The 115343-nt window shown below is 61.8% G+C and carries 105 protein-coding genes and 1 tRNA gene (1 of these 106 running past the window's edge); 46 read left to right on the top strand and 60 right to left on the bottom strand.

The features are described from left to right. The 3 genes from V4529_06155 to V4529_06145 all read left to right on the top strand — a co-directional run. On the top strand, positions 1 to 155 hold the end of the coding sequence (locus V4529_06155; protein ID MES2357910.1) for a diacylglycerol kinase family protein. 775 nt of this gene lie to the left of the window's left edge; only the last 155 of its 930 coding nucleotides appear in the window; the start codon falls outside the window, past its left edge; its stop codon occupies positions 153 to 155. A gap of 53 nt (positions 156 to 208) precedes the next feature. After that, complete coding sequence (locus tag V4529_06150) at positions 209 to 1183, top strand: sigma 54-interacting transcriptional regulator (GenBank protein ID MES2357909.1); 975 nt, start codon at positions 209 to 211, stop codon at positions 1181 to 1183. Positions 1184 to 1322: 139 nt separating this feature from the next. Then, positions 1323 to 2234, top strand: a complete 912-nt coding sequence (locus V4529_06145) for a C40 family peptidase (protein MES2357908.1) — start codon at positions 1323 to 1325, stop codon at positions 2232 to 2234. A 27-nt stretch (positions 2235 to 2261) separates the two neighbouring features. On the opposite strand, the gene V4529_06140 is transcribed toward V4529_06145, so the two are convergent. The 6 genes from V4529_06140 to V4529_06115 are packed head-to-tail and all read right to left on the bottom strand — an operon-like array spanning position 2262 to position 8817. Next, positions 2262 to 4802 carry a glycoside hydrolase family 2 protein gene (locus V4529_06140; protein ID MES2357907.1) on the bottom strand — a complete coding sequence of 847 codons (2541 nt, stop codon included), beginning with the start codon at positions 4800 to 4802 and terminating at the stop codon, positions 2262 to 2264. Continuing rightward, positions 4792 to 5757, bottom strand: coding sequence for a DUF1839 family protein (locus V4529_06135; protein ID MES2357906.1), 966 nt, complete (start codon positions 5755 to 5757; stop codon positions 4792 to 4794). Before V4529_06135 ends, V4529_06140 begins: the two co-directional genes overlap by 11 nt. Beyond that, complete coding sequence (locus tag V4529_06130; protein MES2357905.1) at positions 5754 to 6692, bottom strand: amino acid--[acyl-carrier-protein] ligase; 939 nt, start codon at positions 6690 to 6692, stop codon at positions 5754 to 5756. Before V4529_06130 ends, V4529_06135 begins: the two co-directional genes overlap by 4 nt. Next, a complete protein-coding gene (locus V4529_06125) occupies positions 6685 to 7854 on the bottom strand; it encodes an acyl-CoA dehydrogenase family protein (GenBank protein MES2357904.1) in 1170 nt (389 codons plus the stop codon). Before V4529_06125 ends, V4529_06130 begins: the two co-directional genes overlap by 8 nt. Before the next feature lie 8 nt (positions 7855 to 7862). Further along, on the bottom strand, positions 7863 to 8327 hold the full coding sequence (locus V4529_06120) for an acyl carrier protein (GenBank protein ID MES2357903.1): 465 nt from the start codon (positions 8325 to 8327) through the stop codon (positions 7863 to 7865). A 58-nt stretch (positions 8328 to 8385) separates the two neighbouring features. Further along, positions 8386 to 8817, bottom strand: a complete 432-nt coding sequence (locus tag V4529_06115) for a hypothetical protein (GenBank protein MES2357902.1) — start codon at positions 8815 to 8817, stop codon at positions 8386 to 8388. 60 nt (positions 8818 to 8877) lie between these two features. Between V4529_06115 and V4529_06110 the strand changes: the two genes are divergently transcribed. From V4529_06110 to V4529_06100, 3 genes are read left to right on the top strand one after another with little or no spacing between them, the layout of a single operon-like run. Next, positions 8878 to 9723, top strand: a complete 846-nt coding sequence (locus V4529_06110; protein ID MES2357901.1) for a DMT family transporter — start codon at positions 8878 to 8880, stop codon at positions 9721 to 9723. 22 nt (positions 9724 to 9745) lie between these two features. Then, the gene (locus tag V4529_06105) at positions 9746 to 10438 is read left to right on the top strand and encodes a haloacid dehalogenase-like hydrolase (protein ID MES2357900.1); all 693 of its coding nucleotides are present in this window, start codon (positions 9746 to 9748) and stop codon (positions 10436 to 10438) included. Between the two features lie 8 nt (positions 10439 to 10446). Continuing rightward, positions 10447 to 11046 carry a class IV adenylate cyclase gene (locus tag V4529_06100; protein MES2357899.1) on the top strand — a complete coding sequence of 200 codons (600 nt, stop codon included), beginning with the start codon at positions 10447 to 10449 and terminating at the stop codon, positions 11044 to 11046. Positions 11047 to 11077: 31 nt separating this feature from the next. Here the strand turns inward: V4529_06100 and V4529_06095 are convergent, their stop codons facing one another. The 17 genes from V4529_06095 to V4529_06015 all read right to left on the bottom strand — a co-directional run bounded on the left by V4529_06095 (position 11078) and on the right by V4529_06015 (position 25786). Beyond that, entirely contained in the window at positions 11078 to 11932 is an 855-nt protein-coding gene (locus V4529_06095) for a prolipoprotein diacylglyceryl transferase (GenBank protein ID MES2357898.1), read from the bottom strand. Next, a complete protein-coding gene (gene tsaD / locus V4529_06090; protein ID MES2357897.1) occupies positions 11929 to 12963 on the bottom strand; it encodes a tRNA (adenosine(37)-N6)-threonylcarbamoyltransferase complex transferase subunit TsaD in 1035 nt (344 codons plus the stop codon). Before tsaD ends, V4529_06095 begins: the two co-directional genes overlap by 4 nt. A gap of 18 nt (positions 12964 to 12981) precedes the next feature. Next, complete coding sequence (locus V4529_06085) at positions 12982 to 13524, bottom strand: TlpA disulfide reductase family protein (protein MES2357896.1); 543 nt, start codon at positions 13522 to 13524, stop codon at positions 12982 to 12984. After that, the gene (gene rpe, locus V4529_06080) at positions 13521 to 14195 is read right to left on the bottom strand and encodes a ribulose-phosphate 3-epimerase (protein ID MES2357895.1); all 675 of its coding nucleotides are present in this window, start codon (positions 14193 to 14195) and stop codon (positions 13521 to 13523) included. The genes V4529_06085 and rpe overlap by 4 nt, the downstream gene beginning before the upstream one ends. Positions 14196 to 14222: 27 nt before the next feature. Further along, on the bottom strand, positions 14223 to 14759 hold the full coding sequence (locus tag V4529_06075; GenBank protein ID MES2357894.1) for a PASTA domain-containing protein: 537 nt from the start codon (positions 14757 to 14759) through the stop codon (positions 14223 to 14225). After that, entirely contained in the window at positions 14760 to 16115 is a 1356-nt protein-coding gene (rsmB, locus tag V4529_06070; protein ID MES2357893.1) for a 16S rRNA (cytosine(967)-C(5))-methyltransferase RsmB, read from the bottom strand. A gap of 706 nt (positions 16116 to 16821) precedes the next feature. Next, positions 16822 to 17748: a methionyl-tRNA formyltransferase gene (gene fmt, locus V4529_06065; protein ID MES2357892.1), complete on the bottom strand. Its 927-nt coding sequence runs from the start codon at positions 17746 to 17748 to the stop codon at positions 16822 to 16824. A gap of 7 nt (positions 17749 to 17755) precedes the next feature. After that, positions 17756 to 18349, bottom strand: a complete 594-nt coding sequence (gene def, locus V4529_06060; protein ID MES2357891.1) for a peptide deformylase — start codon at positions 18347 to 18349, stop codon at positions 17756 to 17758. 6 nt (positions 18350 to 18355) lie between these two features. After that, positions 18356 to 18676, bottom strand: coding sequence for a preprotein translocase subunit YajC (gene yajC / locus V4529_06055; GenBank protein ID MES2357890.1), 321 nt, complete (start codon positions 18674 to 18676; stop codon positions 18356 to 18358). After that, the gene (gene tgt / locus V4529_06050; GenBank protein MES2357889.1) at positions 18673 to 19815 is read right to left on the bottom strand and encodes a tRNA guanosine(34) transglycosylase Tgt; all 1143 of its coding nucleotides are present in this window, start codon (positions 19813 to 19815) and stop codon (positions 18673 to 18675) included. Before tgt ends, yajC begins: the two co-directional genes overlap by 4 nt. A 5-nt stretch (positions 19816 to 19820) precedes the next feature. Continuing rightward, entirely contained in the window at positions 19821 to 20855 is a 1035-nt protein-coding gene (gene queA / locus V4529_06045; protein MES2357888.1) for a tRNA preQ1(34) S-adenosylmethionine ribosyltransferase-isomerase QueA, read from the bottom strand. A gap of 203 nt (positions 20856 to 21058) precedes the next feature. Beyond that, positions 21059 to 22084 (bottom strand): Holliday junction branch migration DNA helicase RuvB, encoded by a 1026-nt coding sequence (ruvB, locus tag V4529_06040; protein ID MES2357887.1) that lies wholly within the window; start codon positions 22082 to 22084, stop codon positions 21059 to 21061. Between the two features lie 110 nt (positions 22085 to 22194). Continuing rightward, a complete protein-coding gene (locus V4529_06035; protein ID MES2357886.1) occupies positions 22195 to 23352 on the bottom strand; it encodes an aminotransferase class I/II-fold pyridoxal phosphate-dependent enzyme in 1158 nt (385 codons plus the stop codon). Positions 23353 to 23406: 54 nt separating this feature from the next. Next, entirely contained in the window at positions 23407 to 24009 is a 603-nt protein-coding gene (gene ruvA / locus V4529_06030; protein ID MES2357885.1) for a Holliday junction branch migration protein RuvA, read from the bottom strand. A gap of 41 nt (positions 24010 to 24050) precedes the next feature. Then, on the bottom strand, positions 24051 to 24560 hold the full coding sequence (ruvC, locus tag V4529_06025) for a crossover junction endodeoxyribonuclease RuvC (protein ID MES2357884.1): 510 nt from the start codon (positions 24558 to 24560) through the stop codon (positions 24051 to 24053). A gap of 5 nt (positions 24561 to 24565) precedes the next feature. Beyond that, positions 24566 to 25309 (bottom strand): YebC/PmpR family DNA-binding transcriptional regulator, encoded by a 744-nt coding sequence (locus tag V4529_06020; protein ID MES2357883.1) that lies wholly within the window; start codon positions 25307 to 25309, stop codon positions 24566 to 24568. 15 nt (positions 25310 to 25324) lie between these two features. Then, on the bottom strand, positions 25325 to 25786 hold the full coding sequence (locus tag V4529_06015; protein MES2357882.1) for a hypothetical protein: 462 nt from the start codon (positions 25784 to 25786) through the stop codon (positions 25325 to 25327). Positions 25787 to 25867: 81 nt separating this feature from the next. On the opposite strand from V4529_06015, the gene V4529_06010 reads away from it, so the two are divergent. Genes V4529_06010 through msrA form a run of 11 tightly spaced genes read left to right on the top strand, consistent with a single transcriptional unit; the run spans position 25868 to position 36857 of the window. Further along, positions 25868 to 27430, top strand: coding sequence for a response regulator (locus V4529_06010; protein ID MES2357881.1), 1563 nt, complete (start codon positions 25868 to 25870; stop codon positions 27428 to 27430). Further along, the gene (locus tag V4529_06005) at positions 27430 to 29370 is read left to right on the top strand and encodes an ABC transporter ATP-binding protein (GenBank protein MES2357880.1); all 1941 of its coding nucleotides are present in this window, start codon (positions 27430 to 27432) and stop codon (positions 29368 to 29370) included. Before V4529_06010 ends, V4529_06005 begins: the two co-directional genes overlap by 1 nt. A 1-nt stretch (position 29371) precedes the next feature. Continuing rightward, positions 29372 to 30475 carry a glycosyltransferase gene (locus tag V4529_06000; protein ID MES2357879.1) on the top strand — a complete coding sequence of 368 codons (1104 nt, stop codon included), beginning with the start codon at positions 29372 to 29374 and terminating at the stop codon, positions 30473 to 30475. Between the two features lie 17 nt (positions 30476 to 30492). Further along, entirely contained in the window at positions 30493 to 31233 is a 741-nt protein-coding gene (locus V4529_05995; GenBank protein MES2357878.1) for a glycosyltransferase family 2 protein, read from the top strand. After that, positions 31221 to 32189, top strand: a complete 969-nt coding sequence (locus V4529_05990) for a glycosyltransferase (GenBank protein MES2357877.1) — start codon at positions 31221 to 31223, stop codon at positions 32187 to 32189. The genes V4529_05995 and V4529_05990 overlap by 13 nt, the downstream gene beginning before the upstream one ends. Positions 32190 to 32194: 5 nt before the next feature. Further along, on the top strand, positions 32195 to 33364 hold the full coding sequence (locus V4529_05985; GenBank protein ID MES2357876.1) for a glycosyltransferase family 4 protein: 1170 nt from the start codon (positions 32195 to 32197) through the stop codon (positions 33362 to 33364). After that, positions 33357 to 34292 carry a lysophospholipid acyltransferase family protein gene (locus tag V4529_05980; GenBank protein MES2357875.1) on the top strand — a complete coding sequence of 312 codons (936 nt, stop codon included), beginning with the start codon at positions 33357 to 33359 and terminating at the stop codon, positions 34290 to 34292. The genes V4529_05985 and V4529_05980 overlap by 8 nt, the downstream gene beginning before the upstream one ends. A gap of 17 nt (positions 34293 to 34309) precedes the next feature. Continuing rightward, positions 34310 to 35131 (top strand): ABC transporter permease, encoded by an 822-nt coding sequence (locus V4529_05975; GenBank protein ID MES2357874.1) that lies wholly within the window; start codon positions 34310 to 34312, stop codon positions 35129 to 35131. Between the two features lies 1 nt (position 35132). After that, a complete protein-coding gene (locus V4529_05970) occupies positions 35133 to 35540 on the top strand; it encodes a S4 domain-containing protein (protein ID MES2357873.1) in 408 nt (135 codons plus the stop codon). A 21-nt stretch (positions 35541 to 35561) separates the two neighbouring features. Continuing rightward, positions 35562 to 36131 (top strand): thioesterase family protein, encoded by a 570-nt coding sequence (locus V4529_05965; GenBank protein ID MES2357872.1) that lies wholly within the window; start codon positions 35562 to 35564, stop codon positions 36129 to 36131. 54 nt (positions 36132 to 36185) lie between these two features. Beyond that, on the top strand, positions 36186 to 36857 hold the full coding sequence (gene msrA / locus V4529_05960) for a peptide-methionine (S)-S-oxide reductase MsrA (GenBank protein MES2357871.1): 672 nt from the start codon (positions 36186 to 36188) through the stop codon (positions 36855 to 36857). Between the two features lie 126 nt (positions 36858 to 36983). Here msrA and tyrS read toward each other — a convergent pair whose 3' ends face one another. Then, positions 36984 to 38246 carry a tyrosine--tRNA ligase gene (gene tyrS / locus V4529_05955; GenBank protein ID MES2357870.1) on the bottom strand — a complete coding sequence of 421 codons (1263 nt, stop codon included), beginning with the start codon at positions 38244 to 38246 and terminating at the stop codon, positions 36984 to 36986. Positions 38247 to 38399: 153 nt separating this feature from the next. On the opposite strand from tyrS, the gene V4529_05950 reads away from it, so the two are divergent. From V4529_05950 to V4529_05920, 7 genes are all read left to right on the top strand, one after another. Continuing rightward, positions 38400 to 40709: a PBP1A family penicillin-binding protein gene (locus tag V4529_05950; protein ID MES2357869.1), complete on the top strand. Its 2310-nt coding sequence runs from the start codon at positions 38400 to 38402 to the stop codon at positions 40707 to 40709. 10 nt (positions 40710 to 40719) lie between these two features. Beyond that, a complete protein-coding gene (locus V4529_05945; protein ID MES2357868.1) occupies positions 40720 to 42102 on the top strand; it encodes an amidohydrolase family protein in 1383 nt (460 codons plus the stop codon). A 3-nt stretch (positions 42103 to 42105) separates the two neighbouring features. Then, entirely contained in the window at positions 42106 to 43035 is a 930-nt protein-coding gene (locus V4529_05940; GenBank protein ID MES2357867.1) for a branched-chain amino acid transaminase, read from the top strand. Positions 43036 to 43165: 130 nt separating this feature from the next. After that, positions 43166 to 43696 carry an HNH endonuclease gene (locus V4529_05935; protein MES2357866.1) on the top strand — a complete coding sequence of 177 codons (531 nt, stop codon included), beginning with the start codon at positions 43166 to 43168 and terminating at the stop codon, positions 43694 to 43696. Between the two features lie 77 nt (positions 43697 to 43773). Next, positions 43774 to 45072, top strand: coding sequence for a pyridoxal phosphate-dependent aminotransferase (locus V4529_05930; GenBank protein ID MES2357865.1), 1299 nt, complete (start codon positions 43774 to 43776; stop codon positions 45070 to 45072). Between the two features lie 28 nt (positions 45073 to 45100). Next, complete coding sequence (locus V4529_05925; protein MES2357864.1) at positions 45101 to 46156, top strand: D-glycerate dehydrogenase; 1056 nt, start codon at positions 45101 to 45103, stop codon at positions 46154 to 46156. A gap of 7 nt (positions 46157 to 46163) precedes the next feature. Next, entirely contained in the window at positions 46164 to 47471 is a 1308-nt protein-coding gene (locus V4529_05920) for a DUF4147 domain-containing protein (protein ID MES2357863.1), read from the top strand. Here the strand turns inward: V4529_05920 and V4529_05915 are convergent. From V4529_05915 to V4529_05895, 5 genes are read right to left on the bottom strand one after another with little or no spacing between them, the layout of a single operon-like run. Beyond that, positions 47441 to 48079, bottom strand: coding sequence for a hypothetical protein (locus V4529_05915; protein ID MES2357862.1), 639 nt, complete (start codon positions 48077 to 48079; stop codon positions 47441 to 47443). The two genes, V4529_05920 and V4529_05915, sit on opposite strands and share 31 nt — an antisense overlap. A gap of 2 nt (positions 48080 to 48081) precedes the next feature. After that, on the bottom strand, positions 48082 to 50805 hold the full coding sequence (locus tag V4529_05910) for a sigma 54-interacting transcriptional regulator (GenBank protein ID MES2357861.1): 2724 nt from the start codon (positions 50803 to 50805) through the stop codon (positions 48082 to 48084). A 6-nt stretch (positions 50806 to 50811) separates the two neighbouring features. Further along, positions 50812 to 51159: a hypothetical protein gene (locus tag V4529_05905; GenBank protein ID MES2357860.1), complete on the bottom strand. Its 348-nt coding sequence runs from the start codon at positions 51157 to 51159 to the stop codon at positions 50812 to 50814. Between the two features lies 1 nt (position 51160). Next, entirely contained in the window at positions 51161 to 51454 is a 294-nt protein-coding gene (locus tag V4529_05900) for a hypothetical protein (protein ID MES2357859.1), read from the bottom strand. Positions 51455 to 51456: 2 nt separating this feature from the next. Beyond that, positions 51457 to 52680, bottom strand: coding sequence for a HAMP domain-containing sensor histidine kinase (locus V4529_05895; protein MES2357858.1), 1224 nt, complete (start codon positions 52678 to 52680; stop codon positions 51457 to 51459). 109 nt (positions 52681 to 52789) lie between these two features. Here V4529_05895 and V4529_05890 point away from each other — a divergent pair, with 109 nt between their 5' ends. Beyond that, entirely contained in the window at positions 52790 to 54622 is a 1833-nt protein-coding gene (locus tag V4529_05890) for an NYN domain-containing protein (GenBank protein ID MES2357857.1), read from the top strand. Positions 54623 to 54736: 114 nt separating this feature from the next. Then, a complete protein-coding gene (locus tag V4529_05885) occupies positions 54737 to 55360 on the top strand; it encodes a DNA-3-methyladenine glycosylase (protein ID MES2357856.1) in 624 nt (207 codons plus the stop codon). Between the two features lie 10 nt (positions 55361 to 55370). Here V4529_05885 and V4529_05880 read toward each other — a convergent pair whose 3' ends face one another. From V4529_05880 to tdh, 3 genes are all read right to left on the bottom strand, one after another. Then, complete coding sequence (locus tag V4529_05880) at positions 55371 to 56024, bottom strand: hypothetical protein (GenBank protein MES2357855.1); 654 nt, start codon at positions 56022 to 56024, stop codon at positions 55371 to 55373. Positions 56025 to 56037: 13 nt separating this feature from the next. Then, complete coding sequence (locus tag V4529_05875; protein MES2357854.1) at positions 56038 to 57243, bottom strand: glycine C-acetyltransferase; 1206 nt, start codon at positions 57241 to 57243, stop codon at positions 56038 to 56040. 101 nt (positions 57244 to 57344) lie between these two features. Continuing rightward, positions 57345 to 58373, bottom strand: a complete 1029-nt coding sequence (tdh, locus tag V4529_05870; protein MES2357853.1) for an L-threonine 3-dehydrogenase — start codon at positions 58371 to 58373, stop codon at positions 57345 to 57347. 234 nt (positions 58374 to 58607) lie between these two features. On the opposite strand from tdh, the gene V4529_05865 reads away from it, so the two are divergent. Further along, positions 58608 to 58949: a hypothetical protein gene (locus V4529_05865; GenBank protein ID MES2357852.1), complete on the top strand. Its 342-nt coding sequence runs from the start codon at positions 58608 to 58610 to the stop codon at positions 58947 to 58949. Between the two features lie 71 nt (positions 58950 to 59020). Here the strand turns inward: V4529_05865 and V4529_05860 are convergent, their stop codons facing one another. The 3 genes from V4529_05860 to V4529_05850 form a co-directional block, all read right to left on the bottom strand. Continuing rightward, entirely contained in the window at positions 59021 to 59170 is a 150-nt protein-coding gene (locus V4529_05860) for a hypothetical protein (protein MES2357851.1), read from the bottom strand. 227 nt (positions 59171 to 59397) lie between these two features. Next, positions 59398 to 60165: a hypothetical protein gene (locus V4529_05855; protein ID MES2357850.1), complete on the bottom strand. Its 768-nt coding sequence runs from the start codon at positions 60163 to 60165 to the stop codon at positions 59398 to 59400. Positions 60166 to 60296: 131 nt separating this feature from the next. Then, positions 60297 to 61478: a class I SAM-dependent rRNA methyltransferase gene (locus V4529_05850; GenBank protein ID MES2357849.1), complete on the bottom strand. Its 1182-nt coding sequence runs from the start codon at positions 61476 to 61478 to the stop codon at positions 60297 to 60299. 39 nt (positions 61479 to 61517) lie between these two features. Between V4529_05850 and V4529_05845 the strand changes: the two genes are divergently transcribed. Then, complete coding sequence (locus V4529_05845; protein MES2357848.1) at positions 61518 to 62381, top strand: HD domain-containing phosphohydrolase; 864 nt, start codon at positions 61518 to 61520, stop codon at positions 62379 to 62381. A gap of 88 nt (positions 62382 to 62469) precedes the next feature. Here V4529_05845 and mltG read toward each other — a convergent pair whose 3' ends face one another. The 7 genes from mltG to V4529_05810 all read right to left on the bottom strand — a co-directional run bounded on the left by mltG (position 62470) and on the right by V4529_05810 (position 71219). Further along, a complete protein-coding gene (mltG, locus tag V4529_05840; protein ID MES2357847.1) occupies positions 62470 to 63486 on the bottom strand; it encodes an endolytic transglycosylase MltG in 1017 nt (338 codons plus the stop codon). Positions 63487 to 63489: 3 nt separating this feature from the next. Then, entirely contained in the window at positions 63490 to 63894 is a 405-nt protein-coding gene (gene ruvX, locus V4529_05835) for a Holliday junction resolvase RuvX (GenBank protein ID MES2357846.1), read from the bottom strand. 35 nt (positions 63895 to 63929) lie between these two features. Then, on the bottom strand, positions 63930 to 65183 hold the full coding sequence (rho, locus tag V4529_05830; GenBank protein MES2357845.1) for a transcription termination factor Rho: 1254 nt from the start codon (positions 65181 to 65183) through the stop codon (positions 63930 to 63932). A gap of 63 nt (positions 65184 to 65246) precedes the next feature. Beyond that, on the bottom strand, positions 65247 to 66194 hold the full coding sequence (locus V4529_05825; protein MES2357844.1) for an MlaD family protein: 948 nt from the start codon (positions 66192 to 66194) through the stop codon (positions 65247 to 65249). A 52-nt stretch (positions 66195 to 66246) separates the two neighbouring features. Beyond that, positions 66247 to 66320: transfer RNA gene (locus V4529_05820), tRNA-Arg, on the bottom strand. A 151-nt stretch (positions 66321 to 66471) separates the two neighbouring features. Next, the gene (locus V4529_05815; protein ID MES2357843.1) at positions 66472 to 67884 is read right to left on the bottom strand and encodes an amidohydrolase family protein; all 1413 of its coding nucleotides are present in this window, start codon (positions 67882 to 67884) and stop codon (positions 66472 to 66474) included. Then, entirely contained in the window at positions 67881 to 71219 is a 3339-nt protein-coding gene (locus tag V4529_05810) for a glycosyl hydrolase (protein MES2357842.1), read from the bottom strand. The genes V4529_05815 and V4529_05810 overlap by 4 nt, the downstream gene beginning before the upstream one ends. Positions 71220 to 71372: 153 nt before the next feature. Here V4529_05810 and V4529_05805 point away from each other — a divergent pair, with 153 nt between their 5' ends. Beyond that, positions 71373 to 72824: an NADP-dependent isocitrate dehydrogenase gene (locus tag V4529_05805; GenBank protein ID MES2357841.1), complete on the top strand. Its 1452-nt coding sequence runs from the start codon at positions 71373 to 71375 to the stop codon at positions 72822 to 72824. Positions 72825 to 72922: 98 nt separating this feature from the next. On the opposite strand, the gene V4529_05800 is transcribed toward V4529_05805, so the two are convergent. Then, positions 72923 to 73537, bottom strand: a complete 615-nt coding sequence (locus V4529_05800; protein ID MES2357840.1) for a fasciclin domain-containing protein — start codon at positions 73535 to 73537, stop codon at positions 72923 to 72925. A gap of 259 nt (positions 73538 to 73796) precedes the next feature. Here V4529_05800 and V4529_05795 point away from each other — a divergent pair, with 259 nt between their 5' ends. Next, positions 73797 to 74489, top strand: a complete 693-nt coding sequence (locus V4529_05795; GenBank protein ID MES2357839.1) for a hypothetical protein — start codon at positions 73797 to 73799, stop codon at positions 74487 to 74489. 56 nt (positions 74490 to 74545) lie between these two features. Here V4529_05795 and V4529_05790 read toward each other — a convergent pair whose 3' ends face one another. Continuing rightward, positions 74546 to 75511 (bottom strand): AAC(3) family N-acetyltransferase, encoded by a 966-nt coding sequence (locus V4529_05790; protein MES2357838.1) that lies wholly within the window; start codon positions 75509 to 75511, stop codon positions 74546 to 74548. Between the two features lie 108 nt (positions 75512 to 75619). Here V4529_05790 and V4529_05785 point away from each other — a divergent pair, with 108 nt between their 5' ends. Continuing rightward, the gene (locus tag V4529_05785; GenBank protein MES2357837.1) at positions 75620 to 77494 is read left to right on the top strand and encodes an ATP-grasp domain-containing protein; all 1875 of its coding nucleotides are present in this window, start codon (positions 75620 to 75622) and stop codon (positions 77492 to 77494) included. On the opposite strand, the gene V4529_05780 is transcribed toward V4529_05785, so the two are convergent. Next, entirely contained in the window at positions 77472 to 78500 is a 1029-nt protein-coding gene (locus V4529_05780; GenBank protein ID MES2357836.1) for a GNAT family N-acetyltransferase, read from the bottom strand. The two genes, V4529_05785 and V4529_05780, sit on opposite strands and share 23 nt — an antisense overlap. After that, positions 78497 to 79645 (bottom strand): hypothetical protein, encoded by a 1149-nt coding sequence (locus V4529_05775; protein MES2357835.1) that lies wholly within the window; start codon positions 79643 to 79645, stop codon positions 78497 to 78499. Before V4529_05775 ends, V4529_05780 begins: the two co-directional genes overlap by 4 nt. 301 nt (positions 79646 to 79946) lie before the next feature. On the opposite strand from V4529_05775, the gene V4529_05770 reads away from it, so the two are divergent. The 3 genes from V4529_05770 to V4529_05760 all read left to right on the top strand — a co-directional run bounded on the left by V4529_05770 (position 79947) and on the right by V4529_05760 (position 84022). Then, positions 79947 to 81254, top strand: coding sequence for a glycosyltransferase family 4 protein (locus tag V4529_05770; GenBank protein MES2357834.1), 1308 nt, complete (start codon positions 79947 to 79949; stop codon positions 81252 to 81254). A 146-nt stretch (positions 81255 to 81400) separates the two neighbouring features. Further along, positions 81401 to 82939 (top strand): lipopolysaccharide biosynthesis protein, encoded by a 1539-nt coding sequence (locus V4529_05765; GenBank protein MES2357833.1) that lies wholly within the window; start codon positions 81401 to 81403, stop codon positions 82937 to 82939. Positions 82940 to 82975: 36 nt separating this feature from the next. Then, positions 82976 to 84022 carry an acyltransferase gene (locus V4529_05760; protein ID MES2357832.1) on the top strand — a complete coding sequence of 349 codons (1047 nt, stop codon included), beginning with the start codon at positions 82976 to 82978 and terminating at the stop codon, positions 84020 to 84022. A gap of 57 nt (positions 84023 to 84079) precedes the next feature. Here the strand turns inward: V4529_05760 and V4529_05755 are convergent, their stop codons facing one another. Further along, positions 84080 to 85195, bottom strand: coding sequence for a glycosyltransferase family 2 protein (locus tag V4529_05755; protein MES2357831.1), 1116 nt, complete (start codon positions 85193 to 85195; stop codon positions 84080 to 84082). A gap of 142 nt (positions 85196 to 85337) precedes the next feature. On the opposite strand from V4529_05755, the gene V4529_05750 reads away from it, so the two are divergent. Next, on the top strand, positions 85338 to 86252 hold the full coding sequence (locus V4529_05750) for a glycosyltransferase (protein ID MES2357830.1): 915 nt from the start codon (positions 85338 to 85340) through the stop codon (positions 86250 to 86252). Then, positions 86236 to 87228, top strand: a complete 993-nt coding sequence (locus V4529_05745; GenBank protein ID MES2357829.1) for a glycosyltransferase — start codon at positions 86236 to 86238, stop codon at positions 87226 to 87228. Before V4529_05750 ends, V4529_05745 begins: the two co-directional genes overlap by 17 nt. Here the strand turns inward: V4529_05745 and V4529_05740 are convergent. The 3 genes from V4529_05740 to V4529_05730 all read right to left on the bottom strand — a co-directional run bounded on the left by V4529_05740 (position 87197) and on the right by V4529_05730 (position 91138). Then, positions 87197 to 88453: an ABC transporter ATP-binding protein gene (locus V4529_05740; GenBank protein ID MES2357828.1), complete on the bottom strand. Its 1257-nt coding sequence runs from the start codon at positions 88451 to 88453 to the stop codon at positions 87197 to 87199. The two genes, V4529_05745 and V4529_05740, sit on opposite strands and share 32 nt — an antisense overlap. A 6-nt stretch (positions 88454 to 88459) precedes the next feature. Further along, complete coding sequence (locus V4529_05735) at positions 88460 to 89308, bottom strand: ABC transporter permease (protein MES2357827.1); 849 nt, start codon at positions 89306 to 89308, stop codon at positions 88460 to 88462. A gap of 285 nt (positions 89309 to 89593) precedes the next feature. Beyond that, positions 89594 to 91138, bottom strand: a complete 1545-nt coding sequence (locus V4529_05730) for a sigma-54 dependent transcriptional regulator (protein ID MES2357826.1) — start codon at positions 91136 to 91138, stop codon at positions 89594 to 89596. Between the two features lie 240 nt (positions 91139 to 91378). Between V4529_05730 and V4529_05725 the strand changes: the two genes are divergently transcribed. From V4529_05725 to V4529_05710, 4 genes are all read left to right on the top strand, one after another. After that, the gene (locus tag V4529_05725; protein ID MES2357825.1) at positions 91379 to 93823 is read left to right on the top strand and encodes a polysaccharide biosynthesis tyrosine autokinase; all 2445 of its coding nucleotides are present in this window, start codon (positions 91379 to 91381) and stop codon (positions 93821 to 93823) included. A gap of 25 nt (positions 93824 to 93848) precedes the next feature. Continuing rightward, positions 93849 to 95258 carry a hypothetical protein gene (locus tag V4529_05720; GenBank protein ID MES2357824.1) on the top strand — a complete coding sequence of 470 codons (1410 nt, stop codon included), beginning with the start codon at positions 93849 to 93851 and terminating at the stop codon, positions 95256 to 95258. A 158-nt stretch (positions 95259 to 95416) separates the two neighbouring features. After that, positions 95417 to 96085, top strand: a complete 669-nt coding sequence (locus V4529_05715; protein ID MES2357823.1) for an SLBB domain-containing protein — start codon at positions 95417 to 95419, stop codon at positions 96083 to 96085. A gap of 56 nt (positions 96086 to 96141) precedes the next feature. Further along, a complete protein-coding gene (locus V4529_05710; protein ID MES2357822.1) occupies positions 96142 to 97041 on the top strand; it encodes a sugar transferase in 900 nt (299 codons plus the stop codon). 356 nt (positions 97042 to 97397) lie between these two features. Here the strand turns inward: V4529_05710 and V4529_05705 are convergent, their stop codons facing one another. The 6 genes from V4529_05705 to V4529_05680 are packed head-to-tail and all read right to left on the bottom strand — an operon-like array spanning position 97398 to position 104249. Continuing rightward, complete coding sequence (locus tag V4529_05705; GenBank protein MES2357821.1) at positions 97398 to 98570, bottom strand: glycosyltransferase; 1173 nt, start codon at positions 98568 to 98570, stop codon at positions 97398 to 97400. Beyond that, complete coding sequence (locus tag V4529_05700; GenBank protein MES2357820.1) at positions 98567 to 99691, bottom strand: glycosyltransferase; 1125 nt, start codon at positions 99689 to 99691, stop codon at positions 98567 to 98569. Before V4529_05700 ends, V4529_05705 begins: the two co-directional genes overlap by 4 nt. After that, positions 99684 to 100820, bottom strand: a complete 1137-nt coding sequence (locus V4529_05695; GenBank protein MES2357819.1) for a glycosyltransferase — start codon at positions 100818 to 100820, stop codon at positions 99684 to 99686. The genes V4529_05700 and V4529_05695 overlap by 8 nt, the downstream gene beginning before the upstream one ends. Then, complete coding sequence (locus V4529_05690; protein ID MES2357818.1) at positions 100820 to 102028, bottom strand: ATP-grasp domain-containing protein; 1209 nt, start codon at positions 102026 to 102028, stop codon at positions 100820 to 100822. The genes V4529_05695 and V4529_05690 overlap by 1 nt, the downstream gene beginning before the upstream one ends. Beyond that, the gene (locus V4529_05685) at positions 102025 to 102945 is read right to left on the bottom strand and encodes a polysaccharide deacetylase family protein (protein ID MES2357817.1); all 921 of its coding nucleotides are present in this window, start codon (positions 102943 to 102945) and stop codon (positions 102025 to 102027) included. The genes V4529_05690 and V4529_05685 overlap by 4 nt, the downstream gene beginning before the upstream one ends. After that, positions 102942 to 104249 carry an O-antigen ligase family protein gene (locus V4529_05680; protein ID MES2357816.1) on the bottom strand — a complete coding sequence of 436 codons (1308 nt, stop codon included), beginning with the start codon at positions 104247 to 104249 and terminating at the stop codon, positions 102942 to 102944. The genes V4529_05685 and V4529_05680 overlap by 4 nt, the downstream gene beginning before the upstream one ends. Before the next feature lie 128 nt (positions 104250 to 104377). Between V4529_05680 and V4529_05675 the strand changes: the two genes are divergently transcribed. Beyond that, positions 104378 to 105841, top strand: a complete 1464-nt coding sequence (locus V4529_05675; GenBank protein ID MES2357815.1) for a glycosyltransferase family 39 protein — start codon at positions 104378 to 104380, stop codon at positions 105839 to 105841. Next, positions 105838 to 106896, top strand: coding sequence for a glycosyltransferase family 2 protein (locus tag V4529_05670; GenBank protein ID MES2357814.1), 1059 nt, complete (start codon positions 105838 to 105840; stop codon positions 106894 to 106896). Before V4529_05675 ends, V4529_05670 begins: the two co-directional genes overlap by 4 nt. On the opposite strand, the gene V4529_05665 is transcribed toward V4529_05670, so the two are convergent. Beyond that, positions 106820 to 107341 carry a hypothetical protein gene (locus V4529_05665; protein MES2357813.1) on the bottom strand — a complete coding sequence of 174 codons (522 nt, stop codon included), beginning with the start codon at positions 107339 to 107341 and terminating at the stop codon, positions 106820 to 106822. The genes V4529_05670 and V4529_05665 overlap by 77 nt on opposite strands. A gap of 93 nt (positions 107342 to 107434) precedes the next feature. Between V4529_05665 and xrt the strand changes: the two genes are divergently transcribed. The 3 genes from xrt (at position 107435) to V4529_05650 (ending at position 110082) form a co-directional block, all read left to right on the top strand. Further along, positions 107435 to 108307, top strand: a complete 873-nt coding sequence (gene xrt, locus V4529_05660) for an exosortase (protein MES2357812.1) — start codon at positions 107435 to 107437, stop codon at positions 108305 to 108307. After that, the gene (locus V4529_05655) at positions 108300 to 108971 is read left to right on the top strand and encodes an exosortase C-terminal domain/associated protein EpsI (GenBank protein ID MES2357811.1); all 672 of its coding nucleotides are present in this window, start codon (positions 108300 to 108302) and stop codon (positions 108969 to 108971) included. The genes xrt and V4529_05655 overlap by 8 nt, the downstream gene beginning before the upstream one ends. 346 nt (positions 108972 to 109317) lie before the next feature. Continuing rightward, positions 109318 to 110082 carry a class I SAM-dependent methyltransferase gene (locus tag V4529_05650; GenBank protein ID MES2357810.1) on the top strand — a complete coding sequence of 255 codons (765 nt, stop codon included), beginning with the start codon at positions 109318 to 109320 and terminating at the stop codon, positions 110080 to 110082. Positions 110083 to 111382: 1300 nt separating this feature from the next. Here the strand turns inward: V4529_05650 and asnB are convergent. Next, positions 111383 to 113317: an asparagine synthase (glutamine-hydrolyzing) gene (gene asnB / locus V4529_05645; GenBank protein MES2357809.1), complete on the bottom strand. Its 1935-nt coding sequence runs from the start codon at positions 113315 to 113317 to the stop codon at positions 111383 to 111385. Here asnB and V4529_05640 point away from each other — a divergent pair. Continuing rightward, positions 113316 to 113585 carry a hypothetical protein gene (locus V4529_05640; GenBank protein ID MES2357808.1) on the top strand — a complete coding sequence of 90 codons (270 nt, stop codon included), beginning with the start codon at positions 113316 to 113318 and terminating at the stop codon, positions 113583 to 113585. The genes asnB and V4529_05640 overlap by 2 nt on opposite strands. 121 nt (positions 113586 to 113706) lie before the next feature. Here V4529_05640 and V4529_05635 read toward each other — a convergent pair whose 3' ends face one another. Continuing rightward, positions 113707 to 113931: a hypothetical protein gene (locus V4529_05635; protein ID MES2357807.1), complete on the bottom strand. Its 225-nt coding sequence runs from the start codon at positions 113929 to 113931 to the stop codon at positions 113707 to 113709. 596 nt (positions 113932 to 114527) lie between these two features. Next, positions 114528 to 115343, bottom strand: an 816-nt coding sequence (locus tag V4529_05630) for a hypothetical protein (protein MES2357806.1), incomplete at its 5' end; no start/stop codon positions are given.

Here is a 115343-nt window from a genome sequence, read left to right as displayed (position 1 = left end):
CCTACATGCAAGGCGAGAGTATCATGGTACAGACAGCCCCCATTCTTCCGGCCCAGGCGGATGGCGAATTGATTGGAAATACGCCTTTTACAGCGGTAGTCGAGCCGCTTGCGGCACGACTTCTGGTACCAGACTGTCAAATAAATCGTCAGTAGAACACACCGGTGGCACAGCCACTTCGCGAACCCTGACCATCTCCGATACTCTCGTGGCCCGCTTTCTTTCCCTCACCTGGCAGCGCGACAACGATGCAGTTCTGCCGTTGATGGGTACGTCGCGCACCATGCAGGATCTGGTGAGACAGGTGGACGCACTGGCACGCAGCGATGCTGCAACCGCGCTGCTGATCGGCGAGCCGGGAACGGGGAAGGGACGGCTGGCCCAGTACATTCATGCGAGGAGCGCGCGCGCGGCCCGGCCGTTCGTCCAGATCAACTGTGCGTCGTCGGATCCGACGACGCTTGGCGCAGAGCTTCTCGGCGATCCGGAGTCGTCGGAGCGGAACCCCGGCCTACTCGACGTGGTGAGCGGCGGCACGGTCCTCATCGAAGAGATCGCCGATCTCGGTCCCGATCTGCAGGAGCGCCTGCTGCACGCGCTGGAGGCGGGCGCCGCCCGGGCGGATAATGGCGAAATGACAACGGCGCGTGTCATCGCTGCTGCGAGCAAGGATCTCGTGAGCGAGGTCAATGCGGGACGTTTCCGCGAGGATCTGTACTATCGGCTCGGTGTTGCACCAGTTCACCTGCCGCCGCTGCGCGCCCGCTCGCGCGACGATCTCACCGAGCTGATCACCGCAACCTTCACGACACTATCGACCGAGCTGGCGGATTCGCCGCGCACGCTCGACGACGATGTGATCGAATGTCTCATCGCGTATCCGTGGCCCGGCAACATACGCGAGCTGCGCAACGCGATCGAGCGCGCCATAATCGTTGCGCGTGGCGAGAGTGTGCTGCGCCGCGTGCATCTTGCGGCCGAACTCCAGGCCGATCAGACCCCTGGGATCGTTCACACACCGCGCACACTCATGGACGTCGAGCGTGCGCACATTCATCGCACGCTTCGTGCGCACAAGCTCAACCGCACCCACGCTGCGCGCGAGCTTGGAATATCGCGCGCGACGCTGATCAAGAAGATCAAGGAATACGGGCTGGTGTACCGCACACCGGGTTCCACATGAGCGAGCTGCGCGAACGCGACGCGATGATCTGCCGCAGCTGCGGTCAGGAAGAGCGCGCATCCGAAGGCTATCCGTGCAAGGACTGCGGCACGTTCATCTGCATCATGTGCGTGTTCAAGGGCGTCGTACGCTGCGAGCGATGCAACGCTATCGCTGCAAGCTCCCCGTCCGCCGCCCCAGCGAGTCATTCGACATCCTCGTTCGCGGCGCCGACACCCCAGGAAATGGACTGGCCGGAGCACTGATGGCGCCACTCTCCAGCAACGCCGGCCGCATGCAGGCGGGCCGCGTCACGGTGAGAGTGCCAATCGCACCGCTGATGTCCGAACCGGCCGTGTCGTCGGGCCAGGTGACGCAATTGCTGCGCGGCCATCAGGCCGACGTGCTGGACGCCGATGGCAACTGGCTCCGTCTTCGGGGTGCCGACGACTACGTGGGCTGGTGTCACAGCGGATACGTCATGCGTGAACCTGCGTTCGACGACGGTCCGCTTCAGGCAGCATGGCGTGCCGAACGTCGCATGTCGATCGGTTGCGTGGTGCGAACTGCCGCGACCACGGAGATCGAGCTTCCGCTGGGCGCATTGCTCGGCGCCGACGAGGTCGTCACGCAGGGCATTGCGATGAACAATCGCGCACGCGCACGCTACTTCGCTCCCGATGCAGATCTGATCATTCAGCGTGCTCGCGAGTTGTTCGCGGGCGCATCGTACCAGTGGGGCGGCGTTACGCCGTGGGGTGCGGACTGCTCGGGCTTCATCCAGACGATGTTCGCGCTGCACGGAACTCAACTTCCACGTGATGCGTGGATGCAGGCCGAGCGCGGTCGCGAAGTCACGGGCGACATCATCGATCTCGAACCCGCCGATCTGCTGTTCTTCTCCGATCGGGGCGATGGACGGCCGACGCACGTCGCCCTGTCGCTGGGCGGCGCCGACTGCGCCCACTGTTCGCTCGCCAATGGCGGCTTTGGTATCAATGCGCTCGACGCGGAGGATAGCGTGGCACTGGGTCTGCGTGAAACTTTCAGATTTGCGCGCCGCGTGCTGTAGGCTGCGCAAAGAGAGCCGACGATCGAATCAGGGCGCGTGAAATCCCAGCGGTGTCGATGCGTTGAGCGCGGTCACATGACCGGAAAGTTTCGCTCCGTCTCCAGAAGTCGTCAGCAGGATGGTTCGCTCGCTACCAGGCGCGATATGGAAGTAATTATCGCTCGGTAGCCAACCGATCGCTTCGATTGCCACTGCGAGCGCCAGCTCGTCAGCGCGTATCGTGAGTGAGTAGCATCCGTCTCCGATACGGTCGGCCGTTACATTCAGGGTCGCTGTCGGCCGCGGTGCACCAACGCCGAGTGGGAAGTGAAACGATTGTGCCAGCAGCATTCCCGTTTCCGGATCGGTGAGCGTTGCAACCACCGCGTCGTGATTCGGGCGGCCGAATCTGTACGCGTAGCTCACATCCGTGAATGACCCGAGCAGCTCGTCAGCACTGATGTTCACCGTCGAGCGTTCCGGTATCCTCACATGTACGGATGTCTCGCCAACGGAGACTGAGCCGCGGAACAGCGACAGCCGAAGCTCCGGCGTGATCGGTGCCGGACCGTCGTTGATCGCGTGGATCGCAATTCCATTCAATCCCTCGTCCGACATCACGACAGTGACGGGACGATAGGCGCGAGCGAGATAGTAGTACGCAGCCTTCGGCGCTCCGTCATGATCGAGCACTCCCCATCCGGCGCCGGGATGGAGATCCCGATACAACCATACGAGTGCACCCGAGCATGGAGATTCCGCTCTCCGCCACTCCGCGACGGTGCGCGTTATCAGTTCTCCGCCAGCAACGCGGCCAAGCGCCAGATATCGTTCGGGATCGGAGTAACGCACAGCGACCGGATCGACGTTGAAGATTTCCCTCACGTAATGATCGCGGACATCCTCGAAATCCCAGCCCGACCCATTGTCACGCGGAACTCCACGCTTCCATTCCGGATGATGACCGGCGCCATTCGCGCCGCACGACATCCGATCGACGAACGATGGCTCCGGAACGTTCGAAAGCGCCAGCGTCTCCGATGCGAACCGCACCTCGCTGGCGCGTATGTCGGAGAACGGCCGGAGATATGGCCCGCATCCGAAATAGTGTCCGTCGCCTGCATTTACGTGAAAGGGAAGTGCGCCACCACTCGGCGACGACGGCCAGTATGGCACCACGCCAGCGTGCTCGGCGACGAGATCGGGCAGCTTCTCCGAGAACAATCTGCTGCGCCAATCCGTCGATGGACGGCCCATCATCGCCGCCTGCTGCTCCACCTCGCTGTTGCCGCACACGAGTACGAGCGACGGGTGACCACCAATGCGCTGGAGCAGCTGGCTGGCTTCGCGTTCGACGCTGGCAGCGAACGCGGCATCGTCGACCGGATAGTCCATGTTGGCGAACATGAAGTCCTGCCACACGGCGATGCCGAGCTCATCACAGAGTTCGTAGAAGGCGTCGTGCTCGTAGACCATGGTCCCGCCGACGCGGATCATGTTCATGCCGGCGTCACGCGCAAGCTCCAGCGTTCGCCGATATTCCGCACTGCTGCAATGCAGGCGCAACGAGTCGGGCGGGCTCCAGCAAGCTCCTCGCCAGAATACGCGCTCGTTGTTGATGTGCAGCCCGAAGTCACCGTCGTCGGTGTCGAGACGGACCGTTCTGAACGCGACGCGTCCCAGTGGAAGATGGATCTCCGAATTGTCCGCGATGACGCGGATCGCCGCGTCGTACAGTGGTTGATCGCCATGCGTGTGCGGCCACCAGATCGCAGCGTCGGTGATGCGGATCGTCGCGTGGGCGACGAAATCGTTGTCGGTCCATCGAACGATGGCTGGTCGCTCGATGGAACCGACTATCACGTTTGCCGCAGTGATGTTCGTGCCCGGTGCCGCGCGTACGCGTACTGCGACCGAAACGACGCCGTCGCCGTTATCCAGTCGCGATGTCACCCGCTTGGACACTATCCGTGTTGCGGATCCGGGCCGCAGGGTGACGCTCTTCCATGGTCCTACGGTTTGCGGTGCCGACGACCAGCCCGGAATTCTGCCGAGCAGCGTGGTGCGGATCCAGCGCAGATTCTGATTGTCGACGAGGCGAGTGCGCCACCTCGGGCGCGCTCGCCGCACTGCGAGCGCAGACGTCAACGAAGCGAAGCGGATGATCAGCTCGTTGTCGTGTTTGAACGCGTTCCCCGCTTCGATGTGATGCGCGACGAACATGTTGTCGCTCGACAGGATATGCGTGCCGTTGAGCCAGACGTCCGCTAGCGAAGCAAGGCCGCCGAAGTCGAGCGAAGCACCGCCCGCAGCGTCGCAGCGAAACTGACACCGATACCACCAGTCGTGGTCGTCGATTGTAAGGGGGGCTGCCCAGTCCCACTTGCCGGCGGCGCGAAGTGCCCCTGCGACAGTGCCGGGCGCGGAAGCCGCAGTCCAGCATTCGTCGGCCACGGGCAACTGATCGGGATGCGTGACGGAGCCTGTATCGGTGCGCGCCATCTGCCACTCGGTGAGCTCGATCCCTGTCAGAGCAGCTGACGTCGATGCTTGCCGCCCGCCTTCGAGCGCGCTCCGTTCAGGCCGCATATCGGGTCACCAGATCCGATATCGCGCGATCCCAGCTTGCTTCCATCTGGTCCAGCAACAGTGTGACGTCAGCTGGTTTCCTGGTCGCCATCATGCGCGCGATCTTGAACTGGATCGCCTTGGCCCCCGACGCGATGCTCGCGAATTCATCAGCAGCCGCCGTCAGCTCGTCGCCGTGCTTCGAAAGCCATGTCAGGAAGGTCGATGCCATCTCCGCGCAAGCGCCAAACTGTCTCAGGGTCGCGAACGCGTACTTGTAGAAGACGGCCATTTCCTCGCCGCCAAGCCACGTCATGTCATCCGCGAAGCGGGCGCGATATTTCGTGACCGGGTTCGTGCAGGGAATCCGTCCAAGGTAGTATCGCGTGAGCTCGCGGGCCATCGCGGCCAGCTCGCCATCGCTGCGGTGCACGAGGCGGTCGAACTTCGCGATCTCTGTGTACGGGGCGAGCGACACCGTATCGTCGCGAAAGATTCCCTCGAGATCGGCACCCGAAAGCTCGAAATAGCCGGCGTTGTGGAAGTAGCCCATGCGCCGCTCGCGGACATCGATTGTCTCAACACCGATCGTGGTCTTGGTGTGCTCGACTCCATACGCCACGCCGGTCGTATCGGGAAGATAAAACGAATCAACTTCCACCAGCGGCACGCGCCCGTTCTTCACCTGTTCAGCCACATGGTCGATCACAGGGCGCCATATCGTCAGCTCCTGGACATCCACGCCATACAGATTGTAAAGGTCGCCGGCGGGTTGCTTGAAGAACGTCCACTGGTCGCCCTCGAAATCCATCGCGAGTGTGAACGCCATGCATGCCACTGGATCGAGCCGCATCGTATGCAGCAGCTCGATCCAGAGATCGACATAGCAATTCGTCTCGAGCCATACTCGCTCGCTACGGTGCAACTCGTGCGGCGTATATGTAGCGGCGTTCAGCCCGAACACCGTCGCACTCACAGACCGAGCGTCGTCCGGACCGCGGTAGGCCAACTCGACGGAGTGAAACCGTGGGCCATGAAGAGAGCCAGCGTGATGCGCTCGAGACCAAAGCCCACGCATGCCGTGTGCGCAACGTCGCCGTCGGCGGTGACAATGTCGAACGCCTTGCCGAAATGGTCCTGATGGTAGTTGCAGGAGACGACCGCGGTCAGCGATTCGGGCGTCGAGATAGGTACGACCATCTCGAACTTGAGGGCCTGTTCCACCTGGCTTGCGGCGAGAATGGCGCCGCCCCGTCCGAAGAACGGATCGTTGGCGACGACTGCCTTCGCATCCAGCCCAACCGATTTCAACATTGCCTTGCTGCGCTCGAGCCACAAATCGCGAAATCGCCGGACGTTATCCGGAGTTCCTATCCGGACGTACTCGTGCATCCTGAACACCTGCATGCGGGCGGGATCGCTCGACGGCTCGTAGCGGAAGCAGTACGACTGCACGTCGAAGAGGCGTCCATTCATGGGGAGCTTGCCCGACGCCAGCGGATAAACGGGGTAGCACGCTGCCGGCGTGAGAATAAGGTCGGTGCTGTGAAAGTGCCCGGTCCACTCCTCTCCGCTCTCCAGCATCCGCAGCATCTGCGCATGGTCGCGCTCGTTACCACGAAAGCCGTGGATGCTGCCCGTGAGATGCGGGAACGACTTGAGATAGCCACTACGCTCGAAGTCCGCCCGGTTGATCACCGGTGGAAACCGCAGCACCTCGGCATTCTGATCGACTCCCGATTCAGTCACGAACCGATCGAAGCCGCCCAGTACGCGCTCGAAGTCACGGCTCTTCCCGTAGACGCCCGGAACGCCGGTGTCGGTTATCACACCGTTGGATAGCAAGGCGTCGAGATATTCGCTTCGCGCTGCGTCGATCGCGGTCTCGCGGTCGGCAACGCTATCAATCATCCTTCGATACCAGAAGCATCGCGGCGTTTGCTCCGTAAATGCGGTCGTTGTTGATCATGAGCGCCGCACCATACGCGTCGCGCAGAAGTCTGCCGAGTGAGAATTTGGAATCGATGCGGTAACCCGACATTCCGCAGATCAGCATCGACTGACTCACGATGTCCACGACAGCAGTGGAGCAACTGAGCTTGAGGTTGTTCATGCGGATGGCGAAGTTCATTCCGGATGCAGCGTCGGCTTCTCCACCAGTAGCCTCATAGTCGCGAACGGAATCGTTCACCAGTGCGCGCATTCCCTGAAGCTTGCTGACGACTTCGGCGAGCCGGACGCTGGCCGCTGGCGTCTTGCCGGGACTCTTGCGCGCCTCGGCCCTGATGTAGGCCCGGGCCCGTCCAACGGCAGCAGTCGCGATTCCCAGCCAGAGCGATGTCCACACGATGTGCGACACCGGCAGCATGGTCTGACTGGAGATGTCGGCGAACGAATCAGCGAGGATGTGGTCCTCGGTAGCGCGGGCCGTGAGCATGAAGCCCGGGCTGCATGTGCCGCGGAAGCCCAGCGTATCCCAGCCGCTCGTGCGTGCGAGAGTGAATTCGTCGCGCTTGAGCAGCACGAGGACCTGATCGCTTGGCGGTGAATCGGGCGTGCGGCGTGCGGTCGCGAGAATCGCATCCGCGTACTCGCCGTAGGAGATGACGGGCGCCTGCTTCTTGATCGAGAACGAACCGCTGTCGCGTTCGATGGCGCAGACGGACGAGCGAGTATCGCCGCCGACACCGATCTCGGAAGTCGCCGAGGCGATCAGCGATTGCGTGTCAGCGAGCTCCGCGAGGTAGCTGGCGAAGAATTCGGATTCCCGCGCATGACGCACGATGCACGCAACCTGTATCTGATGCATCGCGAATATCATCGCTGTCGCCGAGCAGTGTTGGCCCAGTGCAGTGCATATCGCGGAGACGTCCGCGATCGAGCATCCGCCGCCGCCGAATTCCGTTGGAATGAAGATCCCGAGCATGCGCTCTGCACGAAGGGCGTCGAACGACTCCGACGGAAAACGTGCTTCTCTATCTACCGAGTCGGCGGCGGGCGCGGCTATCTCCAGCCCGATACGCTGCGCTTTCTCGAGGGCGCCGAACGAACGGCTCATCACAGTGATAGGCATCGCGGCGCTCAGGATGCGGCCGTCGGCTGGCCGGCTGTGAGCTCTACGATCGATTCATGAATGTTGGCAATTGTCTCGAACGTCCGGCGGCGCAACATGCGCTCCGGAAACTCGACCTGGAAGGTGTCTTCCAGCCCAAGCATGAGGTTGACAGTGGCGTGTGATGTCAATCCGTACGCATACAGATCGGCGTCTTCCGAAATTGTAAACACGTCGCGATTCAGATGTGCGTACTGATGCAGAGTATTGCGAATCTTGTCGATCATCGGCTGGCGTTTGTAGCGGGAGAACTCGTTGACACGACGGCGATGGCAGTTCTCGCCAACGGTCGCGCGGCCGTCGTGTCCGTCCGTCGATGGCCAGGTTCCGAACTGAACCGCGGCGCACTCACCACCAACGAGGACGACGCCCGGCCAGTGGGATGCGGAATTCGTCTGCTTTGCAGTATCGGCATGCGGGGCGTCAAGGTTCACGAAACGAATGTTCGGAATCGGTCCGTATCGGCCTCTGGCGCCCGATCGGACCGGCTGGCTACGAGACCAGCGTTGGCGAGGTGCTGTAGGGTAGCGTGGCGGCGGGGCCGTTGACGAAAACGCTCGTGCGAGCCACAGGCTCGCCATCCAGCTCGACCCGCATCGTATACTGGCCGGCGGCATCGAGCGGCAGATCGACTACCGCGATTATCGGCAGGTCCATTTCGAGCGCAGCCGTGGGGCCGGCCTCGACCGCAAGCTCGCCGCTCGAAGTCCACAGCTCCGCGTCGCGAGGATTGACCCAGCGAAACGTCAGCTGATGTGTACCGGAATCCGCTGGACCGCCCTTCACACGTACCACGAAGTGAGCACGCGGATGCATCGACGGAAATGTGCTCACGTGCAACGCGTCGAAGATCCCGAGGACGTTGAGCTTACCTTCCTGCGACAAGTTGGCCGCATCGGCGAAGACTGCAAAGGAGATGTGCACGTCCTAAAGATACTAGATTTGAGGATGCCAGACCGGTCAAAATCGTTCGGATCCACCGACATGCTTCTACTCCTCATGGCAACGATATGGGGAGTCAATTATGCGGTGGTCAAATACGCAGGCCTTGCGTTCGGCGCACTGGCGTTCACCTGGATGCGCGTGCTCATCGCCACGTTGATGTTACTGGTGGCTGTGCTGCTTCAACGCAAGAAGTGGCCGACCAGATCTGACGTACTGCGGCTGCTCGGCCTTGGCGTGCTCGGCAACGGTCTGTATCAGCTTCTCTTCGTGTTTGGGGTGTCTCGCACTCGCGTCGGAAGTGCTGCGCTCATTCTGGCATCGGCGCCCGCTTTCATCGCCCTGCTCAGCTGGGCCAGAGGCGTGGAAAAGGTGAGCGTGAGAGCGTGGGGCGGAATTGCTCTCTCCGTTGGAGGTGTTGCGATCGTCATGCTTGGAAGCGCGACTGGTGCGTCACGGCATGGCTCCATGATTGGAGCGCTGATCGTGTTCATGGGCGTGTTGTGCTGGACCGTGTATACGGTCGGATTGCAGCCGCTCACACACCGCGTCGACTCTGTGCAGTTGAGTGCGCTCACAATGGCCGGCGGAATGTTGCCGTTGGCGTTCGCTACTCCATTCGCGATTTCCAGCATCGGATCGGCTCATGCATCTGCCACCGCCTGGTGGTGCGTGGCATACAGCAGCGTGATATCGATTGGCGTTGCGTATCTCTTTTACTACAGGGGAATCCGCGTCCTGGGACCTACGCGAACTTCGATGTACAGCAACCTCCAGCCGATCGTCGCGATTCTCACCGGCTGGGCCGCTCTCGGCGAAGCGCCAACTGTGTGGCAGATTGCCGGCACCGCTTCGATCATCGGCGGATTGTTTCTCACCCGTGCGTGAGCGCCCCCCTACATTTTCCATAATGCAACATCTGGTTCTTTTCGACATAGACGGTACGATCCTCCACTCTGGCGGCGCTGGTCGCGACGCGATGGAACATGCTCTCGCGACAGTCTTTGGGACCGCGGGTGATTCGTCCATGCGCTACGACGGCAAGACGGACAAGCAGATCGTGCGCGAATCCATGCTTGATGCCGGAATCAGCGAGGCGGAGATCGATGCGGGCATGGACCAGGTCATTTCTCTCTACGTCGCAACGCTCCCGAGCCGGTTGCGCGACCCCGAGCGCCACGTTGGTCTGTATCCGGGCGTGGCCGAGTTGATTCATGCGGTGCACGCGCGCGACGACTCTGTTCTTGGTCTTCTCACCGGCAATGTGGAGCCAGGCGCGAGGCTCAAGCTCGGTGCAGTTGGTCTGGACTTCGAACAGTTTCGCATCAACGCATTCGGGTCCGATCACGAGATACGGGGTGAGTTGCCCGCAATCGCGCATCGGCGCATGCAGGATGCGTTCGGTGTCACGCTCGGAGGCCGCGATGTGATAGTGATCGGCGATACACCCGCCGACATCTCGTGCGGCAGGACGCTCGGGGCGCGCGCAATTGCCGTTGCGACTGGCGCCTACTCGATGGACGAGCTGGGCGTGCACGAGCCGTACGCCGTGTTCTCGGATCTGAGCGACACCGACGCCGTCATGACGGCGATCATCGGATGAGCGAGCGGATGAGCGAGCCGACGCGCGAGGTCGAGCTCAAGGCGCGCGTGGAAGACGTCGGTGCTGCACGTCGCAACATCGAAAATGCAGGCGGGCTGCTCGTGTTCGACGGCTCGTTGCACGACCGTATTTATGACACTCCGGATGGGATGCTTGCCGCAAGCGACTTTGTCCTGCGGATTCGGACCTACGTGAGCCGGCTTGGCGTTACCGCACACCTCGACTGGAAAGGCCCGACATTGCGCGAGGGGGGCTTCAAGGTTCGATCCGAGTTGACGACCGGCGTGACCGATCCGAACCAGCTGGCGGCAATTCTCAACCGGCTAGGTTTCGGGGTAATCGGTCAGATTGACCGAAAAATCGTACAGTATGAGATCCTGGACGTGGAGACCGATGCGCGGACGGTGATCCGGTTCGAGCAGTATCCGCGGATGGACGCGCTGGTCGAGGTCGAGGGCTATCAGGCCGGAATCGAGCGCACCGTCACCGCGCTCGGGATGCCGCGAGCGATGTTCTCGGCCGATCGGTTGGCCGATTTTGTTCGTGCGTACGAGGCCCGGACCGGACAGCGGGCCGCGATCTGCGACCAGGATCTCGAGTCCGGTTGATCAGCTGGCAGCCGGCTGCGCGTCGCGTGGGTTACGCGGAGCGTGGTTGCGCGTGGATTCCCGGTGCGCGCTCGGTGACGTTGCGGCGAAGCTGCATTATGATCACGCCCGCAATTACGAACAGCACCGCGATCACCTGCGCACTTGTAAACGGGCCGAAGAAGCGATCGTCCTTGGCGCGAAAGATCTCCATGAAGAAGCGCTCGGTTCCTGCCAGCACGCAATAGACGCCGAACAGCCAGCCTTCCGCGTGCGCGTGGTCGCGCAAGCGCCAGAGGATCAGGAACATGATGAACGCGAGCACGACTTCGTACAGTTGCGTCGGGTGCACCGACACAACCTGCATCGGATTCATTCCAGCGGGGAAGGGCATGTGGAACATGCGCGTCATGTTTCCAACCGTACTTGGCGGCGCGCCATTCGGGAAAGCGACGGCCCACGGTCCATTCCACGGCCTTCCGTAGTCGTCTCCGACCGCCCAGCAGCCGGTACGCCCGATGGAGTAGGCGGCGGCGACGGCAATTCCTCCAACGTCCGCGACGCGCAGCAGGCTCATCTTCTTGCGCCACGCGACGAACAGCACGGCGATGATTCCACCAATGAGGCCGCCCCAGAACACCAGGCCGGCCCGGCTGAAGAGCGCGCTGACGTCGCCCATCAGTATCGCGTAGTAGATCTTGCCGCCGAGTATTCCGCCTATGACGGCTGCAAATACCAGATCCGAGATCGGTGCCGGATCGTGGCCGCGGCGCCACATCTCGCGCTGTGCGACGATCTGGGCAATTATGAACGCTGCCAACATCGCGATGCCGAATCCGGTGAATTCGAATCGGCCGATGTTGTAGGTGAAGGCGTTCTGTGAGATCGATGCGAAGATGTGAGTCATTCCTGGCCAGGAAGTGGTGCGGTCGCTCGTGCGGCGTGGTCGAGCGATGCCCGCTCACCATGATTATAACGGAAGAGTCCCGCCCGGGCGATCATGGCGGCGTTGTCCGTAGCGAGTCGCGGAGTGGGCGCGAACACCTCGACGTGGATGCCCATCCGTGCGCGCATCGCCTCGATCAACGTGCGATTGCAGGCGACGCCGCCGCCGAGCACTATCCGGTCACGATGAAACATCGAGGCCGCGCGCGCGGTTTTCTCGACAAGTGTCTCGATGAGCGCATCCTGAAATCCACGCGCGATATCGGCTCGATCGCGGTCGATGTCGGACGAGCCCCGCACCGCGTTGAGCACGGCGGTCTTGAGTCCGCTGAATGAAACGTCAAAATACGACGAGTCGTCGCTCGGCGTATTTCTGTGCAACATCGGCCGGCTGAAGCGGAAGCGCGAAGGATCTCCATCGCGAGCAAGGGCCTCTACGTGACGTCCACCGGGATATGGCAAACCAAGCAACTTCGCGACCTTGTCGAAAGCTTCACCGGCGGCGTCGTCGCGCGTGGAGCCAAGTAGCTTGTAGCTGCCCCACGCTGGAACATCGAGCAACAGGGTATGGCCTCCGGAAACCAGCAGCGCCGTGAACGGCGGCTCGGCGGTTGCATCGTCCAGCGAAGTCGCGAAGAGATGACCTTCCATGTGATGGACCGCGATCATCGGAATATCGAGCGCGAGCGACAGACCCTTGGCGTAGTTGAGTCCTACCATGAGTGCGCCAACCAGTCCTGGCTCCGTCGTGACCGCGACAGCGTCGAGATCGCTGAGAGTGGCGGCTGCCTGTGCAACAGTCTCGCGTACCACGGGGACTATCGCCGTGAGATGGGCGCGCGACGCGATCTCCGGGACTACACCTCCGAACACGCGATGCACGTCCTGCGAGAGAATGACGAGTGCGCGAAGCGTTGGAACGCCATTTTCGTCATCGACAATCGCGGCCGACGTTTCATCACACGATGTCTCGATGCCCAGGATGCGAGTCACGACAGTGTCATGCTCGTGTCATTCTGAAAGCAGGTGTTCGATGAGACGGCGGTTTCCCTCTGTGTCCCAGTCGATGGCCATCGCAACTTTCTTGCGAATCACGCCGTCCTTGCCGATGATCACGGTTTCCGGGTAACCGGTCACCTGATATGCGTGCTCGATCTTGCCAGCAGGATCGTGCAGCACATCGAATGTCATTCCCATGTCCCGTACGAAGGCGCGAATGGCTGGCTCGGTACCCGGATCGTCGATGCTCACCGCGACCACACGCAGGCCCTTGGGTCCGTACGTCTTGTAAAGGCGCTCGATGCTCGGCATCTCGACCCGGCATGGTTGGCACCATGTCGCCCAGATATTGACCAGAACAACCTGGCCCTTGTAGTCGGCGAGAGATTTCGGTTTGGGCGGCGTGTCGAGCGTCACTGCATGAAAGTCGGGAGCTCTCGTGCCGGCGCCAAGCGGCGTGAGCTCGGTCCCGAGGGCGCGCGTAACCGCGAATCCGATCGCGGCCACCGCAACAAGCACTATTGCAACGACGCCCAGCTGTCCGCGGCCAGTCATGCCAGCTCCGTCGCGGCGGCTCTCAGCTCGCCAATTTCTGCAGATGGTCTGGCCGCCGAGAAGATCGCATTGCCAGCGACAAACGTGTCGGCGCCGGCACGACGGCATTGCAGAATCGTGTCGCGCGCCACACCGCCGTCGACTTCCAGATCCGCATCGGAGCGTGACTCGTCGAGCAGCCGCCGCGCGCGACGGATCTTGTCGATCGACGCAGGAATGAACGCCTGTCCTCCGAATCCTGGATTGACCGTCATCACGAGCAGGAGATCGATGTCGTCAGTCACTTCACGCACTGAGTCCAGCGACGTCGCGGGATTGATCGCGACTCCCGCTCTACAGCCGAGCGATCTGATATGGGACAGGTGACGCTGGAGATGCACGGTGGCCTCGGCGTGGATCGTCAGTCCCGTTGCTCCCGCGCGTGCGAAATCCTCGAAGTACGATTCAGGATGGATCACCATCAGATGAACGTCGATGGGCAGATCCGTGCAACGTCTCACCGCGTCGATGACCTTGGTACCGAATGTCAGATTCGGGACGAACTGCCCATCCATCACATCGACGTGAATCCAGTCGGCGCCGCCCTGCCTGCACATGTCGATCTCGTCGCGAAGGCATGCGAAGTCCGCGCTCAGTATCGAGGGGGCAATGCGAATTGGTTTCACTGTCATGACGTGCTTTGGATGGGTCGTGTCCAGCTAGTGGAGCGAATCTGCGGCTGGCCGGATAATCGGTGGCGCGGGCGTTCGCGGTACCCGGATTGTATTGGAGGTGCTGTCCGGAGGAAAGTACGACACAGTAAGAGTGACGGATTCACCCGCCGTGATGGGTGAATTTGCGGCTGGATCCTGCCGGATCACGGTATTCGGAGGCTGAAACGAGCTGGTATCGCGGGTGACCACGGTTCTGAGCCGCAGGTTGTTCAGGACGCCGCGCGCGTCCGGGAGCGCCATGCCCACGAGATCGGGGGTGATGATGGGCGTCGTGTCCCGTGGCGCCTGAATGATTCGAGCGTTGACCGGCGGAGGCTCGGCCGGCATGGGTGGTGGCTGCGTGACTGCCGTATCGATGGGCTGGAATGCCGGCGACGACGCGGGAGCGGAAGGCTGCGGCGCTGATGGAACGATCTTCGTGGGAAGGACGAAGATCAAGATCACGACGTAAGCAAGCGCGAAGCCGCCGATGCCGATCACTATGTAAGGAAACGCACGCCGCAGGAGCGCGCGAAAATTCACCTATTCAGATCTCCGAAGTCTTGCGGCGAAGGCGCCGTCGGTTCCATGCCTGTGCGGTAGGACGCGAAGGCGTCCCGCATCCAGGGTGGAAGCAGGTACCACGCCATCAGGCGGCGGCTCCAGCGTGAATTCGGGGTGTTCGTCGAGGAATGTTTCCACCTGGGTGTCGTTCTCCTCGGGTTCCAACGAGCACGTGCTGTAGATGAGCAGCCCGCCCGGCTTCACCGCTTCGGCGGCGGCCCGGATGATGGATCGCTGGATCGCAGGCATCACAGCGAGGTCCGAGGCCTTGAGGCGCCAGCGAGCGTCCGGATGGCGCCGGAAGGTGCCCGTGCCGGTGCAGGGCACATCGACCAGGACAGCATCCATGTTGCGCAAGGCGGGATGCCGAGCGTCGTCGACCAGCGGCACGACGTTCTTCGCATTGAGCCGAAGCGCCGTCGCAATCACGCGCTGCATGCGCGCGGCCGACCGATCGGCCGCAAACACTACTTCAGCATCGCGGGCCATCTCGAAGGTCTTGCCGCCAGGCGCCGCGCACAGGTCCGCGACCCGGGATCCCGGTGCGATGCCGGCGTACTGGACGACCAGCGTCGCGGCCGGATCCTGCACGAAGAACAGCCCGCGCGTGAACGCCTCGAGCTCGGTAAGCGAAACACCGTGCCCCAACTCGATGGAGTCGGCGACAAGGGGGGCTCCGTGCGTCGGTACTCCCGCCGCCGTGAGCATGTCGGCCAGCTCGGCGCGCGTCGTATTGTACGGCCGAAGAACTACCGGCGCCTCGGTGTTGTTTGCGGCCAGCAGTGCTGCCGTCTCCTCGGCGCCCCACCGTGCCACCCACCGGGCGACGAGCCAGCGAGGGTGCGAATTGGCGAGCGCGAGTGCATCGATAGGATCTGGCGGCGTCGCCACGCCCAGGTTGGCGCGCTCCCGGTCAGTTCGCCGCAGAACCGCGTTCGCGAGCTTGCTGGCGCCAATTCCGTGGCGCGTCTTGGTGAGCTCGACTGTCTGGGCGATCGCAGCGTAGGCGGGGACCGACCCCATGCAGAGCAGCTGATACGCGCCGAGCCTGAGCAGGTCGATGAGGTCCGGATCGAGGCGGACGAGCCCTCCGCGGACACGGTCGGAGAGGACAGCGTCGAGGAAGGCACGCTTGCGCATCATCCCGTAGAGCAGTTCCTGCGTCCATCTCCGGTCGCGAGAATCGATCTGCGTGGTGTGCCGTTCGAACGACGGATCCAGCAGCTGCCCAGCCCGAACATCCGCGCAGACCTCGGCGGCAATGATCCGCGTCGGAGTGATCGACGAGCTGCGCATGGCGCTGCCAGAGGAGGTTTCCCTGATCTCAGAGCTCACGCTTTCAACGTCCCGGTAGTTGACGGCGACAGGTTTGTGGCTTTGCATCGTCGGACGGTCTCGGGAGTGCCCCGGTAGCTGCCCGTCCCCGATGATTCCGGGATTCGTGCTCATTATTTACACTGGCAAAAGGAACGTCGCGCAGGGCGCTGCCAAGAACGGCCTCTTCAAAGGAGCGGATGCCGTAGATGCCAACTGCCCCCCGCGAAGTGCACGATCTAAGGCGTGTCACTTGATCCGAGGTTACGAAAGTTGTCGACTCACGATTGCGCAGATTAGTCCGATTCTCAACAATAACTGACATCTGCGAATCGTTTCTCAAATTTGTGAGAGTTTAAGCGAGTGTCGTGCCGGGGCGAATATATAGTGAACATTCGTTCATGCGGCGAAAATATCCACTCTTGTCCGACTTTGGATCGCCCGCTGCGGCAGAGCGCGCAAGCGAGCCTGTTTCCCGGGCGTAGGGCCCGATTTCCCAGTGATCTACAGGCGGGCAGATGGCGTCGTGAAGCGGGGGAAGCTGGTTTTCGGCTGAGATTCGAGCCAACCCGGACGACGACACATGCCCGTTTTGACCGTTTTCAGGCGCGCTGCCAGATCGGTTCACTGCCGCTTGCGTCCAACACCCGTTGAGCCGGCGCGACACATTTCAAAAACTGGCGGCCCGCCTCGCGTCCGGGCCGCGTACGCCAGGACGCGCGGGTGATTAGCCGAGCGAATCGCCTATGGAGATACCACGGCCGCGATGCCAGTCGATCGCCTGCATGCGTCGCTTGCCGGCTGGCTGCACATCGCAGAGTCGGACAGCGCCGTCGCCACATGCAACGACGAGGCCATCCTCATCGGCGGCGAGTACCTCCCCAGGAGACCCGGACATGTCGAAAATGCGTCTTGCCCCGAAAAGCTTGAGATCGGCCCCGCGGTGGGTCGTCCAGGCGCCCGGCTTGGGGTCGTAGGCGCGTATCACGTTGGCAACCTGATGCTCGCTGAGCGACCAGTCGATGCGAGTAGTGTCTCGATCCACTTTGGCCGCGTAGGTCGCCAGTGAATCGTCCTGAGCATGCTCGGTTACGTGGCCCAGCTCGATCAGTGTGAGCGCCTCGATCAGAGCGAGCGCGCCGAGCTCGGACAGGCGGCCCTGGAGCTCTCCGTAGGTCTCGTCATCGGCTATCGGCGTGCGCGACTGGAGAATGATCGGGCCGGCATCGAGGGCGGGTACCATCCGCATGATGGTGACACCAGTTTCGGTCAGCCCCTCCCGGATCGCGCCCTGAATTGGAGATGCGCCACGGAGGGCTGGCAGCAGCGACGCGTGAATGTTGAGTGTGCCGTGTGTGGGCGCGTCGATTATGGCGCGCGGCAGGATGTGGCCATAGGCGACGACGACGGAAAGATCCGGCGCGACCGCCTCGACGAGCTCGCGGAAGTCTTCGTCCCGCGGCGACTCGGGTTGGAAGACGGGGAGCGACTCCTCGATTGCGATCTGCTTGACCGCGGGCTGCGTGAGCACGCGATTGCGCCCCACGGGCCTGTCCGGACGAGTAACGACGGCGCAGACCTCGAACCCCTCGCCGACGAGCGCGCGCAGCGCTGGTGCGGCGAAATCGGGTGTGCCCCAGAACATTACGCGCATGGAAAGGTCAGAGCTCCGGCTCGAAGGGTGGCGCGGCAGGATCCGTCGATTTGCGCGAGCGGGACTTGCGTGAATGCGCCTTCCCGGGCTCTAGCTTGCGAATGAAACCCGGATAATTGACCGCTTCCTTCTCCCACTTCCGCGCCGTGAACTTGCGCTTGATCAGGCTCATGTAGTCGATGAAGAGCTTGCCGTCGAGGTGGTCCAGCTCGTGTTGCACGCATCGGGCGGCGAGATCGGTAAGCTCGACCTCGAACTGCTTGCCCTCGGCGTCGAGCGCTCGCACGATTATCCGCGTTGCGCGATCCACATCGCCGAAAATCTCCGGGATGGAAAGGCAGCCCTCTTCCGCGCGCTCGGAGCCTTGGCGCTCGATGATCTCGGGATTCACCATCGCCATCGGCTCGTCATCTACATCCATCACGAAGACACGCTCCTTGCGGCCGACCTGCGGCGCGGCGAGACCAATCCCCTCTGCGGCGCGCATCGTTTCGAACATGTCGGCTACGAGCGCACGAACCTCGTCGGTAACAGCTCGAAGAGCTTCGGTGCGCTCACGCAGGATCGGGTCTCCAAGAACGCGAATGTCGAGTACAGCCACAGCTCGTTACTCCTCGGCGCCCGCGGAATTCTTGCGCATGATCTTGGCTATGCGACCGCGCTCCACGATCAGGCGCGTGTCGCCGGACTTTATCGTGACGCGGTCGTCCAGCGAGATGACCGGATTGCCGTCCTTGGTCTGCTGCGCGATGTACGTCACCTCGCCCACGACGCCTCCGGCCGTGACTATCTCGTCTCCGCGGCGAAGACTCCGGAGCATGGTATCGTGCTCCTTCTTCTGCTTCTGCTGCGGGCGAAGAAGGACGAAATAGAAGATGGCGCCGATCGCGCCATACATCAGGATGGTGCCTACTAGCGGATTGTTCATCGTGTGATTTCGGGTGTCGCGAAGTAGCGCACGAGCCAGTCGGCGCTCCACTCATCGAACGTTCCGCTTGCGATGTGTTCCCGGGCGGCACGCATGAGTCGAATCAGGAAATGTACATTGTGAAGCGACAGGAGGCGGAGGCCGAGTATCTCCCCGCTGACGAACAGATGCCTCAGATATGCGCGGCTGAATCGGGTGCAGGCGGGACAGTCGCAGTCCGGATCGAGCGGCCCCGGATCGGCACGCAGCTCGGCGCGTTTCACATTGAGCCGTCCGTCGTGGGTGAAGACGGCTCCGGTGCGTCCCATTCGTGTAGGGGCGACGCAGTCGAACAGATCGACCCCGCGCCGGACGCCTTCGATTAGGTCCTCGGGGAATCCAACCCCCATGAGATAGCGTGGCCGGTCGCGCGGGATCGCCTCGTCGGCGACCTCGAGCATCGCATACATGTCGGGTTTGGCCTCGCCGACGGACAGGCCACCGATTCCGAATCCGGTCCAGTGCGAGAGCTCCGTGATTCGCTGGACGGACTCGCTGCGCAGGTGTGGGTGGATTCCGCCCTGCACGATCGGAAAGAGAGTCTGCTCGAACGGGGCACTTGCCGCGCCAGCTTCGAACTCTGCGAGACAGCGCGCCAGCCAGCGCGCGCTGCGCTCCATCGCGTCGCGCGCCACGGCCTCGCTCGACTGCCCGGGAATGACATGATCGAATTGCATCATCACGTCAGCGCCGATGTTGCGCTCGATGCCAATCACGGTTTCGGGGGTGAAGAATTTCGCGTCGCCGTTGATGTGGCTCCGAAATTCGACGCCCTCCTCGTTGATGGTTCTGAGCGTTTCGAGCGAGAACACCTGGAACCCGCCCGAATCGGTGAGCAGGGGGCCATTCCATCCCATGAATCTGTGCAGCCCTCCCATGTCGCGAATCAGCTCGTCGCCGGGCCGGAGGTGCAGGTGGTACGCATTGGAGAGCACCATCGATGCGCCGGCGCGGTGCAGGTCGTCGGGGTCGAGCGCCTTCACTGTCGCGAGCGTACCGACAGGCATGAATGCCGGAGTCGGAACGTCGCCGTGCGGCGTCGCGAACACACCCGCGCGCGCTCCACCCTGGGATTGCAAGACGTTGAAGCTGAACGGCATCGGGATCAGAGAATGAGCATTGCGTCGCCGTAGGAGAAGAAGCGGTAGCGCTCCTCGACCGCGGTCGCGTACGCACGCATGGTCAGGTCGAAGCCGGCGAAGGCCGCTACCAGCATGATCAGCGTCGAGTGTGGCAGGTGGAAGTTAGTCAGCAGATGATCGACCGCGCGGAACGCGTACGGCGGGCGGATGAAGATGCTGGTCTCATTGCTGCCGGATGCGACGACTCCATCCGCGGTTGCGGCGCTCTCGAGCGTGCGCACGGACGTCGTGCCCACGGCCCACGTCTTCGCGCCGCGCGAGCGGGCACTGGCGATCTGTTGGGAGGCAAGTGCCGGTACCTCGTACCACTCCTCGTGCATCACGTGTTGCGCGGGATCGTCGACTTCGACCGGCTTGAACGTGCCCGCGCCGACGTGGAGAATCACATCTGCGATTTCGACTCCGTGCGCGCGCAGCGCGCTCAGTATCTCAGGCGTGAAATGCAATCCTGCAGTTGGAGCAGCGGCCGATCCGGTCTCGGCGGCGTAAACCGTCTGGTATCGTTCCGCATCCGGCGGAGCGTCGGCGCGCGTGATGTATGGCGGAAGCGGGATGTGTCCGTAGCGCTCGATCGAATCCGAGTCGTTGAGCGGCGTGACGAGCTCGACAATGCGCGTGCGTCGTTCCGTCGTTTCGAGAATGCGAACGTCGAGTTGATCGCCGATGTGAATCATGCGTCCGGGTTTCACCTTTCCGCCGGGTCGCACCATCGCTTCATAGCGTGAGTCGCCGAGTGACTTGAGCAGCAGTATCTCGGCGGGCGCTCCGGAATCGCGTGTGCCGAGCAGACGAGCGCGCATGACGCGCGTGGTGTTGCGAACGAGCACATCACCGTCGGGAATGTATTCCACGATGTCCGCGAAGCGACGATGCGCAATCGTTTGCGTTGCGCGATCGACGACCATGAGCCGGCTCTCGCCGCGCACGGGTGGCGGCGATTGCGCAATCAGCTCAGGTGGGAGCTGGAAGTCGTAGTCGGAGGTTCTGGTTCCGTGCATGGGAGGCTTATGCAGGATAATGATAACCCTGCTGCGGCGGTGCGAGTTCGAGTCTCGTCCCTGGCACGGGCTGGCTGATTGACTGGGTTATCAGACGACCTTGTATTCGCAGGATCATTGGCATGGATCCGTAGCGGCGGCAACCCCGCGAGAAAAGAAGCTCCGCGGAATTCCTCGGAGCTTCTTTGCGTACATGGTCAACATCAGAGCAAACTGGTTTGCTGTGCTTGCGCTGGTGGCGTGTATCCGAAGTGACGGTACGCCTGCGGCGTTGCGACTCGTCCACGTGGAGTGCGCTGGAGAAATCCGTTCTGCACGAGGAACGGCTCGTATACTTCCTCGAGCGTTCCAGCATCCTCGCCGACTGCTGCAGCGATGGTCGTTATTCCTACCGGACCGCCCTCGAACTTCTCGATGATGGTCTTGAGAATGCGCGAATCCATGTCGTCCAGTCCGAACTGATCGACGTCGAGCATCTGCAGCGCTTCGTCAGCCACTGGCAACGTGATGATTCCATCGGCGCGCACCTGGGCGTAGTCGCGCACCCTGCGCAGCAGCCGGTTCGCGACGCGCGGTGTGCCGCGTGAACGACGCGCAATTTCATGCGTGCCGTGGACGTCGATCTCCGTCTTCAGCACTTCTGCAGTGCGGCGGACGATCAGCTCTAGCGCCTCCACCGGATAGTAGTTGAGTCGCTGCTCGATCCCGAAGCGCGCGCGCAGCGGTGCTGTGAGCATGCCGAGCCGCGTCGTCGCACCGATGAGCGTGAATCGCTCGATCGCCATCGTGATCGTCTGTGCCTTGGGGCCTTCGGACAATCTGATGTCGATCTTGTAATCCTCCATCGCGGGATAGAGGAACTCCTCGATCACGGGACGCAGACGATGAATCTCGTCGATGAAGAGGATATCGCCGGCGCGCATGTTGGTCAGAGTTCCGACGAGATCTCCCGGTTTTTCCAGCGCCGGCCCCGACGTCGAGTGGATGTTCACGCCCAGCTCGCGCGCTATCAGCTCCGCAAGCGTGGTCTTGCCAAGTCCCGGCGGGCCGAAGAAGAGCGTGTGGTCCAGCGGCTCGCGCCGCGCGAGCGCCGCATCGATGTAGATGCGGAGCGAGTCCTTGACCTTGGGCTGGCCGATGAACTCTGCCAGTTTCTGCGGTCTGAGCGAAAGCTCGACGACAGATTCGTCGGCGATGACTTCCGGTGTGGTGATCTCGGCGCGGGACATGGATTGGGTGTCCAAAGCTACTTCCGGCATCGTTCAAACATATCCCGAAGATACACCGAAAACAAGGTTGACTCAGTCAACTAATTCCGCCACCGCAGCCGTCGCACGGCTCACCGGCTGAGCTGGTCGAGTCGTTCGGCCGCGCGACCGAGTGTCTCGAAGGTCTTGCAGAACGCAAAACGGACGGACGAGGTTCCGCGACCTGGATCGCCATAGAAGCTCGTTCCCGGTACTGTCGCGACGCCGATCGTCTCGGCCAGCCAGACGGCGAAGTCGCGATCGTTCCGGCCGGGATCGATCGCGCTGAAGTCGGCCAGCACGTAATACGCGCCGTCGGGAACGCCGCACGAGAAGCCCGCCTTCACCAGTGCGGTCATCATCACGTCGCGGCGTTGCTTGTATGCGAGTTGAAGATGGTTGTAGTAATCCGCGTCGAAGGCCATTCCAACCGCGCCGGCGGCCTGCAATGGTGCGGACGCACCGACGGTGAGGAAGTCGTGAACCTTGCGTATCGCATTCGTCAGCTCGCGCGGCGCGATCGCGTAGCCGAGACGCCAGCCGGTGCACGAAAATGTCTTGGAAAGCCCCGATATCGTGACCGTGCGCTCGCGCATTCCGGGCCAGGTCGCGATCGGATGATGGTGGCCCGCGTACACGAGGTGCTCGTAAATCTCATCGGTGAAGACGAGCAGGTTGTGTCGCTGCGCCAGCTCCGCGACAGCCGAGATCTCGGCGCGCGAGAATACCTTGCCAGTGGGATTGTGTGGCGTGTTGAGAACGATCGCACGCGTGCGTGCCGTGATCGATGCGGCGAGGCGCTCGATGTCCAGATCCCAGTTCGGCGCGATCAACGGAACGAAGATCGGCTTCGCGCCGGCGAGCTCTGCGTCGGGCCCATAGTTCTCATAGAACGGCTCGAGTATGATCACCTCGTCGCCCGGATCGATGAGCGCCATGAATGTCGCCGCCATCGCTTCGGTCGCGCCGCACGTGACCGTTATCTCCGTATCCGGGTCGACCGGCATGTCGTACCAGCGGCGATACTTCTCCGCGATCGCGATGCGTAGCGCTGGTGCACCCCATGTTATCGCGTACTGATTGATGTCACCCAGGATCGCTGCGCACGCTGCCTCCTTCATGGGCGCCGGCATCGGGAAATCGGGGAAACCCTGCGCGAGATTCACCGCGCCGGTGCGGTGCGCAATCCGCGTCATCTCCCGGATAACCGACTCGTTGAAAGTACTCGTCCGGCGTGCTGTCTTTGTCATGGGTTGCCGAGTCACGACTGTCGCGTCGTGCGATGAATGGTTTGTCGCGAGTCGCTAACGGGCAGCGATGCGGGCCAGGGCGTTACGAATGAGATCGGTAGCAGCAAGCGGACCGGTACTGGCATCAAGAGTCGCGCGGACGGCGCGCTCCGCGTCAGCGAGTGAATATCCAAGCGACACGAGCGCCCGGATCGCATCTTCCGCAGCAGCGCCGGGAGCGGGCGCGCCGCCGAATGTCTCTGTGACGTCGACGTCGCGCATCTTGATGGCGAGATCGAGGATCATCTGCTCGGCTTTCTTCTTTCCAACTCGCGGGACGCTCTGCAGAGTCGCAGTATCCTTCTCGACGATGGCTCGAACGAGCCGGGCCGCCGTGAGCGATGAAAGGAGACTGAGTGCGAGTGCGGGTCCGACACCGTTCGCAGTACGCACCAGATCGAACAGGCGCCGTTCCAGCTGCGACGCGAATCCAAACAGCTGCCACCCATCTTCCTTGACGATCAGCGACGTGTAGAGCGAGACCGGCTCGCCGACTGACGGAAGTGTTTCATACACCGAGAGGGGGATCTGCAGCATGTAGGCGACGCCGCCTGGCGTCGCAATCTCCACGCGATCCAGGTCCTTGGCTTCGAGCGTTCCGCGTATGCGCGAGATCATCGTGAAATCATCGTGAGCTCAGTGTGTTGGTCCGGGGCGAGCTAGACGCGACCGACGGGACGTGCGCGAGCAGCGAGTGCCGGAGCGCGCGACGACATGACGCAGGTCAGTGCTGCAGCAACGCCATCCGCTGCGTCGGATGGCGTGGGCACAGACTTGAGTCGCAACAGGCGTGTGAGCATGAACTGCACCTGTGTCTTGGTTGCGGCGCCGTTTCCGACGACGGCCTTCTTGATCTCCGCGGGAGGATACTCGACGATCTCGATCCCCGCCTGCTGGCCGGCGAGCAGGATGACGCCGCGCGCATGGCCGAGCACGATGGTTGTCCGAACGTTGTGTGCGTAGAAGACATCTTCCACTGCGAGCGTGTCTGGTCGATGAGTGCGAATGAGCTCGCTGACACCGTCGTAGATCTCCTGCAGACGCACCGGCAGCGGCTCGCGCGGTTTGGTGCGGATGACGCCGCATTCGATGAGTGAAGCGGCGCCGAGACGCTCGCCGCGCACGACCCCGTAGCCGGTAACCGCGGTACCGGGGTCGATGCCGAGCACGAGCACTACGCCGTGGCCATTTCGTCGGCGTCCATCTCGAAGTTGGCGACGACTCGCTGGACGTCGTCGAGGTCTTCGAGTGATTCGAGCAGCTTGAGCAGAGAGGTGGCGGTGCTGCCGGACACCTGGACCGTCGTCTTGGGGAGATACGACACTTCCGACTGCGTGACTTCGACGCCACCGGACTCCAGCGCTCCCTGAACTTCGTGGAGCGAGTTGGGCGCAGTGGTGATGACGTACTGTTCGTCCTCGCGCGCGAAATCCTCGGCGCCCGCGTCGAGTGCCTTCTCCATCATCGCGTCTTCGTCGTACTTGCCGGCGTCGACGTAGATCTGGCCCTTTCGATCGAACATGAAGGAGACGGAATTGGCCGCTCCGAGATTCCCACCGCCATGCGACAGTTTGTGGCGAACGTCGGCCACGGTGCGGGTGGGGTTGTCGGTGACGGTGAAGATCATGATCGCAACGCCGCCCGGTCCGTAGCCCTCGTACGTGACGTCCTGATATTCCACGCCCTCGAGCTCACCGGTGCCCTTCTTCACGGCGCGCTCGATGTTTTCCTTGGGCATGGACGCCGCTTTCGCTGTGTCTATTGCCGTCCGGAGGCGGGGATTGCCGGCTGGATCACCGCCGCCGAGTTTGGCGGCCATGGTGATCTCACGGATCAACTTGGTGAAATGCGCGCCGCGCTTCGCGTCTGTGGCGGCCTTGTAGTGCTTGATTTGCTTCCATTTACTATGTCCAGCCATGGATCCTGAGTCAGTCTAAGGGGTTTGCTCGTAATATAGACGGAGCCTCTCAGCGAGCATGCCAAGCTCGGTGAGCGCTGCTGGAGAGAGGTGTCCGGTGAGAACTTGCATCAGCTCGCGGAGGCTGGCTGCTGCATCCATGCCGCCTGAAACACTGGCGTCGATCGAGCGCAGGATTGCCATCCGCGCCGGTTGAGGCATGGTGAGTGCCGAGAGCCAGCTTCGGGCGCGTTCGGCGCGCGTTACGCGCTCTGCTTCGGGCAGAAGAATCGGCGGAATCGTCGCGAGCATCAACCGTGCGGTAGTGAGTGCCGCCAGCGCCATTTCGCGATCCCCGCCAAGCGCCGCCGATCCTGCACATTCTGCCAGGGCGGGAATTGCGAACAGAACCGGCTCGAGCGAGTACGGAGGGGCGGGTGGGAGCGGGGCGCGCGGGGCGACCTGGCTCACCGCGGGCTGGACAGGGATGGCGGTCACGCGCGGAATCTAGGCACATAACGGAGGAGGGGCTACATTGAACGCTTGTCCGAACGGCGGGGCGGATACCTTTATGAAGCCATGGCTTTGAGAGCAAAATCTGTCCTGTGGGTGGATGACGAGAGCGACCTTCTCGAATCACACTGCATTTTCCTGCGTTCCAAGGGATACGACGTGGAATGCGTGACGAACGCGGATGACGCGGTCGAGCTGTTGCGCAGAGAAACGTTTGATCTGCTCCTGTTGGACGAGCAGATGCCGGGAACGCGTGGTTTGGAAGCGTACCGCGAAGTCCGCGAAATTGCGCCGAATCTTCCCGTGGTGATGGTCACCAAGAGCGAGGAGGATTCGACGCTGCGCGAGGCGATCGGCGCGAACATCCGGGATTATCTCGTCAAGCCTGTGAATCCGCGGCAGGTGCTATCCGTCATCACGCGCATTCTGGACGGGCCCCGAATCAGGTCGCAGGCGATTGCGCGTGCGTTCGTGGAGCGGTTCCGCGCGCTGGAGCTGGAGCGCGCGCGGGATCTCGACTGGCGCGGGTGGATCGAGCGATACGACGAGCTGATGCGTTGGGACGTGGATCTGGCCGAAGCCGACGAGCGTGGGCTGTACGATTCGCTCCAGGGCCTGTACAGCGACATGCATCGCGAGTTTGCCGACTACATGCAGACGGCGTATCCCGCCTGGCTGGCGGACCTGAATGGCGAGCGTCCTGCACTCTCGATCGACATAGTCGGCGAATTCCTGACACCGATTCTGGAACGCGAAAAGGCGGCGGTATTCATCGTGGTCGACTGCCTTCGTCTGGACCAGTGGCGGGTCCTGGAGCCGTTGCTTGCGCCGTACTTCGAAGTCGAGACGACGCACTATTACGCCGTGCTTCCGACGGCCACTCCGTACTCACGGAACTCGCTGTTCAGCGGACTCTTTCCAGGCGAGATCGCGACGCGTTTCCCGGAGTGGTGGGGAGCGCAGGACGATGAGTCTCTCAACGCGCACGAGCGCGAGCTTCTGGAGGCGCATCTCCGGGAGCTGCGTGGCGAGACCCATGTGCGGTACCAGAAGATATCGACCGCTGCCGGATCGGACGACCTCGCTCGTCACATGGGGACGGCGATCGCGCCGGAGGGTGTGAGCGCTTTCGTGTTCAATTTCGTCGATCTGCTGACGCATGGCCGTAGCGAGTCGCAGATCCTTTATGAAGTGGCGCGTGACGAGATTGCGCTGCGCCGTCTTACGCGTCAGTGGTTCGAACGGTCGGCGCTGCTGGGCCTGCTGCGCGAGGCGTCGGCGCGAAAGGTCTCGGTGCTGTTGACGACCGATCATGGCTCGATCCACTGCAACACGCCGGCGACGGTATTCGCCAAGCGCGATGCAAGCGCCAACCTCCGGTACAAATTCGGCGAGGATCTCCGCGCGGAATCGGCCGATCAGGCGTTGCTGTTCCCGAATCCCGACACATTGAAACTTCCGCACCGGGGCCATAATGTGAACACTCTCCTCGCGCGCAACGATTGCTTCTTCGTGTACCCGACAAAGCTTCGCGAATATCAGAGTCGTTATCGCGGATCGTTCCTGCATGGCGGCGTTTCACCGGAAGAGGTGATTCTTCCGCTCGCACTTCTCACACCCAGACGTTAGTGGCGACAACTGTAGAGCCGGCCGCCGCGCCGGTTGGCATTCGTGCGGCGGAACAGGGAAGAGGTGCTGGAATCTCCATATATCGACGGCTGCTCCCGTTCCTCAAGCCGCACTCGTGGCGGATGGTCGGAGCCATCGCCACCAACATCGGCGCCGCACTGCTGGATGCGTTCTCCGTTGCGTTGCTCATTCCGTTCCTCAACACGCTGTTCGACCGTCCCGCGCTGGACATAAAGGCAGGATGGGTATCCAGTCTTCTGCACGCCACCGTCGGACAACTGATGGTGAGCGGCGACAAGATGAGCTCGCTCAGGAACGTCATCTTCGTCGTGATGATCGTGGTGATCGCGAAGAACGTGCTCGTCTGGGTGAGTGGCCGGTTCGGCGCGGAGCTGCAGGAATATGTGACGCGAGATCTGCGGAACTCCGTCTACAGGCACCTCGCGCGGCTCCCGCTCACGTACTTCATGCGCACCAAGTCGGGCCAGATAATCTCGCGAGTTCTGAACGATACGTTCGAGACTCGGCTGGTCCTCACGCAGATAGTGACGCAGTCTCTCCAGGCGGCCGCGCTGGTCGTGTCGACCATCGCGTTTCTGTTCGACATCTCGTGGCGATTGACGCTCATGGCGCTCGTGATCGTCCCGATTCTGAGCCTGGTTCTGCAGCCCTTGCTGAAGAAGCTGCGCCGCGGCAATCGCCGGCGTGGAAATCAGCACGGCGAGATGGCGAGCGTGCTGCAGGAGACTGTCTCCGGCGTTCGCCTTGTCAAATCGTTTGGCGCCGAGGAGTTCGAGGAGCGCCGATTCACGAACGCGAGCGATACCTACGCTCGAACGACTGTTCGACTAACTAAGCTGTCCTTTCTGGCGCCGCCGGTAACCGAGGTCATCGGGATGCTGATCGCGGTGACGCTGCTGTGGGTCGGCGCGCACCAGGTGCTGGTGGACAGATCGCTGACCGGCGCGGATCTCATAACGTTTCTGGTATTCGTGCTGCGTCTGCTTCAGCCGCTCAAGCAGCTCACGGCGGTACGTGCGACCGCGCAGTCGTCGCTGGCATCCGCAGAGCGACTGTTTGACATTCTGGATACTCCGTCGGAAGAGGAGCGTGATCGCGGTACGATCCGTGTCGACGGCTTTCACAGTGACGTACGATTCGACAACGTCGGGTTCTCGTACGAGGGCGAGTCGGGCAAGCGCGAGACTCCGGTGCTGCGGGACGTATCGTTCACCGCCGCCCGTGGTGACGTGATTGCGCTCGTCGGTCCCAGCGGAGCGGGAAAGACGACGCTCGTGGATCTGATACCGAGGTTCTACGAGCCGACGGCGGGGTGCATCACGATCGACGGAGTGGACACGCGGACCATGACGCTGGGCTCGCTGCGCTCGCTGATCGGGATCGTGAGTCAGGACACGGTTCTGTTCCACGATACGGTGCGCAACAACATCGCGTACGGAATGCCGAACAGGTACAGCGACGCCGAGATCGAGGCTGCTGCACGAGCAGCCAATGCACACGCATTCATTACCGCCCTCCCGGACGGTTACTCGACCATGCTTGGCGAGCGCGGTACGCGATTGTCGGGCGGACAACGTCAGCGCATCGCGATCGCGCGTGCGCTGCTGCTGGATCCGCCGATCCTGATCCTGGACGAAGCGACCTCTGCGCTCGACACGGAGTCGGAGCGACTCGTGCAGGCTGCGATAGACCGGCTGCTGGAAGGCCGCACAGTCTTTGTAATCGCGCATCGGCTATCAACCGTGCGGCACGCCACGCAGATACTCGTACTGGACAAGGGGCGGATCATCGAATCCGGAACGCATGACGAGCTGCGTGCGCAACAGGGCGCTTACTCGCGGTTGTACGACATGCAGTTCCGCAGCGCAACCCGCGTCGATGTCGTTCCGGACGCGACGCCGGTTCCTTCTTTCAGCTGATGTGAATTACCTGTTTCTTCATGCGGGTCGGGAGTGGTCGGGCACTGCGCGAGCGTTCGCGGCTGCCGCGCACGGACTCGCGCGCCGCGGGCACGCAGTCGCGTTTGCAGTCGAGCGTGACAGCACCGTGGAGCGGGTGATATCGGAGACTGCAACATCTCCCGGGCGATCGCTGCTGGAGTTGGAGCCGATGGACCTCCGCGGGATATGGATCGACGCCGCGCGCAGGCTCGCGCGCCTCGCACGGCAGCATGGATCCGACGTCGTGCTGGTGGACAGCGATCACGAGCATCTCATCGCGGCGATTGCGTATCGCGTCGGTTCCCGCGCGCGCGTGATTCGGCGGATCCGGGCAGGAGGGCGCCCGCTCGACATTCGCGGCACGGGACGGATCGCGGCGCGAATCGCGCCGACATGCTACCTATTCGCGACGGAGCAGGATTCGAGCGCGGTGCCACTCCCGCGGGGAGCGATCGGCAAGGTGATCGCGCCAATGGGTGTCGCCGAGGCGCTTCCGCAAAATGCGACCGACCTTCTCGGCGACGAAGTGAACGTCGTGTGCGTGCACGATGCGTCGTCGCGCAGTCGCGCGGCCGCTGCTATTCGCACGGTCGCGATGCTGGCTCCGCGTCACCCGGGACTGCATCTCACGATCGTGGGTGATGGCGGCGGCGGCGGGACATACGACGATGACCTCAAGATGCAGGCGGCGGCACTCGGCGCACTCGGTCTGGTGACGTTTCTCGGTGACCGCGCCGATCATCTCGAGGTGATGCGACGCGCGAGGCTGGGCTGGGTCGTTGCCGATTCCGATACGGCAGTGTTCGGCATACTGGATTTCATGTCGCTCGGAATCCCGGTCCTCGCACCCGAGCGCTCCGTTGCCGAACAGTACGTGCTCGACGACATTACCGGCATGCTCGTACCAAGCGATGACGCTTTCATGACCGCAGCAGCAGCAGCGGAGCTCCTCACGAGCGACAGCCGACGTGAAGCCATGGGAGCGGCCGCACGCGGTCGCGTCACGCGCGAGGGGAGCGAAGCTGCGATGGTGGACGGCTTCGAGCACGCCGCCGCGGCGGTAACAGCCAGGCGAAAGCGCTGAACGTGCCAGCGGAACGCATGCCGGTATCCGTGGTGATTGCTGCCCGGAACGAAGCCGCGAACATCACGGCGTGCATCGAATCGGTGAGCTGGGCGAGCGAGATACTGGTTGTCGATCAGGGATCGAGCGATGGAACGGGCGAGCTCGCGACCGGAGCAGGTGCGACTGTCATCTCTCCGGACGCCGCCACGATCGGCGCGCTGCGAAACGCCGCCATAGCAAGAGCGCGAAACCGGTGGGTTCTTGTGGTCGATGCGGACGAGCGAGGTACCGCCGAGCTTGCGCAGGCGGTGCACGAGGCGATCGCGCATCCAAGATCGGGCGCGTATCGCGTTCCTCGCCGGAACTTCTTTCTTGGACGCGAGATCCGGCACGGCGGATGGGAAGCCGATCGCCCTGTGAGGCTGTTCGATTCGGCATTGCGATACAATGACAGTCGCGTGCACGAACACATTCTCACCAGCGAGGAGCCAGCGACACTCGGCGCTGCGCTACTGCACTACCCGTACGCGTCGCAGGACATCTACTTCGAGAAGTTTGTGCGCTACAGTCGCTGGTGGGCAGAAGATCAATCGCGGCGCGGCAGGCGTGGTTCGATCGCGGCGATCATCTTCAAGCCGCCGGCGCGTTTCATCTCGATGTTCATCTTCCGCATGGGATTCCTCGACGGCGCGCGCGGGGCGGTACTGGCGTCGCTCGCTGCCGCGAGTGTGTGCGCAAAGTACGTGCGACTATGGGCCATGCAATGCGAGTCCTGATCATCGGAAGCTCCAACCCGTGGCGCATGGAGGCCGCGACCGAGCGTGCGCTGCGTCGAGCGGGACACGAGACGCTGATTGTGGACGACCGGCGAACCAAGCGGGCGATCGGGTGGCGCATGACCCAGCACATGGTTCGTGCGCGCGCTCGGCATTTCAGGCCGGATTTCATCTTTCTGTCCAAGTGTCTCGCGCTCGATCTGGAGACCGTTCGCCGGTTGTTGGGCGATACGCAGAACGCGATGTGGTATCACGATCCGCAATGGTTTCGCGATACCGACCGACCCGACATCGGCCACATCCTGGCTGTCGCCCGACTCGCTCATACTTTCTTCGTCACCGGCTTCGATGCTGAGTGGCGCGCATTGGGCACCAACGCGAAATTTCTTCCAGCAGCTGGCGATTCCGGAATCAGACCTGTCGCGCCCGATCCAGCGTACGCAGCCGATGCGGCGTTCATTGGAACGGGGTACGACCCGTCGCGCGCGGAGCTATTGCTGCAACTGGCCAGAAATCACGACGTTCGCGTATACGGCCCGGGGTGGGAGCGCTGGCGCGGCGAGCTCAAGTGGAACGGGCGCAGCATCGAGGGGACGGAGTTCGCACAGGTCTGCTCGAGTTCGGCGGTCGTGCTTGGCATCAATCCGTCGCGCGCTGCCGGTGGGATCAGCTACACCTCCGATCGGACGTGGATGGTGATGCTCGCGGGCGCATTCTATCTGGGCCACGGAACCGCCGGTGTCACGCAATTTCTAATCGACGGAAAGCACTGTGCGTGGTACACCGACGCCGGAGACTGCGCCGCCAAGCTCGATCACTATCTCCGCGACCCTGCGGCCCGCGAGCGGATCAGGCGCGAAGGAGAGCAATTCGTTCGCAGGAACCACACGTACGATCAGCGCATCGCCAATCTCCTGTCCGGCGAGGCGTGGACGGCTGCATCGGTAACTGGATAGCACTGTTGCAACATCTTTTCGTTACGAGGGACTTTCTTCCCACATTGAGTGGCGCGGCGCGTTGCCACGTCGCGCTGGCGCGGCAGTATCCGGAGCCGATGTCGGTCTCGACCGTTGCAACACGTGAGTCGGCCAGCCACGATGCTGCGGAGGAATACAAGATCGAGAGGCAATCCTTCGGATATGACGCCGCCGATGGCTTGATCAGTCGCATGCGTTGGCAGCGCTGGCTTGCGGCGCGCTGCAAGGGACGCGTCCAGGTTCTGCACTGCGGTGGGATTGGCGTCGCGGGACGCGTGGTGCGGAGCGCTCACAAACGCGCGCGGATTCCCTACATCATGCATGTCAGTGCCCGCGATTTGAATCGCGCGCGAGAGATGGCGCAGGCAGGACGGTTGGGGCGGCGCTCGGTGCGGATGCTGCTTGGCGATGCGGCCGGAGTCGTTGCCACGACCGACTACGTAGCGATTCTCACGCGTGAGCTCATGCAGGAGATCGGGATCACGCAGCCACCGCCGGTGGCGGCGCCCGGCCTGGGGACCGACCCGATGCTGTTTGGTCCCGGGCGTGATAGCGGGACGCTCCGGCAGCGCTGGGGAATACGGCGCGCGCCGATCGTGCTCACAGTCGCGCGCCTCGTGCCGCACAAGGGACAGGACGCCGGCATCGAGGCGATCGCGTTGCTTCGCGACGAGTTCCCGAACCTGCGCTACGTTCTGGTTGGTGAGGGGAGTGACGAAGCTCGCTTGCGGAATCTCGCGGCGGACATGAACGTCATGGATCGCGTCGGCTTCGCGGGTCCGATGCGCGATGACGAGTTGCCCGAGGCATACGCGACGTCGACCATTTACCTTGACGCATCACGCCCCGCTCCGGATGCAAGTCTCGCTGCGAATGGGATCTCGCTGATCGAAGCTCAGGCCACCGCACTGCCCGTGGTCACGAGCGACGCCGGCGGCGTACGCTCGCTTGTTCGCGAAGGCGAGTGCGGGATCATCGTCGAGCCGGCGAACGCGCAAACGATTGCGGATGCGCTCGCCGTTCTGTTGCGCGACGCGGACAAGCGAAGTGAGATGGGCATGGCAGGCCGAGAGGCCGTGGAGACTCGCATGAACTGGCACCGAGTGGCGCACGACACCGCACGATTCGTCCGGGAGTGCGTCGCGAATGGCTGATGCACCACGGCCGACCGCGTCGCATCGCGCTGAATACTACGCTCTCCGTACCGTGGTCGGTACGTTGCACGCGCTTCCCTGGGATGTCGCGTGTGGGTTTGGATCCAGGCTTGGCACCATTGGCTACCGGCCGCTCGGGATACGCAGACACGTCGTCGAGCGCCAGATCGCTGCAGCATTTCCGGAATTGTCGGAACAGGAAGTGGATGTCCTCGCGCTAAAGGCCTACGCGCATCTCGGGCGCTCGTCCATAGAGACCGCGTTGCTTCCTTCGATCGGCCAGAAGGGTGTGCTCGACCTGGTCGAGTCCGTCGAGGGATTCGAGCTCGTGGAGGACGCGATCTCGCGTGGCCATGGCGCTGTGCTCGTAACGGGCCATCTCGGCAACTGGGAGCTCGCTGGCGCGTACGTGGCGGCGCGCGGAGTTCCGATGGACGTGATCGTGCGCACGCAGGCGAATCCGCTTTTCGACGCGTACATCAACGACACACGCGCGACGCTGGGGATGACGGTTGTTCGTGACTACGAGGCGGCGCGCCGAACGCCCAAGTCGCTGAGGGAGGGCAGAGCTGTCGCGTTCGTGTCGGACCAGGGCGTGATGGGTCTCGCATCGACTTTTGTCCCGTTCTTCGGCAGGCCAGCCAAGACGCCTCGTGGCGCTGCGGTATTCGCGATGAAGTACGATACGCCGACGCTGTTCGTCACAGCGCTGCGACAGGCGAGCGGGCGCTATCGCGTAAGCGTCGAGCGTGTTCCGATCATTCGCACCGGCAATCGCGAGGTCGACGTCGACGCGATAGTCGCCAACTACACGGCGATATTGGAGCGTTGGGTGCGGAGCGCTCCGGAGCAGTACTTCTGGCACCACCGCCGCTGGCGCCGCCAGCCGGACGGCACCCCGCCGGAGCTCCGGGACCCGACTTTGTGAGCACCGGCAGCAGGCTCATGTCCGATACACGGACGCGGATCGGCGTTACCGTCATTGCAGTAATGGTGGTAATGGCGGTCTTTGCACCGATTGTCGCCGGAAAGGATCCCAATGCTATAGACCTGATCCACCTGCTCGATCCGCCGTCCAGTGCGCACTGGCTCGGCACCGACGTGCAGGGACGCGACGTCTGGGCGCGGCTCGTTTACGGCGCGAGAGTGTCGCTCGCGGTCGGGCTCGTTTCGCAGGCGATCGCGGTGAGTCTGGGGATCACTCTCGGATTGCTCGCCGGTTATTATCGCGGCTGGATCGACGAGGTCGTGATGCGGCTCGCCGATGTGACGCTGGCATTTCCGACGCTGCTGTTACTGATCGCGATGTCGGCCGCCTTCCAGCCGTCGATGAGTGTCGTGTTCATTACGATTGGCGTGGTTGGCTGGGCCGGAATTGCTCGACTGGTGCGCGGACAGGTTCTTGTAGTACGGGATCTGGAATATGTGCAGGCTGCGCGTGCGCTTGGCGCGCGCGGGGAGCGCATCATGTTGCTGCACGTCTTACCGAACGTCGTGGGTCCGGTCGTGATTGCCGCAACGCTCGGCATAGCTGGTGCGATAATGGCGGAGGCGGCGCTGTCGTTCCTGGGTCTCGGTATTCAACCGCCTACCGCGAGTTGGGGAAGTATGATTGCGGACGGGCGCGATCTGGACCAACTTCGGAACGCGCCGTGGACGTCACTTGCGCCTGGCCTGGCGATCGGAGCCGCCGTCCTCGGCTTCAACCTGCTGGGCGACGCGCTGCGAGACGCGCTCGATCCGCGACGCACTGGAGGAGCTGAATAGCATGCAGTCCCCGAATGGTGAGTCGAGCGATGCCGTCCGGCTGGACAAGTGGTTGTGGGCAGCGCGTTTCTTCAAGACGCGAGCTCTCGCCGCTGAAGCGATCGACGGCGGCAAGGTTCACCTGAACGGCGAGCGAGTCAAGCGCTCGAAGGCATTGAAGCTCGGCGACGAGGTGCGCGTAAGGCTCGGTCCGTACGAACATCGGATCGTCGTACGGTCGACATCCGATCGCCGTGGGTCAGCGACCGTGGCGGCCACACTCTACGACGAGCTGCCTGAGAGTCGCGCGACGCGTGAGGCGCTCATGGAGCAGCGCCGTATGGAAATTGCGGTTGGCGCAGACGATGCGGGAAGGCCGAGCAAGCGGGACCGACGGCAGATCGAGCAGCTCCGCAAGCGCAGAGATTGAACCAGTGAGGAGATCCGCGCGATGAATCTCATCTTCCGAATGATCAGGGTGTTCTTCATAGCGCGACGTCGCTCTCGCGTGCACCCGCTGGCGGAAACATCACTGACGTTCACGGTGTGGCCTTCCGACGTCGACGTGCTCATCCACATGAACAACGGTCGCTATCTCACGTTGATGGACCTGGGCCGTGTCGATGCCAGTTTGCGAAACGGGATCTGGAAGGCGCTCAGGAGTCGCGGCTGGTACACCGTGGTCGCGTCCGAGGCGATTCGGTTCAGGGAATCTCTGCCGTTGTTCGAGCGCTTCGAGCTTCGCACGCGGACGCTCGGATGGGACGAAAAATCGTTGTACATACGCCAGCAATTTCTCGTGCGAGGTCGCGTCGTGGCGGTCGGGATCGTTCGAGTGAGATTTCTGAAGCGCACCGGCGGGACCCTTGCCGCGGCTGACGTTGCAAGCGCATTCATGCCCGGCGTCGCATCTCCCAAGCTTCCCGGCTACATCTCCGCCTGGCGTGCCGCCGAGTCGGGCTACTCCAGTGCTACCAGTATAGAATCATCACAGAACCACTGGACCGCTCTCGGCGTATAAGATGTGTGGGCGGAGATATACTTACGCAACATCACCAATGGGCTGGCTTACAACATGCTAACATCGCGGTTCCTTCCACTCGCTGTCGCGCTCGGCATCGGCACTGCAATCGCGGGCAGCTCCGTCACGGCAAAGGCGTCGGCACGTTCGCCGATCGTTCACACCTCGCACGTGGCGGAGGTGGATACCGCGACGTTCGCCGGCGGTTGTTTCTGGAGCATGGAGCGGCCATTCGACAACACGACCGGTGTCATCTCCACGACCGTGGGGTACACCGGCGGCACCAGAGCCAATCCAACGTACGAGGATGTCAGCACGGGAACGACAGGGCATCTCGAATCGGTGGAAGTGCATTACGATCCTTCGAAGGTGACGTACGACCGTCTGCTGTACATCTACTGGCACAACATCGACCCCGTCACAGCGGACGGTCAGTTCTGCGACCGTGGCAACGAATATCACACTGCGATCTTCTATCACAACGACGCGCAGCGAAGGGCGGCTGAAGCGACGAAGGAGCAGCTCGACAAGTCAGGGTTGTTCAAATCACCCGTGGTGACGAAGATCGTGCCCGCTTCGACTTTCTGGAAGGCGGAGGAATATCATCAGCATTACGCTGATCGGAATCCGGTTCAGTACGGTCTCTATCGGGCGGGATGCGGGCGGGACGCGCGCCTCAAGGAGTTGTGGGGCTCGAGCGCGGAGCCGAATGTGCCGCCGATGTAGTGCGGCCGGGGCGATTCACCGGCGACGATCGGATTCAACGCCGTCACATTGCCGGCGTAATCGATCGCGGGCGATGGTGGGGCACGGATGCATCCGTGCCTGTCACCTCAAATGCAATCGAGATCGCTATCCAGCTACCTGTATCATAGCGTAGTCGCGCGCACCCTTGCGCAGCAGTATGTACGATCCCGCGAGCGGGGCGATTTCGCTTAGCATCAATCCGCTCGCGGCGCGCTCGCCATTCACGTATGCACCGCCCTGGTCAGCCACGCGCCTTGCCTCGCCTTTTGATTTCACGAGTCCTGCGCGAACGAAGAGATCGGTGAGCGACAGCTGCTCGCCACGCGAGACGGTCCCGCCGGGAACTTCCTTCGCAAGCGCTGCGAGCACCGCTGGTGCAAGCCCAGACACCTCGCCGCGGCCGAACAGTACGCGTGATACTTCACCCGCGATCAATGCGGCTTCCTGGCCATGCACTCGCGCGGTTATCTCCCGAGCGAGCGCAGTCTGTGCCCTGCGACGCTCAGGATGCTCGATCACGTCGGACTCGAGACTCTCGATCACTTCGCGGTCGAGCAGCGTCATCAATCGCAGGTACCTGCCGACGTCGCGGTCGTCGGTGTTGATCCAGAACTGGAAGAATTGATACGGCGACGTGCGATCCGCATCCAGCCATACCGCGCCCGCTTCGGTCTTTCCGAACTTCGCGCCGGCCGCGGTGGTGAGCAGCGGGAACGTAACCGCATGTGCTTCGGCGCTGTCCATGCGGCGAATCAACTCGACTCCGGCGGTCATGTTGCCCCACTGGTCGCTTCCGCCCACCTGGAGCGTGACTCCGTCGCGACGCCGCAGCGCTACGAAGTCGTACGCCTGCAACAGCATGTAGGAGAATTCAGTGTACGAAATCCCTGCGTCCATGCGTGACTTCACCGAATCCTTCGCGATCATGTAGTTGACCGTGAGATGCTTGCCTACGTCGCGCATGAACTCGACTGCGCCCATGCCGAGCAGCCAGTCCGCGTTGTTGCGAAGGACAGCGGCACGCGGGCCGGAGAAGTCGAGGAAGCGCGACAGCTGCGCACCGATCGACTCCGAGTTGGCCATCACCTGATCGATGGATTGAAGGGTACGCTCGGCGGTCTTGCCACTCGGATCTCCAATCATGCCGGTCCCGCCGCCTACCAGCGCGTACGGACGGTGCCCCTGACGCTGCAGGTGGACCAGTCCCATTATCGGAACGAGGCTGCCCACGTGCAGCGATGGAGCGGTCGGGTCGAAGCCGGCATAGCCGGAGACGGTGCCGGCCGCCAGCATCTTGCCAGCGCCGTCAGTGTGCTGTTGCAGCATGCCACGCCATGCCAGCTCGCCCATAAAATCAGATTCAGACATCGCGGGTAATATAGACAGTCGGTCCCCTTGTTTGTGCCTTGTCTCAGGCAGTCAGCCGTGCCGCGCCAGCGTCCGTCTCACGGATGCAGGTCGCCTGTGCTCGATGTCCGTAGTGGCGCCGGCGAGGTCAGCTCCGCGCCTTAAATTCATCCCATGGCTGGTAGAACCACGAAGTCCCGGACGCTTCCGATCTGGCGGCGCCACCCCACTGCTTTTCGAATTTTCCTCGTCACCACGATCCTGCTGGTGACGTTTGGCGTCGGTCTCGTTTACAGCGCCTGGCTGCTCGTCTGTCAGGGCGATCGCTGTCCATCGATCCAGGCGCTGGAACAGTACACACCCAAGCAGACGTCCAAGCTGTACGCAGTCGATGGGCGCTTCATCGCGGAGCTCGGCACCGAGCGCCGCACACTGGTGAAGCTGAGCGACATTCCCAAGATCGTGCAGGACGCCTTTGTCGTCACCGAAGACAAGCGCTTCTACGAACATTCCGGGATCGACTGGTATCGCGCCGTGGGAGCGCTCGTCAACAACGTTCGGAGCGGCCGCTACGCGCAAGGCTTCTCGACGATCACGATGCAGCTGGCGCGGAACATCTTTCCCGAGCGCATCTCGCGTGACAAGACGATCATCCGCAAGATCAAGGAAGCGAAGGTCGCACGCGAGATCGAATCCAAGTACAGCAAGCAGAAGATTCTCGAGCTGTATCTCAACCAGATCAACCTCGGCAACGGTGCGTACGGAGTCGAGACTGCATCGCAGCGTTACTTCGGCAAGTCGGTGCGCGATCTGAACATCGCCGAAGCCGCAACGCTGGCCGCTCTGCCCAAAGCACCGGAGCGCTACAACCCGCGGCGCTATCCCGATCGCGCGATTCAGCGACGCAACACGATCATCGAGCTGATGCGCGAGAACGGCGCCATCTCCGATGCGGATGCAAGTCTTGCCAAGGCCTATCCGCTGCGCCTTGCGACAAAGGTCGAGTCGGGTGAGACGGCGCCGTACTTCGTCGAATGGGTTCGGCAGCAGCTGGACCAGCAGTTCGGCAACCAGTTGTACACTCAGGGTCTCAACGTCTACACGACGCTCGATCTCGACATGCAGACGGCCGCCGAACGCGCGCTGGAGCGGCAGCTTCGTGCAGTCGAGGGCGGGAAGTTCGGCACGTACAAGCATCCGACATACGAGTCGTACATCGCGAAGCTGTCCACGGGAGAATCGGGGACCGGCGTTTCACCGTATCTGCAAGGTGCGTTCGTCGCACTCGATCCTCGCACCGGCGGCGTGCGCGCGATGATTGGCGGACGCGACTTCTACGACTCCAAATTCAATCGCGCCACGCAGGCCTTGCGGCAACCCGGCTCGACCTTCAAGCCGATCGTCTACGCCGCTGCCATCCAGGCCGGGAAGCCAGCGTCGTACATCATAGACGACTCGCCGGTGTCCGTGCCGCAGGCGGATGGAACGACGTGGGAGCCCAAGAACTACGATCTCAAGTTCGAGGGTCCGATGACGATGCGGCGCGGGTTGTATCAATCCCGCAACATCATCGCCGTCAAGACGGGCATGGAGCTCGGACCACAAGCTGTAATCAACGAAGCACGAAATTTTGGCATCACCACGCCAATACCGCCGTATCCGTCCATATACATCGGCTCGGCGGATGTAATTCCGCTTCAACTGATCGGCGCATACACAGCGTTCGCGACACTCGGCGTACGCGCTCAGCCGACCGGCATCCTGCGTGTCGAGAATTCGCATCATCAGGTGATCTGGCAGCCGACTGCACCGCGCACTCAGGTGATGTCGCCCGAGGAAGCGTGGCTCATGGTGAGCATGATGAAGGATGTCGTCCAGCGCGGTACCGCGTACGGCTCCGTGTGGGACGCAGGCTTTCACATTCCCGCAGGCGGCAAGACAGGCACCACCAACGACGGCACCAACGTGTGGTTCATTGGTTATACGGCAGACCTCGTTGCAGGAGTGTGGATGGGGTTCGACCATCCGCAGACGATCAAGTCCAACGCTCAGGGTGGCATCCTCGCCGCGCCGGCATGGACGTCATTCATGTCCGAAGTGTACAGTCGCAAGCCGACGCCCCCCGACTGGCCCATGCCGGCAGACATAACCACACGCGAGATCGATCCCCACACGGGATTCCTGTGGACGCCGTATTGCGGTGACTCGGCCGTTACGGAGTTCTACTTGCCGGGTACCGAGCCAGTCAACGAATGCTCGCCGTATACGCTACCGCCTCCGGGCACGCCGTCCGCCGGCGCGCCGGTTCCGGGCGCTCCGGCTCCAGCAACGCGGGCTCCGCCGGTGCCGTACACGGGTGTTGCACCCGCGGGAACGCCGCGACCTGTTGTGCCGTACTCTTCGGCGCAGCGCCCGGTCCCGCCTCTCCGCATGCCACCGCGTCCCGTTCCACCGCAGGTGCGCGACACGATGCACCACCGCTGACGGTGCGCTGTTGATCCGTTATCGTGCACGCTGGGTTCTCCCGGTAACTTCGCCGCCGATCGAAGACGGTGTTGTGGCGTGTGAGGACGGCGTCATTCGATTCGTCGGGAAAAACGGGGAGGCGCCGTCGGGCGATGATGTCGAGCTCGGCGATTCGGTATTGCTGCCGGGCCTGGTCAACGCTCACACGCATCTCGAGCTGACCGCGATGCGGGGCTTTCTCGAAGATCTCGCGTTCGAGGATTGGATCGACACACTGCGCCGGTCGCGCGCAGCAGTGCTCGACGATGAAGCGCTGCTGGACTCCGCGCGCCTCGGCGTACTCGAAGGCATCGAGCATGGAGTGACGACGTTCGCGGATACGAGCGCCAGCGGTGTCACAGCGCGCGCGATGCGCGAGTGCGGTGTGCGTGGGATCATGTATCAGGAAGTCTTCGGGCCAGATCCCGCAACGTGCAACGAAGCGATGGCAGATCTCGATCGGCGCGTGACAGCGTTGCGCGCGGACCAGACGGATCTCGTGCGTGTCGGCGTCTCACCGCACGCGCCGTACACCGTGTCGGACGATCTCTATCGCGCCGTCGCCCGATATGCGGTTGCGCACTCGCTTCCCATCGCGATGCACATCGGTGAAAGCGATGCGGAGCAGTCACTGGTGTGTCTAGGATCCGGGATCTTCGCGAAGTGGCACGCGAGGCGTGGGATCCCGGTACAGCCACGCGCTCGGTCGCCCATCGCACTTCTAGCGGATCTGGATGCGCTTCCGCCGGGCTCGCTGCTGATTCACGCCGTGAATGCGGATTTGACGGATATTCGAACAATTGTTCGAAACCACGCATGTATCGCACACTGCCCGACATCCAATGCGAAATTTGGACATGGCATTGCGCCGCTGGATGCCTTCCTGGCGGCGGGAATAGATGTCGGGCTGGGGTCGGATTCGGTGGCCAGCAACAATCGCATGGACATCCTGGACGAGGCGCGGATGGCGGTGCTTTCGGCGAACCTGCGGGCCCGGTCGCCGCGTGCGCTCGGCGCGGCACAGGCCGTCGCCCTTGCGACCATCGGCGGGGCCCGGGCGCTCGGAAACGCTCGCGTGACCGGCTCGCTCGAGCCAGGCAAGAGTGCCGATCTGGCCGCATTTCGGCTCGATACGTCCCGCGCCAATCCAGGTCGAGATCCGGAGGCCGCGCTCGTCTTCGCGCTGGGCGGGAGCCGGGCGTATCTGGTCGTGGTCGCGGGTCGTCATCTCGTCGAACAGGGAGAGCTGATGATGCAGCCGGGCGCACTTCACGGGCGGGTCACCGCCTCCGGACATGCTCTCCACACCTGGCGGAGCGAGCAACTGACCGGCGAACCCCTCGCGGCGAAGCGCTCCAATCCCTTAGTTTAGGTCATGAGCACGCACAAAATCTGGCGAGACGGGACGTTCGTCGACTGGCAGGATGCGACGATTCACGTCATGAGCCATGTTGTCCATTACGGTTCCTCGGTATTCGAGGGGATCCGCTGCTACGATACCCCCGACGGGCCCGCGATCTTCCGGCTGCAGGATCACATGCGCCGGTTCCTCGACTCGTGCCGTATATATCGCATGCCGATGCAGCATTCGCTCGCCGACCTGATGGGCGCGTGCAGTGATGTCGTGTCGGAGAACGAGCTGGGGGCCTGTTACCTCCGTCCGGTGGCATTGCGTACCGGCGAGGAGATGGGTGTCCTGCCGTTCAAGGCACCGGTCGAGACGTTCGTCATCCCATGGATCTGGGGACGGTATCTCGGTCACGAAGCGCTCGAAGCTGGCGTCGACGTGTGTGTGTCGAGCTGGCGTCGTCCGGCGCCGGACACGATGCCTACACTCGCGAAGGCAGGCGGCAACTATCTCAACTCGCAGCTGTCCAAGATAGAAGCACGCGGCAACGGCTATGTCGAAGGAATCATGCTCGACTCATTTGGATTCGTGGCCGAGGGGAGTGGAGAGAATCTCTTCATCGTGCGCGACGGGACGCTCTACACGTCGACCATCTCGTCGTCGATCCTGAACGGAATCACGCGCGACTGCGTGATCCGGATTGCAAGGGATCTGGGCTACCCTGTCTCGGAGCAGAGCATTCCGCGCGAGATGCTGTACATCTCGGACGAAGCGTTCTTCAGCGGTACCGCGGCAGAGCTGACGCCGATCAGGTCGGTGGACAAGCAGGAGGTCGGGACTGGCAAACCGGGTCCGATAACGCTCGCGATTCAGGAAATTTACATGGGCATTGCGACTGGCAAGATGCCCGACAGGTACGGCTGGCTCACTCGCGTGGAGAGTAGAGTTACGGCCTGACCATGAATTCGCGCGGGGCGAGGATGTACAGTCCTCGCCCCGCGCAGCAACGTGGGTTGTCGCTAACCGCGACAGGGAGATTATGAGCGCCGGCTGTCTTGCTCTCAACGCTTCGTTCGAACCTCTGACGATGGTTCCGGTACGTCGTGCGCTCCGACTCCTGCTCGATGGGAAGGCGGAGATTGTGGAGACGGATGCGGACAAGCTGATCCGATCCGAACGCCTCTCGATTCCGCACCCGGCTGTAATCCGCCTCACGCGTTTCATCCACGTGCCGCGCAAGTTCCGCCGCCAGGTGACGAACACGTTCCTTTTCGCGCGCGATCGCTACACATGTCAGTTCTGCGGTCGCAAGCAGTCCGCACTCAAGGGACGCGAATCGCTCACGCGCGATCATTTGATCCCACTATCGCGTGGGGGGCTGAATGTATGGACCAACGTCGTCACGGCGTGCAGCCCGTGCAACACGCGCAAGGCGAATCACCTGCCGAGCGAGATCGGGATGCATCCGCTTTCCGCGCCGTTCGAGCCGCATTTCGTTCAGTTGGCATGGGCGGTGCGTCGTCTTACGCCCGCGCAGTCCAAGTACATCGAGATCTTCTACGGACGCGCAACGCTCGATGACCTGAGATCGATCGACTCGACACTCGCTGCCAGCTGAGGGCGTTGCTGATCGACCATGGTGATCCATCCCTTCGAGCGCGCTCCGGCGCGCCCGGCATACGTGCAAACATTGCAATGACTCATTTTGCTGATCGGATTGCAACGCTTGGCACCGAGAATGCCTTCAGCGTCGGCGCAGACATCGCCAAGGTCGCTGGACGCGGCATCGATGTGGTCAAGCTCAATATTGGTGAACCTGATTTCGACAGTGCCCCTCACATCAACGAGGCGGCGATTGCCGAGATCAGGCGTGGCAACTCGCATTACTGCGATCCGCAGGGGATAATCGGTCTGCGGGAGGCGATCTGCAGTCACCTGCTGGAAACGCGTGGCCTGCACGTGATGCCGGATCGTGTCGTCGTTACGACGGGAGGCAAGCCTGGTATCAGCTTCGCCGTTCAATCGTGCGTGAACCCCGGTGACGAGGTGATATATCCGAGTCCCGGCTATCCGATTTACGAATCCTGGATCACGTACGCCGGTGCAACGCCGGTACCGCTGCATCTGCGCGAGGAATCCGGATTCACGTTCACGCCGGACGATCTCGCGGCGCTCATCACGCCGCGCACGCGCCTCATCTTCCTGTGCTCGCCTTCCAACCCGACCGGCGGTGTGCTCTCGAAGGATGAACTGGAATCCTTCGCGCGCGTGATTCGTGAGCGCGCGCCGCGCGACGTTCGGGTGTATTCGGATGAGATCTACGAGCAGTGCATCTTCGACGGAGAGACGCATCACAGCATCGCCGTGGAAGATGGGATGGAAGATCGCACGATCATCTCCTCCGGGCATTCCAAGGGATTCGCAATGACGGGTTGGCGACTCGGCTACTGCGTTCTTCCGACCGCCGCTGAAGCTGCGGTCTTCAAGCAACTGACGATCAACACCGTCTCGTGCGTTCCGCCATTCATTCAGGAAGCGGGCCGAGTTGCGTTGACGAGTCCGGAATCGGCGCCCGGAATTGCGAAGATGGTCGCCGCATTTCAGGAACGTCGCGACTGGATCGTCCCCACCCTGAACGCAATGCCCGGAGTGCGATGCCAGAACCCGAAGGGCGCGTTCTACGTCTTCCCCAACGTTTCGGGGCTGTGCGAGCAGCTCGGAATCATCGACGCGTACGAGGCGCTTCCCTCCGGGCGACGGGCTCGCACTGCGCCATCGGCAATGTTGCAGATGTACTTGCTGTACAGCTACGGCGTCGCGACGATGGATCGCAACTCCTTCGGTAAGATCGGCGCGGACGGCCAGCACTTCCTGCGTCTCTCCATAGCGACCAGCCTCGAACGGTTGAAGGAGGGTGTCGAGAGAATCAGGCAGGCCTCCCAGGATCCGAAAGCCTTCGCACGCTTCATGGACGAAGAAAAGCTGTACAGCTGATCGGTTCCATCACTCAAACCGTAGCACGATGAAAGAAAGAAACGTTTTCATGACTCGCAGGATCCCGGAAGTTGCAATTCCGATCCTGCGTCAGGCGGGCGCCACGGTCACCGTGGGCCAGTCTGACGAGGAGAAGGGACTCACTTCGGCAGAGCTGCTCGCCGGCGTACGCACCGCCGACGTGCTGCTTTCGTTGCTCACCGAGCCGATCACGCGCGACGTGCTGAATGCAAATCCGCGATTGCTTGGCGTCGCGAATTACGCAGTTGGATTCAACAACATCGACGTCGTTGCCGCGACCGAGCTTGGAATCCCGGTATCGAATACGCCGGGTGTGCTGACGGATACCACTGCCGACCTGACGTGGGCATTGATACTGGGCATCGCGCGTCGAATCGTCGAGGCTCACGAATACATGGTTGCCGGCCGCTACAAGCTGTGGGGGCCGAATCTCTTCCTCGGTGGCGACGTCAGTCCAGGCGGCACGGGCAAGCGCAAGGTGCTCGGCATTGTCGGCTACGGACGCATCGGCGCAGCCGTAGCGCGACGCGCGATCGGGTTCGACATGGACATCCTTGCCTACGACCCTCACAATCCAGCCGCAATCGCGGCCGACGCAGCGGACCCGTCGCGACACGTACGCGCGTCGTCGCTCGAAGACCTGCTGCGCGAGAGTGATTTCGTATCGCTGCATCCGCTGCTCACAGCTGAAACGCGTCACATGATCAGCGAGCGCGAACTGGGCATGATGAAGAAGACCGCGTATCTGATAAACGTCTCACGTGGGCCGGTGGTGGACGAGGCGGCGCTGGTCAGAGCGCTGCGCGACGGTACAATCGCGGGTGCGGCACTCGATGTCTTTGAAAACGAGCCGCTGATGGTGGCCGGACTCGCCGAGTGTCGGAATGCGATTCTGGTCCCACACATCGCAAGTGGAAGTCAGGACACACGTGACAGAATGGCGACGATGGCAGCCACCAACGCCGTCGCGCACCTGAAGGGCGAGCGCGCGCCGAACGTCGTGAATCCGGAAGTTTACGATTCCGCCGCATACGTCGCGAGGAGAAGCGCCGCGAGCGCTTGACGCGTCCATGAGCGAAGCGATTCGCAGGGACGCGGTTACCTGCGCTCTCGCAGGGATCGCAGCAGTCGACCCGGGCGATCTCGTGCGACACGCGCTGGCCCGCCACCGCATCGTTGGCGATGTCTCGCTCGTCGCCACTGGAAAGGCCGCTGGAGCGATGGCTTCCGCGGCTTTGAGCGTCCTCGGCCAATCCGTCGGCCGCGGTGTAGTCATCTCGCCTGATCCAGTACGAATCGACGTGGCCGGCACCACCTGTCTGGTTGGCGGACATCCAATACCGAATGAGCGCGGCGCCCAGGGCGCGCGAATGATTCTCGGAGTCGCCGAGTCGTTGAGAGCGGACGAAACGCTCCTGTGCCTCATCTCCGGCGGAGCGTCTGCGTTGACGACACTTCCGGCTCAGGGTCTATCTGTCGACGACATCGCGAGCGCCACGACGCTGCTGCTCCGCGCGGGGGCGACGATCGAGGAGTTGAACTGTGTCCGAAAGCACCTCGACCAGCTCAAGGGCGGCCGTCTCGCTGCAATAGCATTTCCGGCGCGTGTCGTTGCGTTCGTGTTGTCGGACGTCGTTGGCGACTCGCTCGCCACCATCGCGTCAGGTCCGACGGTCGCGGATCCGACGACCGTCGCCGACGCGATCGCTGTGTGCCGCTCGCGTGGCGTATGGGATCGGCTACCCGCATCGATACGTTCGCATCTGGAGGGCGGAACCGACGAATCGCCCAAGCCGGACGACCCGCGCCTCGGGCGCGCAGAGAGTTACGTGATCGGCAGCAACGTCACCGCCGCCGAGGCTGCACGCGCACAGGCGCAGGCGCTCGGCTATGCGGCCCGGATTGTCACGACATCACTCACGGGCGAGGCGAATCTCGCAGGTATGGAGATCGTCAAGGCGGCGCGCGATGAATGCAAGCGTGTCGGCGGCAAGGTTGCTTTGATCTATGCCGGCGAGACGACAGTTACCGTCCGTGGCAACGGGGTCGGTGGACGCAATCAGGAGCTCGTGCTGGGTGCCGCGATCTCAATGGACGGTGTTCCCGGCATGGCCGTCGTATCACTGGGAACGGACGGGATCGATGGGCCGACCGATGCTGCCGGCGCCGTTGCGGACGGCGATTCGATCAGCAAGGCGCGCGCACATGGGCGGGACGCACACGCCGCGCTGGCGGCAAACGACACTCACACATTCTGGAAATCGATCGGTGCGCTCGTGCGAACCGGGCCGACCGGCACGAACGTCATGGACATCATCGTCGCGCTTGCCGTGCCGAAGGGTGGTCCTCAGGGCTTGAACACGCCCGTGCTCGCCTGATATACGATGCGCTCGCCACCCAGGATACGCACGACGAGCGTTCTCACCCCGGAGCTCACCACGGTTCCAGGGTTACGGTGTCCCCGCACTGCTGGCCGCAGCTCGCCACGCAGCCACCGCTGCACTTCGTCGAGATCCCCCAGTGACATTGCCTCGACGTTGAGGGTCAGCGCGTAGTAACTCTTCTCGCCCGGCCGCGGCGGCGAGATCGGAGCGGGGAAGGGCTCGGCAAGCTTTGCATCTGCGTCACTCAGCTCCGTGTATTCGCCTACCACTACCGCATTTTTCGTCGTTGCGCGAATCAGCTTGTACGTCTTGGCGAGCGGATCGTATTGCGCGATCATCTCCCACTCGGCAGTCGCCTTCACGTCATTCACGAACGTGCCCGCGGCCCAGCGTTCGAGCTTGTAATGCAGGCGCGCCGGAAAGCCGTTCCTTATCAGCTCGGCGGTTCTACCAGCTGCGAGAACGCCGGTCGTTCGTATTGCAGGCGGTTGCGTCGCGAGATCGGATCGCGCTGGAAGCACGATATCGACGCGCGCCGATTGCGCCGTTCCAACGCCGGCGAAGGCGCACGTCGCAAGTACGGTGATCGCGAGCCAGCGCACAGTCAGAATCTGCGCCGTATGCGTACGAAGAAACGGAGTGGCTCGCCCCCGTCGGTCACGGCTTTCGCGACATACGCGCCAAGCAGCCCGAGATCGAGTCCGGCACCGACGTCAGCCTTGTAACTGGACGGCCATGGCGTCGTGGTGCGCCAGCCGCGGCCGACGTCAACGAAGAACACTCCGACGGGGCTCGCTGTAAAACCGACGCTGCGCAGGCGCAGTGCCGGTATGTTGAAGATGTCGAATGGGTGCGAGGCAAGCTGCGTCCGCAGCTCGAGCTGACCGAGTACGATACGATCGCACATTACGGGATTGTCCGAAGCAACTACGCCACGCGCCGTGCACTGCATCACGTCCGGTCCATCCTGCGTCTCGCGGAATTCGTAACCGGGCAGAACCCCCGAGCCTGTCACGGAAAGCTTTCGCTCCAGTGGCAGCTCGTCGCCGCTGACCCAGCCGCCAGCGACGATTCTCCCGTCCAGCTGCGTGCGGGGAGAGACTCTGTTGTAACGCCGCAGATCGAAGAACACCCGACCGTATGAGATCGGTTGCGGCGGCGATGAAATGCCGGAAGGAACCGGATTCTGAACCTGCGGCGCGAGTATCGCCGATGGGCTCGACCCGTGCTCGAACGTACCGGTCAGGTACCATCCACCACTCGGTTCCCGTTCGTCGTTGCGCGTATCGAAGGTGCCGCTGAAAGTCAGAAGATGAAAGACACCTTCGTCGACCACCGGATTCTGCCGCCACCGTGCAGTGGGACGAAACAGCGTGAATGGATTCTCCTCGTCGGTGCTGGACCAGCGTTCCACGGCATAGCCGGCGGAGAACGCGGCCTTTCGGCTGAACGTCCACGAAGTACTGATCCTGCCGCCATGGCGGCCGTAGTAATCGCGGTAATCACGTCGAAAGAGAAACGCCGCAAGACCCTCTTCCGGCTCCGTCAGTTGCCAGGATTCGATCGGTGATATTACGCTGTACAGCCGGCCTTCGAGTCCAAGCGATTTGTCCGGACCGAAGCGCGTTCTGATCCGAAGGTCGTGTCCGCCGTCCGGCTCCGCAGTGCTGAAGCCGCGGGCGGTACGCGCGATCAGATACGCCGTCCCCTCCAGCGCGAACTTTGGTGTTTCAATCGTGAGTGCGGGCCCCAGCAGAACCGACAACCCTTCCACGCGGTTGTACGTTTTCCCCGACGACAGGCTTGGCTCGAGATGGATGTACGGGCGATCGTCGTTGCTGGGATAATCGTACGCGGTAGTGGTATCGCTGATCGTCGTGTCTGGACGCGCCGGCACGCCCTGGGCAGCAAGCGTTCTGGGTGAAGTTGACAGCGCGGCCAGTAACGACAGCGAACAGAGCGCCAGCACCGTCGCAGCCATGCCAAGCCGCTTCATGCGCCGATACAGATTTGCGCGATCGGTTTGCAGCCGGCGCGCTGCTTCGGCAACGTTTCCGGACGCCCACGCCAGTGCATCGGCGATCATGCGCCGCTCCATGTCGTCCAACGTATCCGTAAGACCGCGATCATCGGAGACAGCGGTGCTTGCGGCGTTTGTGTCACGCGGGACGGGAAGCACCGCGGCGATGTCTCCGGTCCCGATGTGGGAGTCATTGCTGAGGATTGCGAGGCGCTCCACAATGTTCGCCAGCTCGCGCACATTGCCAGGCCACGCATACGATCGCATGCGCGCCTCGGCGTCGGCCGACCACGTGAGCGTGGGGCGGCCCGTGCGCTGATGCTGGATCTCCGAAAAATGGTGAATCAGCTCGACCACGTCGTTGCCTCGCTCGCGCAGCGGCGGCAGGTGGATCGGAATGACGTTCAGTCGAAAGTAGAGATCCTCGCGGAACTCACCATCGTCCACCGCCTTTGCGAGATCGTGGTTGGTCGCCGCAATGATGCGTACGTCGACCTTGATGGTCTTGTTTCCGCCGACGCGCTGAATCTCCTTGGCCTCGATGGCGCGCAGAAGCTTGGCCTGTGCTTCCATGCTCAGGTCCCCTATCTCGTCGAGAAACAACGTTCCGGTGTCGGCCAGCTCGAACTTGCCGATGCGGCGCTCGGCGGCACCGGTGAACGATCCCTTCTCGTGGCCGAACATCTCGCTCTCCACGAGGTCGCGAGGAATCGCGGCGCAGTTCACGCGCACGAATGGACGATCGCGGCGTGGGCCGTGCTCGTGGATCGCGGCTGCGACAAGCTCCTTGCCCGTTCCGGACTCACCGCTGATCAGAACGCGCGCATCACTGAGTGCGACGCGTGCCGTCAGCTCTCGAACACGGACCATCGCGCTGCTCGAGCCGACCATTTCGCCTGTGCGGCCGAGCTCGGCGCGCAGCACGCGTGCCGCGCGGCGAGCCTGTCTCAGCTCGAGTGCGGAGCCGAGTGCAAGGAGAACGGTCTCGGGTGCGAGTGGTTTCTCCAGGAAGTTCACCGCGCCGACCTTGGTTGCGCGCACTGCATCGCTCAGCGACGCGCGGCCGCTCATCATGATCACGGGCAGATCGGACCAGCGCTCGCGAATCTTTGCAAGGGTGGCGATGCCGTCCATTCCGCCCGGCATCATGAGATCTATCAAGGCGACGTCCGGCTCCTCCTCCTCGACCGCTCTTACTCCGGCAGCACCGTCGGCGGCTTCGCGCACCTCGTATCCTTCAGCGGAGAGAAGCGCGCCGACCATCCGGCGAATGTTCGGCTCGTCGTCAACGATCAGTACGCGCTGCACGCTGTGTCAGGACCGTCGCGCGGCTTCGGACAGGACGGTTCCGTCCGGCTGCATCGCCGGCGCAGCCGCACCGGGCGCGGGCGCGGCCAGCGCGGAAGGCGCACTCGTACGGACTTCGGAAAGCAGCTTGGTGGTGAACCGCTGCCCTTCGGCGATGCGCTCGACCTCCGTTGCCATTGCTTCGATGGACTGCTCGATTCTGTCGAGGCGCGTGAAGAGCTCGCCCGTCGGAAGCGCATCGCGCGCCGGTCGTGATTCCACTCGTCTCGTGTAACTCCGCACTAGTGGTATTCCAAGCACGATGCCGAGTATCATCATCATTCCGCTGACCGGTACTATTACGTCTGGACCCATGTCAAACTCTCCGTGTTGCAGCGTCCACGTTCTCGAGCATGCGCGGCTCGCGCTCGTTCAACAGTCTGGTGGTGAAGCGCTGTCCCTCGCCTATGCGTTCGATCTCCGCTGACATTGATTCCATCCCCGTCTCGATTCGCTCCAGCCGCGCAACGATATCAGCGACTGGCAATTGTGCCTGGTGTTCCTTTGTCCGATTACCGCGACGCAGGTACATGACACACACCGGCAGCACGGTAGTCACCGACACGAAGCAGATGCCTCCGATGAGTGCTGCAAATACATCCTTGTCCATGATCAAGTCTCCGTCATCAAGGCATCGATCGGAAGGGTGAACTCGATCCTGGTGCCCGTTCCAATGTCGCTGTATGCCGATACCGACCCGTCGTGCGCCCACACGGCCTGACGTGCAATCGCCAATCCAAGTCCGGTACCACCTGCCTTATTAGTCACGTACGGCTCCCAGATGCGTTTCAATTGCTGCGCGCCGATTCCGGGGCCGTTGTCCTCGATCTGAATATTGACTGCTCGCTTGCCCTGCAGAGACGATTCGGACACCCGAACGGTCAGCTTGCCCTTGCCCTCGCACGCATCGACTGCGTTGAGCAGCACGTTGGATACCGCGCCGGCGAGCGCGTCGTGATACCCCAGTATCATTGGAAGTCCCTCCGCGACGGTCAGGTCCAGCTTCATCGTGGGTGGAACCGTAGCGGTCGCCGCATATCGCACCAGCTCGCCGATGTCGATCTGCGATGGTGGTCCTTCCGGCAGGCGTCCAAACTGTGCGAAGCTGCGCGCGGTACGTTCGAGTCGCTCAGTTTCAATCGCGAGAACTTCCACCGTTTCAGCGAGTTCTGGCGGTGCGCCGCGACGCAGACGATCGATCGCGAAGCGAATGGGTGTCAGCGGATTCTTGAGCTCGTGGGCAACCTGGCGCGCGCTCTCGCGAAATGCGCGGAGGCGCTCCGCCTCAACGGCGCGCTGACGGCCGAGATCGAGTGCCACGGCGGCCATCTTGAGTCTCTGGCGAAGTATCTCGAATTCGGGCGCTCCACGTTTTCGCGGCGCTGACGGCAATTGCTCGCCACGCCTTATGAGCTCGGTCCAGTCGACCAGCTCGTCGATCGGCCTGCTCAACTGTCTGCTGAGATGTCCCGCAACGCGCGAAGCGCCGAATCCGATCGCCGCGAGAACGATGATCGATGACACCACCACCACTTCGGCACCGCGCCGAACCAGGTAATTGAAGCGCTCGGCCTGCTCCAGCGAGGCGCCCAATTCCCGTTCGTGTTCGCTGAACGCAGCGCGCTGTTTTCGGTTGAGCGGGGCCGTCTCAGCCGCCGCGATCGCGCGCCGGCCCGTCGCTGCCACGCTGTCCCAGCCTGCGCGACCGGTCACGATTGGGAGCGCGCTGCCGAGCGTGACGCCCCACAAAACCGTCAGCAAGGCCGCTGGCACCAGCGCGAAAAGTGACAGGATCAGGAACAGTCGCGTACGGTAGTGCAGTTGCTTCGGGGGCATGTCCTTGTAAATTACAGGGGATTGCGCGACTTCGAGGATCCGCTGCCACGGCTAAAGCCCCGGCACCGGCACCTGAAGTCGCGCGCAGTGAAAACTCAAAACCGAACGTATGCCACCTCGTCACATCCGGCCCCCGGTCGCAGTTCGCGGCCCGGTAGCGCCGGTGCATCGCGGCCCACAGGCCGCCACGCTCTCCGCTTCCGGAGGCGCCTTCCACGCTCCAAACGCTGCTCTCCTCATCGATTTCGACAACGTCACGATGGGAATTCGCTCGGATCTGAACGCCGAGCTACGCAGCCTCCTCTCATCGGACATCGTCAAGGGAAAGGTATCGGTCCAGCGCGCCTACGCCGACTGGCGACGATACCCGCAGTACATCGTCCCCCTCTCCGAATCCTCGATCGATCTGATCTTCGCGCCGGCCTACGGCTCCTCCAAAAAGAACGCCACCGATATCAGACTCGCGATCGATGCCCTCGAGCTCGTGTTCACGCGACCCGAGATCGGCACGTTCATTCTTCTCAGCGGCGACAGCGATTTCTCGAGCCTGGTCATCAAGCTCAAGGAATACGGCAAGTACGTCATCGGCGTCGGCATTCGTGAATCATCCAGCGACCTTCTGGTTCAGAATTGCGACGAGTACTACAGCTACAACGCGCTCGCCGGCCTGGTGAACACACGCGAAGAAGAAGTCGCCAAGTGGGATCCTTACCAGCTCGCTGGCGAAGCTGTCCAGCGCATGAAGCGCAACGGCGACGTGATGCGCGCCGATCGCCTCAAGCAGGTGATGCAGCAGATCGACAGCTCGTTCGACGAGAAGAACCTCGGCATGTCCAAGTTCACCCGCTTCGTGCAGGAAGCCGCGCACCGGGGGATTCTGGCCTCGCACAAGATGGACAACGGCCAGCTCGAGGTCGATCTGCCGAAAGCCGGAGCTGCCACCGAAGCGCCCGCCGAGGGCTCCACTGCGGCCCCACCTGCAGCAGCAGGTGTCGCAGCGCCTGTACGTGAGCCGCGCAGCCGTCGCGGCCGCGGTGGACGTGGTCGCGATCGTGAAGAGCGTCGTCCGCGCGGCGAGCATCCCGAGACCTCGGCGACAGCAGAACACGCGATCGTCGAAGCACCGGCAGCGCCCGCGCAGTCGGAGTTGTCGTTTGCCGCGCACGCCGCACCGGCCGCAAGTGAGCGCGCGCCCGAAGCGGTTGCAGAACCAGTCGCCACTCCGCCAGTCGCCACTCCGCGAGTCGCTGCCCAGCCAACGGTCGCGGCGAGCGAGGACGGGATCGGTGTATCCGGCACACGGCTCACTCGCGACGAAGCATTCGATCTGATGCGCCGCGCCGTGGAATACATCGCGACGCACGGCGGTAACACGCGCGCCAGCGACGTGCGCCGGGTTGCGCGCGAGCTGCTCGGCCGCGACAGCGAGAGCCTGAGCGAGCGCAACTTCACGCGCATCCTCAAGGACGCGCACGACTCCGACATCATCGATCTGCGACGTCGCGGCGATGACTACGAAGTGCGTCCCGCCGTTGTTGCTGCTCCCATCGTGGATCAGCTCGGCGCAGCGGCGATTGCCAACGCGCCCAAGCCTGCCGCGAATGCGACGCCCGCTCCACGCGGGATGGGACCGCGCGGCGTTGGCGGACGGGGCCGGCATCCCGGTCCAAAGGCAGCTGCCGTTCCAATGGATCTTCTGTCAGTCGGCGTCGTGGATTACGACACCCCGGCGGTATCATCTGTCGCAGTGCCTGCCGTCGTAGCTCCTGCGGACGCAGCAGGTGCGGTTGCGACGCCAGCGGCACCGGCAAAGCCAGCGCGTGGACGCAAGGCTACGGCGAAGAAGGGCGTCACCCGCGCGCCGAAGGCTGCCCCTCCGGCCAAGCCAGTCGCAAAGGCCGCGGCGAAGTCAGCCCGAAAGAAGACCGCCGGCAGAAAGTAGCTGCTGCGCTGGAGAAGTCGTTGTCGTCGCCAGAGAGGGAATCCATGTTCGTCTACTCTTCCATGGATTCCCTCTTCGGCATTATGCAACTCATGACGAGCACCGTGAAGTGACGTGAAGCCAGGACGCATCATCCCTGCGAGGTTCTACGAGCGCGACACCGAGATCGTAGCCCGCGACATGCTCGGAAAGTTGCTGCAGTGCAACACTCCCGAGGGAGCGACGAGTGGGATCATCGTCGAGACCGAAGCGTACGTCGGCGAGCATGATGCAGCATGTCACGCAGCCGCTGGCCTGACCGCGCGGACTGCGCCATTGTACGAGCGCGCGGGGATCGCGTACGTGTACTTCATCTATGGCATGTACTGGTGCGTCAATGCAGTTACGCGCGCGACCGGACTTCCAAGCGCGGTGCTCGTTCGAGCGGTCGAGCCAGTCGAAGGGATCCCGCTGATGCGCCGCCGCCGTCCGCACGCCCATCGCGACCGCGACCTGACCAACGGGCCGGGCAAGTTATGTCTTGCGATGGGAATTACCGGCGCGATGAACCGGCAATCGTTGCAGCGCGGCTCGCTTGTGGTTCGCGACTACGCATCCTATCCGGATTCCACGGTTACAGTAACGCCGCGCATCGGCATCCGACACGCGGCGGACTGGCCGCTCCGCTGGTTCGTTAGCGGTAACGAATACGTATCCGGAAGTCGTCAGCCCGGTCTGCGAACGCGTTCGCGGGAATGACGACCCCTGTTTACTGCCCTTCTATCGACGTCCCGAAGTTGTAGCGGACGCCGGCCGTTATGCTCGTGATCGGCTTGGTCACGAGGAACTGGCTGCTGGACGGTATGAAAGACGCCTGAGCAAAGATTGCGGTGCGGTTTATCTGCCACTGCGCGCCGGCGAGAGCGAACACGGAGCTGCGGCTGCGAGCATCGTCCACCGTCGAGCCCAATCCCGATGGAACCGGAGTGTTGAGCGAGTCCGGCTGAATGTCGGCGCTGCCGATGAGGCTCAGCGCGTAACCGAGTCCGGCGTACGGACGGAAATGTCCGGAGTGCCACGGGAACGCGACGCCGCCGATCGATACTGTCCGGAGGTCGTGAAGCGCGACCGGTCGTGTTCCATTGGACGCACTCGGATCAGCGACACCGGCCGTGCGCGAAAAACTCGCCTGATCGTACGATACATAGAGGCCGCCGTCGGTCCGCGTGATCATCCACTCAGCGCCCACTGTGCCGGCCTGCGTGGTCGAGCTGGCGGGAGTTCCGATCGCCGTGGTTCCGGCGTGCAATCCCCAGAACCATGAGTTCCGGAACAGCTGCTCCTGCTGCGCATGAGCCGTCGTGGCCGCGAGGCAGAGAAGTAGAGGAATAGCGGCGAGCAAACGACGGCGGGTGCGGCCCATGAAGTCTCCTACATTATGAGATGATCCGCAGCTGCCTCCCGACTGACGTGATGGCAGCAACGGCGCGATCCAGATCGTCCCGGGAGTGCGAGGCGCTTATCTGACAGCGCACCCGCGCCTCGCCCTGCGGCACGACCGGAAAGCCAAAGCCTGTGACAAAGACGCCTTGGGCCAGCAACATGTCACTCATGCGTATGGCCGCGGACGTCTCTCCAACGATTATCGGCACGATTGGCGTCTCTCCTGCGAGGGGCTTGAACCCCGCTTCCTGGATCGCTCCGCGGAAGTAGCTCGCGTTATCCCGGAGCCGCTTCACTCGGTCAGGATGACTGGTAAGGAAGTTCACAGATGCGAGCGCGCTGGAGGCCACTGTGGGCGGTAACGCGTTGGAGAACAGCTGTGGGCGCGAACGTTGGGTCAACGTGTCGCACAGTGCCGTGGCGCCCGCCACGAAGCCACCGGCGGCGCCGCCCAACGCCTTGCCGAGAGTCGAGGTGATGATGTCCACTTCGCCGAGCACGCCGAAATGCTCGGCGGTGCCGCGTCCCGTCTTGCCGAGTACGCCGGTCGCGTGCGAATCATCCATGACCACTATCGCATCGTGCTCGCGCGCGATGTCGAGTATCTCGGGCAGCTTCGCGATGCTGCCTTCCATCGAGAAGACTCCGTCGGTCCAGATGATGCGCCGGCGGGCGGACTTCGCGCCACGAAGCTTGGTGCGCAGGTCGTCCATGTCGGAGTGGGCGTAGACGCCGGTCGTGCACTTGGTGATCGACTTGGCGAGTCGCATCGAGTCGATGATCGACGCGTGGTTGAGAGCGTCCGAGATGACGAAGTCGCCTTCCTGCGCGATCGACGCAGTCAGTCCCTCGTTGGCATTCCATGCAGAGACGTAGCTGAGCGACGCCTCGGTTCCGACCAGTTTGGCGAGCGCGCTCTCGAGCTCGCGATGGACGGTGAATGTGCCGCAGATGAAACGGACACTGCCGGTTCCCGCGCCGAATTTCTGAAGTCCTCTTATCCCCGCGTCGACGACATCGGGCTCGTCACAGAAGCCGAGGTAGTTGTTGGAGGAGAGGATCAGGACGTCGCCGCGGCCTTCCATCTTCACGTGTGCCGACTGCGGAGACTCCAGGTAGTTCAGCTGCTTGTAGACCTTCTCGTCCTTGAGCTGCTGGATGGACGCTTCGAGGGAGGAGACGAAATTCTTGTTGATCATTTTATATCACCAGATGTGGGTAGCGAACAGAGTCGTCGTGCCCGTTTTCGCGGGTACGACGACTCTGTAATGGCTTTCGCGGGATCACGATGCACGGGGCGTCAGTCCGCAATCTCGAAAACGACCTTGCCGGCATGGCCGGATTTGATGGCGGCGATTGCCGCATCGAAATCGGCGAGCGGGAATCTGTGCGTGATGACCGGTGTCGGATCGAACTCGCCGGAGCGGAGGAACCGCGTCATCTGGATCCAGGTGTCGTACATCCTCCGTCCCACGACTCCGTAGATGGTGATCCCCTTGAAGATCACCTCGGTCGCAAAGTTCACATCGATCGGTTTGGAGGGGATGCCGAGCATCTGAACCCTGCCGCCAACGCGCACGAGTCCGAAGGCTTGATGGATCGCCGAGGGCACGCCGGACATCTCGAGCACGACGTCGGCGCCGAGTCCGTCGGTCGCAGCCTTGACCGCCGCTTCGGCTTCGGCGGGATGAACTACGTCGTGCGCGCCCATCTGTTTTGCGAGCGCCAGACGCGTCTCGTTGACGTCCGACGCGATGATCCGCGATGCGCCCGCCGCCTTGCATATGCCGACGGCGAAGATGCCGATCGGCCCGCATCCGGTGATGAACACGACGGAGCCGGGAATGTCTGCGGTGAGCGCCGTATGGAACGCGTTCCCCATGGGATCCATGATTCCGCCGATCTCATACGGAGTGGAATCGTCCAGGTGCCAGACGTTGGTCGAAGGCATCGCGATGTACTCGGCGAAGCACCCGTCCCGGTCGACGCCGATGATCTTCGTATAGGGACAGACGTGTGAATTACCAGTGCGGCAGAGCAGGCAGCGCCCGTCGACGATGTGTCCCTCGGCCGTTACCCGATCGCCCTCGTGAACGTCTGTGACCAACTTGCCGACACTAACAACGTCGCCGGAAAATTCATGTCCGACGGTGAACGGCGGATGACAACGGCCCTTGGCCCAATCGTCCCAATCGTAGATATGCACGTCGGTGCCGCACACGCCAGCACGCCGAACTTTGATCAGCACTTCGTCGTCGCGTATCTCCGGGATGGGGACATCGCGCATGGTGAAACCCGGACCTGCGACAGCTTTGACAAGCGCTTTCACGCGTTCAACTCCGAAACATGGTGAGTGGTGCTTTGGTGGTGACGACGAAATCTGTAACTAAAGTATTGCCTTGCAAATACGCGATCCGTATATTCTCTTGTAGTTACGAATTCGTATTGCGCGAAATGCGCTGAATTCGTAACGGCGCGGGCGAGCAGAATCAGTCCGCGTGCTGTGCCCAGGCGGCCCACCGGGGGAACGCCGGGAAGGTGAACTCCGATAGGAGATGCAATCATGGCAGCAGCGAAGAAGGGTGGTCGTAAGAAAGCAGGTGCTCGCAAGAAAACCGCTCGCAAGGGCGGCGCGCGCAAGGGAGCCCGCAAGGGCGGCGCACGCAAGAAGACCACCCGCAAGGGCGGCGCACGCAAGACCACCCGCAAGGGCGGCGCGCGCAAGAAGAGCACTCGTAAGAAGACCACCCGCAAGAGCGCGGCTCGGAAGAGCTCCGGCCGTAAGAAGACCGCCCGTAAGGGCGCTGCGCGCAAGAAGACCGCGCGCAAGAGCTCTCGCCGTAAGTCCAGCTCTCGTCGCAAGGCCAGTGGTGCCGGCGCCGCGGGCGCAGCAGTCACGATGTAAGCAGTTGCACCAAACAAAAAGGCCGGCGATGAGCCGGCTTTTTTGTTGCCTGTAATCAGTGCACCAACCGTCTAGGCGGCTTTCGACGCGCCGTCTGCAGGATCCGGCGCTGGACCCCACACGTAGGTTGAAAAGATTGGCGTGGGCTCTTCACGCGAGCCACTCGATATGATGATGCCAAGCGGCTCGTCCGAGCGCTTCGTATCTACGTTCTTGGGCATGCTGGTTACCTCCTTCATGCGCCTCTATAAAGCACGGCAGGGGCCACGCTGATCTGGCTTTCTTCGAGCGCGGCAAGTGCCACTGGCGCAACGATTTACGAACGATTCAGGAATGTGCGCGCCCGATCGTGAGCGTCAGCGGCGATACGAATGGACACACAGAAACGCAAATGCCCGTGTCAATTTGACACGGGCATTTTGCCATCGCATGAGATGATGCAACGCGGTTATGCGGCGCCCTTTCTGGCCACGAAACTTGCCGGAACGCTTCCGTGCAGCTCGACCGATATCTGCCAGCCGCGATACTGTGCGGAGAGTTCGTGCATCGTCGATTCATCGTGATCCGTCGCGCTGACCAGATGCACGCCGCCATCGCGCGTTACTTCCTGGAGCAGGCGGATCGCCTCGCGCCGCTCTTCGCTGGACAGTCCGCTGAAGGCGCTCTGTGAGCACACCACGGCGCTCAGCTCCACTTCGCGCGACCATTCTCGCAGGTCGGCGATGTAGCCGTGTACGCGATCCAAGAGGCCGGCTTCCTCGGCGGCGTTGACTATGCGCTGAACAGCGCCGCGCTCGTTGCCGACCGCGAACACTTCATAGCCGTGCGCGGCCAGATAGCAGGCGACTCGCTCGTTGTCATCGCCGCTCACGAGCACGTTGGAATCCGCGGGTGGACGGACTTCGCGTGCGAGCGCGCAGTCGGGAGCGAATCCCCAGTGCTCCGGACGCTGACGCTCGCGCTGATCCTTGAGCCGCTTCCGTCGCCATGTCTCGTAGCTGACGAGTCGCAGGCGCTTGGAGATGATCCGGTCCACCTCTTCCCACACGACCAGCTCGGTCAGCGCGAGCTGCTGTTCGTCACGCAACGCGCCCACGGCTTCGTCCCCGAGTTTGAGGAGTGCGCGACGAGGCAGCGACTCCTTGTACGTCTCGATTTCATTCTCGACGTAGAGCTGGTATTCATAGCGAAGCGATCTCTGCGGCCGATTGGACATGCGCACTTGAAGCTAGAGTCGGGAGATCGGCGCGCAAGGGGCGCGGCACGAATGCCAAACCCGCTTGCAGGCCGGCTCTGTACGCGCTGGACACTCCGTTGTGTTTCGACTGCTGGTTTCGCATCTCGACTTCAAATTTCCGCTTCGAGCAGCGCACCTTTCAGATAGCCGGTTTCCGGAACGGTCAGGAGCTCCGGGTGATCGATCGGCTGCCCGGTGAACTCTCGCAGGATCATGCGACGGCCGCTGTCGGCAGCCGCCGCGCGAAGCATGTCGAGGAATAACGGCTTGGTGAGGTGGAAGCTGCAGCTTGCGGTGAACAGCAGACCGCCCGGCTTCAACAGTCGCATGGCTCTCATGTTGATGTCCTTGTAACCGCGAATCGCGCCAGGCAGCGAAGGTTTGTTCTTCGCGAAGGCAGGCGGATCGAGGACGATCGTGTCATAGTGCGTTCCGTCGTGCTCCCTGTCACGCAGATACTCGAACGCGTCCGCAACGACGAAATCGACATTGGTCAGCTCGTTCCGCCGAGCATTCTCGGCGGCCCGTTCCAGCGCAGGAGCGGATGCGTCCAGCGCGGTAACGGTGTCGGCATTGCGCGCCAGGTGCAGCGCGAACGAGCCGTGATAGCTGAAGCAGTCGAGCGCGCTGCCTCGCGCAAGCTGGCCGATCAGATGTCTGTTCTCGCGCTGGTCGAGAAACGCCCCGGTCTTCTGTCCCATCCATGGCGCCGCAAGGTACCTCACACCGTACTCGTCTATCTCGATTTCCTGCGGGACGTCGCCATGGAGCAGCACTGTTTCCCGCGGCAATCCCTCGCGTTCCCGCGAGCCGGCGTCGTTTCGTGCCAGAATGCCTGACGGCTTGAACAGATCGATCAGAGCGGCTACAATCTCGGCCCTGCACGCTTCGATGCCCGCGCTGGACAGCTGCGTCACGATGTGCTCGCCGTACCTGTCGACCACGAGCGATGGCAGGCCGTCGCCTTCGCCGTACACGACGCGCCAGGCATTTGTGCGGCCTCCCAGTATCGCGCGGCGTGCATTCGCGGCTGCTATCCGGGCCTTCCACCATGACCTGTCAATCGTGGCGCTGGCGTCCCGGTCCAGCAGTCTGAGCGATATTTCGGAGCGAGGGCTCCACAGCGCCAGGCCCAGTGGCTTGCCGCGTTGGTCCCCTACTTCGACGATTCCGGCGCTGGAATCTGGCGGCGAGACGACGTCGCTCCTGAAAATCCACGGGTGACCGGAGTCCCACCGTCGAGCGCCACGTGCTGAAACGGTCGCTGCGGGGCGGTGTCGAGTTGACGGCATCCCGGAAAGTACATGATTCTTGCGTTAGGAGCCGCATCGATGAAGCGACCACTAAAGACCACGCGCCATGTTGCCGCAGTACTTGCTGCTGCCGTCCCGGCCACCGCCATGCCGTTGCGCAAACGGCAGCATACGCCCGCGAAATTCGAGCGACTCGGTGCTGCAGCGCTCGAGACGCTGCTGAACGCAATCGACGCAAACGACCCCATTACCGGCGCGCACGTACGCCGCGTCGCGCGATATTCTCTCGTTCTTGCGGATGCGATGGGCTGTGATGAGCACGATGCAAGCGTCGTCGAGCGCGTGGCCCTGTTCCACGACATCGGGAAGATTCACGAAGCTCTCTTCGACGTGATTCACGATCACAGCAAGCTCGATCGGCATGAGCGTAGAGAGATTCGCACTCATCCCGAGCGCGGTGCGAAGGTCCTCGAGCCGCTCGCGGCATTCTACGCCGATCTGCCCAAGGGCGTCGTGGCGCATCACGAGCGCTGGGACGGATCCGGCTATCCGCGCGGGCTCAGAAAGAAGGCGATTCCGCTGTCATCACGAATCGTCGCGATCGCCGATACGTTCGACGCGATCACTCACTCACGACGCTACCGGGCCGGCAGGAGCGTGACCGTCGCCATGGGAGTGATTGGCGATGGGCGAGGGACACAATTCGATCCGGATCTGGTCGATCTGTTTCTCGCACCGCCCGTGATCGCGAACGTGCGTGCTGAAATGCGCGCAGCATCTACGGTCGAGCGAACCCCGGAGCGACGCAGGCGCACACCGCGTGGCGAGCGCGTCGATGCACCCGACGTCAGCTTTCGGTGGCGAGACACTGCGCCGTGGCAACACGCCGCTGCAGTGGAAGCCAAACGCTCACCCGCGCGCAAGACGGGGGCCCGCCGATAACGATCGGACAACGCGCCGGCTCGTTGCGGGAGCAATCAATCTCCTGAAAATGCAGGAGATCGATCTGTCAGCTGCAGGGTTCGTATCGCTAACGTGCGTTGTGCTTGTTCTTCGGCGCGCTGTCCGCATTGCGTTCCGCCCGCACGGCACGCTTCGCCTCCTCGTGACCGGCCATCGTTTCGCGAAATTCATGATGTCCGTCCGGCGCAGCGACGAAATAGAGAAATGGCACCTTTGCCGGAGCCAGCGCCGCGCGCAGGCTGGCACCGCCCGGTGATGCGATGGGTCCGGGTGGCAACCCGGGATGCAGATACGTGTTGTACGGTGAGTCGATGGTCAGATCCCGATACAGAACCCGCTCCGTGTGCCGGCCCAGTGCGTACTGTACCGTCGGATCGGCCTGCAGCGGCATGTTGAACTTGAGGCGATTGTAATAAACTGCTGCGATCACCGGACGCTCCTCCGGAAGGCGCGCCTCCTTCTCGACTATCGATGCCATGGTCACTATCTCGTGCCGGCTGCGACCCAGTGCAGCGGCCTGAGCGTCGTACTCGGGCTTCCACTCCCGCTCGAAGCGCCGCACCATTTCGGTGACGGCCTCGCGTGCGGTAGTGCCCGGTGCGAAGACGTAAGTATCGGGGAACAGATAGCCTTCCAGCGTTTCCGCCGGGTCGGCGAGCCGCGCCCGCAGCGCCGAGTCGCGAACCGCTGCCTCGACCGAATCGCTGGTCGTGTTCAGTGCGCGAACGAGTACCGGAGTGATCTGTGTGATCGTGAAGCCTTCGGGTATCGTCACGCGGTTGAGGATGCCCACTCCGCCGTTCATCTCGCCGACCAGATCGCTCCAGCGTGTGCCGCGGCGAAGCAGGTAGGTGCCGGCCTGAATCTGGCGATCCCGTCCTTTCAGCCGCGCATATACGCGGAACGCCAGCGGCGACGTTATGACTCCAGCCGCCGCCATCGAATCAGCCGCCGTGCGGAACGACGCACCACGAGGGATTATGACGCGCACAGCGTTGCCGTGGGGACCTTCGCACGCTCCCAACAGGAGCGCGGTCACAACGGCTGCCGATCTTGCAAACTGTCCGAGCCTGATGGCTTGCATCGGTTATTCGGGGAGGTTGAGCGCGTGCTGCAGCAGCAACGCGGCAGCCATTGCGTCCACGTCGCCCTTGCGACCTTTCACAGACCCGCCCATGTCGCGCACGCTGCGGAGCGCGGCGGCGGTGGTGTAGCGCTCATCCACGTATCGCACTGGAAGTCCGGTGCGTTCCTGGAGCGCCGCGCCTACCACACGCACTTCCGCACAGCGCGCCGTCTCCTCGCCTGCGCCGTCAAGCGGAAGTCCCAATACGAACCCACTCGCCTCGAGCGCCTCGGCGCGACGTACAAGTTCCGCAACCGGCGGTCGCTTTCCCGCACGACGCTCGATGAAACCAGCTGGCGATGCGATAGTGCCGGTCGGATCGCTGATCGCCAGTCCGACGCGTCTGTCGCCATAGTCGACCGCCATCAATCGGCCGCGTGATGTAGGATGCGCTGAATCGGTCAACCTTCAGCCATCTTGCGGAAGAATTCCGCGTTGTTCTTCGTCCGCGCCATCTGCTTAAGCAGAAAGTCGATCGCGTCGGTCTCGGGCATGTCCGACAGAAACTGGCGCAACAGGGTCGTACGGTTGATCTCGCTCTGATCCAGCAGCAGCTCTTCCTTCCGTGTCCCGGATTTGAAGATGTCGATCGCTGGATAGATGCGACGGTCCGCGATGCGTCGGTCGAGCACCAGCTCCATGTTGCCCGTTCCCTTGAACTCCTCGAAGATCACGTCGTCCATCCGCGAGCCGGTCTCGATGAGCGCGGTGGCGATGATGGTCAACGATCCACCGCCGTCGATGTTGCGTGCGGTTCCGAAGAACGCCTTGGGCTTCTGCAACGCGGTCGCCTCGACGCCGCCAGAGAGAATCTTGCCCGTAGTCGGCGCGACCGTGTTGTGAGCGCGCGCAAAGCGCGTTATCGAATCGAGTAGTATGACGACGTCATGACCCGCCTCTACCAGTCTGCGCGCCTTTTGGAGCACCATGTCGGAAACCTGCACGTGCCGCGCGGCGCCCTCGTCAAAGGTCGAGCTGATTACCTCGGCGCGCGGAACAGTTGCCTTGATCTCGGTCACCTCTTCGGGGCGTTCGTCGATCAGCAGCATGATGATCCGAACCTCCGGATGATTCTCCGAGATCGCGTTCGCCATCTTGGTGAGCAGGATCGTCTTGCCCGCACGAGGCGGCGCAACGATCAATCCACGCTGGCCCTTTCCGATCGGCGCCATGATGTCCACGACGCGCATGCTGAGGTCTCCGTCCTCCGTTTCCAGCCGCAGGCGTGTGTCGGGATATTGTGGCCGCAGCGAGTCGAATGGCGTGCGAGTCTTGGTAGTATCCGGCTCGAGTCCGTTGACCTTCTCCACGCGGAGCAGCGCGAGATACTTCTCCCACGGCTTCGGCGGCCGTACTTCGCCGAACACCTCGTCACCGGTGCGCAGATCGAAGCGTTTGATCTGAGATGGTGATACGTACACGTCATCCGGGCCGGCCAGATAGCTCCAGTCCTGGCTGCGGAGAAATCCGTAACCCTCGGGCAGGATCTCCAGCACGCCTTCGGCATGCAGCGATACGCCGGCATCGAGCAGGCTCTGGCCGATCTTCAGGATCAGCTCAGGCTTCGTAAGCCCTTCGGAGTGCTCCACCTGCAGGCCGTCGGCCATGCCGTGCAGCTCGGCGACTGTCTGCCGCTTGAGTTCTGCTATTTCCACAAAAGTTGCTTTACGTGTTGTGTGCGTGTGTTGGATAGCGCTGATGAGTTACGCAGCGCGCGTCTAAAACGTGATGTATCGAAGTGGATGGCTCTTGGCGTCCTGCACTATGGAATCCAGCTGCGCGTGTGCGCGATCCAGTTGCGCGGCGAGCGCAGTCCCCTCATCCGACCGGCCCGCATAGCGGGCGACTCTGCGACGCAGATCGGCAACGGATACGAGCGTTTGCCGAGCCTGCAGGACGAGCGTCGAGTCGCGCCGGAATCGGCCGATCTCGCCACTACCGTTGTTCGCGGCCATGCCAATTGAATCCGCCAGCGCGCTCACGCGTGATGCTTCCGCGCGCAGCCGTGCGCTGTCCCGCACGAAACCGGCGAGCGTGCCACGCGATGCGAGCGCGCGATCCGAGAAATTGTCCAGCGCGACATGCACTGCGTTCGCCTGACGCGAGGAGATACTGGCCAATCCGGACAGATCGTTCGCGGTCGAGTCGAATTCCCTCTTGATCGTGGATGCAGTCGCTGCGATTTCGGTCAGACTGTCGCCGAGCGACGACGCATCCGCCAATCCCGACCGCGCCTGAACCTGCGCGCCGGCGCGCAGCGTGTCGCCGGCGCCGACTCCGGGCGCAGCCGCGGTTCCGACCTCGATATAGATGACAGGACTTCCGATCAATCTGCCGCCCGGTTGAATCCGTACGTCCGAGTTGCGGCGAATGTATCGGACGTATGGATCGAGCACGTCCATCGCGATCGCGATCCGCTCTGCCGTATCGCTAGCCGGCGGCCTCAATTCCACTGAGCGAACCAGCCCGACCTTCTTGCCGGCGAGCCAGACCTCGGTTCCGTTCAGAACGCCGGATGCCATGTCGGTTACCAGATACAGACGCGTCGTCTTGCCGTGAAGCGCTCCGACGCGTGCGAACGACAGAACGGCCGCGACCGCAGCGATGATGGCGACGAGGACGATCAGACCGATTCTGAGCTGGGACCAGTGTTCAACGCGTGGCATGCGGCGGGGAGGGGTGCCGGATTAGAGCCTGCGAGTGGAAGGGGGGGTGCAGTGCGCGCGGCGGGATTCGAACCCACGACCTTCGGCTCCGGAGGCCGACGCTCTATCCAGCTGAGCTACGCGCGCGACTTTTTGTACTCCTGTAAACTAACCGGGTCCCACAACTGGGCGCCACAGAGGTGAAAATACGTCGGGAGCGGACCGTGAAACATTGGTCCCCTCCCGACGCTGTCCTGCCAGTCCGGTCAGTCCGGTCAGTCCGGTCAGGGTGTCCGCATCAGTGCTGCGGACTGGATCCCTGCGCTGGCCGCGCCTGCGGTCCCGAAGGGCCGATCTTCCCTTCCGCCATCTTCAACAGCACGGCAGGGTCGTACACGGTGCCAGCTTTCATAACCATCTGAACGTGCCGGGTGTTCGTGATGTCGCTGAGCGGGTTTCCCCGAATCACGAACAGATCCGCAAGCTTGCCGGGCTCGATGGAACCGAGCGTGGAACCGACGTTCAACGCCCTGGCACCATTGATCGTTGCGATCCGTAGAGCCGCAGCAGCCGGAATACCCGAGACGACCAGAGTCTGCAGCTCGCGGTGCGCGGAGAACCCCGCGAGATACTCGCCGCGGCTCGGATTGTCGGTGCCGAGCGTGAGCGTGCCGCCCGCGTCGTAGAATGCCTTGGTGGTACGTCGCATCGCATAGTACAGCGAATCGAACAACGGAAACGCCTTCCTCGGCGGCTGCTGTTTGACCCACTGTTGTACGTATGGAGTGAAGAACTTGCGCTCATCCACCCAGTAGTCGAATCCAGGCTTGTCGGCGACGGTCGTGAAGTACACCGGTGCCGTGATCGTGGGATCGAACACGACATGGTGCCGCAGGAACAGCTGCACGATGTCCTTGAATTCGCGCGAGGCCGTGTCGACGTGGATCCACGATGGATACGCCGATTTGTCGCGTGACAGTTCATCTCCACCAAGGATGTGCTCGACGCGGTCGATACCCATCAGCACCGCATCTTTCGCGTTGGTGCTGTTTCTGAACCCGGATTCCAGGTGCGCGGTCACGGTAATCCCGTGCAGATGCGCCCGCTCGATGAGTGGCCTGAGATCCTGCGGCGAGATTCCCTTCGCCTTGAAACTCCGGACTCCATTCGCAGCCCAATAATCGACTTCCTTGTAGATGGAGTCGGGTGTGATCCCCTCGGTCCATCCACGTCGTGCAGTGCCGAAGTACGGCCCGGAGTTGTATATCCGGGGCCCGATCTGCTGGTTGCTGTCGATCCGCTTCCGCGTCTCCATCATTCCCTCCGGGTCGTATTCGCCCGCCGGAAACGTCGACGTGACCCCGTTCGCGAGGAAGATGAGCGGGTTGTACTTGTATTCGTCCTGCCGGATTCCTCCCTCGCCCAGAGTCATGTTGTAGTGCGCGTGCATGTCGAAGATGCCGGGAAGCACATATTCGTCATTCGACAACGTGATCACACGCGCACCGGTGGTATCCTCCTCCGCCATGTTCCCATCGGCGACGAGAATCTTTCCCGCACGAATGAAGATGCCGCGATTATGCTCCACCGTGTCACTCGTGGCGGTGAAAATCCACCCGCCACGAATGATCACCGGTTGCGATTGGGCGCGGACCGATACAGGTGTCGCAGAAAGTGCGACGGTACAGAGAGCAAGAAGCGCACGCTTCACGAACGATCCCCGCTCTCTCTGTCCATGTCACCGTCGCCTTCGTCCTCGACCGGGACATCGCTCTTCACTTCGGCGGTGCTCGGTACTATTGCCTTGCCGCCGTGCGATGCGAGGAAACCGTTCACACCCTTGAGCCCGTCCAGCGTGGCGTGAAGATCCTTGAGTTGTGTGTCCAGCTGTGCAGACAGAACCTTGTAGACTGCATACGACTGATCCGTCGGTCGCGCGTCGGCGCCACCGACAACGGAGCCGAGTGCGGCAATCTTGTTGTTGATCCGGATCGGGAAGTTGAGCGGATCTTCGCTCGCATGGCTCTGCGTCTGGTAGATCGCCTGCTCGATGGTGGAAAGCTTCTGAAGCATCGGCGCCGAAGCCTGCTCGAATACTGAACGATCCTTCTCGGCCAGTGCCTTGCCACGCTCGCCAACCTGCCAGCGGACGTTGCGAATGGTGCGGACGGCGTTGTTCGCTGCGCTCAACGTGTCACGGATCCTGATGAGAAACGCGAACTGCTCATCCAGGTCATGTTGCGTTGCATGCGTGCGCGGGTCCTTCACCAGCTCGAACTTCTGCGTTTGCGATACCCCGCCAGTCGTCATGCGCACCGAGTACGTACCCGGAGGCGCAGCCGGTCCCGTAACGCCACCGCCCCAGAACACCAAGCCCTTGAACGTCGCTGCGTCTGGATAGCGAAGGTTCCAGTTGAAGGTGTTGAGTCCGGCCTTGTTCGGGACGCGAGTGCTCTGCGCTGCGCCGCGGCGACCGCCGCGCCCAGCCTGTGCACCCGACTCCGTTCCGCGCACCAGCTTGGCAATGCTGTCCTTGCTCAGGCCCGCTCGCGTAAGACTGTCGCGCATTGCGACGCGCTTTGCGGCGCCAGCGATACTGTCCGCCGCGGCGGCAGAATCCTGTTCGCTTGTGAAGTGGCGAATCAGTTTTCCGCTCGCGTCCAGGAAGTCGAGCGTGACGACCTGCTTCGGTGACTTGAGCCAGTAGTAGACGGCGGCGCCCGACGGTGGATTCGCCGCGCGCGGAAGAGTCCCGTTTGCGCCCGTGCTCGCCCCGCCGTAGAAGTTGGTGCGATAGACCTTGCGCGGTACGAACAGATGCGCGTTGGAACTCACGATCGCCGGCGTCAACTGCTCGAGCGCAGCGATGTCATCCATGATCCAGAAGCCACGACCGTGCGTTGCGGCGATGAGATCGCCGTCCTTGATCGCCAGATCGTGTACCGGCACCAGCGGCAGATTCTGTCGTAGCGACTGCCAGCTCTCGCCGTCGTTGAACGAAACGTAGACACTCCGTTCTGTTCCGGCGAACAGCAGTCCGCGCTTCGTCGGATCTTCACGCACCGTGCGCAGGAACTCGGTGTCCGGAATTCCATTCACGATGAGCTTCCACGTGTGTCCGTAATCGGTGGTCCTGTAGATGTACGGACGCATGTCATCCAGCTGATATCGGTTCGCAGCGACGTACGCAGTGCCAGGCGAGAAATGCGACGGCTCGATTATCGAGATGCGCGTCCATTCAGGCAGATCCTTAGGCGTGACGTTGGTCCAGGTCTTTCCCGCATCGCGCGTCACGTGAATCAGTCCATCGTCCGAGCCGGCCCAGATCTCGCCAGCCGCTACCGGCGATTCCGCGATCGCGAACACGGTACCGTAGTACTCGACCGATGTCTGGTCCTTCGTGATCGGACCACCGGAGGCTCCAAGTGTGCGCGGATCGTGGCGCGTGAGATCGGGACTGATCGCAGTCCAGTGCTGACCCTCGTCCGTCGTCTTGAACACCACGCTGCTGCCCATGTAGAGCGTGCTCGGATCGTGCGGCGATATCACGATCGGGAACGTCCACTGGAAGCGATACTTCGCATCCGCTGCGTCGTGCCCCATCGGATTGTCCGGCCACGGATTCACATCCCGGCTCAATCCCGTGTTTGCGTCGAAGCGAGTGAGAAGACCGCCGTACGATCCCGCAAATACTACGTTCGGCGAATCCGGGCGAACCGCGATGTAGCCGCTCTCGCCGCCGCCGACGTCGTACCAGTCATCGTTGGAGATTCCGCCTTCCTTCCGGCTCGGGCCGCACAGCGTGGATCGATCCTGCTGCGCGCCGCAAACGCGATATGGGAAGTTGGTGGTCGTCTCGACGTGATAGAACTGTCCGCTTGCCTGGTATTCCGGAGTCCACGTTTGGCCGCCGTCATTGCTGACGGTCGCGCCACCGTCGTTCGATTCGATCATTCGCTTGGGGTCGTTCGGTGCGATCCACAGATCGTGATTGTCGCCGTGCGGAACGCTGATCGACTTGTATGTCTTTCCGCCGTCGGTCGAGTGGTTGAAGCCGACGTTGGTTACGTAAACGCCGTTCTCGTCCTTGGGATCTGCGAAGATGCGCGTGTAGTACCATGCGCGCTGCCGCAGACTGCGGCTGTCGTTGAGCTTGACCCACGTGGCGCCCGCGTCGTCGGAGCGAAACACGCCACCGGAATCGGCTTCGATTATTGCCCACAGGCGTCCTTCCTTCGCTGGCGACGCCGTGATTCCGATGTTGCCGATTATCCCCTTGGGAAGGCCAGGATTGCGCGTGATTTCGGTCCAGTGCTCACCTGCGTCGGTGGACTTGAAGATCCCGCTCCCTGCGCCGCCGGATACGAGCTTCCACGGCTCGCGGTAAGCTTGCCAGAAGGCAGCGTACAGTATCTTAGGATTCTTCGGGTCGATCTCGAGGTCGGTGATGCCCGTCGAGTCGTTCCGGAACAGCACCTTTCGCCAGGTCTTGCCGCCATCGGTGGTCTTGAAGACGCCGCGATCCGGATTCGGCCCCCACACGTGCCCCTGTGCGCCGACGTAAACGATGTCAGGGTTGGTTGGATCGATCCGCACCCGCGATATCTGCCGCGTGTCTCTGAGCCCCACGTACGTCCACGTCTTGCCGGCATCGGTGCTCTTGAACACACCGTCGCCGTGCGAGACGTTGCCGCGGATCGGAGACTCGCCCGTGCCGACGTAAACGATGTCGGGATTGGACTGACTCACCGCAATCGACCCGATCGTTCCACCGAAATACTTGTCGGTGACCGCCTTCCATGTGATTCCACCGTCGGTCGTCTTCATGACGCCACCGCCGGTTGTGCCGAGATAGTACTCACGCGGCCTGCTGGGCGAGCCCGCAACGGCAACGGATCGACCTCCTATGAAGGGCCCGATCTCGCGCCACTTGAGCGCGGCAAAGGCCGCCGTGTCATAGGGCGTCGTGGGCGCCTGGGCAAATGCCGACGGCGCCGCAATGGCCACAAGGAGAACGGAACGATAGAGAAAATGGCTGACCTTCACGTACGACCCCCGCTTTAATAGGAACAACGATGGATTCCGCAGGCGCGGATATATCCGCGCCTGAGGCTGCGCGCCAAACCTATCCGTTTCGGGTACGTCACGCATCAATCAGATGTTGTGAAGAAAGGGGTCTGCGCCGATAGATTTGTCCCCATGTCTTCATCTGCTATCAAGCTCACAGTCCTTCCCGGCGACGGAATCGGTCCGGAAGTCGTCGCCTCCGCCCTCAAGATCATCGCAGCCGCCGGTGTCACTCTGGAGGCTGACTTCCAGGTCGCGGGCGCCGAAGCGTTCAAGCGCGGCGTCGAGTCCGGTGTCCCCGCCGAGACCATAGAGTCCATCGAAAGAACCCGGCTCGTCCTCAAGGGCCCGCTCGAGACGCCAATCGGCTACGGCAACAAGAGCGCGAACGTCACTCTCAGAAAGCTCTTCGAGACCTTTGCGAACGTTCGTCCGGTCCGCGAGCTACCAGGGGTGAAGACCCCATATGCCGGCCGCCACATCGACATCGTCGTCGTTCGCGAGAACGTCGAGGATCTGTACGCCGGTATCGAGCACATGGAGACACCGGCCGTCGCACAGTGCCTCAAGCTCATCACGAGACCCGGCTGCGAGAAGATCACTCGCTTCGCCTTCGAGTACGCCGTTGCCGAGGGGCGCCGCAAGATCCACTGTGCGACCAAGGCGAACATCATGAAGTTCACCGAAGGACTGGTGCAGCACACCTTCGAAGACATATCGAAGGAATATCCCTCGACCGAAGCGCGTCACATTCTCGTCGACAACTGCGCCCATCAGCTCGCGATGCATCCCGAGCAGTTCGACATCATTCTGACGACGAACATGAACGGCGACATCCTGAGCGATCTCACGTCGGGTCTCACGGGCGGGCTCGGTTTCGCCCCGTCCGCGAACATCGGCAGCGACGTCGCAATGTTCGAGGCAGTGCATGGTTCTGCGCCCGACATCGCCGGCAGGAATCTCGCGAATCCGACGGCGTTGATTCTGAGCGCGCTGATGTTGTTGCGTCACGTTGGAGAAGGAAAAGCCGCCAGCGAAATCGAGCATGCCGTGCTCGTCACGCTCGAAGACGGAGTGCGCACCGGAGACATGGAAAGCGCGCGCGCCGCGTCATCGACAACGGAATTCACCGACGCGATCATCGGTAACATCGGCAAGACATCGAAGCTCGCCAAGCCGCGCGAGTTCAAGCGCATCAACGTTCCGCCAGCCAGCAACGAAGTCGGTCACGTGACCGTCAGAACTCGCAGCGTCGTCGGCGTCGACGTGTTCATCGAATCACTGGAGCATCCCAGGCAGATCGGTGATGCGCTGACGCGTCTCGCCGGGCCAACCGGGCTGGCGCTCAAGGTGATCTCGAATCGCGGCACCGCCGTGTGGCCTGATACAGGCCACGGCACATCACTCGTCGACGCGTTCCAGTGCCGTTTCGTACCGTCCGGCCCCGTAGAGACAGACGCGACCGACGCTCAGATATTCGATCTTCTGCAACGCGTCTCGTCCACGTACCGATGGGTACATGTGGAGAAGTTGCAGCGCTTCGATGGGAAGGACGGATTCAGCAAGGCTCAGGGAGAGTCGTAGAGAGATACGCGGGACAGCTACAGCAAAGCGACCGTGAATGCGCAATGCATTCACGGTCGCTTTGTTTTCGTCGCGATCCCGGATCGCTACGCTCTAGTCTACTGGTCTCCGCTCATTCCGATGACGCCCGAGATCCCGTAAATGAATCCGTTGGACGCCATGACACCGGGCTGTACGATCGGCTGATCGTTGACCTTGGGCATACCATTCGCGTACGTGAAGCGAATGCGCGAGCCGTGCATGTTGGTCGCGGTCTTGAGCTTGAGAATCTCACGAGTATCGATCTTGCCGCTCACCATCATGTTGAGCAGCAGATTCCGGAGCCGCGTCGTATCCGCCTTGAGCGCCGCCATGTCGCTGGGCGACAACTTTGCCCATGCATCATCGGTCGGTGCGAAGAGCGTCATCGGCGCCGCGCCGCGTAGCGACGGCATGAGATGAGCCTCGGTGAGCAGCTCTGTCATGATCTTGTAGTTGGGCATGCGGGATAGCGTGACACCTACCGACGCGTCACCAGCGGGACTCGCCGTGGTGGATCTCACGGTCGTCGTCACGACCGACGTGTCCTCCTTGATATGCACGACTGTGTCCTTATGAACGGTGACCACTGTATCGCGTCGCACCACCGTCCCCTGTGCCAGAATGACTCCAGGAACAACTCCAACGCTCGCGGCGATAATTCCAGCCGCGGCAAACTTTCTGATAGCGATCATCGTGCTTCCTCCCAAAAGAATTTCGAGCGGCAGAATGCCGCGTCCTTCCGGGGCGTGGAAGTGCATTAGCGGGGCCACTACAAGCGTTTGTCGTTATAATCTTTTGGAACGATCGTTCGTTATAACTGCATCGTCCACAATTCAGATGCAGCCGAAAGCAAGAAGTCACGCATTGCGGCCGTGGTAGCCTCCCTCTTGCAACGAACCGGGATGCCAGGCCTTATGGCCCACGGTTACTTACGATCTTCGGAAGCACATGATGGATTCACTTCTCACCAGACTCCGCAGGCGCCAGCTCAACCGCTCCAAGCCCGACCGCGAGCGCATCTTCGGCAAGGCGATTCGACGGTTCATGAAACGGCCCCTGGGCGCGCGCTTGCCAATGTTCGCGCTTACCGACGCCGAGTACGGCTGGGGCAACGAAACGTGGGCCGCCGACGAGGATTATCTGTCGCGGCTGATATCGGAAGCCGAGGTGGCGAGGGGCACCATACTCGAATGCGGGAGCGGCCTGTCCACGATCCTGCTCGCTGCGATCGCTCGGCAAACCGGTGCACAGCTGCATTCCCTGGAGCACAACGCCGAGTGGCAGCAGCGTGTTTCAGCGACATGCGCAGCGTTCGGCCTCGCGGACAATACGGTTCACTACGCGCCACTACGGAACTACGGCGAGTTCGACTGGTACAGCGTGCCCGACGCGCTGCCGGATGACATTTCGCTAGTCGTGTGTGATGGTCCGCCCTCCGATACGCGAGGCGGACGCTACGGAGTACTGCCGCTCCTCGCAGGCAAGCTCGCTTCCGAGTGCAAGGTCCTGCTGGATGATGCAAACAGGCCGCCGGAACAGGCGATACTCTCGCGATGGGAGACCGAGTTCAGCACCACGTGGGAGCGTCGCGATACGGCGAGAGGATTTGCGCGCGTGGTTGTTGGCTCATCCGTGACGAGCTGATCAGCCGGTTATGAACCGCACCAATCGAAATGTCAGCGACGGCCGTGACGCAGTTGTCAGCGTCGCCGAAAGAGACTTCGGATTCTACCCGCGCGTCGCGGCTTGATGTGCGTCGCTTCGCCCGGCTGCGCGAAGATGTGGCCGCCGTGCGCCACCAGGTCGCTGCAACACGCCAGTACATCTCGGAGTTTCACCAGGCGCAAGTCGGTATTGCCAATTCGCGATTCGTGCACGCGGTTCCGGGCAAGCAGCTCATCGTACAACACACCGAAATTCCGCAACTTCATCGCTTCGGGCGCAAAGGGATGCACTGCGACCCGGCGGCGCGTTCCGATTCGATCGATTATCTCCGTTTCGACTGGCTCGTCCGAGTACACGCGAGCCGGAGCGCTGTCTCTGAAGACATGCTCCAGATAATGCGCGAACGTCAGTACGTCCAGATCGACGTCGAACAGAAATGCGCTGGTGTCGAGCTCGAGCATCTTCTCGAAGGGCGAGTTCTCGCCGCAGGAGTACGTCAGGTTCTCGTGACCTTCGACAATCCATTCGGCGCGCGGCCCCCATGCCAGGACCGGGTGCATCGGATTGGCGCTGCGGACGACTCCCTTCCGGCGCCGAAACAGCTCCGAGAGAAATCCCATGTGCGACGGCGTTCGCCGTACGTCGAACGGTTGTGCATCGCGGAGGTAGTCCCGCGCGGCACCGGCATACGGCATCGACACCATGAAGAGATGCCCCGCCGGACCGATGATGTCGAGCACGCAGTCGATCACGTCGGCGGCTTCTCCGACAAAGCCGTTGAGGTTGTCGAACGATGACTGCATCATGATCGCGTCGCCTTCGCCAATTCCCAGGCGTCGCAACTCTGCCGTCAGTTGAGTCGCGTCGTAGGCGTATATCCGGTTGAACAGTTGCGACCGCAACCTGCGCGCACGCGCCTTGATGACCTGCTGCTGTGATTCGGCTAGCACAGCGAGCAGCATCTTCGGACTCAACGACCAGCGACGGATCGGGCCCGTCATTCCGGGAGCGCCATGCTGGCTCCCACGATACATTTCGACCCTATGTATGCTTCCTCTTTCGGCACACCATTCTGACGCGTCACGTGTCGCTCGCGTCACTCGATAATTGTGAGTAGTCACGACGCTCGCAAGGCCGTTCCGCCACGCGACGCCCGTACCGGCACCGAGACGCATGCACCGACGGCTGTCATCGTCGGCGAGGAGCCGCGCAAGGTAGTCACCATCGCGCGATCGCTCCACCGGCACGGCGTGCGATCGATCGTCGCTGTCCAGGCTGGCCAGAGTCTGCACGTTACGTCCAGGGCCATCGCGGGCGTCGTGCAGCTGGGAGGGAGCGTCGACGATTCCGCGCAGCTCCTTCGCATGCTGGTCGAGGCCGAGCACGCGACGTGGGTCGTGCCGACCAGCGACTCGTCGTTGTGCATCGTCTGTGCTGCGTACGACTCTCTGTCAGCATTGTGTTCGGTCGGCTGCCCGTCGCCGAACATCGTCCAGCGTGTGCTCGACAAAGCCGCCACGCTGGCCGTTGCAGCGCAGTGCGGCGTGCCCGTCCCCATCTCGATGAGTATCGGCAGTGCAGCCGAGTTGGAGGACGCTCTCCCGCAGATGCGCTTTCCCATCATCGCGAAGCCTGGCGACAAGAGTCGGACGACGGTCCACAACTTCAAGACGCGCACGTTCACCAGCGCCGCGGAGCTGCGCGCCGCGTTTGCCGACCAGCCGCGCTTCGGTGAAGGACTCGTGTTCCAGAGCTACCATGGAGGGCAGGGGGTGGGGATCGAGCTTCTCATGTCCCGTGGTGAGGTCATCGCGTCGTTCCAGCACCGGCGACTGGCCGAATGTCCACCATCTGGCGGCGTTGCGGTTGTTGCGGAGGCGGAGCCTGTCGATCCATTGCTGCTCGACCATTCCGTTCGCCTTCTCAAGGCGCTGGAGTGGGACGGCGTTGCGATGGTCGAATACCGCCACGATCGTGCGACGGGCGAAACGGCGTTGATGGAAGTGAATGGCCGTTTCTGGGGATCGCTCCCGCTTGCGGTCGCGGCTGGTATGGATTTCCCGCTGTATGCGTGGCAGCTATCCCAGGGGATCGGGCCCACCGTACCATCGTCGTATCGCTCCGGTCTGCGTGTTCGCTGGACTGCGGGTTCGCTCAAGCGATTTGCGCATGCATTTGCGGACGACGCCGAGCGCATCCCTGTATCCGCTGCGACGCGACAGCTTTTTGCCGATTTTCGGTTCGGTACGCGATCGGCGATGTGGTCCTGGCGCGATCCGGCGCCGGCGGTTCAGGAATACACGCGTGTCATTTCCGGATGGACGCGCGAGATCATCAAGGGAGCAATACGCGCAGTCGTACCAGGGCAGGCGCTTTCCATCGCAAAGTCCGCGCGAACACTTCCGGGAGACAGGCGTGGCGTTTACGTACGTCGTCGCCTGGCACGTCTCGCTGGCATCGAGCGCGAGGTGTCGCTTCCGCCCGTAGTCAGATCGGTGATCTTCGTCTGTCATGGCAACATCATGCGGAGTGCGTCGGCAGCGCAGTTCCTGCGCGACGATCTGGCTGCCGCCGGAATAACCGACATTGTCGTATCCTCTGCCGGTACTCACGCACACAACGGCAAGGCGGCCGATCCACGCGTGAGGCATGCGGCACGCGAGATGGGCGTGGATCTCGACGAGCATCGCGCGACTCTGCTCACCGCGCAGCTCATTGCGGCCAACGACGTGATATTTGCAATGGACGAGTTCAACTTCGCGAACATCGTCGCGAGCTTTCCGGAGTCACGAGGGAAGGTGATGTTGTTCGGCGGGATGACTCCGTCCGGTGTCTATCGCCCGCATGAGATCGCTGATCCGTACATGACGGGCCAGGCGGCGGTCACGTCGACGATCGGGGTCGTTAGGCGCTACGTTTCCGCGCTTGCCCGCGCTCTTGTCGAGCGTCGTGGTGAGTCGGTCAGGAAAGATTCCCAGCCGTAAGAGCCATGAGCATCGCTGCCAACCGTCGCCCGATGGATGTCCGGAGGCTGTTGGGTCGGCGTATCAGTCTGATTGCGGTCCTCAGCCTTTCGTGCATCGGCGACGCAATCTGATAAACCCCCGCGGCAAGCGCCACCGGCTGAGCTCCGAATCCTGCCTTGAATCGTCTGAGCCCTTCGCTCTCCGGGCCGGCGCCGCCGAGATTGAAAACCGTCTTTCCCTCTTCTGCCAGAGCGCGGATGACCTGGGATATGAGGAATGTGGATGCGCCGATTTCCATCCCTTCTGGTGAAGTACCCGCCGATTGATAGTACGCGCCACCCGCGCACACCAGCACCATGAGTGACGATACCACGTTGCCGCCATACGAGGCTTGGTAGAGTCGCGCCGCTCCGGAAGCCAGCAGCGCCCGATCGTCGCCCGCATCATGCGCGGCCAGCACGGGCACCGATTCCCCGCGCGCGGACCGTCGCTGCATCGAGGCATGCATCAGACTGAGGTGCGCATCAGTCGCGGATAGATCCGTTGTATGCGTTGCGATGACGCCGAGCTTTCGTGCCTTGTTGATGTTGCGACGATGGTTCGACGCCAGGTCGTGAGATCCGACATCCGCGAGCTGCAGCAGCCATTCGGTACGATCGCGGAGCGTCGATTGTGCACTCCATGCCGGCAGCGCGACACAGGCGGATCCGTAACTGTCGATCCCGACTTCCGCGATGCGATGTTGCTTGCAGAACTCGAGAACCCCATCCCAGAAATTGCAATCCGGCGCTACTTCCGGGGCGGACGTAATCTCGAGCGTGCGACTGAGCGCGTGTCCGCGCATGTATCCGATTGCAGCGGCGGGTTTCGTCCCTGCATTAGACGTGGAGAACAGTACGACAGCCGCGCCCCGGGCGCGCCTCGCGGCAACGTAGCTCGTGCAGCAGAAGGGATTGGTCGGGGCGCCGACCTCGACGTCCGCAAGGTCGCTGTCCGATGGGTCGACAATGACGCTGAAGCTCATGCGCTCCTGACGAGCCGCTCGGCGTGGTCCGCATCGATCAGGAACTTCGCTCCCCAGTTCAGGAACTCGTAAGTCCCGTATCCGCCATCGACCGGGAATGATCCCTTGACACCGCCCCTCACTCCGGAAGGACCGTCGAGGTGAACCGTGCGGCGTGCATAGCGGAGCAACGCAAAGGCGGCATCGCGGTAACGCGGGTTTCCGGTCTCCTTGAAAAGGAGCAGCAGCGAATGGGCGATCTGCGCACTACCGGTGACGCAGACCCAATCCACGGCCCCGTTCCACGCGCGGTCGAGCCGGCCGGCGAGAAATCCGTCGCTTCGCACGCGACTGCTGAGTGCGTCGGCGGTGAGTAATGCCGACGCCAGGACGTCAGACTCCCGAGTGTACAGGAAGATCTCCGTCATCCCGCGCAGGACATACCCAATCGTATGTGTAAGAGGCGCATCGGGGTTCGAGAGACAGCAACTTTCAAACCAACCATTCGGGAGCTGTTTTGTGATGGCCCAGCGGGCGTTGCGCAGCGCTGCCTCAGCGTACTCGCGTGAACGGCCGGCTCCCTCGCTTGCCCGTGCGGCCTCGATCAATCCCCACGCGACGTGCGTTTCGTACGCCTTCTCGCCGGGCGCGGCGAACGGCGTGGGAAATCTGCGCCAGCAACCGTCGGGGTCCATCGTATCTACGAGCCAGCCAGCCGCTCGGTGCATCGGCTCCACGTACCGGTCGCCGAACTGGATGCTGGCTGCTGCCAGCCCCATCAAGATTTGCCCTGTATTGAAGGTGACCGGCACGCGCGGCTCGGCTCCAATCGTGCCGCCCTGGAAGCCGCCCTCGGCGAACTGAATGCCGACCAGCCAGTCAATCATTCGCCTCGCCCGATCGATCAGTACCGGATCATTGCGCCTGAGGCCGGAATCGATCAGTGTTGGAACGATGTAACCAGACGTTTCCGGGTACGACGGGGCCCAGCCCTTTATGAGATTGAAATCCCTTGCTGCGCCGCCGTCACGAGATGCTGAGAAGTCCTGTGCGTCCCCGAGCCAGCCCAGCACGGCTGTCTCGACCGCTTCAATTCCCGGGTCCCTGCCCGAGAGGCCGCGAGCGTCATGACGCCGTTCTGCCTTGGCGGCTCGCGGCAGGGTCATGTACTCCAACTGGCGTCGGGCGATTTGCTTCAGCTCTAATAGCATCGTCGGTGCGGATGTCTTGCGATGCGGAGGCAGTGCACGGCACGTCCACAGCAGGTCAATATACTCGTTCCGTCAATTGCTTTGTTGATGAAAACACGATTTCACGGTTGATTCCAATCGTGCTTCTGCGGGAACAAAGTCGTCGCGCAACTTCTGGCGGAGGGACTTTTTTTAACCCAGTTCGCGGCATGGAAGTAACTTTGGCACGTCGTCTAGGCGTGCGCTGGGCTACCAGTGAACCGATACTACTATTTCTATGGACTCACTATTTCGGCCGCTGCGCCGCCACCTTAACGTAACGCCGCACGTTTCCAGCGCGTCGGATGGCAGGGCGGCCAGCATGTCGCCGGATATAGTCAGTCAGGATTCCCAATCGTGCCCACCGGTACTTCTTGTAACGCCGTGGTACGGCGGTAACGGGGTAGGTCTTGTGGTCGAAGGGATAGCGCACGCGTTGTGTGATCTAGGCGTGACGGTTGCCGTTTTTCAACTGGCCCCGGACGGCTGGCTCCCCCATTCACGCCGTGGGAGGAAGGGAGAACTGATCGTTTCCGTTTGCTTGCGTCCGATGTCAAGTTCGCAGAGTCGGTCGCGCAGGTTTGCGGCGCAATTGCGCGGGCTTTTAGCGAAGTCGGTTGTTGTAAGGTTGGTCAGGAGATTTGGACTCAAAGTGGCGCATTTTCACTATGCGCTTCCTGAGTACGTCATGGTCCATCGGATTTGCGTTCAATCGGGGCTGCAGTGTCTTCTGACGTTCCACGGAAGCGACGTAGTTGTGAACATGGCAGAGCCACGGGCGCGCGAAGCGACCGCATTGCTTCTTAAAAGCTGTCGCGCAGTCACCGCCGTTTCAGACGCTCTCAGGCGGGATGTGATCGCACTATTTCCTGATAGCGCGCCGTTCACATACACGGTGCATAACGCGGTACCGGAAGACATACTCGCGGAAGCGTTACACGCCACTGCTGGTTCCCGTGATATTGACGTGCTCTTCGTCGGCTATCTCGCTCCTCACAAGGGTGCCGATGTGTTAATCCAGGCCATCGCATGTGTGGCGAAGAGCGTCTCGCCGCTACGCGTAGTTATTGCCGGGGATGGGCCGGACGCACCAAAACTGGCTCGTATGGTTGACGAACTCGGGATCCATCGTTCGGTAAGTTTCGTAGGATGGAAATCGCGCGCGGAGCTGGCGCCACTGTATTTGCGTAGCCGAGTGCTCAGTGTTCCGAGCCGTCGGGAAGGGTTCGGATTGGTCGTCGTGGAAGGCCAGGTGTGCGGTGCAGCCGTAGTCGCTAGCGCCGTCGGCGGGATACCAGAGATAATCACCGACGGCAGAACGGGCCTTATGGTGTCACCAGATGATTCACATGCACTCGCTGCCGCACTCACCCGACTTCTTCAAGACGAACCGGCACGACTGGCAATTGCAGAGGCGGCGCGTACGAACGCTTTGCGCAAATTTTCGCCCACAGCAATGGCGTCGCGCTACTGCGACGTCTACCGGACGGCATCTGGCGCCAGGCCGGAGGGATATATGGTCGACGTTCAGCACGGTGAGGCGTAATAGTTGACGCGTTACATGTCTCCGCAGGGTGTATGCCGCCTTTCCTCCCGCTCGACAAGATTGCGGTTGAGTACCCTCGCGAGTTTCGCGGCGTTTGATCGCGTGCGTTGTGCGTCCGGTGGTGACTCCACAGATCGGGATTCGAAGTGAATTTCGACAGCGATGGTTCGGGCCTGGGGTCCGATTTCGTGCGCCAGCCGGCCGGGGACGACGTGAGGCAGGCAGTTGTGGCGAACCCGCAGGCTGTGGGTGCGTCCGACAGGGCGCTCATGCACGGGATTGCTTGGAGCGCTGCGTCAAAGTGGCTCACACAGGCCGTTAGCTGGGGATCTACTATCGTTGTGGCTCGATTGCTTACGCCGAACGACTATGGTCTTGTTGGAATGGCGGCGCTATACCTCGGGCTCGTCGCGCTCGTATCGGAGTTCGGAATTGGATCCGCGATCATAACTCTCCGCGATCTCACGGATGACGCGATCGCGCAACTAAACACGGTTTCAGTGCTCGTCGGGATCTCGATCTTCGGACTGTCTTTCGCGGCGGCCCGCCCTCTCGCGGCGTTCTTCCATTCGCCAGCGTTGGTTCCAGTCGTTCTCACTCTCAGTATCTCCTTCATTCTTGGTGCGTGCAAGTCCGTTCCGAACGCCATCCTGCAACGTGACTTTCGGTTTCGCACGTTGGCGACAATCGACGCGACGCGCGCCGTTTTCGGGGCAGGCCTGGCAGTCGCTCTCGCAATGGCAGGATTCCACTATTGGGCGCTCGTTTTGAGCGAAGTGTGCGGCGTAGCTGTTGCGATGGCATTCACGATTGTGAAGTCGCCACGGCGGTTTGCGATTCCGCACCTCGCGGCAATCGAGCGTGCCATAACGTTCAGCCGGCAAGTGCTGGTTGGCCGCATATCCTGGTTCATTTACTCGAACGCTGACTTCCTCGTGGCTGGACGTGTTCTCGGGCAAGCGGCGCTCGGTGCCTATGACTTCGCGTGGACGCTGACGAATCTTCCGGTTGAGAAGCTCACCAGTCTTGTTTCGAATGTGACTCCAACCGTATTCGCGTCGGTGCAAGACGATGATGCGGCACTGGAGCGCCACGTGCTCTCAATTACCGAGGGGATCGCAATTCTCGCGTTTCCCATCGCAATTGGGATCGGTTTGGTCAGTAAAGATCTGATCCATGGCGTCTTCGGAGAAAAGTGGGCCGGCGCGATCGTTCCGCTGCAACTTCTCGCGATCTATACGGCGCTCCGCTCCGTAATGCCCGTAATCCCGAGTGCGTTACTTGTGCGCGGGAAGACGCGCTTCCTCATGTACCATGGCGTTGTTTCAGCGATCATATTTCCAATCGCATTTCTTGCTGGATCGCGCTATGCCGGTACCGCGGGGATAGCGGGTGCGTGGGTAGTGTTGTATCCTCTGTCGTGCATCCCGCTGCTGTACGTCGCCTGCAAAGTTGTGACGAGTTGGGGGAAGTACTGGCGTGCGCTTCGCGGCGCAACCATTGCCACCATAGGTATGGCTGTCGTCGTGTTCGCAACGGGTCGCCTGATCTCGCCAGCGCATCCAGCGCTGCTAAGGTTGTTCATCCAGGCCGGAGTTGGCGCGGTCGTTTATTCAGCCATTCTGCTGGCGCTGTTCCCGAACCGCATTGCTGCTATTAGGCGAACCGTGCGTAGTGCTTTCTAACTGTCACAGGCGCGGTTAGCTATAAAACGGGGATCGATGACAAAACTACCTGAGCGGAATCTGGATGTGCTCCGTGCGATTGCGGTGCTCTGCGTGTTAGTCTCCCACATCGCCGTACTCCGGCACTGGCGTTTCGGGGTCATTACGCCGTACGAATTGGGACACGACGGTGTGCTCTTGTTCTTTGTGCACACCTCCCTTGTGCTCATGGGGTCGTTAGAACGGCAGGGTGAGCGATCAGACTGGGTGAAGGCGTTCTACGTGCGGCGTGCGTGGCGCATCTATCCGCTCTCCATCGCCACGGTGCTCCTTGTGGCGATAATCGCGGTGCCCGTGATGCCTCAAAGAGTGTTTCACGCGGCAACGCCGTTTCAGCTCTTAGCGAACATTGCGCTCACACAAAATCTGGTCGGGGTAGGGTCGGTACTCGGGCCATTCTGGTCGCTACCGCTTGAGATGCAGATGTATCTCCTCCTGCCGCTCCTCTACGTTGTTGTTCGCCGCACTTCCGCACGAGGTCTAACAGTATTGTGGGTCACCGGTGTGTTAGTCGGGTTGGCGCAGATATACGGACAGCCAAGATTCCCGGTCGCATGGCGACTCAACGTGCTTGCGTATGCGCCATGCTTCGTAGCAGGCATAATGGCGTACCGTTTGTGTGCAATCACTACAGCGCGCATTGAATCATGGGTGTGGCCGATTGCGATCGGGTCTCTACTCGCCATCTATCCGGAGTTTATCTCCGATGTTCAGCGCGCGCCCGCACGTGGGTGGCTTCTCTGTCTCGCTGTAGCATTACTCATCCCAGCCGTCCGCGAGATGCCTGCGTCTAGGCTAACGGCACTCTCCGGCGTAATCGCAAAATACAGCTACGGGGTATACCTGTTGCATATTCCGGCGCTTTGGTTCTCGTTCATTGTCTTGTCCTCGTCGCCGGCGTACGTCCGGTGGAGCGTCTTTGCCGCGCTCGTTGTCGCACTTCCGTGGCTCGCATACACAATGATCGAGCATCCTGGCATCAGGATAGGTCGTCGTGTCGTACAGCGTGGCACGATCTTCGGGGCGGCTAACGTAGCGCCATGACGCGCTCAGAACACTTGCGCGGTGATTGGAGGCGCCGGCAATGCTCCGCTGGCGAGCTCAGGCACATATTTCCTCATCGTGGGGGAGTTCCCCGGACGTGATCATCGACTCAGAACCTCTGACGACCGCCAGGGCCAACGTCCTCGGGATGAATGCCTTGCAGTAGCCAATCGCGGCGCGCATTGTTGGTTTGGTGAGCCAGCTATTGAGAAAACCGGACCGCGCGCGCCGTAGATCGCCGTTGCACCAGTTGCCGTACGACACGTCCCACAGTAAGTCAGCAATCGTTTGCTTCGCCGCCATGATTTCGCCGTGGGACATTGTCGAGCGAAGTCTCTTGAGGTGATCCTTTCTGACCGCAATGCCGTCAAGTTTCGTATGAAGAGGATTGCTGGCAGTGAGACTGTCGGAGTGCCTGCGATTCAACGCGTGCGTGTCATTGACAAAGACGAACTGTGTTCGGGCTGCAAGCCGGAACCACAGATCTACATCCTCAAAGCAGACTATCGATTCATCAAACCAAATCGGTTCTTCATCGAGCAACCCCCGCTCGAATACGATCGTCGGTGTGTTAACCGCGATGCATGTGAAGAGAAATGCCGGGAACGACGGTTCGCAGAGGAAGACGTCGTCACTTATCGGCGTGAGATAACCGGCCGCCCGATCACGAAAGTTGACCGCTTCCAGAAAGTCACTCGGTTCCGCTTCACCAGTGTCCTGAAACACCTTTCGATAGTCGGCGAATGCCAGCCGCGCACCGGTCCTGCGCATCGCCTGGACTGATGAGTCCAGTCGATCAGGTGTGGCAATGTCGTCTGCATCGAGAAGGGCGATGTATTTGCCGCGTGCAACTCGCAAGCCGTCGTTACGGGCGCATGCGGGGCGACCAGATGCCGATTCTCTCCGAATCACTCGAATGCGGGTGTCGCCAGCGGCCTGCTCCTCTGCGATACGTGCCGTATCGTCAGTTGACTTGTCATCGACCACGATGATTTCAATACTGGAGATCGATTGCCGCGTGAGCGATGTCAACGCATCTCCTATGTACTGTTCGGAATTGAATGCTGGAACGATAACTGAGACCAAAGGTGTTTTATCCACTGACATCATGCAAAACGCCGGAACAGAGAAATCAAATGTCTTCGCGATAGTCGTTCGCGGCGTGGGTGGCATATCGGGTGCCGCTCGGGCCACGGCCTGCGAAGCAATCGTGGCAGGCGGCTTGCTGCTAAGCACACAACATGCGGCCGATTGCGTTTCTTAATGTCCATGTTCGCCGTGACTCTGGGCAACACTTGAACATTGGCGCACTACTGTGCACCTGACTGTCGCTATCTGTACGTGGAATCGCGCTGGCCTGCTGCGGCAGACGCTGGAGCGCATGACGACGCTTTGGATACCACCCGGAAGCTCCTGGGAGGTAATCGTCGTCAACAATAACAGCGACGATGACACCGATAGCGTGACGCGTGATTTCGCGGCCAGACTTCCCATTCGACCCATCTGGGAGCAGATCCCGGGGCTGAGCAACGCGCGTAACGCCGCAGTCGCAGCGGCATGTGGCGACTACATCATATGGACCGATGACGATGTGCTCGTAGGCCAGAACTGGCTCGTCGCGTACGCTTCCGCGTTTGCGCTTTACCCGAACGCGGTAGTATTTGGCGGCCCAATTGAGCCGTGGTTTCAAGAGCCGACACCACGGTGGCTCAAAGCCGCGTTCCACGAAGTGGAAATGGCGTATGCGGTGAGGAACTACAATTGCGGCGACGTGCCGCTGACAGCAGATATCGTTCCGTTCGGTGCGAACATGGCATTTCGAGCGAGTGTTTTGCACGACCTCCCATTCGACCCGAGCCTCGGCCGCGTTGGCAATGCAATGTTGGGCGGAGAAGAAGAAATCCTCATCCGTTCCTTGCTAAGCCGACGATTGCCAGGCCGCTGGGTGGCTGATGCCCGCGTTCAACACTACATCCCGCCCGAACGCCAGACCATACAATACCTACGCCGCTTTTACGAAGGCGTTGGTGCTACCAAGGCGCGCCTCGTGCCGCATCCGGACGGGCGATTGTTCATGGGCCGCCCACCCTGGGTCTGGCAAGAGCGCGTCACTACTGCAATACAGTATCGTGCAGACCGCATCCATACTGCGCCCGCGGTTTGGGTACGATCCTTGAAACGGGCGAGCATGGCACGCGGCCGCTTCGCGAATAGTGTCAAGCGGACGTGAAGCCTTTCTTCCCGTTCCAACGCTCCTGTTCGTGACCTCTGTAAGTGCTGTCATCCCCTGCTACAATCGAGCTGAAACGATTGGTGAAGCGATTGCGTCTGTGTTGGCGCAGACCGTGCCGCCATGCGAACTCCTGGTCGTGGACGACGGATCCATCGATGGATCTGCAGAGATAGCAGAGCGGGCGGGAGCGCGGGTCATCCGCATGCAGGCCAACGCAGGTAATGCCGCCGCACGCAACATTGGAATTCGCGCAGCAGCTGGCGATGTAATAGCGTGGCTCGACTCCGACGATTACTGGGAAGAGAATCACCTTGCCACCGTCCTGCCGCTACTCGATGCGTATCCCGATGCAACAGTCGCGAGCGCGGGCGTTCGATTCATCGGCGCGCGATCCGGGATCTGGTACGGTGACGTACCGGAGGGACCGCCGGCCGACGTGGCGCGGCGGGCATTTCGCAGCACTGTGATTCCGATGATCACGAGTGTCGTTCGCAGGGAAGCGTTACTCGCAATAGGCGGCTTCGACGAATCGCACCGCCGCGCAGTCGATTTCGATGTCTGGCTTCGATTGGCGCTCCGGCACCGTTTCGTAGCAAGTCGCGCGGTTACTGCAGCCTATCGCTGCCACTCCCGGCAGATTAGCGCCAATCCGGAGGACCAGTGGTATGCTACGTACATATTCCGACAGCGCGCGCTGGAAGACGTACGGTTGCGGGGCGATGATGCGCTCGTTGCAGAGTTATCCGAAGTGTACAGGCAGCGCTGGGCATCCGACCTCCAGGATGCCTGGGATAACGGACGAACTGCATGGCTTCAACGGCTGTTGAGCCTGGCTCCGTCAGTTCCCGGTGTCTCACGCCGTCTGCACTGGAAATGGGCAATTCGCTCAAGTATTCCGCCCAGCGCATTACGAATCATCCGAGCGGCGAAAGCACGCGGTGTCAACATCCCGATTCGCTTCCGGAGCGCGTGACAGTGGCAAGCACAGGTTTGTCGGTGCTGTTGCCGGTCATCGTGACACTCTGTGCCACTTCGAGATCGACGTAATATCCCCCAACAACGCGCGGATCATCCGCAACTATCACCGTCCGTGCACCGTCGGAATAGTCATGATAGCCACCCTCTGCGTCTTCCAAATAGTGACTGACTTGGTAGGCGCCAGCCGGAAAGTTCATTGAGAGGGCCCACTCAATGGTCACTGTTTCGCCAGCAGACAAACGCATCGGTGCGCCGTGCATTCTGCCGTACGTGCTCTGCATCACTACGCGCCTGTCCCGTCGAATCTGCAAACCAGGTGACAGAGCGCAATCGCGATCCGCAGTGAACTTGTGCGCGTAAACCACGCGCTCTCCAGGTTTGACTACTCCGGTCTCGTCGTGACTAGAAGCAAACGCCGCAGTGTGCGCGCGAACGTCATCGCGTCGGCCGGTGAAGTAGCCGCCCCCGCTACCATAGTATGCGGAGATGACGTCCGGGGTGTTCCCATGCGCAACCATCCTTCCGTGGTTCAGCAGTACAGCCGTGTTGCACAGCGAAAGCACTGCATCCATGTTGTGCGATACGAAAACGACCGTCGTTCCCTTCTTGAGTGTGTCCTGCATCCACTTTACGCACTTCCCCTGGAACGTAAAGTCTCCCACCGAAAGCACCTCGTCGACAATCAGGATCTCCGGATCCAGATGCGCCGCAATGGAAAAGCCGAGGCGCGCGTTCATTCCGGAGCTGTAGCGCTTAACAGGTGTGTCAATGAACTCTCCGATGCCCGAGAATTCAACAATCGCATCGAAGCGCCTGGCTATATCTGCCTTGCGCAGGCCAATGATCGCACCGTTCAGAAAAATATTCTCGCGTCCGGTGAGGTCCTGGTGAAATCCCGCCGTGACTTCGATGAGTGCGCCGATACGCCCATGCGTGACGTACGTCCCGCGGGTTGGAGTCAGCAGCCTGGTAAGAATCTTGAGTAGTGTCGACTTCCCTGCGCCGTTATGGCCGATGATGCCGAGCGCCGCGCCACGCTCCACCGAGAAGGAAATGTCCTGCAGCGCCCAGAAGTCGTCGCTGCGCAGCTCCCTTGATGGATCGGGTCCGCGCAGCATGCGTTTGACCGCGGCGGGAATGAGGTCGCGCAGGCTGTCCTGACGCTCGCCTTTACGAAACTTCTTCCAGATTGCGTCGATTTCGACCGATGTATCTGTCATCAGGTCTTAGATATACTCGGCGAACAACGGCTGAAGCCGCCGGAACATTACGGTCGCGCCGACGGTCCCAGCACCTGCCCACACCGCGGAGTAGGCGAGTTCCCACGGTTCCCAGACCGGCGTCACAGCGCCGTGCACGAGCGTTGATAACGGGTGCACCAGGTTGTGACCGGAGACAATGCTCAGCCGCAATCCTTCCAGTATCCCCGTCAGTGGATTGAGCATCGCAAGATGAGCGCCGCGCGCGCCAAGCATGAACGGTTCGAAGAACACAGGTGTGAAGAATATTCCGAACATCAGCACGATCTGCACGATGTATTTGACATCACGAAAGAATAGATTCGCGCAGCTCAAGAAAAGTGATGCCGCCGTGGTGAACAACACTAGCAGCGCGAGTAATATCGGCACCCACAGCATGCTGGGGTGCAGCGTAACGCCGAGAAATGGAAGAATGACGCAGAGCGTCACCAAGCCGATGCCGGTGTCGAAGCTCTGCGCGATCACAGCGGAGAGTGGCAAAACTTCGCGCGGGAAATAGATCTTGGTTACGAGATTTGCGTTGCCGATGAGGCTCGACGTGGCAAAGCCAAGCGCGCCAACGAAGAATGCCCATCCGACACCCTTGACAGCGATGTTTGCAATGTCTGTGCGTACGAGCGTCTGTCCTGCGATCCGCGCCATCGCATACCTGATGATGAGTCCGGAGAGGACGATCAGGCATGGCATGAACACCGCCCACATGAAGCCCATCGCGGCCTGTTTGTAGCGAAGCTTGATGTCGCGGAGTGCCAACTGCTCGAGAAGGTCTCTGTGGTCCCAGACCTCTGTCGTCGCGTTCCTTAAAGCTGCGAGCATGTCATCGTCAGAATGTGCCCGCGCGCAAAGTGGAAAATCAGTCGCTGCAATTGAACCCGAGCACTATGTGAACCTGTCTTGGCTGATACAAGAACAGAGATGCTTGCAACGTCTGTTCCAGCGCGGTCACACAGCGAAGTGAAGACCGTCAACGTGGATTCCCGAGGCGCGGATGCATCTGCGCCCTACGGCGGGAATGACGGCGGCACATGTGTTCCCGCTTTCGCGGGAATGCCGGCCAGAGATGTGTTCCCCATTTCGTGGGGAATTACAGCTACCAGCGGGTTAGTCTGCCAGCCGTGCCGGGTCTGGCGGGACATCGGCGGTGTCGATCGCCACCGCCGGCATCGGTCTGGAGCCGGCATCGATCGAATGCTTGTCCAGAAGCCGGTACAACGTCGTTCTGTCGATCCCCGCAAGTCTTGCGGCCTTCGACATGTTGCGCTCGGCGCGCGCAACCAGCAAGGAAAGATATTCCTTCTCGAAGTGCGCGAGAACCGCTTCCTTGGCCGGGTGGTAGGCCTTGGACATCAGATGCGCGGGCCAGCTGCGTGTGCCGTTATTGACAGCAGCGACGTCCCCTCGCGCCGGAAGGTCGTCGGCCTGAATCGTCGACCCTGCGTCCGCCAGCACGGCCAGATGCTCCATCAGGTTCTGCAGCTCGCGAACGTTGCCCGGCCACGCCAGTGAAGTGAGCAGGTCGATGGCCGACGGCGACAGCGATGGGCAAACGCCATCGGAAATACGGTGCCTGCGCCAGTACTGAGCCAGGAAGTGGTTGGCCAGAAGCGGCACGTCTTCCAGTCTCTCCCTGAGGGGCGGAAGGTGCAGCGGTACCACCCTCAGACGATAGAACAGGTCGTCTCGCAGAATGTGCGTCCGAACCGCCTCGTTGGGGTCCCGGTTGGTCGCCGATATGAAGCGCACGTCGACGGTGGCGTCTTCCTGCTCGCTACCGACCCGGCGCACCACTCCGTCCTGGATGACGCGGAGCAGCTTGGCCTGCAGGGCCAGAGGCATTTCGGTCAGTTCGTCCAGAAAAAGAGAGCCGTTGTGAGCGACCTCCAGCAACCCTGGCTTGTCTCGATCGGCGCCGGTGAATGAGCCCTTCTTGTGGCCGAACATCTCGGATTCGAGCAGCTGGGCGGGGAGTGCGGCGCAGTTTATCGCGACGAACCTCTTGCCGGCACGGCGGCTCTGCTTGTGAATCAGCTGAGCTATTCCTTCCTTGCCGGTGCCGCTCTCGCCGCTGATCATGACCGATGCATTGGTCTTGGCAACCTTCCGTGCGAGCTCCACGGCCCGACAGAACGCCGGCGAGATTCCGATCAGCGATGCCATGCCGTCATCGGGGGCGTCGGCGACCACATCCGCGGCCGCAACGGGTGCGCCGCGACCTTCTAGCACGCGGTGTGCAGCACGGCCTACGACAAGCTGCAGTTGCTCGGCCGTGAACGGCATCGCCAGATATTCCCAGGCCCCGGCTTGAAGGGCCCGGATATTCGTCTCGACACTCGGGTTGCCGGTCATGAGGATGACCAGCGAGTCACTGTGGGCATCCCGGGCCGCCTCCAGAATCTTCATCCCGGAAACGCCACTCATGAACAAATTCACGAGTACGATGTCGTACTTCCGCTTCTGGAGCATCCGAAGCGCTTCGTCGCCGCGCGAGCTGCCGGTAACGGTATATCCCTCGCCCCGCAGGACGGCGACGCAGCCTTCACGGAGCGAATCGTCGCATTCGACAACGAGGAGTCTGAGCTCCGCTCGCGCGCTGGTAGCGACCGCGTCCGTATCGGCACGCCGCTGACCATTGAGAGACTCAGACATCAAACCCGACCCGGGGAAACGCATGTGCTTGGGGAGACGCAGTAGAAAGGGCTCGGTGTTGCATGAATGCTACAAACTGTGCGCACCTGCAAATATGTCTCTCCGGCTGGGCGGCACAAGGGATATTTCGTCTCTAATAGCGAAAGCCCCGCTGCCGATACTGTATCCAGGTCCGTGTACCGTTGCGTTGCCGCAACGCTGTTCCGGCCACGTAACTACCTCTATCTTTCGGCACTGGACATGAAAAACTCAATTGTGCCCGCGGGCTCTTTCCGGGATGCGGCACCAGCCCTTCCGGGTACGACCGACATAGCTCCACTCGATCTCACCCCCCAGCCGATCGCTGAGGACGAAGAGGCCGGTGGAGGGGGCGCAAAACTCCGTCGCTACTGGGCGGCAATCAAACGTTTCCGCTGGCTCATCATAATTCTCGCGGCACTTGGCACCACCGCCGGAGTAATCGCAACCCGCTTCATAGAACCCGTTTTCGAGGCTCGCGGAGCCCTGTGGATCGCTGACGTCGGTACCAACAACGGCGGCGCCTACCGGCCGCCCGAGCTCCTGCCCAACGGCTCCTGGGTCCAGCTGATCCGCAGCTTCGCAGTCGTCGACAAGGTGGTTGCCCACCAACGTCTCTGGGTCAAGGGAAAGACCTGGCGCGATTCGGTTGCTCTGGCTGGAATCCAGCCGGGACAGCGCACCGTACCGGGCGACTACACATTGTGGTCCGATTCGACCAAGGGTACGTATTCGCTCGCCGAGGCCCAGCGAGGAATCTTCGAGCACGGCAGGCTGGGCGACTCGGTCGGCAAATCCGTCGGCTTCGCCTGGGTCCCCACAGTCGCATCGCTGCAGGGAAATCAGTCGGTACACTTCACCGTGGTTCAGCCACGGTCGGTTGGCGTCGCGCTGATCCAGCGGCTGGACGTCGCCATGCAGGAGAACAGCAACTTCCTGACGCTCACGCTCACGGGCGCGGACAAGTGGCAGACCGCCGACCTCCTCAACGTCTGGATGCAGCAGTTCCTCGTAACTGCCGCAGAGCTTCGCACCCGCAGTCTCGCGACTCAAGCCGACATCCTCGATGCACAACGCAGCTCGGCGCAGGACAATCTGAGGAGCGCCGAGAATGCGCTTCAGGCATTCCGTTCCCGCGCGATTACCAAGCCCACGGAAGCGTCGGTCTCCGCGAGTGCATCGACACTCGGAATAGCCCCGCCGCCCGACGCACTGACGTCGCAATACTTCAAGAGTCAGACCGACCTCCAAACCGTTCAGCGCAGCCTCCAGTCACTCGAGAGCCTGATCCCGTCCGCCCGGCAGGGGAATTTCTCACCCGACGTTCTCGCCGCCGTGCCCGCGATTGCCGGAGCTCCCATGCTCACCTCGGCACTCAAGGATCTAGTCGAGAAGGAAACGCAACTTCGCGGATTGAGACAGTCCTACACGGATTCGTTCCCCGCCGTGAAGAACATGGCGGCAGCGGTGCACACTCTTCGGACACAGACGATTCCCGATCTCATGCAGACGCAGGTGGATCTGCTGCGCGATCAGGAAAAACGCATTGGGGCCGATGTACGTGCCGACTCCTCGGCGCTCGAGGGAATTCCAGCGCGCACTACGGAGGAGCAGCGCCTTCGGCGCGATCAGACGACAGCGGAAGCGCTGTACAACAACGTCGAAAATCGCTACGAGACCGCACGACTGGGTGCGGAGAGTACCGTGCCAGACGTGTCGATCCTCGACCCGGCACTCCCCGCCGCGAGTGCGCAGCGCAACGTCAAGGCGATGCTGGTCGGCGGTGGATTCCTGGCGGCAGCGGGCCTCGGCATCATCATCGCGCTTCTGTTCGATATGATCGACCATCGTTTCCGCTATCCTGAGCAGATCGCGGACGAGCTCGGGCTCGACATGATGGGCGCGATCCCGACCGTTCCGAAGCCGGGCGAGGGGGACAACGATCCGGATGCGGTGCTGCAGAGCGTAGAGGCGTTCCGTGGCTTGCGAATGAACCTTCATCACATGTTCGACTCGCCGCCCGTGATGGTGACGGTCTCGAGTCCGGGCGTGGGTGACGGCAAGTCGATGATATCATCGAACCTCGCTTTGTCGTTCGCGGAGGCGGGCTTCAAGACACTGCTCATCGACGGCGACATCAGACGCGGCAAGCTGCACTCGATCTTTGGAATCGAGCGGCGTCCCGGATTGCTGGACTATCTCGCCGGCGAAGTGGACGCGGCGCACGTGATGCGTGAGGTGCCCGTGCATGGCGCGCTCACGCTCATCGCTTCGGGAACGCGCAGACATCGTGGGCCGGAACTGCTCACGTCGGCTCGTCTTCCGGCGCTGCTGAACATGGTTCGCTCCAGGTTCGACGTGATAATCATCGACAGTGCACCACTAGCGGCCGGTGTGGATGCCTACGCGTTGAGCGTTGCGACGCGCAACCTGATGCTCGTGATGCGTACTGGCCATACCGATCGTCGGGTGGCCAAGGCCAAGCTCAAGTTGATGAACCGTCTGCCCGTTCGCATACTCGGCGCAGTGGTCAATGCCGTTTCGTCGGGAGAGCTTTACTCGGAGTATTCCTACCTGTACGGATACGGTCCGGACGCCGAAAGCGAAGCCGACGTGCTCAAGGACGAAGTTGCGGCGTTGCCTGGAGCTGGGGAGAAGTCCAGCTAATCGCGCGGCTGATCGCTGATTGCGGATGAATCCGTTATATGAAAACGAGGACGCCGGCTCACAACGTGACCGGCGTCTCATCGTGATCAGCTACCACTTCCCACCGGATCGTGCGGTCGGCGCGAAACGGTGGCAGAAGTTTGCTCACTTCGCCGCCGAGCGAGGGTGGGGCCTCGACGTCTTCATGCGTGGCTATGTGAATGGCGCGGACGTGCAGGCGGCGCGGAGCTCCGTGCCATCCGGCGTTCGCGTGTTTGCCGTCACGGAGCCGGTGCTGAGGCGAGAGCGTGCCGAAAACGCGATATGGCGCACCGTGAAGGGAAAGCGGAAGGCAGCGTCCGCCGAGGCGTCCGGGGCGCATGCGCCGGTATTGCCGTCTGTTCTCCGAGTCTCGTCAGTCGCCCGGTCGGATCTGCGCTGGGCCCTGCACACGCCTCGTGGATGGCTGCGCGCTTACTGGGCCGCACTCGAATTTGCGCGCGTGAGCGCCTGGGGTGACAGTGCGATCGATGCGGTGTCCGGCATCTTCGACCCGGCCGTTCATCGTGCAGTAATAACTTCGGGGCCGCCATTCATGTCGCACGATGCCGGACGGCGGCTGTCGGAGCGTTATCGAATTCCGTTCGTGATGGACATGCGCGACCCATGGAGCCATGTGGAACGCCTCGCCGAGGCGATTGCGACGCCGGCATGGGTGCGGCTCGCTGCGCGGCACGAGGCAAGGGCAGTGGAGCGTGCCGCGCTGATAGTCGCCAACACCGAAGTCGCGCGGCGTCAGCTGAGCGCCACCTATCCGGAGCGCGCTGACGACATCATCACCGTTACCAACGGTGGCGACGATGACCTGCTGCCGCCTCAACGCCGCGGCGGGCCGTTCGTCATCGCTCACGCGGGCACGCTCTATCTCGACCGTGATCCACGCGCGCTTTTCAAGGCCGCGGCCGAGGTAATCCGCAAACGTGCGTTGACCCCGGAAGATCTCACGCTCGAGTTCATAGGGGATCTGGAGGCGGTTGGTGGCTTCCCGATTGAAGAGGTGGCACGCGCGGAGTCCATCACGGATTACGTACGAATCGGACCATCGCTTCCACATCGGGAAGCGATGGCATTCATGGCGAACGCTACCATGCTAGTTACCATGTCTGGCAGCAACATGGCTGCGATTCCCGCCAAGACGTTCGAGTGTGTAAGATTCCCTGCGTGGGTTCTTGCTCTCTCCGCCGACGACAGCGCGACCGCCTTGCTGTTGCGCGATACTGGGGCCGACGTCGCATCACCGCGCGACGTTGCACGCATCGCTGAGATCATTGACAGACGGTATAGCGAACACATTGCTGGCGTGATGCCGGAGCCAATCGGTCGTGATGTCCGCTTTTCGCGCGCATATCAGGCTGGAATCCTGCTGGATGCGCTCCAGGCTCGACTAGGCGGGTAAATATCATGTGAATGCGCGTTCTGTTGCACAGACGCAACAGAATCGGTTTTGATGTCGCCGGTGCGGTTTTGTTAAAATGTTGTCTTGCAAGGACTTGGAGTGTTTGGGCGCTGGCTTCGGGCCTGGCACAATCGCTGCTCACATTGGGGGATTACCGAATGACTGCTGTTTCGAGATGTGTCAGAGCACTGATAGGGATTGCGGCTTTTGCCTGCGTCGCGCTGCCGTTTACGGCGAAGGCGCAGGAGTCTCAGGCGGATGAGTTTCACGTTGGCGACAGGATTGCGCTGACGGTTGACAGTCCGCAGCCGAGTGCGCAGGGAGTCCAGGGGATCAGAGATACGCTCACGGTCAGAGAGGGACTGATTCTGACGCTGGCCGGCCTTGGTGATGTTCATCTGGCAGGCGTGAAGCGAGCAGACATACAGAAGTATCTGACGCAGGAGATAGGCAAGTTCATTCGGGACCCAGTCGTTCACGCAACAGCTCTCGTGCGTATCGCGGTACTTGGAGAGGTAACCAAACCGGGATTCTACACAGTTCCGAGCGACATGCTTCTCAGCCAAGTTGTGATGTCGGCAGGTGGGCCCACCGGGACAGCCGATCTCAATCGCTCGGTTGTCAAACGTGGAGACACTGACGTGATTCCGAAGGAACAGCTCGCTTCAGCGCTGGCATCGGGAATGACTCTTGATCAGTTGCACGTCGCGCCGGGCGATGCACTGGTTATCGGACAGAAACCAACGTCGTCGTGGGACACAATTTTCAAGGTCGTCGGAGTTACGGCGTCGATGGCCACACTTCTATTCTACTTGGGCCATCGTTAAGCATCGTTAGTAATCGTCAGTTCTGGTCAGCACCTTTTCGCTGCGAATTATCGCTTATGGAACTCAACGCGCATGACATCGATAGGCCGGATTCAGATTCGACCGTCCTGGACTTCCCGGCAAATCCAAAGACGCGGGGCATCGTCTCTCGGGCACCGCGCCTGACATCCACGGAGCCGGATCGTGAAGTTCCGCTCGCCGGCATGGGAGAGGAACAGCTTTTCCGGCTCATGGCGACGGGTATTGCGGATACAGTTCCAATAGCGGCGGTTGACACTCAACCAGCAACCCACCTGCACGTCATACCAAACGAGCGCTCCGAGTGGGTCAATCGCGCATTGAACGTGACGATTGCGCTGGCGTCCCTGGTAATGCTTGCGCCAGTGATGGCGCTCGTGGCGCTTGCGATCAAGCTCACGTCGGCTGGCCCCGTATTCTACGTGCAGACGCGCGTCGGCATGGATCGCCGGCGCCGCGCGGCGACGGCCGTCTTCGACCGCCGCCGCAACGATGTTGGCGGCAGAGCGTTCCGCATCATCAAGTTCCGCTCGATGCGGGTGGATGCTGAGCAGGTGACCGGCGCGGTATGGGCGACGCGCGAGGATCCGCGCGTCACGCCGGTCGGACGGTTCCTCCGGAAGACGCGTCTGGATGAGCTTCCGCAGCTGATCAACGTCGTGCGCGGCGACATGAACATCGTTGGTCCGCGTCCCGAGCGGCCGAGCATCTTTGCCGAGCTGCGGCAGAACATCGTATCGTATCCGTTGAGGCAGCAGGCTCGGCCGGGCATTACAGGCTGGGCGCAGATCAATCGGGCCTACGATTCCTCGATCGACGACGTACGCGCGAAGGTGGAGTTCGATCTGGAGTATCTGGAACGCCAGTCGGTACTGGAGGATCTCAAGATCATGGCGCGGACGCTGCCGGTGATGCTGTTCAAGCGCGGATCCTGCTGACCCCAGCGGGCTGAATCAGGGCGCTGGAGCAGTCGTAGCTAGAGATTGCCTCGAGTGTACGAGGTCGTGACCCATGACGATGGCCGGGTGCTCGATCAGTTTGTAGGCAGCCATGGCGAGGCGGTGGATGCCAAATGCGCGACGGACGCAGAAGTCGCGTATCCAGTGACTACCCATGCCGCCTCGGTCCATCGAGCTCATCAGGACCAGCGGGGGTGTGAACGAACAATCGCAGTGCGCCTATGCGGTCAGCTCTGAGTCGTCGAGGTTCCGCTCGGGCAGATGGGTGCGAGTCGGAGTCGGAATGTGCGCCTGCGAGCGAGCCGGCACGAACGTGCCTTGCTCAGCCAATCCGTTCATCGACGTGTGGGTTCCCATACCGCCAGACGCCGGTTGCGTGCAACCTGAGCCCAGGCGAGCATTCCGGCCAGATTGGAAGCCAGCGCGAAGCCTGCGATCCTGATGACGCGCGGGGCGACCCGGGCTTTGGGCCAGCGCATGCCCGCAATCCCGACAATAGCGCCGGCGATCGACAGCACGAGCACGATCATCCATGCGCGCGAGTGAACGCTCGCGATTACCAACGCGACGGCTGCTATCGGCAATGCCGGATACACCAGCCAGCGGCAGAGCTTGTGGCTGAACAGCATCCACGCAAACGAGCCGTGCGTGAACGGATTCAGGAGATGTCGCTTGAACCAGAGCGTCTGGAGCCCGCGCGCCATCGTCCTGATCTTGCGCCGAAATTCGGATTGCAGCGACTTTGTCTGAGGCACGAGACAAACCGCGTCGTTGACCGACACCGCACGGTAGCCGTGTTCCTCGGCCATCAGCGCCGATGCGAAGTCGCGGCTCAGCGATTCGGGAAACGCGCTATCGTAGAGCGAAGCACGAATTCCATAAAAGCAGCCGCTGGCTCCGACGATGGATTTCACCCGCGTCTCGAGGGCGCGGATGTTCATCTCGTAGCCGACGTACCCGGACTCGCCGCTGACTGCGTTGGCGCTCGCCCGATCGTCGATGGATGCGACACTCACATCGCGCCCCGATGCGACACCGACGTGCGGATCGGCAAATGCCCGCACCAGCGCCTTGAGCGCGCTGGGGAGAATGCGAATGGTCGCATCGGTATTCACGATTATCTCGCCGCGAGCCACAGGTCCGGCGGCATTCTCCGCCGCGCTCTTGCCGCGCCGCTCTTCGAGGCGCAGCAACTCGACCCCGCGGTCCGAGAACTGACGCACGATGTCGTCAGTGCCGTCTGACGACGCGTCGGAGATGACGAGGATCTGACGCCTGTCCGCGGGATAATCGACCGCCAGGAGCGCTTCCAGAGTCTGACGGATGCTGCGCTCCTCGTTGTAGCACGGCACGGTGATCGTGATGAACGGCCACGAGAATTCAGCAGCGGGCTGCTCCGGCGTGCCACGCATGGCGGCGACCAGCCGCAGGAGCAGCGGATACGCCACATACGCGTAGAGGCCGATGCCGAGCGGAAGTACTATGAGAGTGGGCAGAACGGCGTTCATGCTCGCTGTGGTGAGCGTGTGGGCTGGATCGAGCGGTACAGCGCTTCGTAGCGGGTAAGCCACGATTGAACGTCGAACTCGGTAACAAGTCTCGCATGCGCACGCGTGGCGCGAGCGGCAGCGGCCTCTCGGTCAGCGAGCGTCGCCCGAATCGCATCTGCGAGCGCCCTGGGATCCTCGGTGTCGACGAGCGAGGCTTCGTTCATGGATAGCATGTCGGGAATCCCGCCAACGCGCGGCGCAACGATCGGCACGCCTGCCGACATTGCTTCGAGGACAACCATCGGCGTGCCTTCGGTACGCGAGCTCAGCGCCACCAGATCGAAAGCCGGAAGCAACGTCGCGGCATCGACGACTCGGCCGTGAAACCGTACGCTGGCCGCGACACCGAGGTGGTTGGCTTGCTCTGTGAGCGCAGACCGATCCGGTCCGTCGCCGATGACGGACAACGTCACAGGCAGATCAGTCAGGTACTGCATTGCGTCGATCATGATATCGGGGCCCTTCTCGGAGCTCAGCCGTCCGATCCAGCCAATGTGCATCCCTGATGCGAGCCCGAGCCGATTGCGAGCCGCGCTCGCATCGATTGGAGTCGAGGTCGTGGCGACCGCGTTCCTTATGAGGTGAATCGATTGCGGGCTCGCGCCGCCCCGTGCAACCGACGCGGCGACGTTGCTCGACACGGCGACGATTGCGGATGCGCGTCGTGCGGCGCGGATCTGGAGCCATTCGTATGCGCGCGCTTTTCTGTCTGTTGCGGAAAAGCCGTGCAGGGTTGTTACAGACGGGACGCCCATGGAGCGAGCCACACCGATGTCGAGAATATCGCTGCGATAACCGTGCGAGTGCATGACGTTGAATTGCCGCTGCGTCAACAGCGCGCGGACTCCGCGGCGCTCGGGTACCAGCGAACGGGGAGGAGATTCGATGACGTGAACCTGCAAGCCCGCATCGCGCGCTTCCTGTACGAACGCGCTCGTGCGTGATTCCGTCACCGCTGCAATCTCGACTGTGTGGCCCATCGCGGAATGGCCGATGGCAAGCGATCGTACGACAGTCTCCAGTCCGCCGGAATCTGCCGGCGCAAGGACATGCAGAATCGCAAGCGGACGATCAGCCACGCGTGGCTCCGGCTGGACTAATTGCTCGGCTATACAACGTTTCGTAGCTGCTCACCATCGCATCCAGGCCGAATTGCTGAACCACGCGCTGGCGCGCGGTCCCTGCATCGCGCTTCAGCTGCTCGGGATTGCAAATGGCATCCGCAAGCGCCACTGCGAGCGCCTCGGGTTGGGCCGCGGGAACGAGCCGGTGTTTCAGCTCGTCGCCCAGCACCGCCGCGTTTCCTCCCACGTTGGTGACGACCGGGCACAATCCGGAGCTCATCGCTTCGAGGAGCGACACGGAAGTGCCTTCGCTGTGCGACGACATGCTGAACAACGTGAACGAGCGCGCGATTCGTTCGATGTCGCTGCGCCATCCGAGAAAGTGTACGGAGTCGGCGATCCCCAATGCGGCCGCGGAATCTTCGAGCAGCTGCCGCTCGCTGCCATCACCGACGAGAACCAGAACGGGTTTTGGCAACGTCGTCCAGCTCGCGCGCAAGCGCGCGAATGCGTCGATCATCACGCCATAGCCCTTGATCGTCTCCAGCCTGCCGACGCTTCCGATCACGGGGACGTCCGGCGCGATTCCGATCTCGGTACGAAAATCTGCATCGTCGTCACGCGGAACGTAACGCTCTGTATCAACGCCGTTCGGGATGACACTGATACGTGACGCGTCCGGCATGAACCCGATGAGATGCTGTTTGAGCCGATCGGATACCGCAACTATTGCGTCGACGCGGCGCGCGGCGCGTCTGTCGATCATGCGATGCGTCCACGGATCCGGATTCCCGCGTCCGTGGTCGGTGTAGATCTGATACGGTACTCGGGCCATGGAGGCGGCGAGGCTCGCCTTGTACAGCACACCACTGTGCAGATGCGCAACATCCGGATCGATCCTCTCGAACTGGCGGGCAAGTCCGCGCGGATACAGCATCGACCAGCTCGGCATCGGGTCGGCGACGTGAAGTGTCGCCAGGCCTTCGAGCCCTTCGCCGAAGTGACCCATATATCCCAGCGCGAGCACGTGCAGCTCGAAGCGGGTTGGATCGGTGCGTTGCACCATCTCGGCGACAAGGCGCTCCATGCCGCCGTAGTTGAGATTATTGACGACGTGTATGACGCGGATCTTGCGTTCTGGCATCACAGGAGTTGCTGGAACCACTGGACAGATTCGCGCAGGAAGGGACGCATGTCGTCGCGGCGCCGGATCTCGCTGACGTCGCCGGGATGATGGGTAAAAAATGCCTTTACCGCTGCCCATCGTGACGGTGAGCCACTCGGCAACGAGAGCTGCCGATCCGATCTGCGCAGACGAGTGAGCAGATGATCCACGTCGCCCCAGAACCAGCGCGAGCGCACGCCAGTCCGAAACTGACTGACCGGGTCGGGCTGCTGCTCCGTGGCCGCTGCAATCAGCAGGGTTGGAAAATCCACACCCGAATCTATGGCAAGCTGCAACGAGCCCCAGAAGCGACCGTTGATTTCCATGAGGTATGGCTGGCCGGTGCTCTCGTCCAACTTGTACTCGACCATCGCCACTCCCTGCCATGCAAACTCGGCGAGAAGTGCCAGAGACATACGCAGCAGCTCGGCATCGACAGCGACGCTCTCGCGATACACGCTGATACCGCCAGCTGGCGGCTTCTCACGAATCCTGCGGTGAGCGAATTGCGCGACGAGCTTACCATTCCAGACAAGTACGAAGATCCCAATGCCAGGACCTACGATTCGCTGTTGCAGCAGAAGCGGGTAGGCACGCGCGTCCATGCAGTCGAGCTCCGCGCGCAGTTCCGTCGCCGAGGCCGCATGCTGCACGGACAGCTTGAGGCGATCGTCCGACCCCGTCGAAACAGACCGTGCCGGCTTGACGACGAGCGGATAGCGAAGCGATGAGATATCCAGAGATTCAACATCTCGAGCATCGGCAATCACGGTCTGAGCTGGCACGGCGATGCCGACTCTACTTGCGGCGGCGAGTACCGACTGCTTGTCGGAAATTCCGGTGAACGTATCGGCGTCCGCAAAAGGGATCAACACACCGTCGAAACGCCCACGTGCCGGAAGGATTGCGAGAAGTGCAGGCTCCGTCATTGGAATGATGGTGTCGATGCCGTTGCGTGCGACGATGGTGTGAATCTCGTCGGCGAAGCGATGTGGATCCACGAGCGCATCCGGGACGACGTGTTCGGTGCGAGCGAAGCGCGATGCCGCGGCGAGTGAGCGCGGCGCCGACGCGGACACGTGAACGACGTGGCCAGCGGCGCCGAGCGACCGGACCACGGCAAGTGTCGCGCGTTGTTCGCCGTCCGTCACCAGGATGGTGCGGCGGTGCTGATTGTTCCCGGTCACCCGTGTATGAGACCCGCGGCGCGAAGTATGAACCCGTTGGTGGACACGCCGGCCGGCACATTGAGACGCGGTATGGTGAAACTGTCGCTGGGTGCAGCGACGGTCCACCCCCCTTCGATCATGAACGCCGCCGTGTAACCAGCGTCACGCGCCGCCTTCTGCACGCGTCCGTCCGCGAGTCCGTACGGATACGACACCATCGGAAGCGACCGTTCTCCGAAGCATTGGAGCCAGGTGCGAGTACGTTGCAGCTCCTCGGCGAGCTCTGCATCGGGGAGGGCAACGAGGTTCGGGTGACTCCACGTGTGAGCTGCAAAGGTGATCCTGTCATACTGCAGCGCTGCGCTCAGCTGTTCGTTCGATGCACCGCGCGCATGCGGCGGCATCTCGTGCGCGGGAATGCCCGAACGCGCCGCCATTGCCAGAACTTCCGTATTCAGGCCGCGACCTTCGGACAGTGCACGCTCGCGAATCCGAGGATCGAGTCCCAGTCGCGGATCTGCAAGGACGTCCCACCAGAATGACCGGCCATCGAGGAATGACGGCGTGATGAACACCGTCGCCGGCAGGTTTCGCGCACGCAACTCCGCGACGCCGGCAGAGATTGCGCCCGAGTACGCGTCGTCGAACGTGATTGCTGCGAGAGGACGTGACTGCCGTACCGGTATGTCGGACATCGCTGCGGCGAGCGGTATCACGTCGTGGGTGCGGACCAGCGCGTCGAGCTGCGCGGCGAACGCCGATTGGCGCAAGTGCAGCGACCGATCGCCAACGACGTCCATTCCGGATGGGACGACGTTGTGATAGGCCAGTACGAGCAAGTGCTCGGAGTGTGCACGGCGCGAGAACGACGCGCCGCCGCCAAAAACCAGCGCAGTCTCGACGACGCGTTTGACGCCGCCGCGAATGGCGCTCAACCGGCGGGAACCCAGTGGGTACGGGGAACCCGCTGCGCGACACGTGTCTTCTTCGCCGGCGTTGCGCTGACGGGGACCATCGTTCCCCGGCGCGCCCGGCGTCGAGCGCGGAACGAATCCTCGGCGACGACCATGCCGATGAGAACGTAGAAGAACGCGAAATAAGTGGCCGAAACGAAGAATCCTGCAACGCAGAAGCCGACCAGCGCGCCGGTGAGAGCCTGGGAAAATGCAGCGTCCTCGGGTGTCACGTCTGGGTCGCCCTTGGGGCCGGCCTTGATCTCCGCCAGATGCTTGAGTGCAGTTCCGATCAGCGTCACGAACAGCATCAGTCCAGTGACTCCCAGCTCCGCTCCAATCAGTACGAAAGAGTTGTGCGCGGTGGACCATTTGAGGCCGCGATTCTCTGCCGCGTACTGTTTCGAAATCTCGGACAGACTCCCCTCTGCCTGCGTGAATGTATTAGCGCCGGTCCCGATCAACGGGTGAGTCAGCATGTAACCAACGCCCCGCTTCCAGATCGCCTTTCGTCCAACCGGGGAAGTCATGTTGTAGTCGTCCGACGGTTTGGTAAGCGTGCGCATCATCTGCCAGTATGCTGCCGATCCGAACACGGTCATGAGCAACGCCGCTGCTGCTACCGAGCCCACGCGGACCCTGACTGGGATCGAACGGAATGCGACGAGGATGAATATCGCAACGCAGATGAGCGCGATGAAGCCGCCGCGCGATCCGCTCTTGATTATCAGCTCGATGAGAAGTCCGAGAGAAACCAGTGCGAACAACCGCTTCCAGATGGCAACGCCCGGTCGCAGAAAGTAGACCGCTATGGGTATTGTCGCGACAAGCATCAGGGACAGGTCGTTCGCGTCATAGTGTGCCCCGCCGCTAAGCCGTCCACTGGAGTCGATCCCCACGAACAGATACGTCCAGAATGAGTAGACATCCGCACCTATTAGATGTGCGAACGCGATCCAGTTCGCGTCATCAGCGTCCCGAATGCTTGCCGCGACTCCAACCATGAGCAGGAGTATTGGCATGAACACCTTGGTGATGAACGTAAAGCTCCACCCGCGCCAGAGGCTCAAGGGCAGGCCCACGATCATGAGCGCGAGCATCAGAAATGGAATCGCGAACATTCTGGACTTGAGCCACCTGGGACTCCTCGCTCCGCGCAAGCTCGCGGCAAGTGCGACGGCCAGCGCCAATTCGAGCAGTATCGGGACCTGCAGCGTGCCGATGATCGGCCACAGATCCTGAAACCGCCACACTGAAATCCACAGAAACGCTGCCGTGACGTACATGAGCGCGTCAGGTCTGTAGCGGCGCCTTTTGGCGGACGCGTGCGGTTGAACGGAAGCCGTGTGTCGTTGCATGTATCTAGATATTCAAGTATCGGAGGGAGCCGCCGATCACTTTGCAAGGAAAATGCGTGCCGCGCATCGGCGTTAAATTTTGCCGACGCCCCAGCCGAGGAGAAGGCCAAGTCTTGAAGCGAGAAAGAGCAGCCGTTACAGCGGTCATGATCGTGGCCGTCTTGCTGAGGGTGTACGAGGTTTTCCGCTTTCCCTTCGAGCAGGATGAACTCTACACCATAGACGAGGCGACGAACCTCTTCCACACCCGGCTCCTCCCCGGGATCCAGGCCAGGCCGTTCTTCTTTCTTCTCGAACACCCGTTCCTGAAGCTCGCCGCCCCGACGGAGCCCTTCGTACGGTTCCTGCCGCTCCTGTTCGGCGTGGCCGGGGCGTGGGTGACCTGGCGTCTGGCGCGGGACCTCGCGGGGCCGGTGACCGGCTTGATAGCGCTCGTTCTGGTCGCAATCTCGCCCTGGCACCTTTACGTCTCGGGGTTCGGGCGCTACTACTCGCTGCTCTATCTGCTGGCGGCTCTGGTCTACTGGCGCCTGCCGAAAGCCTATGACCTCGATCGCCCCAAAGTATATCTCGGTGTGCTCGCGCCTCTTTTCATCGGCGCGTGGACCCATCCCAGCTTTGTCTTTCCCGTAATCGGGGCGGCGCTCGCCGTCTCGATCTTTCAGCCCGACGGGCACACCCGTTTTCGCTGGCCGACGCTTACCGCATGGATCTGGCTGTGGGGACCATTCCTCGGTTTCTCGGTCATTGTCGCGGCGATCATCCGGATGATCCACCACGTCACAACCGTGGGGAACGGTGGAGATCGCGGGGTACCTGCGATGCTGCGCCTGGTGCCCGCGATGGTCGACTGGATGACCCTGCTCGTAGCCGCCTCGGCGGTGGCCGGGATCGTACTGATGATTCGTTCCGAGTCCGCCGAGAAGCACAGATTCGGGTGGACGGCCGTCTTCGGGTGTGTCTTTACTCTCCTTGCCCTTGTCGCCCTGTCGTTCAGCACCGCGATCTACGCCGATTACGGAGTCTCGGCGTTGCCACTGCTGATCGTTGCAGCTGCATACCCGGTCGGGTGGCTGGCCGAGAACCTCGGCCCGGCCCTTGCTTCTGCAGGCTCAAAGGCGGTCGCATGGATCCTGATCATCGGCATCCTGCCATCTACCGCTTCGCACCTTTCCGACGGCACGCGGTTCGACTACAGGCCGGCGCTGAGCGAGATCAACGCCATCGCTCCGTCCATCGAGGTGCTGGCGTGGCCGGTCGCGATCCAGCGCGCGTATGATCCGGCGCTCCACAGCCGCGAGATGCCGAGCAGCGTAGCAGGGCTGGACTCGGCCCTGCATCAGTATCGTGATCTCTGGGCTATCGCTTCCGTGAAGCGATACGGCATGGTTGGTGACGATACTGGAGAAATGGCGCGATGGTTCTGGCAGAACTGTCGCAAGAAGAGCGAGTATCAGCGCCCGCGTCTCGATTATCGTATTTACCGCGTCGACCTGTGGCGCTGCACCGTCGGAGAATGAGCACCCCGTCCCAGCACGAGCAGAATCCCACCTACTCCTTCGTAATTCCGGTCTATAACGAAGAAGAAGTCCTGCCAGAGCTCCACCGGCGAATGGTTGCCGTGATGGACACGCTGGACGGTCCTTCAGAGGCCGTTCTGGTGGACGACGGCAGCCGTGACAACAGCTATCCGCTGATGCTGGAGCTGAACGCTCTGGATCCGCGTTTCAAGGCCGTTCACTTCTCGAGAAACTTCGGGAAGGAAGTCGCAGTAAGCGCCGGTCTCGACCTCGCGACGGGCGAGGCAGTAGTGCTCCTGGATGCGGATCTGCAGGATCCGCCGGAACTGGTGGTCGAGATGGCTGCCCGCTGGCGCGAGGGCTACGACATGGTCTACGCGAAGCGAGACCGGCGCATCAACGAGACCTGGTTCAAGAGGCAGTCATCGAGGCTGTTCTACCGGACGCTCCGTCGCATCAGTGACGTGGACGTTCCGCTCGACGTCGGCGATTTCAGACTGGTGGACCGGCGTGCGCTCGACGCTTTCAGGTCGATGCGCGAGAGGAATCGCTACGTCCGCGGGATGTTCGGCTGGATAGGATTCAAGCAGATAGGGGTCTCGTACGTACGACCCGGACGGTTTGCGGGGACGACCAAATGGCCTCTCTCCAAGCTCGTGCGACTGGCCTTCGACGGGATCATCAGCTTCTCGACGGCGCCCCTCAGGATGGTGCTCCAGATCGGCTTTCTCGTCTCGATCTTTTCTTTTGTGGCCGGAATCGGGGCGATCGTCATCAAGCTGTCCGGCATGTATGCGATATCCGGCTGGGCGTCGATCACGGTGCTGATGTCGTTCATCGGCGGAGTACAGCTCACCGTTCTTGGCGTGGTGGGCGAGTATGTCGGCCGGATCTATGATGAGGTGAAGCAGCGCCCCTTATATCTCGTAAGGGAGCTGAAGGGATTCGGGGCGCTCGACAACGCCCCGAATCATTTGTTTACTCAGCTCGCGCACCGCCGGTCAGCGGAATTAGAGGCGTCGACGACGGCGCCGCCGGTGGAGCGACCTTTCTGACCGTGCTTACTTTCGGTCCAGCAAAGCCAGCTCTGCTCAGCAGGCACAGAGTGATTATGGTGAGGACGTTCTTTATGATGGCGGTCGTGCTGGCTACAGCGGTCGTATGTTGGAACTTGGGTGTAATAATTGTGCGGACCTGAAAGTAATCCAGGATGAAGAGCACCGAGAGAGCTCCCACCGCAAACGCCAGAATCGCGCAGATTGCGCCGATCACTCTCTTGACTCGTCTACTATCAGTGTACGTCGCAACTGCAATTATGAGCATCAGTCCGAGCAGCGGTACCAGCAAAATGTTGCTCAGTTGCCCGACTGCCCCGAAGCGCCAGCGCTCGTCGCCGAGCCGAAGTGGCAGAAGCTGTGCGGTAAGGTCGGACAGGGGGATGATGACCAGAAGGGCGGCCAGAAGATACCCTGCGCGGGCCAGCGGCTTGTTTGTTTCCATGCGGAAAGAGAGGTTGGAGTGCCAGCGAACATACTACGTGCATATGGATTCTACAACAAATAATATCGGCGATTCCGTACGGATGAGTCAGTCGTGACTATCGCCCTGACCATTCCTGCAATCCGGACGAGGATCAAGGGTGCGCCGCTCGGCTGGGTGACTTCGGGATTGTTCCTTGCCTGCTTTGCCCCTGTCATTTACGGTCTCATCGTCGCGTGGCTCACGATCCCGGACGCCGCGCACGGTATTCTGATCGCGCCTGTCGCCGTCTGGCTGGCATGGAAGTCTGGCGTCATCGCAGACTCCCAGCCGGCGCGATGGGCCGGCGCGATCATCATCCTGGTCGCCGTGGTCGCCAGCCTTTTCGGGCGCGTTGCCGGCGTCGAAACGATTCCACGTGCTGCACTGTTCATGGCGCTCGTCGGATTGACGCTCTGGTTTGCGGGTTGGCGCCAGGTCCTGGCCTGGTGGCTTCCGTTCCTTCTCTTCGCACTGACCATTCCACTTCCGGAATCGATCATCGCGTCGATGACGCTGCCACTCCAGGAGATCGCCGCAAAGATGGGCGCGGCGATGCTGTCGTGGCGGCACATCCCGGTGCTACTCTCGGGCAACGTCATCCGCCTTCCAGGTCACACGTTGTTCGTGAGCGAGGCGTGCAGCGGATTGCGCTCGCTCACTGCGCTCCTCAGCATGGCAATTCTGGTCGGCGCGCTGTTCCTGAAATACCCGCTGAGCAGAATCCTCATGGTAGCGTTTGCCGTCGGCCTCGCGATCTTCGTCAACGGAATCAGAATCTTCATGACTGGATTCCTCGTTTTCTTCGTGGATCCCAAGCTCGGCGAGGGATTCATGCATCTCACGGAAGGGTATCTGCTGTTCCTGATCTCACTATCGATACTGGCGCTGCTGACGTGGTTGTTCCTGCGCGTCGAAGGTCGTTTTGGAGGCAAGGCAAATGCTTGATCTGGTTGCGAAATTCCTTCCCGCCGGCGCGCTCGCGGCCGGAACAGCTGTGACGCTGCTCGTCGGCACGCCCCAGCCGACACCTCTTCGGAAACCGCTCGCTGCGGCGCTACCCGCGTCGTTCATGGGCGCGCCGTACAGCGACGTTGCCATCGGTGCGGACGAGGTGAGCAAATCGGGCGTGTCGGACTACGTGAATCGCGTCTACATGCTCAACGCAAACGAAGGGATCAATCTCTACGTGGGCTATCACGCAACGCAGCAGGGTGACAAGCGAATGCACTCACCTTCGCTGTGTCTTCCGGGGTCGGGGTGGACGCCGGTCGGCGAGCAGATAACGACGATACCGATCGGCGGAAAGCCGGTCAACGTAAACCGCTTCATACTCGCGAACGGCCCGAATCGAATCCTGGTGTACTACTGGTTTCAGGGTCGCGGAAGAATTACCGCGGGGGAGGCAGATCTGAAGATGCGCGCGATGTGGGATGCTCTCATGACGCATCGCGACGAGGAAGCTCTCGTGCGCATCATCGTCCCACTGGTGAAGGGCGATACCGCGGCCGTTGCGAACACCGGACTTTCGCCAGACTCGCTTGCCGCGCGCTTCGCCGAGAACATCGCGCTCCCGCTCAATAACTCGCTACCGGCGGCGCCGGGGGCATAAGCTTCGGGACAGCAGCCCCGAACATCCACCGATTCACGGCCTTGGGGCTGGCGGTTAGAGACTGAGCGTCCGATATTGGCGATGCTAGCGAATTCATCAACCAGAGTGATCCTGCCTGAGCGCGCCAAGCTGCCGCAAGAAGGGGAGGTCAAACTTCTGGTGACCATGCACTGGTCTGCGGTCGTGATGTGGAACGGAGGAGCGCCGAAGACCCCCCGAGGTCAACAAGCACTACTCCGATCTCTTTGCGAGGATCGGGAAGGCTTTGGGCCCCGGGGGACGCCAACATATTTGAGCGCCAGTAGGACCCTGCGTTGGCTGGAGTAGCCAGCCGGGAGGAATTGGAGTGCGGATAGCCGAAAGGATACTGATGCAATGCTCGCGCGATCCTGCCAAGGCAGATTTGGTTGATGGCGTAAGCGACTGGTCGAACGATGATCCATGGAAGAACCTTTCTATTTTTTCCGACATCATTTCCCGGATACGCGGGCGTGACGTTCTTGATTTCGGATGTGGGGAGGGAGCGCAGGCGATCGCCTGCCTCGACGCTGGCGCAAGATCCGTTGTCGGCGTAGATACGAACCCAGCGACGCTTGCCGTCGCCCGAAGCTTATTGCGGGACAACGTGCGGTTTGTTGATCGACTCGACCTCGAGTCAGATCGGTTCGAGGTGATCATCTCGCAAGATGCAATGGAACATTTTGCCAACCCCGGGGCGATTCTCGCAACGTGGCGTCGCGTCCTGCGCCCCGCGGGCAGAGTCTATGTCACGTTCGGCCCACCGTGGTATGCTCCCTACGGTGCGCATATGCACTTCTTCACCAAGGTGCCGTGGGTCAATCTGTTATTCTCCGAAAGGACTGTCATGCACGTGCGGTCACGCTATAGACACGACGGTGCGACTCACTATCACGAGGTGGAGCGTGGCTTGGGGAAGATGACGGTTGGTCGGTTTGAACGTCTCGTTCAACGATCCGGCTTCCGTCTCGAATGGTCGAAGCGGGACACGGTTAAGGGGCTCCCGGTATCCCGAATACCCCTTATCCGTGAATTGCTTACCAACAACATCGCAGCGGTACTAAGCCTTACGTCCTCCGCCACTTCGTCCTGATGAACGACTCGACGTTCGTCCTATCGGCGCTGTTGACTCCGGCAATAATGTAAAACGCAACCAAGTCGAACGCGCCGGTCAATGTGTCGAAGCTCGCGCTGCCCATTCTGGAATTCCCCCCGTTTGACAGGCACGGGGCTTACGCTGCTGCTTCGTGGAGTTGTCGACACTCATTGGAGCGTTGTACGCCGCCGCTGGCAGGTATTTGCCGGATGCGAACCGGAAAACAGGTTGCGCGTTCGTGATGACTCCGATACCCAGTGTAGGCTTGACAGCACTCGTTGCGAATACGGGGACGTCGGAAGCCGACTGATCTGTTACAGACCGAGCAGAGGCACCGTTCGTGGTTACGTCACAGTGGGTAGCTTCAAGTGCCACGGAATCGTTCCGGTCGTAGTCGATAGGGCTCCGTTGTCGTAGCGCGCCGTTGACGAATTGGACGAGCCGCCCGCACCGTTTCTTTTCTCTTGCACGGATGCTGTACGCTTTGCTCGCAGTCAGTCCGTAAGCGGCAGGTGTCGTGGGTTAGCCGAGCGACGGGCTAGGGAACGCGTCGTCGGTACCTGCCGTCCATGTACTTCCACCATCGATCAAGTAGTCCCACGCGATAGCGGTAGGCAGCGAGCCCGAGCCGTTAACTGTAATCGGGACTGGGAGCGTCTCGCTTGCCAAGAGGCCCGCCGTTGCGTTGCTGATGCTGGAGGGCCCGCCCGGAGAAGGAACAATGGTCAGACCTTTTGCCGGCATTGCCCGAAGCCGTCTTGTTCCCATTAGAAACGTTGAACGATGTGGTATGCGCTGCCGTCGTCATACCATGCCGCATGGCCCCATAACTAAGATTTGAGGGTGGTGCCACGCGATTGCGGTTGGCAGGGAATGAAGTGCTTCGATAAAGAGGTCGTTGAGAGGGGGCCGTGCGCGCTGGACTCGGCGGCAGCCCATTCGCGTGTAGGACGCATGCCCAATGTTTCGTCCCCACTGATCGATGCCGATAAATGTGTTGCTGTTGACATCTGCAAACTGCTCTACGTGTAGCTGCACTTCGTGTCATGCACCACTGGAAAACATCGTGCGTATGGTCGATCCAGAATCAGAATCCGGCAGCGAGTTGGCGAGTTGTGCGCCTACGCGGCCAGTCCGCAACGGTTCCATCTGCATTCCGTTCCCAATTTCACGCGAGCAGCGCCCGAAATTGGTGAATGGGCCCGGGTATGACTTGAACCCGTTGTTGTGACCCACGAGCGCGGCACGAGCAACTCGTCATTCCCGAGAAACCGGGAATGACGCGGAGCGGCGCGCGCTACTGAGTCTCCAACCAGGCCTGGAACATCAGCACTCCCCAGAGCAGGTGTGAGTTGTCGGTGACTCCAGCCTGATGATCGTCCCATGCCTGGCGGATCAACTCCGGCGCAAGATATCCCTCGCGCCGCAGGCGGTCCTCCGCGATCAGAGCGTCGGCCCATTCGCGTAACGGACCGCGCAGCCAGCTTGCGATCGGCACGCCGAAGCCCATCTTGGGGCGCTCTATCAGCTCGCGCGGCACGTACTTGTAGAGCACCTGCCGCAGCAGCCACTTGCCCTGACCATCGCGCACCTGTTGCGATGGCGGAATGCGCCACGCGAACTCGACGATGTCGGGATGCAGAAACGGCGCGCGCGACTCGAGGCTCACTGCCATCGTCGCGCGATCGACCTTGACGAGAATGTCGTCGGGGAGCTCGCTCACCGTGTCGAAGTAGCGCATCCTGTTCACCACTCCGCCGAACGACGGCTGTCCCGCTGTTCGAGTCAGCACGGTCTCAGGCTCAGCGGCCGATGTAATGGCTTTGGGGTCGCGCCAGTGCGTCATCAGTCCGCGATACAATGCGTCCGACGAATCGGCCGACATGAATGCAGCGACCTTGTGAACCTTGCCACCGGGCGTCGCGGTGTGAAAGCGCTTCGGCAGGATCGGCGACGCTGCCTCGAACGCCGAGTCCCAGCTCGCGGGTGAAACGCCAAGCAGCGTGCGTCCAATCATCGACCGCGCAGCGCGCGGCACGCGCTCGAGCCGGCGCCAGAGGCGCTCACCCCAGAAGTATCTGTTGTATCCCGCGAACAGCTCGTCGCCGCCTTCTCCGGAAAGACTGACCGTGACGTACTGGCGCGCGAGCTGCGCTACGAGAAATGTGGGGATCTGCGATGAATCCGCGAACGGCTCGTCGTAGATCTGCGGCAGACGTGGAATCACGTCCATCGCGTCCTGCGGAGTGACGTACAATTCCGTATGTTGCGTGCCGAGGTGCCTTGCCACGGCCTCGGCGTGCGGTGCTTCGTTGTGCGCGGCCTCGTCGAAACCGATAGTGAACGTCTTGACCGGTTGAGTGCTGTCCGCCTGCATCACGGCAACGAGTGCCGATGAATCGACGCCTCCGGAGAGGAACGCGCCGAGTGGCACGTCGGACACCATCTCGTCTCCGATCACGCGGCGCATGAGCGATTCGAGCTGCGTGACGGATTCAGCGTCGTCGCCGGACAGGGGATTTCGCACCCCTCGCTCGGCGACCTCCAGCGCGGACCAGTAAGTCGTTATCTCCGGCTCGACGGCTGGATCGCGGAAGGTGGCGATGGTGCCCGGCACGATCTTGCGGACGTTATCGTAGATGCAGTATGGCGCGGGGACATAATTGTGACGGAGATACAACGAGAGAGCGGCCCTGTCCACTGTGCCGCGCCAGGCAGGATGGGCACGAAGCGCCTTGAGCTCGGAGCCGAAGAGCAGGGTACCATCGAACGAGCCGTAGTACATCGGCTTCTCGCCGAGCCTGTCGCGGATGAGGTGCAGGGCTCGCTCCTGACGGTCCCAGAGGGCGATTGCGAACATTCCGGAGCAGCGTTCGATGGCAGGTGTGAGTCCCCACCGCTCGATGGCAGCGAGCAGCACTTCCGTGTCCGAGTGACCGCGCCAGCGGATGGTGTCGCCAAGTGACGCGCGGATGGCCGCGAAATTGTAGATCTCGCCATTGAACGTGACTACGTAGCGTCCCGTCTCGGACGCCATCGGCTGGTGGCCCGCTGGTGACACGTCGATGATGGCGAGGCGACGAAATCCGAGTGCGACGCCTGACTCAGGATCCGTCCACACCCCGCCATCGTCCGGGCCCCGGTGTTGTATGGCGCGGCACATGCATGCCGCGTCGCGTTCGAGCGTTTCGGCCGACGCAGGACGGCCCCACCAACCAGTCAATCCACACATGGCATATAGATACTTGACTACCGGGTTGGCAGAAAGGGAGCGGGGCGAACCGGCGTCGGCCTTCGCGGAGGCGCCGGTTGCCAGATTCAGGCACGTACCAGCACTCGACGGAGTGCGCGGCCTTTTCGTACTTCCGCGCATCGGGTACTTCGCTGGAGACCCAGCGACTGCCACGTACAGTTACTGTCTGTACGTCGTGTACTCTCCGTTCATCATGGTGCTGGATCTTCTTGTGCCGAAATTTCGTATCGCGCGGATGTATGCGTAGCGGCTACCCTGAGTGCGGTGTCTACGGTGCTCTACCGTTTGCGGTGAGTCTCGCGGTAGCGGGAGTGAGTTGGCGTGTGCTGGAGGCGCGGATGGTGTCGTTGAAGGATCGGTCGGTCGTGTTATTCCACCCAGGGAAGTCGGAGGCGCGCGGCGTGGAGTGCCTTTCCGTAGTCGTACTTCTCCACGGTCGGGCCTTTCGCACGATTCAGGGTGTTGACAAGCAAATACGCGAATGAGAGCGTGCCGAGTGCTGCGCGCGAAGTTGGCGATGCGAGATTGCGCGCGCTCATCGGACGCATCGCCGTCTTCGAGATGGAATGCGACGCGCCGCGCAACGCTGCCATAAGCGGTGGCGGATGGGGTGACAATAGCGGTGTCGCGCGGACTAAAATTCGCCGTGTGGCCCTTGAATTTGCACGCACAAGCGCGACGTAGCCATAACCTCGCTGAATCTGCCGCCCAATCGACCGCTATGTGAACGTTACGACGAAGAGCGGCTACATGCTGGACTGGCCTACTCGCAGCCGGCGGAGCATTACTGAGGAGATGCAGAAGCCGGACAAGAATGAGCGCAAAGGCAAGCTGGTCCATGCACGCGAAGAGAGGCGCACGATCAACGAACTGCGGCTGCAGAAGCTGCAGCGAGAGAGATTGATCGCACCGCAACGAGCTGCACGAACACGAACAACTTCAACAGAGCTTAACCTGAAGCGTGCAAATCTTGTGATCACGCGGAAAGTTCCGAACGTCTTGAAGCATTACGTCGCGGCTCCAACGAGTTGTCGCTGGATATCGCGCCGCTAAACGGTAATGTCTTGATACTGGCCTGGGTTGGCTTGTGTCTGTCGGCGATTGGGACGGTTGTGCGTACAAGTCGAGGGGCCTTGTTGCAAGCAACAAGGTCCCTCGACTTCAAACTGTTTCCGGCGGGGAGCTCGTATCAGTAGTTGCCGGCGAGTCCGAAGGGGTTTGGGTGCTGGACGCCGTCGACGACTTCCCACTGGCCATACCAGAGAGCCTCGCTCTGGCTCGCGGCCCGGACCTGATTGAAGTTGAGGCCCAGCATCACGTACCCAATCTGCGCCATGGTGTAGCCCGACAAGGACGTCGAGGTCGATGTCGTACGCAGGACTGGCGTGCTTCCGTCCTTCGCAATCCACAGTCGTGCGATCGAGGTTGTTGGCGAGGTGGTCTGGTACTCGACGATGTAGTCATACCAGCCGCCGTCAGACCACTCGGTGGTCACGCTGCCACCGATTCCGAATTGATTCGGCGTTGAGCTCAGAGTATTGGTGCCAGCGACCAGGGTGCTGTAGTAGAGCTGGTACTGAGAGGTATTGGTAATCTCCACACGACCGCTGCCGTAGCTATTGGCATAGCCCCAGCCGAGCAGCTTGTAGGCATTGGAGCTATTGGTCAGAACGCCGGTCGTGGTGAAGCCAGGGCTGAATCTGATTTTTGCACGAAGCCACATCGTGGATAACGGATGAGGAAGAGCCACCCACAGTCCAGGAATGGTCGACACTCCGCCCGGTGCGTTGTACTTCACGGTGGCGTGCCCGTTGTAGCGGACCGACTGGTCGAGCTCAGCGAGCTGGGCGTCGTGGCCATCCCCATACAACGACGTGTTCCAGCCGCCCGTGCCACCGATGTTTACGCTGATGTTATTCTGGAGCGCAGCGGTGCTGCCATACTTGGAGAAATCGTCGGAGATCAACGCGAGTCCGGAAAGGCCAGGCCCCGTAGAACTAGACGG

This window comes from Gemmatimonadota bacterium (assembly GCA_040388625.1).
Taxonomy (GTDB): Bacteria; Gemmatimonadota; Gemmatimonadetes; order Gemmatimonadales; family Gemmatimonadaceae; genus Fen-1247.
Note: the sequence above shows the minus strand (reverse complement) of the source record. Positions and strands in the feature narration are given on the sequence as shown.

Coding starts and splice junctions, on each gene's coding strand:
- V4529_05925 (MES2357864.1), top strand. CDS start 45,101: ATGAAAGAAAGAAACGTTTTCATGACTCGCAGGATCCCGGAAGTTGCA.
- V4529_05975 (MES2357874.1), top strand. CDS start 34,310: ATGTCCGATACACGGACGCGGATCGGCGTTACCGTCATTGCAGTAATG.
- V4529_05715 (MES2357823.1), top strand. CDS start 95,417: ATGACTGCTGTTTCGAGATGTGTCAGAGCACTGATAGGGATTGCGGCT.
- V4529_05990 (MES2357877.1), top strand. CDS start 31,221: ATGCGAGTCCTGATCATCGGAAGCTCCAACCCGTGGCGCATGGAGGCC.
- V4529_06100 (MES2357899.1), top strand. CDS start 10,447: ATGAGCGAGCCGACGCGCGAGGTCGAGCTCAAGGCGCGCGTGGAAGAC.
- V4529_05760 (MES2357832.1), top strand. CDS start 82,976: ATGACAAAACTACCTGAGCGGAATCTGGATGTGCTCCGTGCGATTGCG.
- queA (MES2357888.1), bottom strand. CDS start 20,855: ATGCACGGAACCAGAACCTCCGACTACGACTTCCAGCTCCCACCTGAG.
- V4529_05670 (MES2357814.1), top strand. CDS start 105,838: ATGAGCACCCCGTCCCAGCACGAGCAGAATCCCACCTACTCCTTCGTA.
- V4529_06145 (MES2357908.1), top strand. CDS start 1,323: ATGCAACGCTATCGCTGCAAGCTCCCCGTCCGCCGCCCCAGCGAGTCA.
- V4529_05695 (MES2357819.1), bottom strand. CDS start 100,820: ATGCCAGAACGCAAGATCCGCGTCATACACGTCGTCAATAATCTCAAC.
- V4529_06110 (MES2357901.1), top strand. CDS start 8,878: ATGCTTCTACTCCTCATGGCAACGATATGGGGAGTCAATTATGCGGTG.
- ruvB (MES2357887.1), bottom strand. CDS start 22,084: ATGTCCCGCGCCGAGATCACCACACCGGAAGTCATCGCCGACGAATCT.
- asnB (MES2357809.1), bottom strand. CDS start 113,317: ATGTGTGGATTGACTGGTTGGTGGGGCCGTCCTGCGTCGGCCGAAACG.
- V4529_05860 (MES2357851.1), bottom strand. CDS start 59,170: ATGCCCAAGAACGTAGATACGAAGCGCTCGGACGAGCCGCTTGGCATC.
- V4529_05640 (MES2357808.1), top strand. CDS start 113,316: ATGGCATATAGATACTTGACTACCGGGTTGGCAGAAAGGGAGCGGGGC.
- yajC (MES2357890.1), bottom strand. CDS start 18,676: ATGAACAATCCGCTAGTAGGCACCATCCTGATGTATGGCGCGATCGGC.
- V4529_05900 (MES2357859.1), bottom strand. CDS start 51,454: ATGGACAAGGATGTATTTGCAGCACTCATCGGAGGCATCTGCTTCGTG.
- V4529_05635 (MES2357807.1), bottom strand. CDS start 113,931: ATGGCAGCGTTGCGCGGCGCGTCGCATTCCATCTCGAAGACGGCGATG.
- ruvA (MES2357885.1), bottom strand. CDS start 24,009: ATGATCTCGCGCATACGCGGAACGCTCGAAGCCAAGGACCTGGATCGC.
- V4529_05720 (MES2357824.1), top strand. CDS start 93,849: ATGAATCCGTTATATGAAAACGAGGACGCCGGCTCACAACGTGACCGG.
- V4529_05705 (MES2357821.1), bottom strand. CDS start 98,570: ATGAACGCCGTTCTGCCCACTCTCATAGTACTTCCGCTCGGCATCGGC.
- V4529_05850 (MES2357849.1), bottom strand. CDS start 61,478: ATGCCGTCAACTCGACACCGCCCCGCAGCGACCGTTTCAGCACGTGGC.
- V4529_05845 (MES2357848.1), top strand. CDS start 61,518: ATGAAGCGACCACTAAAGACCACGCGCCATGTTGCCGCAGTACTTGCT.
- V4529_05935 (MES2357866.1), top strand. CDS start 43,166: ATGGTTCCGGTACGTCGTGCGCTCCGACTCCTGCTCGATGGGAAGGCG.
- V4529_06010 (MES2357881.1), top strand. CDS start 25,868: ATGGCTTTGAGAGCAAAATCTGTCCTGTGGGTGGATGACGAGAGCGAC.
- V4529_05895 (MES2357858.1), bottom strand. CDS start 52,680: ATGCCCCCGAAGCAACTGCACTACCGTACGCGACTGTTCCTGATCCTG.
- V4529_05680 (MES2357816.1), bottom strand. CDS start 104,249: ATGTACGTCACGGCAGCGTTTCTGTGGATTTCAGTGTGGCGGTTTCAG.
- V4529_05805 (MES2357841.1), top strand. CDS start 71,373: ATGTCTTCATCTGCTATCAAGCTCACAGTCCTTCCCGGCGACGGAATC.
- V4529_06035 (MES2357886.1), bottom strand. CDS start 23,352: ATGACAAAGACAGCACGCCGGACGAGTACTTTCAACGAGTCGGTTATC.
- V4529_05865 (MES2357852.1), top strand. CDS start 58,608: ATGGCAGCAGCGAAGAAGGGTGGTCGTAAGAAAGCAGGTGCTCGCAAG.
- V4529_05930 (MES2357865.1), top strand. CDS start 43,774: ATGACTCATTTTGCTGATCGGATTGCAACGCTTGGCACCGAGAATGCC.
- mltG (MES2357847.1), bottom strand. CDS start 63,486: ATGCAAGCCATCAGGCTCGGACAGTTTGCAAGATCGGCAGCCGTTGTG.
- V4529_05655 (MES2357811.1), top strand. CDS start 108,300: ATGCTTGATCTGGTTGCGAAATTCCTTCCCGCCGGCGCGCTCGCGGCC.
- V4529_06125 (MES2357904.1), bottom strand. CDS start 7,854: ATGCCTATCACTGTGATGAGCCGTTCGTTCGGCGCCCTCGAGAAAGCG.
- fmt (MES2357892.1), bottom strand. CDS start 17,748: ATGCGCGTAATGTTCTGGGGCACACCCGATTTCGCCGCACCAGCGCTG.
- V4529_05940 (MES2357867.1), top strand. CDS start 42,106: ATGAGCACGCACAAAATCTGGCGAGACGGGACGTTCGTCGACTGGCAG.
- V4529_06130 (MES2357905.1), bottom strand. CDS start 6,692: ATGATTGATAGCGTTGCCGACCGCGAGACCGCGATCGACGCAGCGCGA.
- V4529_05790 (MES2357838.1), bottom strand. CDS start 75,511: ATGACGGGCCCGATCCGTCGCTGGTCGTTGAGTCCGAAGATGCTGCTC.
- V4529_05950 (MES2357869.1), top strand. CDS start 38,400: ATGGCTGGTAGAACCACGAAGTCCCGGACGCTTCCGATCTGGCGGCGC.
- V4529_05995 (MES2357878.1), top strand. CDS start 30,493: ATGCCGGTATCCGTGGTGATTGCTGCCCGGAACGAAGCCGCGAACATC.
- rpe (MES2357895.1), bottom strand. CDS start 14,195: ATGACAGTGAAACCAATTCGCATTGCCCCCTCGATACTGAGCGCGGAC.
- tyrS (MES2357870.1), bottom strand. CDS start 38,246: ATGTCTGAATCTGATTTTATGGGCGAGCTGGCATGGCGTGGCATGCTG.
- V4529_05775 (MES2357835.1), bottom strand. CDS start 79,645: ATGACCCTGCCGCGAGCCGCCAAGGCAGAACGGCGTCATGACGCTCGC.
- V4529_06105 (MES2357900.1), top strand. CDS start 9,746: ATGCAACATCTGGTTCTTTTCGACATAGACGGTACGATCCTCCACTCT.
- V4529_05905 (MES2357860.1), bottom strand. CDS start 51,159: ATGGGTCCAGACGTAATAGTACCGGTCAGCGGAATGATGATGATACTC.
- V4529_05880 (MES2357855.1), bottom strand. CDS start 56,024: ATGGGCCGCACCCGCCGTCGTTTGCTCGCCGCTATTCCTCTACTTCTC.
- V4529_05920 (MES2357863.1), top strand. CDS start 46,164: ATGAGCGAAGCGATTCGCAGGGACGCGGTTACCTGCGCTCTCGCAGGG.
- V4529_06020 (MES2357883.1), bottom strand. CDS start 25,309: ATGGCTGGACATAGTAAATGGAAGCAAATCAAGCACTACAAGGCCGCC.
- V4529_05755 (MES2357831.1), bottom strand. CDS start 85,195: ATGCCACCCACGCCGCGAACGACTATCGCGAAGACATTTGATTTCTCT.
- V4529_05770 (MES2357834.1), top strand. CDS start 79,947: ATGGACTCACTATTTCGGCCGCTGCGCCGCCACCTTAACGTAACGCCG.
- V4529_05725 (MES2357825.1), top strand. CDS start 91,379: ATGAAAAACTCAATTGTGCCCGCGGGCTCTTTCCGGGATGCGGCACCA.
- V4529_05780 (MES2357836.1), bottom strand. CDS start 78,500: ATGAGCTTCAGCGTCATTGTCGACCCATCGGACAGCGACCTTGCGGAC.
- V4529_05825 (MES2357844.1), bottom strand. CDS start 66,194: ATGCCACGCGTTGAACACTGGTCCCAGCTCAGAATCGGTCTGATCGTC.
- V4529_05665 (MES2357813.1), bottom strand. CDS start 107,341: ATGGAAACAAACAAGCCGCTGGCCCGCGCAGGGTATCTTCTGGCCGCC.
- V4529_05730 (MES2357826.1), bottom strand. CDS start 91,138: ATGTCTGAGTCTCTCAATGGTCAGCGGCGTGCCGATACGGACGCGGTC.
- V4529_05875 (MES2357854.1), bottom strand. CDS start 57,243: ATGATCAACAAGAATTTCGTCTCCTCCCTCGAAGCGTCCATCCAGCAG.
- V4529_06095 (MES2357898.1), bottom strand. CDS start 11,932: ATGACTCACATCTTCGCATCGATCTCACAGAACGCCTTCACCTACAAC.
- V4529_05980 (MES2357875.1), top strand. CDS start 33,357: ATGGCTGATGCACCACGGCCGACCGCGTCGCATCGCGCTGAATACTAC.
- ruvX (MES2357846.1), bottom strand. CDS start 63,894: ATGGCGGTCGACTATGGCGACAGACGCGTCGGACTGGCGATCAGCGAT.
- V4529_05970 (MES2357873.1), top strand. CDS start 35,133: ATGCAGTCCCCGAATGGTGAGTCGAGCGATGCCGTCCGGCTGGACAAG.
- V4529_06140 (MES2357907.1), bottom strand. CDS start 4,802: ATGCGGCCTGAACGGAGCGCGCTCGAAGGCGGGCGGCAAGCATCGACG.
- V4529_05800 (MES2357840.1), bottom strand. CDS start 73,537: ATGATCGCTATCAGAAAGTTTGCCGCGGCTGGAATTATCGCCGCGAGC.
- msrA (MES2357871.1), top strand. CDS start 36,186: ATGCTAACATCGCGGTTCCTTCCACTCGCTGTCGCGCTCGGCATCGGC.
- V4529_05710 (MES2357822.1), top strand. CDS start 96,142: ATGGAACTCAACGCGCATGACATCGATAGGCCGGATTCAGATTCGACC.
- V4529_05890 (MES2357857.1), top strand. CDS start 52,790: ATGCCACCTCGTCACATCCGGCCCCCGGTCGCAGTTCGCGGCCCGGTA.
- V4529_05795 (MES2357839.1), top strand. CDS start 73,797: ATGGATTCACTTCTCACCAGACTCCGCAGGCGCCAGCTCAACCGCTCC.
- V4529_05965 (MES2357872.1), top strand. CDS start 35,562: ATGAATCTCATCTTCCGAATGATCAGGGTGTTCTTCATAGCGCGACGT.
- tgt (MES2357889.1), bottom strand. CDS start 19,815: ATGCCGTTCAGCTTCAACGTCTTGCAATCCCAGGGTGGAGCGCGCGCG.
- V4529_06085 (MES2357896.1), bottom strand. CDS start 13,524: ATGACTGGCCGCGGACAGCTGGGCGTCGTTGCAATAGTGCTTGTTGCG.
- V4529_05740 (MES2357828.1), bottom strand. CDS start 88,453: ATGACAGATACATCGGTCGAAATCGACGCAATCTGGAAGAAGTTTCGT.
- V4529_05735 (MES2357827.1), bottom strand. CDS start 89,308: ATGCTCGCAGCTTTAAGGAACGCGACGACAGAGGTCTGGGACCACAGA.
- V4529_05855 (MES2357850.1), bottom strand. CDS start 60,165: ATGTCCAATCGGCCGCAGAGATCGCTTCGCTATGAATACCAGCTCTAC.